The 113,436-nt window shown below is 65.8% G+C and carries 109 protein-coding genes, 1 tRNA gene and 1 pseudogene (2 of these 111 cut by a window edge); 51 read left to right on the forward strand and 60 right to left on the reverse strand.

The window, feature by feature from the left end; genetic code table 11:
• Positions 1-303, forward strand: the 3' portion of a protein-coding gene (locus tag AB0M74_RS13640) for a barstar family protein (RefSeq protein WP_364906076.1). 207 nt of this gene lie to the left of the window's left edge; 303 of the gene's 510 nt are visible here — the last part of the coding sequence; the start codon falls outside the window, past its left edge; its stop codon occupies positions 301-303.
• A gap of 72 nt (positions 304-375) precedes the next feature.
• Here the strand turns inward: AB0M74_RS13640 and AB0M74_RS13645 are convergent, their stop codons facing one another.
• Positions 376-1,005, reverse strand: coding sequence for a TetR/AcrR family transcriptional regulator (locus AB0M74_RS13645; protein ID WP_364906079.1), 630 nt, complete (start codon positions 1,003-1,005; stop codon positions 376-378).
• Between the two features lie 106 nt (positions 1,006-1,111).
• On the opposite strand from AB0M74_RS13645, the gene AB0M74_RS13650 reads away from it, so the two are divergent.
• The 3 genes from AB0M74_RS13650 to yhjD all read left to right on the forward strand — a co-directional run bounded on the left by AB0M74_RS13650 (position 1,112) and on the right by yhjD (position 4,253).
• Positions 1,112-2,080 (forward strand): oxygenase MpaB family protein, encoded by a 969-nt coding sequence (locus AB0M74_RS13650; protein ID WP_364906082.1) that lies wholly within the window; start codon positions 1,112-1,114, stop codon positions 2,078-2,080.
• A 21-nt stretch (positions 2,081-2,101) separates the two neighbouring features.
• Positions 2,102-3,136, forward strand: a complete 1,035-nt coding sequence (gene trpS / locus AB0M74_RS13655; RefSeq protein WP_364906084.1) for a tryptophan--tRNA ligase — start codon at positions 2,102-2,104, stop codon at positions 3,134-3,136.
• An 82-nt stretch (positions 3,137-3,218) separates the two neighbouring features.
• Positions 3,219-4,253: an inner membrane protein YhjD gene (yhjD, locus tag AB0M74_RS13660; RefSeq protein ID WP_364906087.1), complete on the forward strand. Its 1,035-nt coding sequence runs from the start codon at positions 3,219-3,221 to the stop codon at positions 4,251-4,253.
• 15 nt (positions 4,254-4,268) lie between these two features.
• Here the strand turns inward: yhjD and AB0M74_RS13665 are convergent, their stop codons facing one another.
• From AB0M74_RS13665 to AB0M74_RS13680, 4 genes are read right to left on the reverse strand one after another with little or no spacing between them, the layout of a single operon-like run.
• On the reverse strand, positions 4,269-4,967 hold the full coding sequence (locus tag AB0M74_RS13665) for an ESX secretion-associated protein EspG (RefSeq protein ID WP_364906089.1): 699 nt from the start codon (positions 4,965-4,967) through the stop codon (positions 4,269-4,271).
• Positions 4,964-6,370, reverse strand: coding sequence for a hypothetical protein (locus AB0M74_RS13670; protein ID WP_364906092.1), 1,407 nt, complete (start codon positions 6,368-6,370; stop codon positions 4,964-4,966). Before AB0M74_RS13670 ends, AB0M74_RS13665 begins: the two co-directional genes overlap by 4 nt.
• Positions 6,371-6,372: 2 nt before the next feature.
• Positions 6,373-7,005 (reverse strand): DUF3558 domain-containing protein, encoded by a 633-nt coding sequence (locus AB0M74_RS13675; RefSeq protein ID WP_364906095.1) that lies wholly within the window; start codon positions 7,003-7,005, stop codon positions 6,373-6,375.
• Positions 7,002-7,376, reverse strand: coding sequence for a hypothetical protein (locus AB0M74_RS13680; RefSeq protein WP_364906098.1), 375 nt, complete (start codon positions 7,374-7,376; stop codon positions 7,002-7,004). The genes AB0M74_RS13675 and AB0M74_RS13680 overlap by 4 nt, the downstream gene beginning before the upstream one ends.
• 356 nt (positions 7,377-7,732) lie before the next feature.
• Here AB0M74_RS13680 and AB0M74_RS13685 point away from each other — a divergent pair, with 356 nt between their 5' ends.
• Both AB0M74_RS13685 and AB0M74_RS13690 read left to right on the forward strand, forming a co-directional pair.
• A complete protein-coding gene (locus AB0M74_RS13685) occupies positions 7,733-8,614 on the forward strand; it encodes a helix-turn-helix transcriptional regulator (protein ID WP_364906101.1) in 882 nt (293 codons plus the stop codon).
• Positions 8,614-8,814: a DUF397 domain-containing protein gene (locus tag AB0M74_RS13690; protein WP_364906103.1), complete on the forward strand. Its 201-nt coding sequence runs from the start codon at positions 8,614-8,616 to the stop codon at positions 8,812-8,814. Before AB0M74_RS13685 ends, AB0M74_RS13690 begins: the two co-directional genes overlap by 1 nt.
• Positions 8,815-8,964: 150 nt before the next feature.
• Here the strand turns inward: AB0M74_RS13690 and AB0M74_RS13695 are convergent, their stop codons facing one another.
• The 5 genes from AB0M74_RS13695 to AB0M74_RS13715 form a co-directional block, all read right to left on the reverse strand.
• Positions 8,965-9,471 (reverse strand): hypothetical protein, encoded by a 507-nt coding sequence (locus AB0M74_RS13695; RefSeq protein WP_364906106.1) that lies wholly within the window; start codon positions 9,469-9,471, stop codon positions 8,965-8,967.
• Positions 9,462-11,075 (reverse strand): hypothetical protein, encoded by a 1,614-nt coding sequence (locus AB0M74_RS13700; RefSeq protein WP_364906109.1) that lies wholly within the window; start codon positions 11,073-11,075, stop codon positions 9,462-9,464. Before AB0M74_RS13700 ends, AB0M74_RS13695 begins: the two co-directional genes overlap by 10 nt.
• A gap of 96 nt (positions 11,076-11,171) precedes the next feature.
• Positions 11,172-11,471 (reverse strand): WXG100 family type VII secretion target, encoded by a 300-nt coding sequence (locus tag AB0M74_RS13705; protein WP_364906112.1) that lies wholly within the window; start codon positions 11,469-11,471, stop codon positions 11,172-11,174.
• Entirely contained in the window at positions 11,468-11,800 is a 333-nt protein-coding gene (locus tag AB0M74_RS13710; protein ID WP_364906114.1) for a WXG100 family type VII secretion target, read from the reverse strand. Before AB0M74_RS13710 ends, AB0M74_RS13705 begins: the two co-directional genes overlap by 4 nt.
• 655 nt (positions 11,801-12,455) lie before the next feature.
• Positions 12,456-13,754: a D-alanyl-D-alanine carboxypeptidase family protein gene (locus tag AB0M74_RS13715; RefSeq protein ID WP_364906116.1), complete on the reverse strand. Its 1,299-nt coding sequence runs from the start codon at positions 13,752-13,754 to the stop codon at positions 12,456-12,458.
• Positions 13,755-13,907: 153 nt separating this feature from the next.
• Here AB0M74_RS13715 and AB0M74_RS13720 point away from each other — a divergent pair, with 153 nt between their 5' ends.
• Both AB0M74_RS13720 and AB0M74_RS13725 read left to right on the forward strand, forming a co-directional pair.
• Positions 13,908-15,449 (forward strand): MFS transporter, encoded by a 1,542-nt coding sequence (locus tag AB0M74_RS13720; RefSeq protein WP_364906119.1) that lies wholly within the window; start codon positions 13,908-13,910, stop codon positions 15,447-15,449.
• Positions 15,439-16,062 (forward strand): TetR family transcriptional regulator, encoded by a 624-nt coding sequence (locus tag AB0M74_RS13725; protein ID WP_364906122.1) that lies wholly within the window; start codon positions 15,439-15,441, stop codon positions 16,060-16,062. The genes AB0M74_RS13720 and AB0M74_RS13725 overlap by 11 nt, the downstream gene beginning before the upstream one ends.
• A 9-nt stretch (positions 16,063-16,071) precedes the next feature.
• Here AB0M74_RS13725 and AB0M74_RS13730 read toward each other — a convergent pair whose 3' ends face one another.
• Entirely contained in the window at positions 16,072-16,749 is a 678-nt protein-coding gene (locus tag AB0M74_RS13730) for an ester cyclase (RefSeq protein WP_364906125.1), read from the reverse strand.
• A gap of 231 nt (positions 16,750-16,980) precedes the next feature.
• On the reverse strand, positions 16,981-17,868 hold the full coding sequence (locus AB0M74_RS13735; protein ID WP_364906128.1) for a phenylalanine 4-monooxygenase: 888 nt from the start codon (positions 17,866-17,868) through the stop codon (positions 16,981-16,983).
• Positions 17,869-18,128: 260 nt separating this feature from the next.
• On the opposite strand from AB0M74_RS13735, the gene AB0M74_RS13740 reads away from it, so the two are divergent.
• Positions 18,129-18,335, forward strand: coding sequence for a type II toxin-antitoxin system VapB family antitoxin (locus AB0M74_RS13740; RefSeq protein ID WP_364906130.1), 207 nt, complete (start codon positions 18,129-18,131; stop codon positions 18,333-18,335).
• Here AB0M74_RS13740 and AB0M74_RS13745 read toward each other — a convergent pair.
• Positions 18,332-18,487, reverse strand: a complete 156-nt coding sequence (locus AB0M74_RS13745; protein WP_364906133.1) for a hypothetical protein — start codon at positions 18,485-18,487, stop codon at positions 18,332-18,334. The two genes, AB0M74_RS13740 and AB0M74_RS13745, sit on opposite strands and share 4 nt — an antisense overlap.
• 35 nt (positions 18,488-18,522) lie before the next feature.
• Between AB0M74_RS13745 and radC the strand changes: the two genes are divergently transcribed.
• The 3 genes from radC to AB0M74_RS13760 all read left to right on the forward strand — a co-directional run bounded on the left by radC (position 18,523) and on the right by AB0M74_RS13760 (position 20,858).
• On the forward strand, positions 18,523-19,200 hold the full coding sequence (radC, locus tag AB0M74_RS13750) for a DNA repair protein RadC (RefSeq protein WP_364906136.1): 678 nt from the start codon (positions 18,523-18,525) through the stop codon (positions 19,198-19,200).
• Positions 19,201-19,343: 143 nt separating this feature from the next.
• Complete coding sequence (gene trpB, locus AB0M74_RS13755; protein ID WP_364906139.1) at positions 19,344-20,588, forward strand: tryptophan synthase subunit beta; 1,245 nt, start codon at positions 19,344-19,346, stop codon at positions 20,586-20,588.
• Positions 20,589-20,639: 51 nt separating this feature from the next.
• Complete coding sequence (locus AB0M74_RS13760; protein WP_364906142.1) at positions 20,640-20,858, forward strand: hypothetical protein; 219 nt, start codon at positions 20,640-20,642, stop codon at positions 20,856-20,858.
• A 33-nt stretch (positions 20,859-20,891) separates the two neighbouring features.
• Here the strand turns inward: AB0M74_RS13760 and AB0M74_RS13765 are convergent, their stop codons facing one another.
• Complete coding sequence (locus AB0M74_RS13765; RefSeq protein ID WP_364906145.1) at positions 20,892-21,470, reverse strand: sigma factor-like helix-turn-helix DNA-binding protein; 579 nt, start codon at positions 21,468-21,470, stop codon at positions 20,892-20,894.
• A gap of 24 nt (positions 21,471-21,494) precedes the next feature.
• Here AB0M74_RS13765 and AB0M74_RS13770 point away from each other — a divergent pair, with 24 nt between their 5' ends.
• Positions 21,495-21,905: an SRPBCC domain-containing protein gene (locus AB0M74_RS13770; RefSeq protein ID WP_364906148.1), complete on the forward strand. Its 411-nt coding sequence runs from the start codon at positions 21,495-21,497 to the stop codon at positions 21,903-21,905.
• Positions 21,898-22,644 (forward strand): SDR family oxidoreductase, encoded by a 747-nt coding sequence (locus AB0M74_RS13775; RefSeq protein ID WP_364906151.1) that lies wholly within the window; start codon positions 21,898-21,900, stop codon positions 22,642-22,644. The genes AB0M74_RS13770 and AB0M74_RS13775 overlap by 8 nt, the downstream gene beginning before the upstream one ends.
• Positions 22,645-22,849: 205 nt before the next feature.
• On the opposite strand, the gene AB0M74_RS13780 is transcribed toward AB0M74_RS13775, so the two are convergent.
• The 4 genes from AB0M74_RS13780 to AB0M74_RS13795 all read right to left on the reverse strand — a co-directional run bounded on the left by AB0M74_RS13780 (position 22,850) and on the right by AB0M74_RS13795 (position 25,896).
• On the reverse strand, positions 22,850-23,512 hold the full coding sequence (locus AB0M74_RS13780) for a hypothetical protein (protein WP_364906153.1): 663 nt from the start codon (positions 23,510-23,512) through the stop codon (positions 22,850-22,852).
• 315 nt (positions 23,513-23,827) lie between these two features.
• On the reverse strand, positions 23,828-24,283 hold the full coding sequence (locus AB0M74_RS13785; protein WP_364906155.1) for a DUF4231 domain-containing protein: 456 nt from the start codon (positions 24,281-24,283) through the stop codon (positions 23,828-23,830).
• An 80-nt stretch (positions 24,284-24,363) separates the two neighbouring features.
• Positions 24,364-25,593, reverse strand: coding sequence for a toll/interleukin-1 receptor domain-containing protein (locus AB0M74_RS13790; RefSeq protein ID WP_364906158.1), 1,230 nt, complete (start codon positions 25,591-25,593; stop codon positions 24,364-24,366).
• A gap of 105 nt (positions 25,594-25,698) precedes the next feature.
• The gene (locus AB0M74_RS13795; protein ID WP_364906161.1) at positions 25,699-25,896 is read right to left on the reverse strand and encodes a hypothetical protein; all 198 of its coding nucleotides are present in this window, start codon (positions 25,894-25,896) and stop codon (positions 25,699-25,701) included.
• A 488-nt stretch (positions 25,897-26,384) separates the two neighbouring features.
• On the opposite strand from AB0M74_RS13795, the gene AB0M74_RS13800 reads away from it, so the two are divergent.
• Together AB0M74_RS13800 and AB0M74_RS13805 are read left to right on the forward strand one after the other, a co-directional pair.
• Positions 26,385-27,413, forward strand: a complete 1,029-nt coding sequence (locus AB0M74_RS13800; protein WP_364906163.1) for a transcriptional regulator — start codon at positions 26,385-26,387, stop codon at positions 27,411-27,413.
• An 8-nt stretch (positions 27,414-27,421) separates the two neighbouring features.
• Entirely contained in the window at positions 27,422-27,799 is a 378-nt protein-coding gene (locus AB0M74_RS13805) for a hypothetical protein (RefSeq protein ID WP_364906166.1), read from the forward strand.
• Positions 27,800-27,864: 65 nt separating this feature from the next.
• Here the strand turns inward: AB0M74_RS13805 and AB0M74_RS13810 are convergent, their stop codons facing one another.
• The 4 genes from AB0M74_RS13810 to sdhC all read right to left on the reverse strand — a co-directional run bounded on the left by AB0M74_RS13810 (position 27,865) and on the right by sdhC (position 31,333).
• The gene (locus AB0M74_RS13810; protein ID WP_364906168.1) at positions 27,865-28,638 is read right to left on the reverse strand and encodes a succinate dehydrogenase iron-sulfur subunit; all 774 of its coding nucleotides are present in this window, start codon (positions 28,636-28,638) and stop codon (positions 27,865-27,867) included.
• Complete coding sequence (gene sdhA / locus AB0M74_RS13815) at positions 28,638-30,404, reverse strand: succinate dehydrogenase flavoprotein subunit (protein ID WP_364906171.1); 1,767 nt, start codon at positions 30,402-30,404, stop codon at positions 28,638-28,640. The genes AB0M74_RS13810 and sdhA overlap by 1 nt, the downstream gene beginning before the upstream one ends.
• Before the next feature lie 93 nt (positions 30,405-30,497).
• Positions 30,498-30,929, reverse strand: a complete 432-nt coding sequence (locus tag AB0M74_RS13820) for a succinate dehydrogenase hydrophobic membrane anchor subunit (RefSeq protein WP_364906174.1) — start codon at positions 30,927-30,929, stop codon at positions 30,498-30,500.
• A gap of 5 nt (positions 30,930-30,934) precedes the next feature.
• Positions 30,935-31,333: a succinate dehydrogenase, cytochrome b556 subunit gene (gene sdhC / locus AB0M74_RS13825; protein ID WP_364906177.1), complete on the reverse strand. Its 399-nt coding sequence runs from the start codon at positions 31,331-31,333 to the stop codon at positions 30,935-30,937.
• Between the two features lie 302 nt (positions 31,334-31,635).
• Between sdhC and AB0M74_RS13830 the strand changes: the two genes are divergently transcribed.
• The 3 genes from AB0M74_RS13830 to AB0M74_RS13840 all read left to right on the forward strand — a co-directional run bounded on the left by AB0M74_RS13830 (position 31,636) and on the right by AB0M74_RS13840 (position 35,312).
• Positions 31,636-32,037: a cytidine deaminase gene (locus AB0M74_RS13830; protein WP_364906179.1), complete on the forward strand. Its 402-nt coding sequence runs from the start codon at positions 31,636-31,638 to the stop codon at positions 32,035-32,037.
• Between the two features lie 389 nt (positions 32,038-32,426).
• Positions 32,427-33,716 carry a thymidine phosphorylase gene (locus tag AB0M74_RS13835; RefSeq protein ID WP_364906182.1) on the forward strand — a complete coding sequence of 430 codons (1,290 nt, stop codon included), beginning with the start codon at positions 32,427-32,429 and terminating at the stop codon, positions 33,714-33,716.
• Between the two features lie 498 nt (positions 33,717-34,214).
• Positions 34,215-35,312, forward strand: a complete 1,098-nt coding sequence (locus tag AB0M74_RS13840; protein WP_364906185.1) for an adenosine deaminase — start codon at positions 34,215-34,217, stop codon at positions 35,310-35,312.
• Positions 35,313-35,366: 54 nt separating this feature from the next.
• Here the strand turns inward: AB0M74_RS13840 and AB0M74_RS13845 are convergent, their stop codons facing one another.
• From AB0M74_RS13845 to AB0M74_RS13870, 6 genes are all read right to left on the reverse strand, one after another.
• On the reverse strand, positions 35,367-36,029 hold the full coding sequence (locus AB0M74_RS13845; protein ID WP_364906188.1) for a hypothetical protein: 663 nt from the start codon (positions 36,027-36,029) through the stop codon (positions 35,367-35,369).
• Entirely contained in the window at positions 36,026-37,288 is a 1,263-nt protein-coding gene (locus tag AB0M74_RS13850) for a primosomal protein (RefSeq protein ID WP_364906190.1), read from the reverse strand. The genes AB0M74_RS13845 and AB0M74_RS13850 overlap by 4 nt, the downstream gene beginning before the upstream one ends.
• 26 nt (positions 37,289-37,314) lie before the next feature.
• Positions 37,315-37,662: a YbaB/EbfC family nucleoid-associated protein gene (locus AB0M74_RS13855; RefSeq protein WP_364906192.1), complete on the reverse strand. Its 348-nt coding sequence runs from the start codon at positions 37,660-37,662 to the stop codon at positions 37,315-37,317.
• 67 nt (positions 37,663-37,729) lie between these two features.
• Positions 37,730-38,080, reverse strand: a complete 351-nt coding sequence (locus tag AB0M74_RS13860; protein WP_364906195.1) for a hypothetical protein — start codon at positions 38,078-38,080, stop codon at positions 37,730-37,732.
• Between the two features lie 64 nt (positions 38,081-38,144).
• The gene (locus AB0M74_RS13865) at positions 38,145-39,293 is read right to left on the reverse strand and encodes an NlpC/P60 family protein (protein ID WP_364906197.1); all 1,149 of its coding nucleotides are present in this window, start codon (positions 39,291-39,293) and stop codon (positions 38,145-38,147) included.
• Between the two features lie 4 nt (positions 39,294-39,297).
• Positions 39,298-39,612 carry a hypothetical protein gene (locus AB0M74_RS13870; protein WP_364906200.1) on the reverse strand — a complete coding sequence of 105 codons (315 nt, stop codon included), beginning with the start codon at positions 39,610-39,612 and terminating at the stop codon, positions 39,298-39,300.
• 159 nt (positions 39,613-39,771) lie between these two features.
• On the opposite strand from AB0M74_RS13870, the gene upp reads away from it, so the two are divergent.
• On the forward strand, positions 39,772-40,395 hold the full coding sequence (upp, locus tag AB0M74_RS13875; protein ID WP_364906203.1) for a uracil phosphoribosyltransferase: 624 nt from the start codon (positions 39,772-39,774) through the stop codon (positions 40,393-40,395).
• 420 nt (positions 40,396-40,815) lie between these two features.
• Here the strand turns inward: upp and AB0M74_RS13880 are convergent, their stop codons facing one another.
• Positions 40,816-42,318: a phospho-sugar mutase gene (locus tag AB0M74_RS13880; protein WP_364906206.1), complete on the reverse strand. Its 1,503-nt coding sequence runs from the start codon at positions 42,316-42,318 to the stop codon at positions 40,816-40,818.
• Positions 42,319-43,098, reverse strand: a complete 780-nt coding sequence (locus AB0M74_RS13885) for a purine-nucleoside phosphorylase (RefSeq protein WP_364906208.1) — start codon at positions 43,096-43,098, stop codon at positions 42,319-42,321.
• Between the two features lie 689 nt (positions 43,099-43,787).
• On the opposite strand from AB0M74_RS13885, the gene AB0M74_RS13890 reads away from it, so the two are divergent.
• From AB0M74_RS13890 to AB0M74_RS13900, 3 genes are all read left to right on the forward strand, one after another.
• Positions 43,788-44,492 carry an enoyl-CoA hydratase-related protein gene (locus AB0M74_RS13890; RefSeq protein WP_364906211.1) on the forward strand — a complete coding sequence of 235 codons (705 nt, stop codon included), beginning with the start codon at positions 43,788-43,790 and terminating at the stop codon, positions 44,490-44,492.
• A 137-nt stretch (positions 44,493-44,629) separates the two neighbouring features.
• Positions 44,630-45,811, forward strand: a complete 1,182-nt coding sequence (locus tag AB0M74_RS13895; protein WP_364906551.1) for a M20 family metallopeptidase — start codon at positions 44,630-44,632, stop codon at positions 45,809-45,811.
• Positions 45,812-45,906: 95 nt separating this feature from the next.
• Complete coding sequence (locus AB0M74_RS13900; RefSeq protein ID WP_364906553.1) at positions 45,907-47,067, forward strand: M20 family metallopeptidase; 1,161 nt, start codon at positions 45,907-45,909, stop codon at positions 47,065-47,067.
• 79 nt (positions 47,068-47,146) lie between these two features.
• On the opposite strand, the gene AB0M74_RS13905 is transcribed toward AB0M74_RS13900, so the two are convergent.
• Positions 47,147-47,623, reverse strand: coding sequence for a gamma-glutamylcyclotransferase (locus AB0M74_RS13905; protein ID WP_328409628.1), 477 nt, complete (start codon positions 47,621-47,623; stop codon positions 47,147-47,149).
• Between the two features lie 169 nt (positions 47,624-47,792).
• Between AB0M74_RS13905 and AB0M74_RS13910 the strand changes: the two genes are divergently transcribed.
• From AB0M74_RS13910 to AB0M74_RS13925, 4 genes are all read left to right on the forward strand, one after another.
• Positions 47,793-49,193 (forward strand): NAD(P)H-quinone dehydrogenase, encoded by a 1,401-nt coding sequence (locus AB0M74_RS13910; RefSeq protein ID WP_364906214.1) that lies wholly within the window; start codon positions 47,793-47,795, stop codon positions 49,191-49,193.
• Between the two features lie 324 nt (positions 49,194-49,517).
• Entirely contained in the window at positions 49,518-50,540 is a 1,023-nt protein-coding gene (locus tag AB0M74_RS13915) for a hypothetical protein (RefSeq protein ID WP_364906216.1), read from the forward strand.
• A gap of 73 nt (positions 50,541-50,613) precedes the next feature.
• A complete protein-coding gene (locus tag AB0M74_RS13920) occupies positions 50,614-51,693 on the forward strand; it encodes a hypothetical protein (protein ID WP_364906219.1) in 1,080 nt (359 codons plus the stop codon).
• Between the two features lie 92 nt (positions 51,694-51,785).
• Positions 51,786-52,967, forward strand: coding sequence for a PLP-dependent aminotransferase family protein (locus tag AB0M74_RS13925; protein WP_364906222.1), 1,182 nt, complete (start codon positions 51,786-51,788; stop codon positions 52,965-52,967).
• Positions 52,968-53,408: 441 nt separating this feature from the next.
• Here AB0M74_RS13925 and glpK read toward each other — a convergent pair whose 3' ends face one another.
• On the reverse strand, positions 53,409-54,908 hold the full coding sequence (gene glpK / locus AB0M74_RS13930; protein WP_364906225.1) for a glycerol kinase GlpK: 1,500 nt from the start codon (positions 54,906-54,908) through the stop codon (positions 53,409-53,411).
• Positions 54,909-55,184: 276 nt separating this feature from the next.
• On the opposite strand from glpK, the gene AB0M74_RS13935 reads away from it, so the two are divergent.
• Positions 55,185-56,918, forward strand: a complete 1,734-nt coding sequence (locus AB0M74_RS13935) for a glycerol-3-phosphate dehydrogenase/oxidase (RefSeq protein ID WP_364906227.1) — start codon at positions 55,185-55,187, stop codon at positions 56,916-56,918.
• 4 nt (positions 56,919-56,922) lie between these two features.
• Here AB0M74_RS13935 and AB0M74_RS13940 read toward each other — a convergent pair whose 3' ends face one another.
• The 9 genes and pseudogenes from AB0M74_RS13940 to AB0M74_RS13980 all read right to left on the reverse strand — a co-directional run bounded on the left by AB0M74_RS13940 (position 56,923) and on the right by AB0M74_RS13980 (position 68,850).
• Positions 56,923-58,233, reverse strand: coding sequence for a HAMP domain-containing sensor histidine kinase (locus AB0M74_RS13940; protein WP_364906229.1), 1,311 nt, complete (start codon positions 58,231-58,233; stop codon positions 56,923-56,925).
• Positions 58,230-58,904 (reverse strand): response regulator transcription factor, encoded by a 675-nt coding sequence (locus tag AB0M74_RS13945; RefSeq protein WP_364906232.1) that lies wholly within the window; start codon positions 58,902-58,904, stop codon positions 58,230-58,232. Before AB0M74_RS13945 ends, AB0M74_RS13940 begins: the two co-directional genes overlap by 4 nt.
• 96 nt (positions 58,905-59,000) lie before the next feature.
• Positions 59,001-59,201: a hypothetical protein gene (locus AB0M74_RS13950; RefSeq protein WP_364906235.1), complete on the reverse strand. Its 201-nt coding sequence runs from the start codon at positions 59,199-59,201 to the stop codon at positions 59,001-59,003.
• Between the two features lie 98 nt (positions 59,202-59,299).
• Positions 59,300-59,962, reverse strand: a complete 663-nt coding sequence (locus AB0M74_RS13955; RefSeq protein ID WP_364906238.1) for a TetR family transcriptional regulator — start codon at positions 59,960-59,962, stop codon at positions 59,300-59,302.
• Positions 59,959-61,322: pseudogene (locus AB0M74_RS13960) on the reverse strand (FAD-dependent oxidoreductase). The gene AB0M74_RS13955 and the pseudogene AB0M74_RS13960 overlap by 4 nt, the downstream one beginning before the upstream one ends.
• Before the next feature lie 67 nt (positions 61,323-61,389).
• Positions 61,390-62,223, reverse strand: coding sequence for an MBL fold metallo-hydrolase (locus tag AB0M74_RS13965; protein WP_364906241.1), 834 nt, complete (start codon positions 62,221-62,223; stop codon positions 61,390-61,392).
• Positions 62,223-62,789, reverse strand: a complete 567-nt coding sequence (locus AB0M74_RS13970; RefSeq protein WP_364906243.1) for a TetR/AcrR family transcriptional regulator — start codon at positions 62,787-62,789, stop codon at positions 62,223-62,225. The genes AB0M74_RS13965 and AB0M74_RS13970 overlap by 1 nt, the downstream gene beginning before the upstream one ends.
• Positions 62,790-63,156: 367 nt before the next feature.
• Positions 63,157-63,933 carry a DNA-formamidopyrimidine glycosylase family protein gene (locus AB0M74_RS13975; protein ID WP_364906247.1) on the reverse strand — a complete coding sequence of 259 codons (777 nt, stop codon included), beginning with the start codon at positions 63,931-63,933 and terminating at the stop codon, positions 63,157-63,159.
• 93 nt (positions 63,934-64,026) lie between these two features.
• Complete coding sequence (locus AB0M74_RS13980) at positions 64,027-68,850, reverse strand: ATP-dependent helicase (RefSeq protein WP_364906249.1); 4,824 nt, start codon at positions 68,848-68,850, stop codon at positions 64,027-64,029.
• A 140-nt stretch (positions 68,851-68,990) separates the two neighbouring features.
• Between AB0M74_RS13980 and AB0M74_RS13985 the strand changes: the two genes are divergently transcribed.
• Complete coding sequence (locus AB0M74_RS13985; protein ID WP_328409656.1) at positions 68,991-69,536, forward strand: histidine phosphatase family protein; 546 nt, start codon at positions 68,991-68,993, stop codon at positions 69,534-69,536.
• Between the two features lie 10 nt (positions 69,537-69,546).
• On the opposite strand, the gene AB0M74_RS13990 is transcribed toward AB0M74_RS13985, so the two are convergent.
• Entirely contained in the window at positions 69,547-70,155 is a 609-nt protein-coding gene (locus AB0M74_RS13990; RefSeq protein ID WP_364906254.1) for a TetR/AcrR family transcriptional regulator, read from the reverse strand.
• Between the two features lie 69 nt (positions 70,156-70,224).
• On the opposite strand from AB0M74_RS13990, the gene AB0M74_RS13995 reads away from it, so the two are divergent.
• Together AB0M74_RS13995 and AB0M74_RS14000 are read left to right on the forward strand one after the other, a co-directional pair.
• Positions 70,225-71,172, forward strand: a complete 948-nt coding sequence (locus AB0M74_RS13995; RefSeq protein WP_364906257.1) for a patatin-like phospholipase family protein — start codon at positions 70,225-70,227, stop codon at positions 71,170-71,172.
• Between the two features lie 73 nt (positions 71,173-71,245).
• Positions 71,246-72,085 (forward strand): SDR family oxidoreductase, encoded by an 840-nt coding sequence (locus AB0M74_RS14000; protein WP_364906259.1) that lies wholly within the window; start codon positions 71,246-71,248, stop codon positions 72,083-72,085.
• A 65-nt stretch (positions 72,086-72,150) separates the two neighbouring features.
• Here the strand turns inward: AB0M74_RS14000 and AB0M74_RS14005 are convergent, their stop codons facing one another.
• From AB0M74_RS14005 to AB0M74_RS14015, 3 genes are all read right to left on the reverse strand, one after another.
• Complete coding sequence (locus AB0M74_RS14005) at positions 72,151-73,362, reverse strand: FAD-binding oxidoreductase (RefSeq protein WP_364906263.1); 1,212 nt, start codon at positions 73,360-73,362, stop codon at positions 72,151-72,153.
• 51 nt (positions 73,363-73,413) lie between these two features.
• On the reverse strand, positions 73,414-73,713 hold the full coding sequence (locus AB0M74_RS14010; RefSeq protein WP_364906264.1) for a DUF3761 domain-containing protein: 300 nt from the start codon (positions 73,711-73,713) through the stop codon (positions 73,414-73,416).
• A 317-nt stretch (positions 73,714-74,030) separates the two neighbouring features.
• Positions 74,031-75,161, reverse strand: coding sequence for a lipase family protein (locus tag AB0M74_RS14015; RefSeq protein WP_364906556.1), 1,131 nt, complete (start codon positions 75,159-75,161; stop codon positions 74,031-74,033).
• An 835-nt stretch (positions 75,162-75,996) separates the two neighbouring features.
• Here AB0M74_RS14015 and AB0M74_RS14020 point away from each other — a divergent pair.
• From AB0M74_RS14020 to AB0M74_RS14030, 3 genes are all read left to right on the forward strand, one after another.
• Positions 75,997-79,470: an indolepyruvate ferredoxin oxidoreductase family protein gene (locus AB0M74_RS14020; protein WP_364906267.1), complete on the forward strand. Its 3,474-nt coding sequence runs from the start codon at positions 75,997-75,999 to the stop codon at positions 79,468-79,470.
• A gap of 244 nt (positions 79,471-79,714) precedes the next feature.
• On the forward strand, positions 79,715-80,842 hold the full coding sequence (locus tag AB0M74_RS14025; RefSeq protein ID WP_364906270.1) for an acyl-CoA dehydrogenase family protein: 1,128 nt from the start codon (positions 79,715-79,717) through the stop codon (positions 80,840-80,842).
• Positions 80,843-81,219: 377 nt separating this feature from the next.
• Positions 81,220-82,011 carry an SAM-dependent methyltransferase gene (locus tag AB0M74_RS14030; RefSeq protein ID WP_364906273.1) on the forward strand — a complete coding sequence of 264 codons (792 nt, stop codon included), beginning with the start codon at positions 81,220-81,222 and terminating at the stop codon, positions 82,009-82,011.
• A gap of 30 nt (positions 82,012-82,041) precedes the next feature.
• Here AB0M74_RS14030 and AB0M74_RS14035 read toward each other — a convergent pair whose 3' ends face one another.
• Entirely contained in the window at positions 82,042-83,082 is a 1,041-nt protein-coding gene (locus AB0M74_RS14035; RefSeq protein WP_364906275.1) for a hypothetical protein, read from the reverse strand.
• Between the two features lie 231 nt (positions 83,083-83,313).
• On the opposite strand from AB0M74_RS14035, the gene AB0M74_RS14040 reads away from it, so the two are divergent.
• A complete protein-coding gene (locus AB0M74_RS14040) occupies positions 83,314-84,336 on the forward strand; it encodes an alpha/beta fold hydrolase (RefSeq protein ID WP_364906278.1) in 1,023 nt (340 codons plus the stop codon).
• 121 nt (positions 84,337-84,457) lie between these two features.
• On the opposite strand, the gene AB0M74_RS14045 is transcribed toward AB0M74_RS14040, so the two are convergent.
• Together AB0M74_RS14045 and AB0M74_RS14050 are read right to left on the reverse strand one after the other, a co-directional pair.
• Positions 84,458-84,531 (reverse strand) — tRNA-Met (locus AB0M74_RS14045).
• Between the two features lie 63 nt (positions 84,532-84,594).
• Positions 84,595-86,124, reverse strand: a complete 1,530-nt coding sequence (locus AB0M74_RS14050) for an aldehyde dehydrogenase family protein (protein WP_364906281.1) — start codon at positions 86,122-86,124, stop codon at positions 84,595-84,597.
• A gap of 111 nt (positions 86,125-86,235) precedes the next feature.
• Here AB0M74_RS14050 and AB0M74_RS14055 point away from each other — a divergent pair, with 111 nt between their 5' ends.
• From AB0M74_RS14055 to AB0M74_RS14065, 3 genes are all read left to right on the forward strand, one after another.
• Complete coding sequence (locus tag AB0M74_RS14055; protein WP_040732134.1) at positions 86,236-86,688, forward strand: Lrp/AsnC family transcriptional regulator; 453 nt, start codon at positions 86,236-86,238, stop codon at positions 86,686-86,688.
• Positions 86,689-86,753: 65 nt separating this feature from the next.
• A complete protein-coding gene (gene lat, locus AB0M74_RS14060; protein ID WP_364906283.1) occupies positions 86,754-88,103 on the forward strand; it encodes an L-lysine 6-transaminase in 1,350 nt (449 codons plus the stop codon).
• Between the two features lie 395 nt (positions 88,104-88,498).
• Positions 88,499-89,755, forward strand: a complete 1,257-nt coding sequence (locus AB0M74_RS14065) for a hypothetical protein (protein ID WP_364906286.1) — start codon at positions 88,499-88,501, stop codon at positions 89,753-89,755.
• A gap of 24 nt (positions 89,756-89,779) precedes the next feature.
• Here the strand turns inward: AB0M74_RS14065 and AB0M74_RS14070 are convergent, their stop codons facing one another.
• Together AB0M74_RS14070 and AB0M74_RS14075 are read right to left on the reverse strand one after the other, a co-directional pair.
• On the reverse strand, positions 89,780-90,124 hold the full coding sequence (locus tag AB0M74_RS14070; RefSeq protein WP_364906288.1) for a hypothetical protein: 345 nt from the start codon (positions 90,122-90,124) through the stop codon (positions 89,780-89,782).
• Positions 90,124-90,531 carry a DUF1707 domain-containing protein gene (locus AB0M74_RS14075; protein ID WP_364906290.1) on the reverse strand — a complete coding sequence of 136 codons (408 nt, stop codon included), beginning with the start codon at positions 90,529-90,531 and terminating at the stop codon, positions 90,124-90,126. Before AB0M74_RS14075 ends, AB0M74_RS14070 begins: the two co-directional genes overlap by 1 nt.
• 341 nt (positions 90,532-90,872) lie before the next feature.
• Between AB0M74_RS14075 and AB0M74_RS14080 the strand changes: the two genes are divergently transcribed.
• Positions 90,873-92,513 (forward strand): serine/threonine-protein kinase, encoded by a 1,641-nt coding sequence (locus tag AB0M74_RS14080; protein WP_364906293.1) that lies wholly within the window; start codon positions 90,873-90,875, stop codon positions 92,511-92,513.
• A 190-nt stretch (positions 92,514-92,703) separates the two neighbouring features.
• On the forward strand, positions 92,704-94,653 hold the full coding sequence (locus tag AB0M74_RS14085) for a protein kinase (RefSeq protein ID WP_364906295.1): 1,950 nt from the start codon (positions 92,704-92,706) through the stop codon (positions 94,651-94,653).
• 96 nt (positions 94,654-94,749) lie between these two features.
• Here the strand turns inward: AB0M74_RS14085 and AB0M74_RS14090 are convergent, their stop codons facing one another.
• From AB0M74_RS14090 to AB0M74_RS14100, 3 genes are all read right to left on the reverse strand, one after another.
• Positions 94,750-95,700 (reverse strand): patatin family protein, encoded by a 951-nt coding sequence (locus tag AB0M74_RS14090; protein WP_364906297.1) that lies wholly within the window; start codon positions 95,698-95,700, stop codon positions 94,750-94,752.
• Positions 95,701-95,807: 107 nt separating this feature from the next.
• Positions 95,808-97,616 carry an acetyl/propionyl/methylcrotonyl-CoA carboxylase subunit alpha gene (locus AB0M74_RS14095; RefSeq protein ID WP_364906301.1) on the reverse strand — a complete coding sequence of 603 codons (1,809 nt, stop codon included), beginning with the start codon at positions 97,614-97,616 and terminating at the stop codon, positions 95,808-95,810.
• 156 nt (positions 97,617-97,772) lie between these two features.
• On the reverse strand, positions 97,773-98,687 hold the full coding sequence (locus AB0M74_RS14100; RefSeq protein WP_364906304.1) for a sulfurtransferase: 915 nt from the start codon (positions 98,685-98,687) through the stop codon (positions 97,773-97,775).
• A gap of 166 nt (positions 98,688-98,853) precedes the next feature.
• Here AB0M74_RS14100 and AB0M74_RS14105 point away from each other — a divergent pair, with 166 nt between their 5' ends.
• Positions 98,854-99,663, forward strand: a complete 810-nt coding sequence (locus AB0M74_RS14105) for a transcriptional regulator (RefSeq protein ID WP_364906306.1) — start codon at positions 98,854-98,856, stop codon at positions 99,661-99,663.
• On the opposite strand, the gene AB0M74_RS14110 is transcribed toward AB0M74_RS14105, so the two are convergent.
• The 3 genes from AB0M74_RS14110 to AB0M74_RS14120 form a co-directional block, all read right to left on the reverse strand.
• Positions 99,589-100,224, reverse strand: a complete 636-nt coding sequence (locus AB0M74_RS14110; protein ID WP_364906309.1) for a nucleoside triphosphate pyrophosphatase — start codon at positions 100,222-100,224, stop codon at positions 99,589-99,591. The genes AB0M74_RS14105 and AB0M74_RS14110 overlap by 75 nt on opposite strands.
• A gap of 78 nt (positions 100,225-100,302) precedes the next feature.
• A complete protein-coding gene (locus AB0M74_RS14115; protein WP_364906311.1) occupies positions 100,303-100,632 on the reverse strand; it encodes an acyl-CoA carboxylase subunit epsilon in 330 nt (109 codons plus the stop codon).
• Between the two features lie 139 nt (positions 100,633-100,771).
• Positions 100,772-102,412 carry an acyl-CoA carboxylase subunit beta gene (locus AB0M74_RS14120; RefSeq protein WP_364906313.1) on the reverse strand — a complete coding sequence of 547 codons (1,641 nt, stop codon included), beginning with the start codon at positions 102,410-102,412 and terminating at the stop codon, positions 100,772-100,774.
• A gap of 217 nt (positions 102,413-102,629) precedes the next feature.
• Here AB0M74_RS14120 and AB0M74_RS14125 point away from each other — a divergent pair, with 217 nt between their 5' ends.
• Together AB0M74_RS14125 and AB0M74_RS14130 are read left to right on the forward strand one after the other, a co-directional pair.
• Positions 102,630-102,818, forward strand: a complete 189-nt coding sequence (locus AB0M74_RS14125; protein ID WP_364906317.1) for a hypothetical protein — start codon at positions 102,630-102,632, stop codon at positions 102,816-102,818.
• A gap of 85 nt (positions 102,819-102,903) precedes the next feature.
• A complete protein-coding gene (locus tag AB0M74_RS14130) occupies positions 102,904-103,704 on the forward strand; it encodes a biotin--[acetyl-CoA-carboxylase] ligase (protein ID WP_364906320.1) in 801 nt (266 codons plus the stop codon).
• Between the two features lie 54 nt (positions 103,705-103,758).
• On the opposite strand, the gene AB0M74_RS14135 is transcribed toward AB0M74_RS14130, so the two are convergent.
• Complete coding sequence (locus tag AB0M74_RS14135; RefSeq protein WP_364906322.1) at positions 103,759-104,712, reverse strand: acyl-ACP desaturase; 954 nt, start codon at positions 104,710-104,712, stop codon at positions 103,759-103,761.
• Positions 104,713-104,918: 206 nt separating this feature from the next.
• Between AB0M74_RS14135 and AB0M74_RS14140 the strand changes: the two genes are divergently transcribed.
• The 3 genes from AB0M74_RS14140 to AB0M74_RS14150 are packed head-to-tail and all read left to right on the forward strand — an operon-like array spanning position 104,919 to position 107,503.
• The gene (locus tag AB0M74_RS14140) at positions 104,919-105,476 is read left to right on the forward strand and encodes a PH domain-containing protein (protein ID WP_364906325.1); all 558 of its coding nucleotides are present in this window, start codon (positions 104,919-104,921) and stop codon (positions 105,474-105,476) included.
• A 40-nt stretch (positions 105,477-105,516) separates the two neighbouring features.
• Entirely contained in the window at positions 105,517-106,194 is a 678-nt protein-coding gene (locus AB0M74_RS14145; protein WP_364906327.1) for a response regulator transcription factor, read from the forward strand.
• A gap of 1 nt (position 106,195) precedes the next feature.
• Positions 106,196-107,503: an ATP-binding protein gene (locus tag AB0M74_RS14150; RefSeq protein WP_364906330.1), complete on the forward strand. Its 1,308-nt coding sequence runs from the start codon at positions 106,196-106,198 to the stop codon at positions 107,501-107,503.
• A 1-nt stretch (position 107,504) separates the two neighbouring features.
• On the opposite strand, the gene AB0M74_RS14155 is transcribed toward AB0M74_RS14150, so the two are convergent.
• Positions 107,505-108,047 carry a GtrA family protein gene (locus tag AB0M74_RS14155; RefSeq protein ID WP_364906333.1) on the reverse strand — a complete coding sequence of 181 codons (543 nt, stop codon included), beginning with the start codon at positions 108,045-108,047 and terminating at the stop codon, positions 107,505-107,507.
• A gap of 81 nt (positions 108,048-108,128) precedes the next feature.
• On the opposite strand from AB0M74_RS14155, the gene AB0M74_RS14160 reads away from it, so the two are divergent.
• From AB0M74_RS14160 to AB0M74_RS14180, 5 genes are all read left to right on the forward strand, one after another.
• Positions 108,129-109,304 carry a 5-(carboxyamino)imidazole ribonucleotide synthase gene (locus AB0M74_RS14160; protein ID WP_364906559.1) on the forward strand — a complete coding sequence of 392 codons (1,176 nt, stop codon included), beginning with the start codon at positions 108,129-108,131 and terminating at the stop codon, positions 109,302-109,304.
• Entirely contained in the window at positions 109,294-109,797 is a 504-nt protein-coding gene (gene purE / locus AB0M74_RS14165; RefSeq protein WP_364906335.1) for a 5-(carboxyamino)imidazole ribonucleotide mutase, read from the forward strand. The genes AB0M74_RS14160 and purE overlap by 11 nt, the downstream gene beginning before the upstream one ends.
• A 30-nt stretch (positions 109,798-109,827) precedes the next feature.
• Positions 109,828-110,490, forward strand: coding sequence for a TetR family transcriptional regulator (locus tag AB0M74_RS14170; RefSeq protein WP_364906338.1), 663 nt, complete (start codon positions 109,828-109,830; stop codon positions 110,488-110,490).
• Positions 110,491-110,661: 171 nt separating this feature from the next.
• Positions 110,662-111,822: an acyl-CoA dehydrogenase gene (locus AB0M74_RS14175; protein WP_364906561.1), complete on the forward strand. Its 1,161-nt coding sequence runs from the start codon at positions 110,662-110,664 to the stop codon at positions 111,820-111,822.
• Positions 111,823-112,456: 634 nt separating this feature from the next.
• Positions 112,457-112,645 (forward strand): hypothetical protein, encoded by a 189-nt coding sequence (locus AB0M74_RS14180; protein WP_364906341.1) that lies wholly within the window; start codon positions 112,457-112,459, stop codon positions 112,643-112,645.
• Between the two features lie 403 nt (positions 112,646-113,048).
• Here AB0M74_RS14180 and AB0M74_RS14185 read toward each other — a convergent pair whose 3' ends face one another.
• Positions 113,049-113,333 carry a GNAT family N-acetyltransferase gene (locus tag AB0M74_RS14185; protein WP_364906344.1) on the reverse strand — a complete coding sequence of 95 codons (285 nt, stop codon included), beginning with the start codon at positions 113,331-113,333 and terminating at the stop codon, positions 113,049-113,051.
• Between the two features lie 63 nt (positions 113,334-113,396).
• On the reverse strand, positions 113,397-113,436 hold the end of the coding sequence (locus AB0M74_RS14190; RefSeq protein ID WP_364906347.1) for an FAD-linked oxidase C-terminal domain-containing protein. Its footprint extends 1,319 nt past the window's final position; the window shows 40 of its 1,359 coding nt (coding positions 1,320-1,359); its start codon lies off the right edge, out of view; its stop codon occupies positions 113,397-113,399.

Below are 113,436 nucleotides of genomic sequence, written 5' to 3' on the forward strand. Positions count from 1 at the left end.
TTCGACGAGTTCGCCGCCGCATTCCAATTCCCCTACTACTTCGGCGAGAACAAGGACGCTTTCGACGAATGCCTGCGCGACCTGGATGATTTCGTCGGTGAGGCGGCCGGATACGTTGCTGTGGTCCGGAATTCGTCCTCACTACTCATCGAGCAGCCGGACGAGCGTGACTGGTTCGCCGAGGCCCTCGACGACTGCGCGGCTTACTGGTCGAGGAGAGACATCGTCTTCCGCGTCGTTCTCCAAGGCGAACCGGTGCTTGCGCGGGCCGTTGCGCTGAGCTCCGACATCGCGACGCTCTGACAGATCGACGCTCTGACAGATCGACGCGTCGGCCCGTTCCCCGGCGACTTCGGTGTGGGACGTGTGCCCCGGTCAGGCCAGTCGGCGCGCGAGATCCTCGCCGAGTAATACGAAGACGTCGGTTGTGTGCTCGATGAGTTCGTCGCGGGTCAGCGGCAGATCATGCTGTAGCCAGGCGGTCAGGGTCTGGACGAGCCCACCGACGAGATAGGTGGCGCGGAAGTCGATCGTGGGGTCCGGCGGATCGGCGACGCCATAGAAATCGATGCCCTCCGCGGCTACGAGCCGGGCGAAAACGCGCACCGTCTGATTCGTGCGTGCGCGCAACTCCGGCGTCGCCATGCCCGCGACCAGCGTGACCTTGGCCTTGCGGGGGTCATCGGTGAGCAGGTGGATGCCCGCGGTGATCGCGGCGTGCGCCTTGGCGCGGGTGTCGTCGGGCGCGGCGTGCAAGGCGGCGACGATCGCGCCGGCCAATTCCTCGGCGATCCCGTCGAGGAGCGCGCTCAGCACCGCGTCACGGCTGTCGAAGCTCTCGTAGTAATACCGCTCGTTGAGCCCGGCCTGCGCGCACAGTCCGGAGACTGTCAGCTTGCCGAGGCCATCGGTGCCGATGATCTCCAGCGCGGCGTCCAACAGTGTCGCGCGCCGTTGCGCGCGTCGCTCGTCGGCGGAGATTCCGCCGTAGGTCCGCTGTGCCACAGCTCGATTCTGACAGTGCCGGATCGGCCGCGCTGCACCGTGCCGGTAGGGATCTGCGTGGTCACAATTCTGGCATGACCCATTGCCAGAATTGAGAATCTGATGGATGCTGTTGCCAGATGCGCTCGACGAGGAGGCAGCAATGTCCGCACCTGGTTATTTCGCCGACAATTCCATGGCACGTCGGGTCATGAGCAAGCGGGCGGTCGGGCTCACCTATGGGCAGCGCGCCCTGGTGATCGGGGCCGTGCACCCGCTGCTCTATGTCGGGACCGCCGAGAACACCGAGCATCGGATGACGCCCTACACCCGGCTGGCCCTCACCGGCAAGCTGTTCGAGGCGGTGTTCCTCGGTAGCAAGGACGAGGCCGATCGGGCGCTGGCGTTCACCCACAAGAAGCACGCCCAGGTGCGCGGGGCGCTGCCCGAGGACGCGGGTTCGCACCATCCGGCGGGCACCGGCTACTCCGCGGCCGATCCGCACCTGATGTTCATGACCATGGCGTTCGCCTTCGATTCCGCCGAGGTCATGTACGACCTACTGGTCCGGCCGCTGACCGACGGCGAACGCGAAGCGCTGTATCAGGACTACGTGCGCTGGGCGGAACTGTTCGGCATGCCGCGCGAGGCAGCGCCGGGCAACTACCCGATGTTCCGCAAGTATTTCGACGCCTACCTCGGCTCCGACGAGCTGTTCCTCACCGACGAGGCCGGACTGGTCGGCTCCTACCTGGCCGGGCAGCGAGTGCCCTATCCGCAGCGAATGCCGTTACAGCAGGTCACCTCCGCGTTCTTCCTGCTGGTGCAGGGCAGCCTGCCCGCGCGAATCCGCGATATGTACGGCATGCGGTGGGGGATCGCCGAGCAACTCGCCTACGGCGCGCTCGCCACGGCGGTCCGCACCGCGCACCTCGCCCCGCCCTTGGTGCCGCCGGTGCTGCGCGGCACGCTGGTCGGTCCGAGCGCGCCGGTCTACCGGCTGGTGGCCCGGCGCGAACACGAACTGGCGCGCACCGGACGCCCGAGTATGCCCGGCATCGACCCGCGCAACTGGGCGGCGCGAAATTCCGCTTGAGCGCCGTGCGAAGATCGCAGTATGTCCAGTCCTGCTCAGACGACCCCGGCCGCTGAACGCAAACAGCGGGTGCTGTCCGGGATCCAGCCCACCAGTTCGTCCTTCCATCTCGGCAACTACCTTGGGGCGCTGCAGTACTGGGTGACCATGCAGGACGACTACGACGCGCTGTACTTCATCCCGGACCTGCACGCCATCACCGTGCCGCAGGATCCCAAGGAACTGCGCGCACGGACGCGTGGCGCGGTAGCACAGCTACTCGCGCTCGGCATCGATCCCAAGCGTTCCACCGTGTTCGTGCAGAGTCAGGTGCCGGAGCACGCGGAGCTGGCCTGGGTGCTCAGCTGCATCACCGGCTTCGGTGAGGCGAGCCGGATGACCCAGTTCAAGGACAAGTCGGTCAAACAGGGTGCGGAGAACGCGACCGTGGGGCTGTTCACCTACCCGGTGTTGATGGCCTCGGATATCCTGCTCTACCGCGCGCATCAGGTGCCGGTCGGCGAGGACCAGCGCCAGCATCTGGAGCTGACCCGAAACCTGGCCCAGCGCTTCAATACTCGGTTCAAGAAGACCTTCGTGGTGCCGGAGGCACACATCACCAGGGGCACCGCCAAGATCTACGACCTCCAGGATCCCACCGCGAAGATGAGCAAGTCGGCCTCCACCGACGCCGGGTTGATCAATCTGCTCGACGACCCGAAGGTCACCGCCAAGAAGATCCGGTCCGCGGTCACCGACACCGAGCGTGAGATCCGCTACGACCCGGAGCAGAAGCCGGGTGTCAGCAATCTGCTGGTGATTCTGAACTCGCTGAGTGGCACGCCGATCGTCACGCTGGAACAGGACTACGCGGGCAAGGGCTACGGCGATCTGAAGTCCGACGTCGCCGACGCGCTGGTCGAATTTGTTACGCCGCTACGGGCGAAGGTGGGAGAGTACTTGGCAGATCAGGGCGAACTCGACCGCATCCTCTCCGTCGGTGCCGAGCGGGCGCGTGAGATCGCTGGCAACACCCTCGCACAGGTATACGACCGGGTGGGCCTGCTGCCCCGCTAGTCAGCGGGCGGCTCCACCACTGGCGGACTGCTCGCAGGTCGGTCGAAAACAACCCGGCGGGGGTCTCTGTAAGGGGCGACTGGTGCAGGTGATCGACAACATCAAGGCGTGGCTCGAGCGGCGGATCCAGCGGCGCCCCTGGCTGGACCATCTGGTCCGAGCGGGTGGGCGGTACCAGCAGCAGCGGGGTGACTACTACGCGGCTGGAATCACGTATTTCACTGTGCTGTCACTGTTTCCGCTGCTGATGGTCGCCTTCGCGGTTGCCGGGTTTGTGCTGTCCAGCCAGCCCGAGCTGCTTACCGAACTCCAGGACAAGATCGTGGAGAACATGCCGGGCTCGCTCGGCACTCAGCTCAACGATCTGATCGATAAGGCCGTCCGCTCCAGGGGTACCGTCGGCACCGTCGGTCTACTCGCCGGTGTCTATACCGGTCTCGGCTGGATGGCCAACCTGCGCGCGGCGCTCACCGAGCAGTGGGATCAGAAGAGTCCCGAAGGCAATTGGTTCCTGACCAAGCTGTCGGACCTAGGCGCGCTGATCGGGCTCGGTCTCGCGTTCGTGGTGTCGCTCGGCCTGTCCGCGCTCAGCTCCAGCACCCTCGGTGCGCGGCTGCTGATCAGCCTCGGCCTGTCCCAACTGCCCGGCGCGCGCCTGCTGTTGATACTGGCGTCGATCCTGCTCGGATTCCTGGCGTCCTGGGCAGTCTTCGCCTGGATCATCGCGCGGCTGCCACGGGAACCGGTCACGCTGCGCAGTGCGGCCCGAGCGGCGGCCATTGCCGCCGTGGTCTTCGAGGTCTTCAAGTACGTCGCGTCCATCTACCTGCACATCGTGCTGAACAGCCCCGCGGGTGCCGCCTTCGGTTCGGTCATCGGTCTGATGGTTTTCAGCTACATCACCTATCGGATCATCCTGTTCGCCACGGCATGGGCGGCGACCGCGTCGGACAACCTGCGCGAAGCCGAGATCGCCGCGCCCGCACCCGCGGTGATCGCACCGCGGATGGTAGGGCCGGGCTCGTCGATGAGCACTGTCGCTGCTTCTTTCGGTGCCGGTGCCCTTGCCGCCCTCGCCCTGTCGGAACTGCGCAGGGCGAAGAGCCGAACCCGGTGATCGTTACCGACCGGCCTACGTCAGTCGGGTGATTTCGCCGGCCATCGTGGCTCGATCGCAGGGCATGATCTGAAAGTCGTTGAACTGGCGGCGGTAGAGGTAGCGGCCGTCGCCGTCGATGTCGAACCAGTTCAGGTATTCCGGTGAGGACGGTCGCCCACCACGCAGGTCGCGGCGGGATTCCAGGGTTCCGGAACCGGATCGGCGGGCACGCAGCAGGCGATGGATGCGATCGGACGCGGTTTCCTTTGTGCCGTTCCAGGATTCGAGGCTGTCGCGCAGATGTTCGATGTCCTCGGCGATGGCCGGGTGCCGCCCGGGCGACACGTTGCCGAGGACCATGGTCAACACCTTGGGCACTATCGCCACCGTACCGACTTCGATGACGACATTGCCACCGAAATCGGGTGTGGGACCGGGACGTTGAACCAACGTCACACCGATGTCGGTATCGATCGCGCCGTATACCCGTATCGGCCGGGCCCGGGTTCCGGTGAGCGCCAACGATGTTTCGGGATCAGCCGCCACCCGCAACACGGCCGATAGGTCCGGGTCGCCGTGCGGCGGGAGACGTTGGTCGAGTTGGCGGGTGAGCTGTTCGTGTTCGTCTTCCCACCGCGTCGACGCGATCAGGCGCAGCGGGAACGGATACCGGTCCGTTCCCGTCTCCCGCCAGATATGCATGAACTCGTCAGGCGTGAACTCCCACATCATTGGTAGCGGTCTTCGATGCTCGAGCGCTGCGTCGGACTCTGCCGGGCTGCGGGCGCGTCATCGCCGATCGTCGGCGGCACCAGCCGCTGGGGTGCGCCGAATAGTTCTTCTTCATGATTTCCGACTAGGTAATCGGGGGTTTTACGAGCCGACTCGGAGTCGTCTTGCTTTTTCCCCGCACCACCCGCCGGCATGCCGGACATGCCGGGCCGCCCGGCCGACCCCGCGCGATTGGCCGCGGAAGCCGTTGTCGCGGAGGAACTTCCAGCGGTCGGTAGGCCGCTGATGCTGCGTCCTGGGCTCGGAGTGCCGATCCCACCGGGCGCGAGTGGGCCGGGTTTGGATGGGCCGCCACCTCCGGGTGGGGATGTGCCGGGGCCACCGGGTGGGGACGTGCCGGGGCCACTCGGCTGCCCCGAACCGAGCGCTCCCGCGTCGGGAACGCTCGCCGCGGCGGGCACGGTACTGGCACTGGGGGTGGTGGGGGTCTGCGCCGATTGCTGCTCAGCGCCCGAATTCTGGCCGGACCCGGCGGGTTCCACCGAGGTCGGGGGCTCCGACTTCGGTTGATCGCCCGGGTTGCCGCCACCGCTGCCATTACCGCCACCGCTGCCATTACCGCCGCCGCTGCCATTGCCATTGCCGGGATCGCCGCCGCCTCCACCGTCACCCGGCAGCGCGACGGGCACGAAGGTCGGGACTCCGGTCCCGGCAGGCCCATAGGACGGTTTGTAGCTGTTGTTCATGGTGTCGATCGCCGTGCGGTAAAGCGCCTCCACACCACGTTGATAGGCAACCTCAGAGCTGTCTCCGTCACCTACCAGTCCCGCACCCACCGCGGAGATGATCACCTGCGCCGGGTCCAGCGTGGTCGGTGAGCCCGCCTGCCCTTGCGCCGCGCTCGGCGGCGGCACCGACATCTTGACGACCTCGGCGGCGTGCGCGACTCCCTTTACCCGGTGCCCGCAGGTGCTGATCACCTGCTGGACGTCGCTGGCCTGCTGATAGAACTTCTGCGCGGCGGCGACAGCCGCGTCGGCCATCTGTCCCTCCACACCGTCGGCCAGGGCCTTCTGGATCGCGATATGCATGCCGAGCAGGCCGCCGCTCAGCGTGTCGGCGATGCTGATCCATGTATCGGCCTGCTGATGCATGACACCCGGACTCATCTGCGTGACGTTGCGGTAGATCTCCTCGTGCGTGTGTCCCTCGAACTGTTCCATCCGGGCGATATACGCCGGATCGGCACCGTTGTCGGACACCGACTGCTGAGCCCCCTCCGCACCCTGCTGTTGGGCGCGCGACCGCGAACTCGGCTGGGCGACATCGGGTTTGGCGCCTGCGCCGAAGGTGCTCAGTGCCGCCGGATTGTCGTTGATGTTGATGTAGACAGGTCCGGTCATGGTTAGTTGTCCTTGCCGATTTCCGGCTCGATGGCGGTGGCGACGTCCTGTATGCCGGCGCAAGGGTCGGTGCCACGGGCTGCCCGGTCGGTGAGATCGACTGCGATCTGTACGAAGCCCACCTTGGTTCGCACGTCGATCTGGCAGCCACGCCGAACTTCTGGGTCACGGACGAGCAGGGCCTCGCGGCCGTTGACGGTGGTCGGCTCGCTGTAGGTGCCTACCTTTGCGAGGTTTTCGGCCCAGGTTGCGTTTCCGGAGTCCACGGCTAGGTCTCGAAGTGGTGCCGAAAAATTGCAGGTCAAAAAGCTGTACTCGGCGATCAGATCTCTACCGCGCTTCCGGGAGGTGGGATCGAATCCGGCCCGCTGGATGGTCTCGTCGCTGATCCACGTGCATGGATCGAAGACGATCTTGGGGCGCGCCGTGCTGGAGGTGTATTTGTTGTCCTGCGGTGGCGGTTGGAGCTTCGAATCCGTGAGCGTCGGTCGAGGTGACTGTGTGGCAGCGGATGACGTGTTTGCCTGACCTGGGTTGGCAGGGGGTACCACGTCGTTGTCAGGTGAGCAGCTCACCGCTAGCGGGGTGACTGTCATAATTAGCAGTGCCAGCACAGAATTGCGGATTCCGGTCATGACGACTGCACCCCCGAGGCAGCGGCGTTCATCGCGCGTGCGTTCATAGCGTCGGCTTCCTCCACCAGTTGACCGGCTCGCAGGTAGGCCGCCGACATCTTCAGGGCTGCTTCTTTCATTCCGTTGAGCGCTTCCGTCGTCTTTACCGCCTTGCCTGAAAATCCAGCCTCCAGCTGTTGAGCCGAGTCGAATCCTCCGAAGCCGTCGTGCCGGTGCAAGCTCCGCGACACGACGATCTGCGGATCCAGGGTTGTCTCGATAAGTCGGGTGTAGACCTCCGCACACCGTCGGGCGGCGTCGGCATCCATCCGGAATGTTCCCCCGACGGCCTGCTGGTAAAGCGCGTTCGCCGCCGACTGCCCCACTTCCATCGTCTGGCCCTCCCTTGGCATGTGCCCGCTCACTTTACTGGACGCATGAGGGCGGGAATCGGTTCCGTTGGGACGCTGGGGTCGGTTCGACCGGGATCGGTCCTGGGGTTTGGCGCTTGTCACGGCTCAATGCATCGAGTCCCACCCGGTCTGTGTACAGGGGCCGGGTTCGTAGCGGATCGGACCGGCGCGTCGAACGGGCGGGTGCCGGTGCCCAACTGTGGTGCGGAATAGCTGTGGAATGCAATTCTTCCTGGGGTTATGTGCTGATTGCATGAGAATTCGCAGTGTTGCCGCCCCGGGAGATTGCGACGTGGTCTGCTGGTGCGAGCGATGAAACCTGATGGGAGGCGGGCATGTCGGAGGACGGATCGACCCTGGCGCGGCGACAGCTGGGGAAGTATCTGCGCAATGGGCGCGAGGAGCGCGGGCTCACGCTTCAGCAGGCGGCCGATTTGATCGAGCGCAGTGCCAGCACGCTGCAACGTATCGAGAAGGGTGTGGTGTCGCGTCTGCGCGGTGCCGACCTCGAGGCGCTGAGCAAGATCTACGAGTTCGATGCGAACCACGCAGCGGCGATGAACGGCCTTGCGGCACAGGCAAACGAGCAGAGTTGGTGGCGTGAGTACGGAGACGTGATTCCGAACGGCTTCCATATCTACGCGGGTCTGGAAGCCGCGGCGTGCAAGCTGACGACCTATGAGCCCGAATTCGTGCCGGGCTTGCTACAGACTTCCGCATATGCCAGTGGGGTGATCCGTGCCGCTTATCCCGAGGATGGTGCCGAGGAGCATGCACGTCGTGTTCATTTTCGTATGAGGCGGCAGGCTCGTATCACTCGGAAATACCAGCCAGCATCGCTTGACGTCATCGTGCGCGAGTCGGTACTCAGGGGTGTGGTCGGCGGTCCCCGGATCATGGCCACCCAGCTGAAGCATTTGTCGGACATGGGAACTCGGCCCAACGTCAGTGTGCGGATACTGCCGTTCAGTGTTGGGTTCCCGTTGGGAGAGCAGATCGGGCCTTTTGTTGTCCTCGAGTTCGGTGCCGACCGGACCGGGAGGGAGATCGAACCGCCGGTCGTCTATTCGGAATCCTACCTGGGCGAGTTGTATCTCTCGAAACCTCATATCGTTCGCAAATACCATCAGGCGTACCGTTGCCTTCAGCGAAGCTCTCTGGACACTATAGCCAGTCGAAATCTGTTGCGGCAGGTGGCAAAGGAGTACGAGTCCTGATGGATGAACGATCAAATATGTTGTGGTTCAAGAGCAGTCGCAGCGACGGCTCCAGGAACTGCGTCGAAGTCGCCTTCCTTCCGAACAGCCTTGTCGGCATGCGTGATTCGAAGAATCCCACCGGCCCGGCGCTGACGTTCACCGCCACCGAGTGGTCGGCCTTCACGAGCGCGGCAACGCGCGGCGAGTTCGAGAGGTGACAGTACTGTTTGTGCCCTGCTCAGGTTGATGGCCTAAGCAGTGGCCCGAGCGGTGCTTGATCGTGGACCGTGGCAGGACCTGTCGCCAGGTGCGAGTATTTCCTGTTGGCCTGGCATTTTCAGGCCCGGGGTCAAGCAACTTCGAGAACCTTATCCGTCGCCGCAGCTGACATGGATGGTGAAAACGCTTGCGGATCCATCTTTCATGCGAGCTGTCTGCTCATCCGTCAATGTCCATGTAGTACCTCGGTTGTCGAGTATTTTGTCGACGGAAACATGGCAATTATTCGGAGCCTCGCCGTAGGCAACCCACTCCTCGATGGGAAGAATTGCCGTGCGCGGAGGCTGGGGAGTGCTGTTCGACTGCTTGACGGAGCGTGGCACTCGAAGCTGCAATTCCGGCCCGGTGATGATCTTCTTCACGTCATCCACCGGCGGCCCCACAAAGATTGCCTCAGCCCATGGGACTACATCGGTATCTGCATTCTGTTCCATTTTTGTGAATCCAGGTACTCGAATCTGATTCAGGTAGCGTTCGGCGTCGTTGGGTCGAGTCAGCCACGCCACGATCGCCCAGCCGATGACTCCGATCACGAGGACCCCTGCCGCAACCTTCACGGCATCCTTGGAAGGTTTCCGCAGCCAGCTTATTTGCATGTGTACATCCCGCTGAGTAGCTGCTGCGTCTTGTCCAGGGCTGTGTTGGTCATCCTGACGTATCCCTGCACTACTGGGCCGAGATCTCCGGCCTCGAGATATGCTTTCATGTTGCCCTCGGAGTTGTACCCGGCAGCCAGGAACTGGTCATGTGTGTACTTCTCCTTCAATTCGTCCGGGGCGGTGGAAGTCCATTTAATGTCAATGCGCTTCAGGTTGTAGGTCGCGGCCATGATCGCAAGATCTGGATCTTTCTTCAGGTCGGACCATTCCTTGCCTGCGAACTCGACTGGAAATTGCTTCTTGACGGCATTGAAGGTGTCTTCCTTCATGTTTGTCAGTCCCAACGAATTTGGGCGAATGAAATTCCCACCCTCCCGGACGAAGACGTCATACGCATAACTCATTTCGTTTTCGATGAACGAATCGGACCGATATCCACCTTCGTTGTACACGATCGCCATGACAAGCCGTGGATCGATACCGGCGGCGTTCCCATACTTTACCGCTGACCCGACCCATGACCGCACACGTGGATCAAGTTTTTCCATCTCGCTTTCCCAATTCGGGTTCAAGGTGCATTTGACGGGCTCGGTCGAATAGGAATCCAGTCGTACGATGGCATCGTCACGTAGCCCGGCTATTTCGGTGAGTCGCGTCTTGATGCGTAGGCCGTCCATGCCCTCGAAGGTAGCTTTGTTCAGTAGGTCGAACAGCGGATGGGAGCTGATGACATCCTTGTATACGGCTGCGGCCGTGAGGATTTCGCCATCGGATGCTTGGCTTTGGGGCATGACGTCGACTCCGGTGGAGCGGACGGTGGCTTTCGCGCCCAGGTCAGGAAACGCTCGCGGTGTCGCGTTGATGATCTGAGTGCGCAGATCAGCGAGGGTGTCGTGATGGTTGGTGGTGGCGGTGACCAAGCCTGCCACAGCGGCGGCTATTGCGCTGGCTCCTATCTTCAACGCCCCGAGTAGATCGCGGGCCTCGGGCACATCCGGTGCCTGGACGGTGTCGAACAATGCCGCGAGCGTGTTCAGCTTCGTGTTGGCCTCGGCGACGGCGGGGTACCTGGCGAAGGCGCGCCAGCCCGAGGCGGCACGGTTCAATGTCTCGGTGTCGCCGTCGGGGATTTCCACGTGCAGAGCCGTCAATGTCGACAGCAACAATGCTTTGTCCGGCCACAGGGTGAATCGTGATTCGCTGGAGTTGGAGGTGGCTGGGTCGGGTATCGGTGGGATTCCGTTCGGGCTGAACGGCTCTGACGCCGCAGCGGTCGGCTTGGCCGGTTCTGGTCCCTTATCGGGATCCCGGTTGGCGTTGTAGTTCGCGATTTGCCAGTTGTGTCCCGCTAGGTTGAGCACGTCTGCGAGTTGCTGTGCCGCAGCGGCATACGCGGTGATGGTGGCGATCAGGTCGGCGGTGTGTTGTTTGTAAGCCGTGTTCCACGTGGCCACCGCGGGGTAGTGACCGCCCATGCCGAACGTGTCCTTCAGTCCCGGTGTCATGACCTGAGTTACGGCAAAGCTGATATCCGTCGTCAGGTCGAACAGCCCTTTCGCCGCGTTGTAGTAAGCGTTGGGGTCTAGCTTGATCGGGGCCACTGGAGTCTCGGCTTCCTACATCGGTGGCGTGCGCGGAATGCGCTGGTCGCGCCGGGTGTGTGAGCCGCAGGCTCCCCGGGGATAAATGCGTGCGTGCTACCTGCCGCGCAGCATGTTCAGGTTCAACGTTGCTGCTTCGGTGTAATGACCGTGGGCACGTTTGGCGGCGTCGCTCATTTCGGCCACCCCCTCGGCGTACTCCTGTGCGCCGGTCGCCCACTCGCGGTGAGCGTCGGCGTAGGCCGCGGCGGCGAGGCCATCCCAACTGCCGGTATGCAGGTCAGCGACTTTGTGGTCGAGTTCCGCGAGGTGATCGCGCAGGAACCCGGCCAGCCCGGACAGCCTGGCGACGAGCTGATCGAGATGGTCGAGGTCGACGTGGAATTCGTCGGTCATAGGTTCAGGCTCGACGTTCGCGAAGCGGCTGCGGTGTCCTGGGCCTGGTAGTTCTCGGCGGTGACTCCGAGCTTCTCCGCCATGACCGTCAACGCCTCGACGATCTTGCCTCCGCCGTCACGGGATTCTCGCCACCCTTCGGCGAAAGCTGCTGCCGCGGTGCCGCTCCAGCCGCTCGAGGTCAACTCGTCGACCTCGGTTCCAGCTGAATCCAGTGCTGATCGAAGCGTCTGCGTCAGGCTGTAGACGTAGCGTCCAACGGCACGAACCTCGTCGGGTACGACGGAAAAATTTTGATCGTGATCCGGAGTCCCCCCACTGCCACTCATGCGACCGATTCTATCGGGGCGTCGATGCTGAGGCCACGGCCAAGCGACGGACCGCTGGAAGTTGTCCCTCGAACTTTGCTCCGCTCACGACCAAGAACTTGTCCACGTTGGGTACAGCAGGGTGTCGGGCAGGTCGTCATATGCGGGGGAGGGTGGGACGGTCAGCGAGACCAGGATCCCCGGCCGCCGTACGCACCCCGCATGCATCACATCAACGTCGGACGCGGTTCTTCGACGGCGCGCGAAGGAGGTGGTTTTCGGCAAACGTACATCTACACGCATGCCCCCGAAATATTCGGCCTGACCTGACCCGTGATGGCGGCGACCACCTCCTGGTCGCGTACGCCGAAGCAGTCTGTCCGACCGGTACTCATGCTATCGATCGGCTCGAACTGCGTATCCCCGCGAGCGGTGAGTGCAACTCGGTGCTGTCTGCGTATTTCCTCTGCGACGTGAGACACGGTCTTGGACACGCCGCGGCTGGTTGACGTCGTCAGAACTGCGCAAGCTGCACGTCGCTGGCCCGCATCGCAGCAGATCGTCGAATCGATGGAACCAAGATCGTTGTTCGCGCGTCGAAACGAACGAACAAGAAAATACCGATCTGATCCGCTGCTACTGGTGCCCAGAGGGGTGGCACCAGTACCGGCATCGGTCAGTATCGCGACCTGTTCCTGCGGCGGGCGCCGAGGAGCAGGGCAACTACGAGCACGATGCCGCCGACCACCAGCAGGCTTCTGGTACCCGCACGATCGCTGTCCTCGGCGCTGGCCTGTACCTCCTGATCGGTGTCCTTCGGCGGTGGGGACGCCAGCACCGCGCCGGTTTTCGACGGTGTGGCACTGCGGTCGGGGAGTAGCCCGACGTCGGCGCCCTTGGGGAGGGCGAAGCCGTAGTCGAGCAGGCGGGCGGCCTGGAGGAAGGGACGCACCGGCTTGACATCGGCCTTGAGCAGCGTCACCGCGAGTCTGCGGCCGTCGCGTTCGGCGGCGGCGACGAAGGTCTGCCTGGCGTCGTCGGTGAAGCCGGTCTTGCCGCCGATCGCGCCCTCGTATTCGTACAGCAGGTGGTTGTCGTTGCCGATGGGAAAGCCGGGGTGGTCCTTGTCGTCGGGGTACTCCGGGTTCTTGGGGTAGCCGGGGAAGTCGACCTGCTCGGTGTGGATGAGCTCCGCGAACAGCGGGATCGACATGGCCTCACGGAACAGCACCGTCAGGTCGTACGCGGAGGTGCTCATACCGGGTCCGTCGAGGCCGGACGGGCTCGCGGCGCGGGTGTCCAAGGCGTGCAAGGACTTTGCCAACTCGTTCATTTGTGCCACCGCGCCCGCGTCCCCGCCGAGCTGAGCCGCGATCGCGTGCGCGGCATCATTGCCGGACGCCATGATCAGCGCCTGCATCAGTTGCCGGTTGGTGTAGCGGCCCCCGGGGCCGATGCCGACCTTGGTGCCGTCGACATTGGCGTCTTCCTGAGTGCCGGTGACCACCGTGTTCAGATCGAGCTTGCGCAGCGCCACCGTCGCGAGCAGCACCTTGATGGTGCTGGCCGGGCGGTAGCGGCCGTGTGGATCCTTGGCGGCGAGCACCTCGCCGGTGTCCAGATCCGAGACCAGCCAGGCCGTCGCCGAAATATCTTGCGGAACCGGTGGCGCGCTCTTGGGGATCACCACACCGCATTCGCCCATTCGCGCGCCGCCGAGCGGAGGGGAGGGCACAGGCAAGGCCGCGGGTGTCGGCTCGCCGGGCGAGGGCACCTCCGACTCGTCGATCGGTGCGGGCGGTCTGACCTTCTGCGGGCAGCCGTCGGTGTTCGGGGTGCTGAACGGCGCCGTTGTCGTGGTACTCGGCGGTGTCGCGGGCGCCGGAGCCGCGGTGGCGCCCCCGATCGCGGCCGCAGTGGTCAGTGCGGCGCCGAGGCACAGCGCGGCGCGGAGGCGAAAGTCCCGAATGCTCATCGGCAGAGAGCCTAATGGGCGTAGCCGGGCTCGGTTCGGCTATGACTCGCCGGACCACGCGGGGTGTGTCAGCAGGACGCTTCAAGTATTGACAGACACTAGTAAATGAGAGTTACTATCAAAAAGATGTAACTACCATTAATTGGAGCGCTCATGAATACGGACTCGACCCGCCGCTGGCTGGCGCTCGGTGCGCTGGCGGTCGCCATGCTGACCATCGGCCTCGATATGACGGTGCTGACCGTCGCGCTACCCACCCTGGCTGTAGACCTGAATGCGAATAACGGTGCGCTGCAATGGTTCAGCACCTCCTACACGCTGGCGCTCGCCGCGGTGATGCTGCCGGCAGGCGCGCTCGGGGATCGGTACGGCCGCAAGAAGATCTTGCTCGCGGCGCTGGTTCTGTTCGGGGTGGCCTCGCTGGCCTGCGCGTTCGCCGCGACCGCCGGTCAGCTCATCGCGGCACGGGTGGTGCTCGGTGTCGCGGCGGCGGCCATGATGCCGCTGTCGCTGGCTGTGCTGCCGGTGCTGTTCGCGAGCCCGGTCGAGCGGGCGCGGGCCACGAATATCTGGATCACCTCGACGGCATTGGGGTTGCCACTCGGTCCGATCCTGGGCGGCTGGCTGATCGACAACTTCTGGTGGGGCTCGGTCTTCCTGATCAATGTCCCGATGGTCGTGCTCGGCGCGGTCGCGGTTGCGGGTCTCGTTCCGGAGTCACGCAATCCCGATCTGCGCCCGCTGGATCTGCCGGGCACGGTGTTGTCCGTGGTCGGAATGCTCGGTGTGACCTACGGATTCATTCGCCTGGGCGACGAGGGCTGGGGCAACGGGCTCGGCTGGGGCGCGCTGATCGCCGGTGCGATTGTCCTCATGCTGTTCCTCGGGTGGCAGCGCCGGACGGCCTTCCCACTGATCGATCTCGGCCTGTTCGCCAGCCGTGGCTTCCGCTGGGGCGCGGTGTTCGCCGTCCTCATCACCTTCGGTCTGTTCGGCCTGTTCTTCACCGTGCCGCAGTACTACCAGGCCGTGCTCGGCACCGACGCGCTCGGCAGCGGATTGCGATTGCTCCCCATGATCGGCGGCTTGCTGGTCGGATCGCGGCTCGGTGACCGGCTGCTGCCGAAGCTCGGTGCGCGGCTGATGGTGGCGGCCGGCCTGGTGGCGCTCGCACTCGGCCTCGGTCTCGGCGCGCTGACCTCGATCGGCACTGAGTACTGGTTCACCGCCGTCTGGATCGGTCTGGTCGGCGCGGGCATGGGGCTAGGTCTGCCGGTGAGCATGGCGGTTGCCATGGACGACCTCGAGGTGGCCCGCGCGGGCATGGGCTCGGCACTGTTGCAAGCGTTGCGCCAAGCGGCGGGCACGATCGCGGTGGCGCTGCTGGGCACGGTGCTGGCCACCGTCTACCGCAGCGAACTCGGCGACTTGAACGTCGACCCGATCAACGACAGCGTGAATTCCGGTGTTGCCGTGGCGAAGTCGACCGGTGAAGCGGGCATGCTCGAACACGTGCAGTCGGCATTTGTCAGTGGAATGGGAGCGATGCTGTGGGTGTGCGCGGCCATCAGTGCCGTCGCGGTCGCGCTGGCACTCTGGGTGCTGCCGCGTCGATCGGCGGCGGTCGGAGCCGATGAGGCGGTGCCTGCGGTGTTCGCCGACGTCGATGCGCCAGAATCGACACATGTCGGTTGAACTGCCCGGTGACGGGCCCGCTGTGCCTGGCCTGCGGGAGCGGAAGAAGGAACGGACCCGCCGGACGATTCGTGTCGAAGCGTTCCGGTTGTTCCGTGAGCAGGGCTACGGCGAGACCACGATCGAGCAGATCGCCGCGGCGGCCGAGGTCTCGCCGAGCACCTTCTTTCGCTATTTCCCGACCAAGGACCAGTTGGTGCTCGCCGACGATCTCGATCCACTGATGATCGAGGCGCTGCGAGCGCAACCGCTGGACATTCCGCCGCTGACCGCCTTCCGCAACGCGGCCGCCGAGGTCTTCTCGAATCTGCCCGAGGCCGAGGTGGCATTCGAACAAGAGCGGCAGGCGCTGCTCTATCACGTGCCCGAATTGCGTTCGGCCATCGGAGCCGAGTTCGAGCGCAGTATCGAGTTGATGGCGGGCATGTTGGCCGAGCGGATGGGCAGGGATCCGATGGACTTCGAAGTGCGGGTGGCGACGGGTGCGATCGCGGGCGCCGCATTGGCGATCGGGACCGCCTCCCCCCTCAACGCCGAGAACATCACTCGCGCACTGGATTTCCTCGAGGCAGGGCTGCCGCTCGGCAAGGATCAGCCGACCGGGCGGCCCTGACGTGCCTGCCTAGGAGGACTTCGTCACCGGGCAGCCGTGGGCCAGCGGGCCGAGCAGTTTGTTGTTGTCGTAGAAGTGCTCCAGCTCGAGGATGCGCAGATCGTCGGCGACCCTGGCGATGGTCACGCCGAACATCTCGATCTGTTCGCCGGTCGGCTGGTGGTCTTTGTACGCGCCGTCGTACTTGCCCCAGTGGCGCCAGCGGAAGGTGACGGCGGGCGGGCCCGCCAGCACTTCGAGGACCTCCCAGAAGAAGCCGTTGGGGAAGGCGGTGTGGAAGGTGTGGTGCGAGGACTCGAAAGTCTCGGTATCCACCTCGTAGTACGGGTTGTCGCCGATGAGGATGTTGTAGCTGCCGATCCGGGCGAACTCCTCGGCGTTCTGCCATGGGCCGCCGTTCACCCGGCCACGGTAGTGCGCTGCCACCAGCGAAACCCATGTCGCCGGATCCTTCTTGTGCGAGACCTCCATCTCGAACACCCGCACCAGGTCCTCGACGATGGCCTCCAGTGAGCCCGCCTCGTGGTGGGTGGTGCGCTCGCGCGGCACGATCTGGTTGGTCAGGTGATAGTCCGGCGGCGCGCCGCGCCAGTCTTGCGCGGGCGTCGCCGCGACCACGGCGTCGCGGCCCTGGAGCCACAGTGGTGTATCTGCATGTGGTGTGGAATCTGTTGTATCAAAGGACATTTCGGCTTCCCGCCCCTTTCGAGCGTGCGATCGACGCGTCGAAGGTAACAGCCGCTCGGTCGGTTGTCTCGACATGTTTCGGGGCGTGCGACGGTCATGGGCGGTGATGCGTGGCGATGGCCAGGGGCGATGGCGCCTCTTGTGGAATGTCACAGTTTCATCAGTGGAAACCGTTGGGGGTGAATGCTTTCCATGCATCGACGGGTTCGGGACCGACTTGGGTCGGCTGATTCACCGGGAGTGGGCTGCGGCTCGCAACGGAGTGTCGTCGTCCATGGTGGCGAAGAAGCCGCCGATCACATCCTCGATCTCGGACACCGATTCGGCGCAGTACAGGACCGGCTGATAGTGGGTGATGTCGTAGGTCGCGGTGCCCATCGCGACCACGTCGAGCGGGCGTAGATCCGCGTGGCGGAACTCTTCGATCTCGCCGTAGGACGACAGCAGTCCGGCTCCGTAGCACCGGACTTCGCCGTGCTCGCGGACCACGCCGAACTCCATCGAGAACCAGAAGACATCGGCGAGGAACTTCAACGCGGTGTCGGTGCCGAGCCGGGCGACGGCCGCGCCGACCGTCTCGTAGATCGCGGCGAAACGCGGGCTGGCGATCTGGTTGGCGTGACCGATGATCTCATGGATGGCGTCCGGCTCCGGGGTGTACAACGGCGCCGAGTGGTGTCGAATGTATTGAGTGGAGTGGAAGGTGCGATCGGCGAAGGAACCGAAGAACTCGCGCAGCGGCACCAGCCCTGCGGCCGGGGCGTAGCGGAAACCGGTCAGCGGGGTCAGTGCGGCGGAGACCTCGTCGAGTTGGGGGATGTGGTCCTGCGGCAGGCCGAGCCGAGCCGAGGCCTCCAGGACTTCCGCGCAGGCGTACTTCTGGTGCTTGCGGGCCAGTTCGACCGAGACGATGCGCCACACTTCCTGTTCTTCTGCGGTGTAGTCGACCCGAGGCACCGGCTTGCCCGGTGTGTAGTCCAGTGCCTGCGCGGCGATCGCATTCCGGCGTACCCGGTAGTCCGGGTCGTGTACGCCGGGGTGCTCATCGCTCAGGTGCACCGTCACCTCGCCCGCGCCGCTGCGGGTCACGGGCGAGTACAGCTGAGCCTCGGTGAACATGTCTCCAGGCAAGCACTGTGGGGGCCCGCCGACAACAAAAGCCCATCCAGGTGCGCAAATTGCCTAGCTGGAAGGGTTTTTGGCCGCTCTTCCCGGCGCTGATGGCGGCGTCGGGAGGTCTTTCTGATCAGTAGTGATCGCAGCCGCAATTGCATATGCACGCACGGGCCTGCGGGCTGCCGCCCCGGATGACTAAGTGCGATTCACCGGACATGATCATCCTTTATGACGCAAGATGGCGAATGTACGAAGGAGGACGCATGAGAACCGTGCGGATCGATCTCGACCAGAAGTTGTTGGCCGCGGCCGCCTCGATCATGGGCACCTCATCCAGCAACGCCACCATCAACGAGGCCCTGCGCCGAATTGTGGTGCACGAGCGACAGCTTCACCATCTGGAGCGGCTGGCTGCGGGTGTGTTGTCCGCTCTGCCGGGACCGGAAGTCGTCACTGTGGCCGACGGCTAGCCCGCACCCATGCGGCCGGAGTAGCGGTCCGCACAGGAAGTAGACGTCCGGCCGGTGTGGCCGGGCGGTACCGGATCGATCAGACAGTGACTGTCCTCCCCGAATTCCGGCAGGCTATCGGCAGTGGGCAACATGTCGGTGCGCACTGGCATGATCCGAGGATCGCACCGCATTCGAGGGGGATCTGATGTCGGTACCCATTGCCAACCTGCCATGTGGTCAACGACCACGCGAGCGGCTGCTTGCGCTCGGTCCGCACGCCCTCAGCGACGGTGAACTGCTCGCGTTGCTGCTTCGGCAGGGTCGGCGCGGTGAGAGTGCGCTGGAAATGGCCATCGATCTGCTCGCCGAATACGGCGGACTGATCGGTCTGGCCGGGGCGCGCCCCGAGGAACTGTCCCGGCGCACCGGAGTGGGTGTGGCGAAAGCCGCTACGGTGATCGCCGCTTTCCATCTCGGCGCGCGAACGCGCAACAGCCCTGAGGTCGTATGCCGCTTGGACGGCGCCGCGGATGTCGTCCGGGTCGCGGGGCCGCTGTTTGCGGGCGCCCGAGTCGAACGGCTCCTCGTGCTGGTCTGCGATGTCCAGAATCGATTGCGGCAGAAGGTATTCGTCGCGGAGGGCGCCATCGACCAGGTGGCGGTGCCGGTCCGCGAAATCCTCAATACCGTGCTGCGCCACGACGGTCGCGCTTTTGCCCTCGTGCACAATCACCCCTCCGGCGACCCGACCCCGAGCTTCGACGACCGGCGTGCCACGACGTTGCTCACCGAAGCCGCCGCGACTGTCGGTTTGCGATTTCTGGTGCACGTGGTGATCGCGGGGGAGCGGTGGGCGAGCGTTCCAGCGCTCACTCGCAGTTGAGGGCTTCCCAGCCACGGTAAACCGGTCGGTTGCTCAGCTGAGAGATCACGGCTAGACCGAGTGTTTACCAGGCCGTTGCCGACCGCTCGCCTCAGTAGCACAAACTCGGTGCCGGATCCTCGACAGCGAAAGCGTTGGTGCTGATGACTATTGACCATTGCACGGCACGAAACGACTATCGGCATGGGGTATTTCCGGACGATCACGGTCGGTTCGGCGAATTCGGCGGCAGGTACGTTCCGGAAGGTCTGATGGCCGCGCTGCTGGAATTGGACGAGGCATACAGTCTTGCCCGTATCGATCCCGGCTTCATCGACACCCTCGCGGCCTTGCTGCGCGAGCGGGTCGGCCGCCCGACGTTGTTCCACCAGGTGCCGCGATTCGCCGAATCGCTTGCGGTGCCGGGGCTGCGGGTCTATCTGAAGCGCGAAGACATGGCACACACCGGCGCCCACAAGATCAACAATGCGCTGGGGCAGGTACTGCTGGCCACCCGGATGGGCAAGAGTCGGATCATCGCCGAGACCGGTGCGGGCCAGCACGGTGTCGCGGTCGCGACGGTGTGTTCGATGCTCGGCCTGACCTGCGTGATCTACATGGGCGCCGACGATATGAGACGCCAGGCATCCAATGTGGTGCGGATGAACATGCTCGGCGCCGAGGTGCGCGCGGTGCACACCGGCAGCCGCAGGCTCAAAGAAGCGATCAGCGAATCGGTCCGCGACTGGGTGGCGAACCTGGAGACCACCTACTACCTGTTCGGTACGGCGGCGGGTCCCGCGCCGTACCCGAAGATCGTGCGCGATTTCCAAACGGTGATCGGAATCGAGGCCAGGGCTCAGATCTTGAAATCGGAAGGGCGACTACCCGACTACGTCATGGCCTGCGTCGGCGGCGGCAGCAACGCCATCGGCCTGTTCCACTCGTTCGCCGATGATCCGCAGGTCGGGCTGATCGGCGTCGAGGCCGCAGGTCGGGGCATCGAGACCGGGGACCACGCGGCCAGTCTCAGTGCCGGCAGTCCCGGCGAAATGGACGGCGCCTACAGCTATCTGCTCCAGGACGACGACGGTCAGATCAGCCGAACCCACAGCATCGCGGCGGGCCTCGACTACCCGGGCGTCGGCCCCGAACTCAGCTACCTCAAGGACACCGGCCGCGTCACCTACCAGGCCGCGAGCGACACCGCCGCCCTGCGCGGCATGCAGGCCCTCAGTCGCAAGGAAGGCATCATCCCGGCTCTCGAATCCGCCCACGCCATCGGATATCTGATGGAGATGGCCGAGAACCGTGACTTGCCCGCGGACTCGGTCGTCGTGGTCGGTTTATCGGGACGTGGTGACAAAGACCTGGCCATCGCGGCACAGCGATGGGGTATCGGCGCCTGACGCTGACAAGCCGTACTCCACCACCCATCGCTTGCGGTGTTGCATGGCCAGGTGGACGACATCTCCTTCGACCGGTCTCACCATCCGGCGCCGGATCCGTTGGCGGTTGCCGCTTTTCGGGTCGGCGCCGATGGGGTGGCGGTCGCGGTACGTAACGCGCTGGCCGACGGGGTTGCTGTCCTCATCGGCCGGCTGACAACCAGCGGCATGCGACGGTCGCTGGGCGCGGCTCGTTTGCGTTCTGGGGCTGTGTCTTTCGCAGGCAGGTGACGCGTAATCTTGCTCGGCCTCTGGTGAAGTGCATCAGTCGGGGAGCGATCGCGGCAGCCCGAATCGTGAGAGCACACTGTTGTCGAATCGGGTGATGGCGCAGATCCGGTCGCCGGTAAGGGTGAGGACGATGACGCCGGTCGCACGGCGGATGCCATCGGGAGCACGGAGGTAGGCCCCGAACGCAGGCTGACCATTCGCCCGTGTCGGTACGAAATCATAGGTCCGGCCCTGGCCGATCATGCTTGCGTAGAAGCGGGCCACGACGTCGCGGCCGTGGTACTCGAGGGGGATCGGCGGCATGGAGACGCGGACATCGGTCGTGAGCAGTGCGACAAGCGCTTCGATATCGCCGGCCTGATAGGCGCTGACGAATTTTGCCGCGAGTGCTTGCTCCGCAGCCGAGTGGGGGGCCGGCGCCGGATCCTCCCGCGGCAGCCGTTGCTGAAGGCCCACGCGGGCTCGTTTGAGGAGGCTGTTGGCCGAACCGACGGTCACGTCGAGCATGTCGGCTACCTCGTCGGCGTGGTATCCGAGCACCTCTCGCAAGATGAGGACGGCACGCTGCCGAGCGGGCAGGATCTGTAGCGCGGTCACGAAGGCCAGAGACATCCCCGAGATTACACAACCACCTTCATGGTGGATCGAACGCCGGACGAAGTGTTCACTGCGATCAACAACGTTCGTGGTTGGTGGTCGGGGGAAATCGAAGGCGGCACAAGTGAACTCGGTGATGAGTTCACCTATCGCTATCAAGATTTCCACTTGTCCAGGCAGCGGGTAGCGGAATCGGTCCCCGGCGAGCGGGTTGTATGGCTTGTCGTCGAAGGCGGTCCCCATTTTGTCGAAGACCGAACCGAGTGGAAGGGGACGTCGATTCGTTTCGAGCTGTCGGAAAAGGACGCGGGGACCGAGGTTCGCTTTACGCACCTCGGTTTGGTCCCGGAGTACGAATGCTTCGATGCCTGTTCGGACGCGTGGGGCTCCTATATCAACGGGAGCTTGCGCAGTCTGATCACCGGGAATGGGCGGCCCAGCGATGAGTGATCCTTCGGGCAGGACCACACTGGTAGTCGGCGCCGGTCGCGGCCTGGGGCGAGGGATCGCCGAAGCATTCGCCGAAGCCGGTGCTCCCGTGATCGCCGTTGCCAGGACCGGCGCCGAACTCGCCACGTTGGCCGCGACCAATGCCGGCATTCGGACCGAAATCGCGGATGCGACCGACACGACGGCGGCGTGGACCTTGCTGGATCGATACGAGCCGGAGGTCCTCATCCTGGTCGCGGGCGCCAATCCGGTCATGCGTCCGCTCCAGCACCAGACGTGGGAAACCTTCTCCGTGAACTGGCATTCCGACGTCAAGATCGCGTTCACCTGGCTTCGGGAGGCACTGCTGAAGCCGCTACCGCCTGGCAGCAGGGTGGTGGTGGTGAGCAGCGGGGCGGCAATCAATGGATCACCTGCCAGCGGTGGCTACGCCGGTGCCAAGGCCACGCAGCGATTCATCGCGGAGTACGCACAAGATGAATCGCGCCGTGCCGGCCTGGACATCACCGTGACGACGATCCTGCCCAGGATGACTCCACACGGAGACGTCGGCAGACGAGGCGTTCGAGCTTACGCGGCCCGCAGCGGCCGCACCGAGGAGGAATTCCTGAAGGCATCGGGCGACCTGTTGACCGCCGAGACAACCGGATCCGCCCTGGTGGAACTGGTCCGGGCCGCGCCCGCGACCAGTGCCCCCGAGTATTTGCTCGCCGGCACCGGGCTGCAGCGGCTGCCGTGAGCACCGTCGCGGGACCGATCACCCGTCGGTTGCGCCGCCCGAATCCCGGTGCCCGCTGTTGAGCGCGGCCTGCTTACCGGAACGACGAAGGCCGACTTCTGCTTTCGGCGCAGGCGCGTTCATAGACTGGACGCGGTTCGGCGGTCAGCCTCGCACGCATCGAAACCGTGGCAGCGCAGCAGCTATGAGCGGCTGATCGCACCGCTCATGTCGATCGACCTCGAGCTGGGTAACCGGCCACGATCGAAGCAACGACCGCAGCGGACCATAGAATCCGATGATGTCGTTCGTATTGGCGGTTGTCACCAACCTCGTTGCCAATGTTGCCTTTTGGCTCCTTCTGGGTTTCGGCTTCCTCGCCGGTGGGCGCACCATCGAGCGGCGGCTCGTCCGGTTCTTCGGGCTCAGGAATGGGCGGCGTGTTCAGGTGTATCTCTCCAACGCCGCAGAACCCCGGCCCGATGGCAGGCCTCGTCTCGCGCTGGCGTTCCACGAGTTCCAGGCCGCAGAAAGTGTCAACAAACTCTTCGGTACCGCCCCTTTGTGACTTCCCGAACTCGTGCGGGGACTGGTCGATGGGATCTGGCTGCGCCGCAGGGTGCGCTACCAAGTCGACGTCAGCCGATCGGCCACTGATGGTGGGCAGTTGGCGGACAGTTGCGTCGTTGTCGGTAGCAGTGTGCGCAACTCCATCCGCAAGCACAGCGTCGATCGTCAACTGGTCAAGGCCACGCTGGATGCCGAGCATCGGCCAGGAGGACCCTGGTACACAGCCGGTGACGAAATAACCGTCTCGGTACAGCTCGATGGTGACAATGTGCAACATGTCTACGCACGCAAAAACGTGGCCATTATCGAGAAGATACATCAGAGCAGCACGGATGCCGCAAACTTCTTCTGCGTTGGTGTGCGCGGCGATTCGTCATTGGCCGCCGTCGAGCATCTGGTGCGCAACTGGAAGCGCCTCGCCGCCGAATTCGGCGACACGGACTTCGTGATCGTCCTCGGAATCCCTTGGGAACAGGCTACTTCACCGAATGTCCGGAGCCGGCTCGGATTGCGACGATACGAACATCGGTGCCTGTCCGGTAAGGCGACCGCGAGGACATCGTGTCCAATGTTGCCGGATAGGCGAAGGCCGCCTCGATCTTTCGATGAGGCGGCCTTGTTATGGATCAATCGGTCACCGGTAGCCGTCGTGTTCCTTGAGGTTCTCCCGCTCTGCCCCAGCGATCTTCAACCACGCGCCCATTTCCCGCTGTTCAATGGCGGTTACGGCCTTGGCGAGTAGTTGATCACGGCTGCTGGCGACGTTGTAAGGTTCAGCGCCAGTGCGGTAGAGGCGGCGCTCGGCCTCTACCGCTTCACGGGCTTGGTTGAACCGCAAATAGTCCTCGTGCCAGTGAAAGGCTGAACGAAGCCCAGTGATGACTACGACCGCCGCACCAAGCGTCGCGGGGACCGCCGTGTTGCCTTCTAGTAGAACGGCTGACAGCGGGATGGTTGCGGACCCTACTAGCTGCAGAATCTCGGTCAGACGGTGATAGCGTCGAGCCTTCAGTGCAGCTTGCCGGTACCACTCATACGAGCCTTCGGCCAACTCGAGGACATACTGCGCCCCACAAGACGCCTCGCTCAAAGTGCCCTTCCTTCGCTTAATGCCCAGTTAATGTAGATATTGACGGCGTTTCCCGCAGCTTCGATAGTGTCGATATTGAATCATTCCTCAGGTGCTGCCGCCTTGAGTCCCGATATCCAGTTATCAAGCACGGTTTGAGTATCTTCGAGCATCCGCATACCGTCCGATATTCTTTTAGTTGGTGTGCGCATGTCTCGACTCACATTTCCGGCATCGCGAAGTACGGTCGAAAGCTCACCTGTATTATCTAGCGCCTGCTGCATTGTGTCACGCATGCCCTGAATTTGATTTGATAACCCAACGGCGAAATGTCGCTCTTCTTCGGCGGACATTTGAGCTAGCTGAATGAGTGCATTGAAACCTGGATCCATCGATATGGCCAGGCCTTGGTAGGTCTTTGCGCTCTCGTAGAATTTATGCGTCGGATGGTCCAGGCGTTCTGCGGCCTTCTTGATTGCTGTAATTCTTGATGCGATCTTGGCTGATTGATTCGCCTTATCCAGATCTGGCTTCGATGCAGCCATTGCCTCCTCGATCTCAGATAGTGCGGAAGTCATCGACTCGATGGCTTGTGACCACTGCGGCATCGTCTCCTCTATGTCTACGATTACTTCCAGGAGGCCGGGTTCATCCGCTCTGTCGCCCATTCCAGCTTTGTCTGACGCTGGCTTCGTAGCGTTGACATCGACTGTGAACTCAGGCTTTTTGTCGACCAAATCGGCAATATCTTTAAATCGGGCGGCGAGCTTGTGTATCGCCTTCTTGTAGGTACTTGAACCCTCGCTTTCCAATCGCACTTCGGTCCAATTTTCGAATTGTATTCTACTTACGATAGACACAACTTCATCATCTGAATCAACATTGATGTCTATTGGTGCATAGAGGATGGGTAGCAGGAGCTCATCAAGCTTGGAGAATGTCGACTTGCTCCAAAAGAAAATAAATTCATCTCGACAAGCCTGACTCGAAAGATAGCTAGGAGTGATTATTGGAATGAAGAAAGTTGTGCCATGAATTGAGTTATCAATCTTTTGCTGCCACTCGTCACCCCATTGAATACTGTGTCGATCGAAAAACAGATCCAGCGGTGCTCCTGTAAGGATTCTGAATGCATTGGAAACTTGATCGGCCAGGCGACGGATGTGGCCGTCGGTTGCTTCATCGTCGACGTGTGCATAGCTCCAGAATCCGCTTGGTGTAAGGGTCACGCCATCATGATGCAGGACGGGAGCAATATTTGGATGATATTGAGAGATGCGCTTCTGGCAAGCGGCTAGCAAACGTAACTGGTCAATCGCCTCTTCTTTCACTGCGGCATGCGTGCGCTATGGGTCGAGCGTCCCTTTCTAGTAAAGGTTGTACGGTTTGTATTTGGCAAACCGTCTTTCTCGTTTGCCTGCGCCTGCTGTACTCAGCTATTCCGTCAACCTGTGAAGTGTTTCTGTGCCAAGTTCGACCAGGCTCTGGAGGGATGCAACATCGAGGTGGAGCTCGAACGTGTCGTGATCGCCGAAGATCAGGGTTGCGCCTTCGTCTTCCGGGGCGGCGAGGAGTCGTATCGGGCAGCGACTATCGATGGATGCCCATGCTCCTATCTTCAGTTCCTCGAACATAGTTGTGCCCTTCGTGCGATTTCTGCTGGATCGGATGGTTGTGATGAGATCTGATTCAACGGTCGCAGTGGGAAGGCGCCGAAAGTAGTGACATCCGGGGCATTCTGGGGGTCTGTTGGGGGTATGCTGCGGGCACTTGACCGGTCTCAGGGGTGGTGCCGATGTGTGTGCAGCTGCAGTGGACCGGGTTGGAGGTGCGCGCGCTTCGCGATGCGCTGCGGGAGACTCGGGTTGGCTTTTGCCAGCTTGCCGGTATTCCGTTCGATACGCTTCGGAAGTGGGAGCGTCGTGGTTCGACGCTCACGCTTCGGGCGCACCATGCTGCGATAATGGACACGCTCCTGGTGCGGGCCCACAAGGATCAGCTGGCCAGGTTTCAGCTCCGGTGCGCTGAGCTGCGGGGAACATCCTGTCGGGATCAAGGAGCCAATCAACCGCCTAGGCTCGATGTCGATGAGCCTCCCGACAGGTGCGACCCTCGGTACTTCATGGAGATCGATGACATGAATCGGCGTGAGCTGCTTCGGCTGCTATCCCTGTCCAGCGCGGTCGTGGCGACCCCAATCGATTGGGACCGTGTCGCGGCAGTCGATGGTGGTGTCGGCCGCGTCGATCTCAAGGCGGTCAATGAGTACGCCGTTGTCAATCAATTACTGTGGCAAAACTATTCGTCGGCACCGACCAAGTCGGCGGTCTTTCCCGCAGTTCGCGAGCATCTGGGTGAGCTCGTAGACGGCTTTGGCCGTTCCGCTGGCGAGATTGTTCATCGGAGACTGTGTGAGCTAACGGCCGAGATTTTGCAGATAGTCGGTGAGATTCTGTTCGATGGTGATCGCTATGCCGATGCGGCCCACTGCTACACGGTGGCGGCGGCGCTGAGTAAAGAAGCTGTCGCGTGGGATCTTTGGGCATGTGCCTTGACACGACATGCGTATGTCAGCATTCACGACGATCACTCCCCGGCAGCGGTTCCACTGCTTGTGGCGGCGCGGAAACTTGCTGATCGCGGTGATGGTGTTCTGGCCACACGCTATTGGGTGGATGCGGTACACGCGCAGGCACTGGCCGGGCTCGGTGAAGGCGACGGGTGGGAGCGTGCTGCTGACTCCGCTCAGGGCGTTCTATCGATGAGCCATCTGAATTCCAACGGGTGGTTGAGGTTCGATGGGTCACGTCTCGCAGAGGATCGGGCTACCTGCCTCGTCCAACTCGGACAAGCATGGCAAGCTGAACAGGTACTGACCGGCGTTCTGGATGAGCAGCACTCGTCCCGCCGCCGGGCAAGCGTACTTGTCGACCTGGCTGCTGTCGGTGCCTTGAATCGTGATCCGATTCAAGTGGTGATGTATGGCGATGCTGCACTCGACATCGCGCGACAAACCCGCTCTGGGTATGTCGGTCGGAGGTTGGAAGGGCTGCGTCGCCAACTCGGTCCACTTTGCGGCGACCGGCACGTGCGGCATCTCGATGATCAAATTGCCACACTGGCGACGAATCACGCTGATCAAACAACCTGAGGAGAGCTGTGCAGCAATCTGATCGTGGACGCATCTTTCGGCAGGCATGGATCGACGGGGTGAATTCTCACTACCCAGGCGAGCCGAAACCCGCGTACGTCGCGCCATGGGATGACATACCGGAGTGGGAACAGGTCAGTGCCGCTGCCGTTTACGACCAGGTGGCCGAGTTTGTCGAGTCAAGCAGCGGCAATACGAGCAAGCTGAGCCGAGAGCAGAAGGGCAGATGGCTTGCAGTGTGCTGGATCGGTCAGATCTATAAGCACATTCCGGACCCGAAGCCTGCCTATGTCGCGGACTGGGAGCAGTTGCCGGAGTGGCAACGGGAAACGGATGCGGACATCTTCGAGGCGATTGAGCGGTCGGTGACCAAAGCGGCCCGCTGACCGGATAGACCAAGGCCGCCTTCATCTTTCGATGAAGGCGGCCTTCGTTGACCGGGCCGGGTAGGTCAGCGGGCGAAGAGCAGTGCGCGCTTGACTTCCTGGATGGCCTTGGTGACCTCGATGCCGCGGGGGCAGGCGTCGGTGCAGTTGAAGGTGGTGCGGCAGCGCCAGACGCCTTCGACGTCGTTGAGGATGTCGAGGCGCTCGCGCGCGGCTTCGTCGCGGCTGTCGAAGATGAAGCGGTGGGCGTTCACGATCGCGGCCGGGCCGAAGTAGCTGCCGTCGCTCCAGTACACGGGGCAGGAGGTGGTGCAGCAGGCGCAGAGGATGCACTTGGTGGTGTCGTCGAACCTGGCGCGGTCGGCCTGGCTCTGGATGCGCTCGCGGGTCGGCTCGTTACCCGTGGTGATCAGGTAGGGCTTCACCGCGCGGAACGCGTCGAAGAACGGCTCCATGTTCACCACGAGGTCCTTCTCCACGGGCAGGCCGCGGATGGGCTCGACGGTGAGGGTGATGGACTTGCCGTCCTTGGGCAGCATGTCCTTCATCAGCACCTTGCAGGCCAGCCGGTTCACACCGTTGATCCGCATGGCGTCGGAGCCACACACACCGTGCGCACAGGAGCGCCGGAAGGTGAGCGTGCCGTCCAGGTAGGACTTGATGTAGATCAGCACGTTCAGGAAGCGGTCGGTCGAGAGGACCGGCACCTGGAACGACTCCCAGTGCGCGCCCTTGTCGTCCTCCGGGTTGAACCTGGCAACCTTGACGGTGACCATGACCGACCCCTCGGGGATCGGCGCGGGCTTCTGTGATGAGGGTGCTTCGGCTACAGCAGTCATCAGTACTTACGCTCCATCGGCTCGTAGCGGGTCTGCACTACCGGCTTGAAGTCGAGGCGGATATCGGAAATGAGCTCCGCGCCCTCCTTGTAGGCCATCGTGTGCCGCATGAAGTTCACGTCGTCGCGGTCCGGGTAGTCCTCGCGGGCGTGGCCGCCGCGCGATTCCTTGCGGTTGAGCGCACCGACCACGGTCACCTCGGCCAGCTCGAGCAGGAAGCCCAGCTCGACGGCCTCGAGCAGGTCGCTGTTGTAGCGCTTGCCCTTGTCCTGCACCGTGATCCGCTTGTAGCGATCCTTGAGTGCGTGGATATCGGTGAGTGCCTGCTTGAGGGTGTCCTCGGTGCGGAACACGGCGGCATTCATGTCCATCGTGTACTGCAGTTCGGTGCGGATGTCGGCGACACGCTCGTTGCCGTGGTCGGACAGGATCAACGCGAGCCAGTCCTGCACCATCTGCGCCGGGTTCTCCGGCATGTCCACGAACTCGGAGCGCTGCGCGTGCTCCGCGGCGGCGATGCCCGCGCGGCGGCCGAACACATTGATGTCCAGTAGCGAATTGGTGCCGAGACGGTTGGAGCCGTGCACCGAGACGCACGCGCACTCGCCCGCCGCGTAGAGGCCCGGCACCACGTCGGTATTGTTGCGCAGCACCTCGCCGCGGATCTTGGTCGGGATGCCACCCATCACGTAGTGACAGGTCGGCATGACCGGCACCAGCTCGGTCACCGGGTCCACGCCCAGATAGGTGCGGGCGAACTCGGTGATGTCGGGCAGCTTCTCCTCGAGCACGTCCTCGCCGAGGTGGGTCACATCGATGTAGACGTAATCCTTGTTCGGTCCCGCGCCGCGGCCCTCGAGCACCTCGAGCACCATCGAGCGGGCGACGATGTCACGCGGCGCGAGGTCCTTGATGGTGGGGGCGTAGCGCTCCATGAAGCGCTCACCGCTGGCATTGCGCAGGATGCCGCCCTCACCGCGGACGGCTTCGGAGATGAGGATGCCGAGTCCGGCCAGACCTGTCGGATGGAACTGGTGGAACTCCATGTCCTCCAGCGGCAGTCCCTTGCGGAACACGATCGCCATGCCGTCACCGGTCAGCGTGTGCGCGTTCGAGGTGGTCTTGTACATCCGGCCCGAACCGCCGGTGGCGAACACGATCGACTTCGCGTGGAAGACGTGGATGTCGCCGGTGGCCAGCTCGTAGGCGACGACGCCGGTCGCGATGGGGCCACGGTCGGACTCGGTCAGCACCAGATCGAGCACGTAGAACTCGTTGTAGAACTCCACGTCGTGCTTGACGCAGTTCTGGTACAGGGTCTGCAGGATCATGTGACCGGTGCGGTCGGCGGCGTAGCACGCCCGGCGGACCGGGGCCTTGCCGTGATCGCGGGTGTGTCCGCCGAAGCGGCGCTGGTCGATCTTGCCCTCGGGCGTGCGGTTGAACGGCAGACCCATCTTTTCCAGGTCCATCACCGCGTCGATGGCCTCCTTGGCCATGATCTCCGCAGCGTCCTGGTCGACCAGGTAGTCACCACCTTTGACGGTGTCGAAGGTGTGCCATTCCCAGTTGTCTTCTTCGACGTTGGCCAGTGCGGCGCACATGCCACCCTGTGCGGCGCCCGTGTGGCTGCGGGTCGGGTACAGCTTGGTCAGCACGGCGGTGCGCGCCCGGGGCCCGGCCTCGATCGCCGCGCGCATGCCGGCGCCACCGGCACCGACGATCACGACGTCGTAGCGATGCTCCTGAATCCGCGTTTCACTCATGCCCGCACCTCGCTGCGCTCGGTTCCGGCATGTGTGAAACACGCCGTGTCGATGATTCGTTCGCTGCGCTCACTCATCGGAGGTGGCCTGTTCCTAACTGATGTTGGGGTCGAAGGTGAAGATGACGTAGGTGCCGACGCCAACCACGAGGACCATGGAGATGGCCAGCGCGGTGTTCAGCCAGAACCGGGTCGAGTCCTTGCGGGAGTAGTCCGCGATCACCGTGCGCAGGCCGTTGCCGCCGTGCAGTTGAGCCAGCCACAGCATGGTGAGGTCCCAGAACTGCCAGAACGGGCTGGACCAGCGACCGGCCACGAAGGCGAAGTTCAGTCGCTTCACGCCGCCGTCGAGCAGCAGCATGATCGCCATGTGGCCGAGCACGAGCACGATCAGCAGCAGGCCGGAGAACCGCATGAACAGCCACGCGTACTTCTCGAAGTTGCCGTTGGACCGCGACCGCGGGGACCGCGGCAGGTCCAGGCTCGCAGGCCGGTCATAGGACTTACCGATAACGGGTGCGCTCATTGTGATCAGTGCTCCGTGAACAGGTAGAAGAACTGACGCCCGATCGCGGGTACCGCCAGCAGGAACCAGACCGCGAGGATGATCCAGAGCATCAGACGCTGGTACTTCGGTCCCTTGGACCAGAAGTCGACCAGGATCACGCGGACGCCGTTGAGTGCGTGGAACAGCACGCACACGACAAGACCCATCTCCATCAGCGCGACGATCGGGTTCTTGTAGATCTCGATCGCCTCGTTGTAGGTATCGGGGCTGACCCGAACCAGTGCGGTGTCCAAGACGTGCACGAAGAGGAAGAAGAAGATGGTGACACCGGTGATCCGGTGCAGTGCCCAGGACCACATTCCGGGGTCGCCTCGGTACAGCGTCTTCCGCTTCGGCTGTGCCGGAGCTTCTATCGTGGTCATAGAGTGCGGTCGCCTCCAACGTCGTTGATGGACCCGGTTACAGATCCGACGCCGGCAGTGCAAAAGGGGCGAATGCCCAGGTGGCTGCGTTTTGCTGTGCCAAAGAGCTAACGCGGGGCCCGCCGCCGGGAACCTGAACCGATCTGTTGTGGACTCTAATCCCCTCGCAATGCCGGAACTAATTCGGCGTGCCGTGCGTTGCGCGACATTCCAGCGAGTTAGGTTTGCCTTTCTTGATGCGTGAAGGGTTGCGCGGCAGCCCTCGCGCGGCCTGATTCGGGCTGATTAACAGGAGGTCGTCGATGCCGGAAGTCGACTGGAATACATTGCGCGACAGTGCAATTCAAGTTCTGCATAATGCCTATGCGCCGTACTCGCGGTTCCCGGTCGGCGCGGCGGCACTCAGTGTCGACGGTCGAATTGTAAGCGGATGCAATGTGGAAAATGTCTCATATGGCCTGGGCCTGTGTGCCGAATGCGTACTCATCGGTAACTTATTTTCGGGCGGTGGGGGCCGCTTGATAGCCATCTCTGTGGCCGATTCTCGCGGCGAAATCCTGATGCCCTGTGGGCGGTGCCGACAGTTGCTCTACGAGCACGGCGGCGCCGATCTCCTGATCGACCACAAGTCCGGACCTGTTCGGCTGCGCACCCTGCTGCCCGACGCTTTCGGTCCCGATGACCTGGACGCCGGGCAGCTGTGACGACCTCCAGGCGGTCGATTGTCAGCAGTCTGCTTCGAACGATGCGTCGAGCTCGGCCTCGGTGGGCATGGTGCTGACCGGGGCTCGAGTAGCTGAATCCCATACGCCCCATCGTGAGCGCCATGCCTCGTCCCACACTGTTGATCCCATCGGCCAGCCGATGCACCCGTGTGCCGATCAGCGACCGGTTCACGAGGCGTGGACATTCCTGGTCAGCTCGTAGACGGCTCGGCTGTGGCATCCCTCGACATCGGAGACTTGCGCCTGCAACTTCGTGACCCGCTCGAATACGTCATCGACTCTCCTGCCTCTTGAACGAATGATGCAGCGAGGCTATCGGCGCCGACATGAACCAGGGTTCGCCCGCGTCCCGTGCCAGACTGGCGGCCGTGACGGCATGGGACGCGGTTTCGATCATCACGGCCAAGCGCGACGGCGGGGAGCTGTCTGACGCACAGATCGACTGGGTGGTCGACGGATTCACCACGGGGGCGGTGGCCGACGAGCAGATGGCGGCGTTGGCGATGGCCATTGTCTGGCGGGGGATGACGCGGCGCGAGACCGCGCGCTGGACCGCCGCGATGATTTCCTCCGGCCGTCGAATGGACTTCACCGATCTGCCGCGGCCAACGGTGGACAAACATTCGACGGGCGGCGTCGGGGACAAGATCACGCTGCCGCTGGCGCCCTTGGTCGCGGCCTGTGGTGCGGCGGTGCCGCAGCTGTCCGGGCGTGGGCTCGGCCACACCGGCGGAACGTTGGACAAGCTCGAGGCCATCGCGGGCTGGCGGGCCGATGTGACAGTGCCGCGGATGCGCGAGATATTGGCCGATCCCGACATCGGCGCTGTGGTGTGCGCGGCGGGTGCCGATCTGGCTCCGGCCGACAAACGGCTCTACGCGCTGCGCGATGTCACCGGGACCGTCGAATCCATTCCGCTGATCGCCAGCTCGATCATGAGCAAGAAGATCGCTGAGGGCACCGCCGCGCTGGTGCTGGATGTGAAGGTCGGCGCGGGTGCGTTCCTGAAGACCATCGAGGGCGCACGCGAATTGGCGACGGCGATGGTCGAACTCGGCACCGACGCGGGCGTACGCACGGTCGCGCTGTTGACCGCGATGGATACTCCGCTCGGACGCACGGCGGGCAATGCGCTCGAGGTCGCCGAATCGGTGGAGGTGCTCGCGGGCGGTGGTCCTGCCGATGTCGTCGAATTGACCCTGACGCTGGCTCGGGAGATGGTTGCGCAGGCCGGGCTCGACGTCGATCCCGCCGAGGCGCTGGCCGACGGCCGCGCCATGGACCGCTGGCGCGCCATGATTCAGGCGCAGGGCGGTGACCCGGACGCGCCGTTGCCTCGCGCGAAGCACACCGAAATCGTGCGCGCCGAGCGCGACGGCATGCTCACGGGCCTGGACGCGATGGGTGTCGGTATCGCCGCGTGGCGGCTCGGCGCGGGTCGTGCCAGACAGGGTGACCCGGTGCAAGCAGGTGCGGGCATCGAGATGCACGCCAAGCCGGGCGATCCCGTCACCGCGGGCCAACCCGTGCTCACCCTGCATACCGATACCCCGGAGGCCTTCTCCGGCGCTGTCGCGGCGCTGGAAGGAGCCATCACCATCGATGGGGTGGGACCGAAGTCGGACACACCGTTGCTTCTCGGACGAATCGGTCAGTGACCCGGCCGGGGTCGCCGGACCGATCGCGAACCCGATGTCGCCGCCGACCATCAGGATGTTGTAGTCGGTGCCGAGCGCGACGGAGAACCCGTGATCGCGCCCGTGTCGGCATCGCCAGGCCGTCGATGACCGCAGCGGTGCGGTTGCCGGACTCCCACCTTCGCTGCCCGCCCGACCTTGTCGGCCTCCGAGTGTGAGGCCCCGCCACCATGATCATCGGCGGACTCCGAATGCGCGGATGTCGGCGCGTGGACCGGTCGAATGCCTTTCTTTGCCAACGGAATTCGTCGCCATCGCGCACCGGATGTCCATCGCGGTCGGTCGGGCTCGAACGCCGTCGGTAGGTCGGTCTCCATTACCGCATCCGGCGGCGAACGGCCACTCGAACAGCGGGATGAGGTCGACGTCGCTACGGCGGCGCGCCCGAGAGGGCAATCACAAGTGATGACGCGCACCAACTGGGCTGCCGCCACGGTGACATGCGGCTAACGTGTGGTCATGACAGGACCGATGCCTTTGACCCTTGCCTCGATCCGCCAAGCTCCCAAAGCGCTGCTGCACGACCACCTCGACGGTGGCCTGCGACCCGCGACGGTTCTGGAGCTCGCCGCCGATTGCGGTTACGACGACCTACCCGCCTCCGACGAGACGGCACTGGCCGCGTGGTTCCGCGACGCGGCCGACAGCGGTTCGTTGGAGCTTTATCTGGAAACCTTCGCCCATACCGTCGCGGTGATGCAGACACCTGAAGGCTTGCGTAGGGTCGCTCGTGAATGCGCGCAGGACCTGGCGGCCGACGGCGTGGTGTACGCCGAGGTGCGCTTCGCGCCCGAACAGCACCTGGAGCGCGGCTTGACCCTGGACGAGGTGGTCGAGCACACCCTGGCCGGCTTCCGCGAGGGCGAGGCGGCGGCCGCGGCGCAGGGCCACACGATCGTGGTGATTTGCCTGCTCACCGCGATGCGGCACGCGGCGCGTTCGCGGGAGATTGCCGAGCTCACCGTGCGTTTCCGGGATCGTGGCGTCGGTGGTTTCGATATCGCGGGCGCGGAAGCGGGTTTCCCGCCGAGCAGACATCTCGATGCCTTCGAATACATGCGCGCCAACAGTGCGCACTTCACTATTCACGCGGGCGAGGCGTTCGGGCTGCCCTCGATCCATGAGGCGCTCGCCTTCTGTGGTTGTGATCGGCTCGGTCACGGCGTGCGGATCACCGACGATATCGCCGTGCCTGGCGCGATCGAGGACGCCAGCCTCGGGCTGGTCGCAAACTATGTGCGCGATATGCGGATTCCGCTCGAGTTGTGTCCATCGTCGAATGTGCAGACCGGTGCGGTCCCCTCGCTGGACAAGCACCCCTTCGACCTGCTTGCCCGACTGCGTTTCCGCGTCACCGTCAACACCGACAACCGGCTGATGAGCGACACCACCATGAGCAAGGAGATGGCGAAGCTGGTCGACACCTTCGGCTACGGCTGGAGCGACCTGGAGCGTTTCACCATCAACGCCATGAAGTCGGCCTTTATCCCGTTCCCGGAGCGGCTGCGCATCATCGACGACATCATCAAGCCGGGTTACGCAGTTCTGCTCGGCTAGTCTCGGCGGCAAGGGCTTTCGCGCGCATCGAGCTTCCGGTGCGCGCGGTTCGGCTCAGTTGATGCGGATCCAGATCTGCTCGGCCCGGCCGAGCAGTCGATCGTCCGCGCCGTACACGGCCGTCGAGGCGAAGGACTTGCGGCCCTGTTCGCCGTGATTCTCGCCGACGGCCACGCACCGCTCGCCGACCTCCGGCAGCGCGTGGACGGTGGCGGTCATCGAGCCGAGCACCGCGGGCCGCTCGAACATCCCCGGCAGCGACCAGCCACCCGGGCAGTCCATCGCGGCCCACAGCACGGCGGTCTCCAGCGGCAGCGAATCGTCGGGAACCCATGGTGCGGCGACCAAGCTGTTGCCGACAACGCCCGCCTGAATCCGCAGGCCATCGGTGCGAGCGCTGCCGCAGACGAAGCACTGCGCGAACAGTTCGTTGCTGTGATACGAGCCGGCAGCGGCCTCGGCGTCGGCGAACGACACGCGCTGCGGGGCGTCCCGTTCGAACTCTCCCGCTCGCGATTCGGCCAGCAGGGTGTCGCCGTCGTACAACCGGCCGGCACGCATCTGCAGCGCCGTGTCCAGCGGCGGCGGGCTGCGCAGGATCACCGTCACCGCGGCATCCGCACGCTGTGCGGCAAGTAGCCCACCCACGTAGCCGCCGTTGCCGGAGCCTGGCGGGCCGTTGAATCGCGCGGGAATCCGGAGCGTTCGAACGGTCACTGTGGTGCGAGCCGACTCTCGAAGTTACGCTCCAGCTCCCGCCAGCTCTGTGCTTCGGCGGTGAACGGTGGGTTGGGTGCCATCCGGTTCGGGTCCGGGTTCAGCAGGTAGGAGATGTACCAGCCGAGCGGGTTGGACTGGGCGAGCGCCTGCTCCACGGTGTCGTCGTCGGCATAGTCGGCAGCGTCGGTGAACAGTTCGACCGCGAGATCGAGCTGCTCGACGTCGACCGCCTCGGGGCCCTCGGCCAGATCGTCGGCCAGGCCGGGCAGCACGTAGACATTCTCGTCGGTGACCTCGACCTCGAGCGAGCCGTCGACGGCGGCGGTCTGCACATCGGTGTATGTGCTCACTCGCGACAGATCGTGCTCATGGTCGTCAGCCAGGTAGCGCGCCAACGCCCGCTCGGAGCCGAAGACGGTGATCGAGCCGTTCTTGCCGAGGAAGATCGGCTCGTCGTCGAGGTAACAGCGCAGTGTGAAGTAGTTACCGTCGGCGGTGATGATCTTGACCGGGTCGATGCCGACCTCATGCCAGAACGAATCGTCTTCTTCCTCGTCGTCCTCTTCGTCTTCGTCGTCTGCATCGAGATCGACGGTTTCGAACTCTTCCTCTTCCTCGCTGTCGGCCGCGTCGTCGGCGTCGACGACATTCTCCTCGGCGGCGAGCAGTTCCGCCTCCGCGACGGCGACCGCCGCGGGGTCGACATCCGGGGTCTGCACCACGGAGTCGATGGCATCGAGGACGTTGTCCCAGCCCTTGGCGATGGCGGCACCGATCTGATCCCAGAGATCTTCGCCATCGCGCCCGACGAAAGCACTCACCCCGCCCGGCAGCGCGCCGAGGACGGGGTGCGAACCGAAGAACTTGGTCACCGTCTCCAGTTCGCACACCTCGCCGATGTTGCGCACCATGGCGAGGGTGTCTTCGAGCTCTGCGATGGTATCGACATCCGGATCGCCCGCGGCGAGCTCCGGCACCGCGACCAGATCGAAGGTGAAGTTCTCCTCCGGCTCCAGCTCCACCGCGGAAAGACCGGCGACGACCTTCCACGACGGATGGTCGATGAGGTCGTTGTCGGAGTTGGTCCGGATAAAGGCGGCCAGCTCCGCGACGGTTTCGAAACCGTAAAGGGAGTCCTCGTGTCCGAGGAACGCCTCCCACTCGTCGTCACCGTCGCGCCAGCGCGGTGCCCACAGGGTGACGAGATCGCCGTCGGTCAGGCCGAGCTCGATCGGGACGATGTCTCCAGAAGCCATGAGCGGAAGCCTATCGACCTTCCGCGTCAGGCACTATCCGGGCCGCCTCCAATTGTTCCCGGAGCCTCTCCGGCGGCCGGGACAAACGACTCGTTCAGTGTCGCAACGACCTTCGAGCGCTGGGTGCCGGCGTCCTCCGCGGCCTGCTTACAGGCCCAGACAATGAGCTGGCCGACCTCGGTGGGAGGCAGCGTGGTGACCGATTCCGACAGGGTCAGCGCGACCAGCGCGCCATCGCTGTCGACCTCGGCGCTGACCGCGCCGTCCTCGGTGCGGAACCGGCCTCGCACCTGCTTGAGGCCGTAGAGCGCGGCCTCCAACGCCTCCAACTTCTGCGTCGCGTTGGCGACGAGAGCATCCATCTCCGCGCTCATGACTGCGCCTCACCGACGGGCTGCGACGTCATGATCGCGGGGGTGGCGGTGTCGATGCTTCGCTCACTCATACCGGCCTCATCCAGCTCGTGGGTCCCGTATCGGCGTCATCGATCCGGTCCAGTTCGTCCACCGCGGCCTGGCGGGTCGGCAGGTTGAGCCGGTCCAGAATGTCGGCGGGTAGGCCGGCCTCGGCGAGTACTTCGCGCCTGCGGGCGCGGGCGGCGACGGTGGAGCGCTTCGTCAGCCGCAGGATTTCGTCCGCCAGAGTCTGTGCGCCGTAACGGTATTCGCTGCGCTCGAACTTGATCTCCACCGGCATGCCCTGATCGGTGGCGCGCACCGAGATGGTGCCCGACCGGTTTGTGCTTGCCGCCACCGTGACATTCGGGATGGTCGGGGGCTTCGGTTCGGTCATGACGGCGCCTCGCAGGCGATCGTCTTCGTCATGCGCGATGGCGCTGTGGCATTGCCGCGCTCGCTCATGTGGTCGGCCTGTAGAAGCCGTAGAAGTCCATTCCTATGTTCTCCGTTCGAATCGAGCTGATCTGGACCGGGTCACCGGCCTCGACGAACTGCCCGTTGCCGATCACCATGGCGACATGGCCGTCCCACACGGCCAGGTCGCCGGGCATGAGGTCACCGGGGGAGACCCCCATGTGCCCGTTGCCCTGTTCTTGGGCAAGCCTGGGCAACTCGACGCCTGCCTCGCCGTATGCGTATTGGGTGAGCCCGCTGCAGTCGAGCCCGGCGCCCGGGCTGTTGCCGCCCCACACGTACGGCGTGCCGACGGCACCGAGCGCGGAGCGAACCGCCTGCGCGGCCTGCTCGTTCGGCGCCTCGACAACGCTGCCGTCCGGCAGTGTGACCTTCACACCCTTGCCGTCGGGCGTCTGGCCCGCAGAACCACTGTTGGGCTTCTGTTGACCCGGTGTGCTGGGCGACGAGCCGGATTTGGACGGTGTCGAGCCGGACATCGACGGGGTCGCCATGCTGGTGAGCATGCTGCCTGCGGACCCGCCGACGCTGGTCAGCGTCGACAGCAGCTGTTGCGCTCCCGAGCTCGCACCGCTCGCCAGCGCACTCGCCCCGCCGGCCAGGCCGGCGGGTAGCGTCGCGGGCGCCGTCGACGGCGGCGGGGTCAATTCGGTCATGCTCGCGGTCTGGGTGTCGAGTTCGCTACGCACCCGCCCGACGACATTCAAGCCCTGGCCGAGATGGTCGATCGCGGAGCCGACGAGCACCGTGAGACCTTCCGGCGTCGCGATGGTAGGACCGAGAGCGGATGCCGTGTTCACGAACGACTCGACGATGGCGCTGAGTTCCTTCTGCCCGGTCTCGACCTGGGCGGCAGCCTGATCGACCACTGCGGCCATGTCGGTGCCGCGATCGGAGATGGTCGCGGCGGAGGTCTGCACCCGCAACGCCTTCGCGGTGGCGGAATCGGCAGCCCGGCCATCCCACGCCTCGTTCATGCTGTTGATGCTGTTGCGACCGAACGCGTGGATCTGGTCGATGATGCTCGAGGTGGACTGCAACTGACCAGAGGGACCGTCGGTGGGCAGGACTCCCGAGCCGAAACTGGAGAGCAGGTCGAGCAGTGGCTTGGCCAACGCGCTGATATCGATCATCGGGTCACGCGCCCAGTCCGGAATCCGCACTGTCGATCGCGGCGGCATTGGTCTGGTCGGTTTCGTCGAGGACGACGGCGGCGCCGGTCGCGGCCCCACCGACACTCGTCAGCACGGCCGACAGTTGGCCGATCGCCGCGACGTGCCCGGCATGGGTAGCGGCGTAGGCAGCCATGAAATCACCACCGATCAAACCCATGATGGGACCGAGTAGGGCGGGAGCGGCGCCCGCCGCGCCCGCACTGGCCGCCGCCATCTCCGCGGCCATGGTGTGGGCGGACGCACCATAGGCTGCGATGCCCTCGGTGTCGGCCGACATCTTTCGCATAGTGCTTCCCCCATCTGTATTTCTTCCCAGGCAGAGTACGTCATCCACCTAGTTCGACGCGCTACCTTCCGGATCGGTTCCAGCCCCATCGAAAAAATTTCCCTGCCGGAGGTTCGACGTCGAACTCGTTGCCAACCTTATCGTTCACTCATGCACACGCACACCGTGGACCACCCACTCGCCGCTGCCCTGCTGACCACGATGCGCGATGCCAGGACGGCCAACCCGGCCTTCCGTGCCGCACTGCGCGATCTCACCGGAATCCTGATCTACGAGGCGCTGCGCGAAGCCCCTGTCGCCCGCTTCGAGGTGGCCACCCCGGTGGCGCCGGTCGAGGGCGTGCGTTTGGCGAAACCGCCACTGCTGGTGCCGGTCCTGCGCGCGGGCCTCGGCATGATCGACGCGGCCGCCGAATTGATTCCGGATGCCAGGGTCGGCTTCGTCGGCATCGCCCGCGACGAACAGACCCACCAGCCCGTCCCGTACATGGAGTCGTTACCGGAGGACCTCTCCGAGCTGCCGGTCTTTGTGCTCGACCCGATGCTGGCCACCGGCGGCTCGATGTGCCACACCTTGGGGTTGCTCGCCGCTCGCGGCGCCACGGACATCACCGCGGTCTGCGTCGTTGCCGCACCCGAAGGTGTTGCTGCGCTGGAGGATTCAGGATTCCCAGTCCGCCTGGTCACCGCCGTCGTAGACGCGGGCCTGAACGCCGACGCCTACATCGTGCCCGGTCTCGGTGACGCAGGCGACCGTCAATTCGGCCCGCGCTGACCCCTTGGGTGTCGAGCGCGCAGAACAGTTCGCCGAGTTCACCTCCCAGCGCAGCGCCGTGAATTGGTCGGCCGAAGCTGGGTGGTGTGCCCTGGTTCGCTATGCGAGCTCGCGTCCCCGCGGTGGTCGGGCAGTGCTGGGCACGTCGTGACCCGGCTTTCTCTTCCGCGGCTCACGCAAGCAGGCCACCGGCTTTCGGCGTGAGGACTGGTTGGGGTGGGGTTGTAGGGCATTATTGGTGATCGGAGCGGCAGTCGCTGCGGGTTTGTCCCGGCTTGTCTTCCGCAGCCCGTTCAAGACAGGCGTGGCCTCCGGCGTGAGAACCGGCTGTGGTTGCGCTCCAGGAACTTCCGCTGACACGGGTAGTCGAATTGGTTGGTTCGTGGGTTGGAGCCGCCGTTTGACTGCGCTCGGCGGAACCTACCGGGCGAGGTGTTCGCAGAAGCTTCGGAGGGCGGAGAGGTGTTGGGCTGCGGTGGTTTTGGCGGCGGGCAAGGTCGGGCGTGTGGGAGCGGGGTGGACGACTTCGAGGTAGCACTTGAGTTTGGGCTCGGTGCCGGAGGGGCGGACGACGATGCGTGCGGTCTTGCTCTCGAAGATCAGAGCGTCGGTGCGCAAACGGCCGCGGACCTGTAGCAGGTCGGTGTATTCCATTGGTTCACCGATGATCTCGCCGGGTGGGGCGGCGCGTAAGCGGTCGACGACGGCGGCGGCCGCGGCCGCGTCGGGCAGGCGCAGCGACACTTGATCCACCGCGTGTACGCCGAACTCTAGTGCGTAGTCATCGAGTACGTCCGCCAGAGTGCGGCCGACGGCCTTCAAGCGGGCGGCCAGGTCCACGGCGAGGACGGCCGCGGAGATGCCGTCCTTGTCCCGCACCGTGGCCGGGTCGACGCAATGGCCGATGGCCTCCTCGTAGGCATAGACCAGGCCGTCTCCTGCGCGGGCCAACCATTTGAAGCCGGTCAGGGTTTCCGCATAGCGTGCGCCGCGGGCAGCGGCGAGCTTCGACAGCAATCGCGAGGAGACAATGGTGGTGGCCACCAGTGCGTCCTGCGGTGCGGTGCGCAGCACGTAATCCCCAAGCAGCACGCCGGTTTCGTCGCCACGCAACATGCGCCAGCCGCCGCTGCCATCGGGGATGCCGACGGCACAACGGTCGGCGTCCGGGTCGAGGGCAATGGCGATGTCCGCGCCGATCCGCTCCGCGGTGGCGAGCAAAAGGTCGGTGGCGCCCGGCTCTTCGGGGTTCGGGAACGCGACGGTGGGGAAGTCTGCGTCGGGCGCGAATTGCTCACCGACGACGTGCACGTGACCAAATCCGGCGTCCACAAGGGCTTTCACGGCGGTATCGCCGCCGACACCGTGCAGCGGGGTCAGTACGATTCGGATATCGGAGCGTTCACCGGGACCGCCGATCAGTGTCGGCAACTGGGCCACCCGGTCGAGGTATCGGCGCACAAGATCGTCATCGGTGGGGGTGACCGGGGTCCTGGCGATCGGTTCGGTGACCGCCTCGATGCAGCGTTCGATCTCGGTATCGGCCGGGGCTATCAGTTGCGAGCCACCGTCCAGATACACCTTATAGCCGTTGTCGGTCGCCGGGTTGTGCGATGCGGTGATCTGCACTCCGGCAACGGCTCCCAACTCCCGAACCGCGTACGCGACGACCGGTGTCGGCAGCGGGCGCGGCAGCAGCGTCACCGGAAAGCCCGCGGCGGCAAAGATTTCCGCCGTCGCGATCGCGAATTCGGCCGAGCCGTGACGGGCATCGCGACCGACCACCACCGCACCGCCACCGAGACAACGATCGCGCAACCATGCGGTGAGCCCGGCCGTCGCCCTGCTCACGGTCGCCGGATTCATGCCGTCGGGCCCATCCCGCAACGGCCCGCGCAGCCCGGCTGTGCCGAAGCGCAGCATCTACAGCCGCTCCAGCACGCCACGCAGCAGCTTGCCGAGGCGTGGCGCGGCCGCATGGCCTTCGGCAAGTACCTCGGCATGCGACAGGTGCGCACCGGTGACACCCGCGGCCAGATTGGTGACCAGTGAGATGCCCAGCACCCGTGCGCCCAGCGCACGGCACGCGATGGCCTCGAGCACCGTCGACATGCCGACCAGATCGGCGCCGATCGTGCGCAGCATCCGAATCTCGGCGGGCGTCTCGTACTGCGGTCCGGTCAGACCCGCATACACACCCTCGGTCAGGCTCGGGTCGATTTCCCTTGCCAGCGCACGCAATTCGGGATCCCAGGCGTCCACAAGATCGACGAAGGTCGCACCGGTCAGCGGCGTGCGACCGGTCAGATTCAGATGGTCGCTGATCAGCACGGGCTCACCGACGCGCAATCCGTCACGGATGCCGCCGGCCGCATTCGTCAACACCACCGTCTCGGCGCCTGCGGCAATGGCCGCGGTCACCGGATGCACGACCTCGGTAGGTTGATAGCCCTCGTACAGATGCTGGCGGCCCATCAACAGCAGCACCGGCGTCTCGCCGACCGCAACCGAATGAACCATGCCGACATGCCCCTGCGCACTCGGCGTCCCGAACCCCGGCAGCTCCGGCATCGGCACCGACGCGGTCGCCGCCCCGATTTCCGCGGCTGCCTCCTGCCACCCCGACCCCAGCACCACCGCAACCCGGTGACGCTTGACTCCCGTACGTTCGGCGATCGCCTCGGCGGCCTGTTCGGCAAGCATGAAGGTCAATGTATCTGATGTGCCGCGCCTGCGGCTGTGTTGGATTGGCAGCGCCTGCGGCGCTGCGTGTTCGCGGCACCCAAGGCTCGCGTCCGAGCGGCCGAGACTCGCGCCTGCGGCGCATGCGCTTCGGCCACTCGGACGCGAGCCGGCCGCGAACTGTCGCTCGTAAGACTCGCTCCGTGGTGGGTCCTTTGGTGGGCAGGCTGGTGGCTTTGGTGTTTGTGGGGAGCGGGTGTGGGCGGTCGTTGGTGGGATTCGCTTTGTGGTGGGTGGTTCTGTGTGGCGGCTGGTGGCTTTGGTGTTTGTGGGGAGCGGGTGTGGGCGGTCGTTGGTGGGATTCGCTTCGTAGTGGGCGCTTCTGTGTGGCGGCTGGTGGCTTTGGTGTTTGTGGGGAGCGGGTGTGGGCGGTCGTTGGTGGGATTCGCTTTGTGGTGGGCGCTTCTGTGCGGCCGCTGGTGACTTTGTGCGTCGCTTGCGTCGCGTGGGTGCGGGCGGCGAGGGGGGGTCGCGGTGTTGGAGCACGGCTCCGGGACCCGGGCGCGGGCCGTGGGCTCCATTAGTACGGCTTGCCTGCCGGGTGCGCAGGTGATGCTCGCTACTGGGTGCTGGGCGGTGCCCGCGCACCGCTGCCGGACGCAAGCTACCCGCGAGTAGGGGTTGCGCTCCGGACCCGATACGCTGCCCGCATGGCGTATCTGTCACGTGAAGGAGATGTGTTCGTGGTCTACCTCGGGAACGAGGGGCAGACCGATAGCGAGAACCGCTTCCATCCTGATTGGATCGACGAATTCCACGGGCTGCTCGACGAGATCGAAGCGTCCGAGGGGCCTGCCGCGCTGGTGACCACCGCGACCGGGAAGTTCTACAGCAACGGTCTCGACACCGACTGGTTGTTCGGCAATCTGGACAAGATGCACGGCTACCTCGACCGTGTGCACTCGCTCTATACCCGGCTGCTCGCCTTTCCGATGCCGACAGTCGCCGCGATCAACGGTCACGCCTTCGGTGCGGGTGCCATGCTCGCCACCTCACACGACTTCCGCGTGATGCGCGCCGACCGCGGCTTCTACTGCCTGCCCGAGGTGCATCTCGGGATGCCGTTCACCGTCGGCATGAACGCGTTGCTCACCGAGCGGCTGTCCAACCAGGTCGCCTTGCAGGCCATGACCACCGGCCACCGCTACTCGGCGGATCAGGCGATCGCCGCGGGCATCGTCGATGAGAAGGCCGACGCCGAGACGTTGCTGGGAGCGGCCGTCGCGCGGGCCGCGGCATTGGCAAGCAATCGCAAACCGAATCTGCCGGTGATCAAGCGGGCACTGCACGCCAGGGCGCTTGCCGGCCTCGCCACCCCGACCACCCCGGAGAATTTGGCATTCGCCGCCGGATAACCCGTGATCACGCCCTGATGTGAGCAGTCGAACTGACGTGGCCTGCGCCCTATAACCGGCGCAGTGCGACACTGTGTTCCATGCCACCACCGCGCAGCGGGCTCCCGGAACCGCGCAGCGACCACCACGCTGGGCGGATGGGTGCGGCCGAGGCGGCGGACGCCGCGATCCAGGCCGCGGCCGCCGAGCTGATCGGCCTGTCGCACGCGATCCATGCCGAACCGGAGCTGGCGTTCAAGGAGACCAGAAGCGCCGCCAAGACCATCGCGCCGCTTGCCGCGCGCGGCTTCGACATCGAGACCGGCGTCGCCGACCTGCCGACCGCCTTCCGAGCCACCTACGGCAGCGGCGAGCTGACGGTCGGCATCTGCGCTGAATACGACGCGCTGCCGGAGATCGGACACGCCTGCGGACACAACATCATCGCGGCGTCGGCGGTCGGCGCCGCGATCGGTCTCGCCGAGGTCGCCGATGCGCTCGGGATCACGGTCGTGGTCTTCGGGACGCCCGCCGAGGAGAGCGGTGGCGGCAAGGTGCTGATGCTCGAACGCGGCGTCTTCGACGACATCGCGATGGCGATGATGGTGCACCCCGGCCCGTTCGACATCGTCGGCGCGCGTTCGCTGGCCCTCGCGGATCTGTCGGTGACCTTCCACGGGCGCGAGGCGCACGCGAGCGCCGCGCCGGAACTGGGACGCAATGCCGGTGATGCGATGACGGTCGCACAGGTAGCTCTCGGATTGCTGAGGCAACATCTTCTGCCTGGTCAGCAACTGCACGGTATAGTCAGCGACGGTGGCGTAGCCCCCAACATTGTGCCCGGACGTGCGGAATTGCTGTACTACCTACGTGCAGTCGACTCCGCATCTCTCGACAATTTGATGCAACGAGCAGCGGATTGTTTCGAGGCGGGCGCTCTGGCGACCGGCTGCACGCACGAAATCCGGACTGTTGCGCCGACATATACCGAGCTAACTCCCGATCCGGGATTACTGTTTGCCTATCGCGAGCAGATCGTCGAATTGGGCCGGGTGCCGATCGCACCGGAGCTCGAGGCGCAGCGACCACTCGGGAGTACGGACATGGGCAACGTCACCAACGTCATACCGGGCATCCATCCGGTCATCGGCATAGACGCCGGTGGGGCGGTGACACATCAGCCCGGCTTCGCCGCGGCGAGTATCAACGCTTCGGCGGATCGTGCGGTCACCGACGGCGCACTAGCGCTCGCGCGTACCGCTATTGCCGTCGCTCGCGATGATGTAGATAGAGACAGGTTGTTGCAACGGCTCGTTCAACGACAGGAGGACATTCGGTGAGCAATACCAGCCGTTTGGCGGCCCCGGCATCGGGCCCGCAAGCGGTGGCCCCGGCAACCACGGAGAGCCCGGCGAGCGCTGCCTCGTCGAACACCGTGCGAACCGGGCAGGAAGCGGTCGAGGCATGGCTGGCTGAGCACACACTCGACCTCGTCCAATGGCGCAGGCATATCCACGCCAACCCGGAGCTTTCTCGCACCGAGTTCGCCACCACCGAGTTTGTCTCGGCGTGGCTGACGAAGGCCGGGCTTTCGCCCCGACGGCTTCCGGGCGGCACCGGGCTCATCTGTGATATCGGACCGGATGGGCCGCGCATCGGATTGCGCGCCGACATGGACGCACTCCCGCTCCAGGAGTTCACCGGACTCAGCTTTGCTTCTACCGTGCCGGGCGTGTCGCATGCCTGCGGTCACGACGCGCACACCACGATTCTGCTCGGCACCGCGCTCGCGCTGGCGGACGCCGATCTGCCGCGTGGCGTGCGGCTGGTGTTCCAGCCTGCCGAGGAGGTCATGCCAGGCGGTGCGATCGATGTGGTGGCTACCGGCGCGATGGAGGGTGTGGAGCGGATCTTCGCGCTGCACTGTGATCCGCGGCTGGAAGTCGGACGCATCGGAATCCGCGTCGGGGCGATCACCTCGGCCGCCGACACGATCGAGCTGGTGCTCGATTCGCCGGGCGGCCACACCTCGCGTCCGCATCTGACCAGCGATCTGGTCTATGCGATCGGCACCGTGATCACCGGGTTGCCCGGGCTGCTGAGCCGTCGCATCGATCCGCGCACCAGCACCGTCATGGTGTGGGGTGCGGTCAGCGCGGGCAAAGCGCCCAACGCGATTCCGCAGACCGGCATGCTCACCGGCACCGTACGCACCGGCGATCACGCGACCTGGTCGCTGCTGGAGCCGATGGTGCGCGAGATCGTCGACGGCCTGCTCGCCCCGACCGGCGTGCGGTACCAGCTGAACTACAAACGTGGCGTGCCACCGGTGGTCAACGACGAGCAGTCGACGCGGATGTTCGAGGACGCGATCCGTGAGATCGGTCCGGACGCGCTCGCCGACACCATGCAGTCCGGCGGCGGCGAGGACTTCTCCTGGTACCTGGAGGAAGTGCCCGGCGCGATGGCTCGGCTGGGCGTCTGGTCCGGTCACGGCGAACAGCTCGACCTGCACCAGCCGACGTTCGACATCGACGAGCGGGCGCTTGCCGTCGGAGTCCGGGTGCTGAGCAACATCGTGCTGCACACAGGCTGAGCGACCGGGCATTACGCAGACAGCCGCGGCCGGGCCCGGGGGTCCGGCCGCAGCTGCTTTTGTCGCAGACAGCGTCGGGTCAGCCGAAATTGCCGGGACCGACGTTGCGGCTGTTGCGGGTGCGCAAGGAATGCACGTAGTCCTCGGGCGCGCCTGCCTTCTCGGCCGCGTCCGCGATCACGCCGATATATCGCGCGGAGGGCAGGCCGCCCTCGTAGGCGTCCAGCACGTACAGCCACGCGAGGATCGGCTGGGCGCCACTGCCCGGATTCGGCGAGACGCGTAGCCGGACCTTGCGATGGATTCCGAAGTCGGAGCCCTCCCAACGGTCCAGTCGCTGCTCGTCCTCCGGTGAGACGTCGTAGAGCACGACGAAGACCCGGGACCCCGGCTCTTCGACGACGGTGGCCAGCGGCCCCTCCCAGCCGATGTCGTCGCCACTGAAGGTCAGACGCCAGCCCTCCAACCAGCCCGTACCGGACATGGGGGAGTGCGGACAGCGCTCGAGCATCTGAGACGAGTCCATGTTCGACCCGTAGGCGGCGTAGATCGGCACCAGCAAAGGGTATCCAATAACCGCCGCACATCGACTCCATCCCGGCAGATGTCCGTGTTGTGCGCGCCGCCACTACCGCCGCAACCGCGCGTAGCAGCGGCAAACCGCCCCGGCTAACGTTGTCCGAGGTACCGGAGATCCCGGTCGAACTGCTCGAGCGGAGGTATCCATGACCCGCATAGCGATCATCGGTGGCGGGCCGGCCGGCTACGAAGCGGCGCTGGTGGCGGCGCAACACGGCGCATCGGTGACTCTGATCGATTCCGATGGCATCGGCGGCGCGTGCGTGCTGTGGGACTGTGTGCCCTCGAAGACCTTCATCGCTTCGACCGGCGTACGGACCGACCTGCGACGCGCCCGTGACCTGGGCATCACCCTTGATCCGAGCCAGGCGACCATCCAGCTGCCCGAGGTGAACACCCGTGTGAAAGCGCTTGCGCTCGCCCAGTCTTCGGATATTCGGTCGAAGCTGCAGACCGTCGGGGTGACGGTGCTCGCCGGACGCGGGCAGCTGATCGATGCCGCGACCGGTCTCGCCGCGCACCAGGTGCGCGCGATTCTCGACAGCGGTGAGGAGCGGATCGTCGAGGCCGAAGTGGTGTTGATCGCCACCGGTGCGAGCCCGCGCGTGTTGCCCGGCGCCGAGCCGGATGGTGAGCGCATCCTGAACTGGCGTCAGCTCTATGACCTGCAGGAGCTGCCGGAGACCCTGGTCGTGGTCGGTTCCGGTGTCACAGGCGCCGAATTCGTCTCCGCATACACCGAAATGGGTGTGCATGTGAAGCTGGTGTCCAGTCGCGACCGGGTGCTGCCCGGCGAGGACGCGGACGCCGCCCTCGTGCTGGAGGACGCGCTCGCCGAGCGTGGCGTCGAACTGGTCAAGCACGCGCGCGCCGACGCGGTGGAGCGGACCGCCGACGGCATTGTGGTCAAGTTGTCCGACGGCAGGACCGTCACCGGCACCCATGCGCTGATGACCGTTGGTTCGACGCCCAATACCGATGATCTCGGTCTGGAGCGGGTCGGCATCGAGCTCGACCGCGGCTATCTGCGGGTGGATCGGGTGTCACGTACCTCGGTGCCCGGCATCTACGCCGCGGGTGACTGCACCGGCCTGCTGCCGCTGGCCTCGGTGGCCGCGATGCAGGGCCGTATCGCGATGTATCACGCACTGGGTGAGGGTGTGAGCCCGATTCGCTTGAAGACGGTGGCTTCCGCGGTGTTCACGCGCCCGGAAATCGCGACGGTCGGCGTGAGCCAGACCGCCATCGACAATGGTGAGACGCCCGCACGCACGGTGATGCTGCCCCTGAACACCAACCCGCGCGCCAAGATGTCGGGCTTGCGACGAGGTTTCGTCAAGATCTTCTGCAGGCCCGCGACCGGCGTGGTCATCGGCGGCGTGGTGGTGGCCCCTATCGCTTCGGAGCTCATTCTGCCGATTGCCCTTGCGGTGCAGAACAATTTGACCGTCAACGACCTCGCCCAGACCTTCTCGGTGTACCCGTCGCTGACCGGCTCTGTTACCGAAGCCGCCCGCCTGCTGATGCGCCACGACGACCTGGACTGACGACCGGTTATCGGCCTCGAGTCGGTCGAGGTGGGGGGTGCTGATCGTGGCTGCATGAGTGTTCCTGGCGTTGGGCATATTTCATTGCATTGCCAGTGCGGCTTACATGTGGTTCACTTCCCGCAGAGATGCGATCGGCGGGCGGTCGCGAGGTTCTGTGTGGGGGGATAGTTCCTTTCCAACCGGGATACGGCGAACGGCCCTGAAGCCGTTCGGCGGCCGTGCGTCTCACCAGAGACAACTGAGTGCGGCCGGTTCGGTCGTACCCGGGAAAGGGATTGGCGAAAAGTGAAACATCGTAAGCCGAGTCGGGCGCAGCGAGCGATGGCGAGTACATCGTTGCCGCTGGCCACTGCGGCCGCTGTGGCCACTCTCTTCGCGGCGCCGGCGGGGGCAGTTCCCAACGATCAGCCGTCCACACCGACCACCCCTGCACCTGCGCAGCCGGGCACTGACGCGCCTTCGGACCAGGGCCAGCCGGAAACCACCAAGCCTTCGGACCAGGGCCAGCCGGAAACCACCAAGCCGGAGCCGAACAAGCCGGAACCCGGTAAGCCGGAGTCCAAGCCGACGCCGAGCCAGCCGGGTGTCACCACGCCGGACCCCAACCAGGTGATGCCGAATCCGAAGGAACCGAAGCTCGCCGCGCCGACACAGCCGGGTGTGACCACCCCGCGGGTTGCGCCGCTGCCGGTTCCCGGTCAGCAGCCACCCGCCCAGCCCGCTGTCGCTCCGGATACCGCAGGCACCGACGCGAAGCCGGTCCAGCCGGGTACGACCCCACCGGGCACCCCCGGCACCGCGCCGGGCAGCGAGGCGAATGTCGAGGCGGCACAGCCGGAATCGCAGACCCTGGTGCAGCCGCCGCGCTGGCAGGCACCGCGTCTGCAAGCCGCGCCCGCAGCTCCGGTCGTCGAGATGACCGGTCCGCACGCGGAGCTCGGTGCGAACATCGATGGTGGTGGCGCGCTGCCCGGCTTTGCGGCCAACACCCACCACTTCAACAACGCGGCGGGCTATGTCGGCACTGTCGGCTACCACACCCCGACGGGTGCGGGCGAGGCCGGTGTTTCGGTCGAGTACGTCGATGCCAACACCATCAAGCTCACCAGCTACACCGGTGGCGAGGGCCTGGCCGACAACAAGAACACCGTTGTTCTCGACACCACCGAGCTGAACAAGGCGAAGGCGGCCGTCGAGCACTGGATCGCGGCACAGCCCGGTGGCGCGGCTGCCCTCGAGGCGGCGGCACAAGTTAAGCTTCCGGTGCAGCCGGGTGAACTGCTTCCGCAGACAGTCAACATTGCTGGTGTCACGACTCAGTGGGGTGGTTCGCTCCAGTACTGACACGAGCTGATTCGACGGGTGGGGCGGTCGTTCGCGACCGCCCCACACGTGTGTCCTGGGGAAAGGATTTGGTGTGGGTTCCGAGGACGATGCGAAGGGCAGAGAATCCGGCCAGCCCAGGTCGGAATTCGGTCCACCGATGGGCGACTTCGGCCCGCCGGTATCGGAATTCGGGCCGCCGGTCGGCGAATTCGGCCCTCCCATGGGCGACTTCGGTCCGCCCGTGGACGATTTCGGTCCGCCGACGAGTGGTCAACCGCCGCAGTGGTCGGAGCCCGCGGCCGATCATCCCGAGCTGATCTGGCGTCCGGCGGATGAACCGCCTGCGATGCCGCCTCCACCCGCGCAGTATCGAGCGCCCGACACCACGGTCTTCCCCGATGCGCCGCCGCCCGCGCCACCGGTTCCGCGGGCGCCGCAGCCTCCGGTCGATGCGGACGAAGAGCTCACCCCTGGTCCCCAGGCGGCGCCGCCCGGTGTCGAACGCGATACATGGTGGAACCAGCCCGCCGACGGCGGCGGTGTCCCGACGCCACCGCCGGCTTCCGAGCCCGGCCTGTCGTGGTCGGACGATCCGATTGCCAAGCGCCTGGCTCCCAGCGCCATCCCGACCCCGGTGTTCACTACGAATCGGCAGAAGAAGGGGTCGCGCGGCCGCTGGATCGCGCTCGGCTCGGTCGCCGCGGCGGCGGTCGTGGGCGCGCTGGTGACGACCATCATCGCGGTGAACCGCGATAACGGCGGCGGGTCCGCTGCGCCGCCTGTTACGCCGACCGGCGCGTTGAACTGCCAGGCAAGCAAGGACGGCAAGGTGACCGTCGGCAACGGTGCCGGTGATACCAATAGCGGACCAGGCGCGATTCTCGGTTTCCAGTACGCGTACTTCGTCGAGCGCAGTGGGGAGCGGGCCCGCAGCTACCTCGCGCCGGACGCGGAGTACTTGTCGCCCGCGGAAGTTCTGCAGAAGGCCATCAACGAGGAGATTCCGGTGGGCACCACGCACTGCGTCCGGATCGCCGAGACCGCCCCGGACACCTACGATGTGGACTTGACCGCGCTCCGTGTCGACGGCACGACCATCGTGTACCCACAAACGGTCATCACGGTCGACCGGGAAGGCAGAAAGTTGATACTCGCGGTCCAGAAACGTTGATCTCTCCCATAATATGGGAAGCGGTTTCATATTTTGGTACCGGATCTGGGACAGTCGGGTGTCGTGTATCCATGGTGTCCCTGGAGGTGCGTATGCCGACGACTATCCCACCGCTCGCAGGCAAGCTCGGCAGTCTGCAGAGCTCGGCGATCCGCGATCTGCTGAAGCTCACCACCCGGGCCGACGTGATCGGCCTGGCGGGCGGCCTGCCCGATGCCGCGCTGATGCCGCGCGAACGGATCGCCGCCGCCGCGGACACCGCGCTGAGCGGTGCGAGCTGCCTGCAGTACACCGAATCGTCCGGCTGGGCGCCGCTGCGTGCCGTACTCGCCGAGCGTGAGTCGGCCCGGCTCGGCCGCGTCGTCCCGGTCGACGAGGTGTTCGTCACCCACGGCTCGCAACAGGCACTGTCGCTGCTTGCCGAGGTCCTGTTGGATCCCGGCGCTCTGGTAATCGTCGAGGATCCGGCGTATGTCGGTGCGCTGCAAGTGTTCCGGGCAGCGGGGGCGCGGATCATCGCAGTGCCGCTGGATGCCGAGGGCATGCGGGTGGATCTGCTCACGGAGCTGCTCGGGCGCGGCGAACGTCCCGCGTTCGTACACACCGTCAGCAACTTCCACAACCCCGGCGGGGTGACGATGAGCCGACAGCGTCGTCGCGAACTGGCGGAGCTGGCCGATGCCCACGGTTTCTGGGTGATCGAGGACGATCCGTACGGGGAGTTGTGGTTCGACAGTCCCGCCCCCGAACCGGTTGCCACCTACTCGGGCAACGTGATTCGGCTTTCCAGCGCCTCGAAGATCCTCTCGCCCAGCCTGCGCGTCGGCTGGATGGTTGCGCCCGACCGGGTCTGCCGCGCGGTGGAACTGCTGAAACAGGGGGCGGACCTCTGTGGTTCGGCACTCACCCAGCAGATCGCCGCCGAGCTACTCGCTGACGAGACCTGGCTTACCGCCCACGTCGACAACGTCCGTACTGCCTACGGCGCCCGGGCCAAGGCCCTGGTGCACGCCGTGCGTAACCGCTTCGACGATCGAATCGTCTGCACCGACGCGACCGGCGGCATGTTCGTCTGGGCCGATTTCACCGACGATACCGATACCCAGGCGCTCCTCCCGCGCGCACTGGCCGAAGGTGTCGCCTACGTTCCTGGCTCGGCCTTTGCGGTGGAGGGCGGCTACCGCAACTCGATGCGCATGTGCTTCACCACCTCGGATGCCGCGACGCTGACCGAGGCCGTCGACCGATTGGCGCGTGCTGTGGTGAATCAGTGACTGCCACATAATCTTTCGGACTGCCACATTGATCGATCCCTCTTGCTGTGGAGTGACCCGCTGTCGTAGCGTCGGTATCGACGTCACGGGAGGGAGTCAATTCATGATCGCGAAATTCATAACGGGTGCGCTGATTGCAGGCGGCATGGTTTTTCTTGCGCCGAGTATCGCCACAGCGGGTCCTTGTCAGCCGGTGACCACCGACTGCCTGCCCCCTCCGCCTCCGCCGCCGCCCTGCCAGCCGGTGACGACGTCGTGTCGGCCCGCTGCTCTGCCGCTGTCCGAGTTCTAGTCCACGGTCAGCGCGGATCACCGCAGAGTTCGGCGGTGGGATGCACCGCAGAGTGCGGTGCATCCCACGGTTATCGCATTCGGAAATGTGCAGCCCAGGTTCAGCGTGCCTGATGGCAAATAGGTTGTGCCACGGACGGTTCGGGTCGATCAAGAGGCCCAGTTGTAGGTTCGTTCCACGGCCCTGTTCCACTCTGTGAGGTGATGGTCGCGGTCCGTGGCGGACATGGCCGGTTCCCAGGTCTTGTCGGCGGCCCAGTTGGCGCGGATGTCATCGGTATTCGGCCAGTAGCCGACTGCGAGTCCGGCGGCGTAAGCCGCACCGAGAGCAGTGGTTTCGTTGACCACCGGACGGACGACGGGGACGTCGAGGATGTCGGATTGAAACTGCATCAGCAGGTCGTTGCCGACCATGCCGCCGTCCACCTTCAGCGTTGTCAGTTCGAGGCCGAGCTGTTCGGATTCGGCATCCGCGCGCATGGCGTCCACCACCTCGCGGGTCTGAAATGCGGTGGACTCCAGTACCGCTCGCGCCAGGTGACCTTTGTTGACGAAGCGGGTGAGGCCGGCGATAACGCCGCGCGCATCCGGCCGCCAGCGCGGCGCGAACAGCCCGGAAAACGCGGGCACGATGTAGGCGCCGCCGTTGTCGTCGACGCTGCGGGCCAGCGGTTCGATCTCCTCGGCTGTGGAGATGATCCCCAAGTTATCCCGGAACCACTGCACCAATGAGCCGGTGACCGCGATCGAGCCTTCCAGTGCATATGCGGCGGGTTCTTCGCCGAGCCGGTAGCAGACGGTGGTGAGCAGCCCATGCTTGCTGACCACCGGCGTTGTCCCGGTGTTCAACAACATGAAATTGCCCGTGCCATAGGTGTTCTTGGCTTCGCCGGGGGCCAGGCAGGCCTGGCCGAAGGTCGCCGCCTGCTGATCACCGAGGATGCCTGCGACCGGAATGCCGGCCAGCGGGCCCGCCGTGATCTCCGCGTACACCTCCGACGAGCTGCGAATCTCCGGCAGCATCGCCTGCGGCACACCGAATTCCGCGCAGATCTGTGGATCCCAGTGCAGCGTACGAAGATCCATCAGCATGGTGCGCGAGGCATTGGTCACGTCGGTGATGTGCTCGCCGGTGAGGTTCCACAGCACCCAGCTGTCGATGGTGCCGAAACACAGCTCGCCCGCTTGGGCGCGTGCGGCGGCGCCCTCGACGTGATCGAGGATCCAGCGCAGTTTCGGTCCGGCGAAGTAGGTGGACAGCGGCAGGCCGGTGCGGTCCTGATAGCGGGTCGCACCGTACTTGCCGCCCAGTTCGGTCACCAGCCGGTCGGTGCGGGTGTCCTGCCAGACAATGGCGTTGTAGATCGGCTTGCCGGTGGCGCGGTCCCACACCACCGTTGTTTCGCGCTGGTTGGTGACGCCGACTGCCGCGATGTCGTCCGCGCCGAGACCGGTGGTCCGCAGGACCTCGCCGAGGACGAATTCGATATTGCGCCACATGGTTTCCGGATCGTGCTCGACCCAGCCCGGTCGCGGGAAGATCTGCTCGTGCTCCCGTTGGGCGACGCCGACCACGCGGCCGTGCCGGTCGAACACGATGCACCGACTCGACGTCGTGCCTTGATCAATGGCGGCCACATAGCGACGCATTCGTGCAGGCTACTAAATACGGCGCGCGCTGCGGGTCGAACGACGCGACACCGTGGGTGTCGAACGCGGTGCGCAGCACCTCGCGTGGTGGGTGTCGCCGGACTACTGTGGACCTCGGTTACCGGTCGGTAGCTCACCGACGACACGGCCGGTGCCACCGCCGGGGATTCGCCCCCGACTCGCATAGCCTGTACCCAGAGCAGCTCGATCGTGTGCCCGTGAAGACCTACAACGTCGTCTACATCCGACGCCGTCGTCGTCTGGAGGAGTCGAGCAATGACCAAGAATCCGGAATCGCAGTTCCTCGGCCCCCAGCAGCGCGCGGCGGCATGGGAGCGGTTCGGCAACGATCACTTCGACGTCGTCGTGGTGGGCGGTGGAGTGGTCGGGGCCGGAATCGCGCTGGACGCGGCGACCCGCGGCCTCAGTGTTGCCCTGGTCGAGGCGCGTGACCTCGCCTCCGGTACCTCCAGTCGGTCCTCGAAGATGTTCCACGGCGGCCTGCGGTATCTGGAGCAGTTGGAGTTCGGGCTGGTGCGGGAGGCGCTGCGCGAGCGCGAACTCGCACTGTCCACACTGGCGCCGCACCTGGTGAAACCGCTGTGCTTCCTCTACCCGCTGACCCACCGGGCCTGGGAGCGCCCGTATGTGGCGGCCGGTCTGGTGCTCTACGACACTATGGGCGGCGCTAAATCCGTGCCAGGACAACGTCATCTTTCTCGGCACGGTGCGCTGCGGTTGGCGCCGGGCCTGCGGCCCGACTCGCTGATCGGCGGTGTCAGCTACTACGACACGGTCGTCGACGACGCCAGGCACACAATGACCGTCGCTCGCACTGCCGCGCACTACGGTGCGGTGATCCGCACTTCCACCCAGGTCGTCGGGTTCCTGCGTGAGGCCGACCGTGTCGTCGGAGTGAAGGTCCATGACAGCGAGGACGGACGCACCGCCGAAGTCCGCGGCCATGTGGTGATCAACGCGACGGGTGTCTGGACCGACGAGGTGCAGGCGCTCTCGCGCAATCGCGGCCGATTCCACGTGCGCGCCTCCAAAGGCGTGCACATCGTGGTGCCGCGCGACCGCATTGTCAGTGATGCCGCCATCATCCTGCGTACCGCGACTTCGGTGCTGTTCGTGATTCCGTGGGGCGCGCATTGGATCATCGGAACCACCGACACCGACTGGAATCTGGACCTCGCCCATCCCGCGGCGACCAAGGCGGATATCGCCTACCTGCTCGATCGGGTGAATCGGGTGCTGGTTACGCCGCTCACGCCCACCGACATCGATGGCGTGTACGCGGGATTGCGGCCTTTGCTTGCGGGAGAAAGTGATTCGACCTCGAAACTCTCACGTGAGCACGCCGTCGCGCGGGTCGCGCCGGGTCTCGTCGGCATCGCGGGTGGCAAGTACACCACCTACCGAGTGATGGCCTACGACGCGGTCGACGAAGCGGCGCACGATATTCCGGCCCGGGTGTCGCCCTCGATCACCGAGAAGGTCCCGCTATTGGGTGCCGACGGCTATTTCGCGCTGATCAACCAAACGGTGCAACTGGCCGAGTCCTACGGCGTGCACCCGTACCGGATCGAGCACCTGCTGGACCGCTACGGCTCGCTCATCAACGACGTGATGGCCGTGGCCGACGGCAAACCAGAACTGCTGCAACCGATTACGGACGCGCCGTCGTATCTGCAAGTGGAGGCCGTTTACGCGGTGGCGGCGGAGGGCGCGCTGCACCTGGAGGACATCCTGGCCAGGCGCACCAGGATCTCCATCGAGTATTCGCACCGGGGCGCGAACTGCGCCGAACAGGTGGCCGGGCTCGTCGCGCCGATCCTCGGCTGGGACGACGACGACATCGACCGCGAGGTGAAGACCTACCAGGCCAGAGTCGAGGCCGAGATCCGCTCGCAGACCCAGCCCGACGACGCCTCCGCCGACGCGCTGCGCGTTGCCGCACCCGAGCCACGCCCGGAGATTCTGGAACCGGTACCGCTGGACAGCTGAGCCGTCAGGAGTGGCCGAGCGACGGCGGCGGCAGGGCGATCGAGACGATGGTGCCGCCGCCCGCGGCCGGTTCCATTGATGCGTTGCCACCGTGCAGGTCCGCGATCCAGGCCACCAGCGCCAGGCCGATGCCGCTGCCGCGTCCCGCGGTCACGCCGCGCTGGAACGGATTACTCGACAACTGCGGATTGATGCCGGCACCGTGATCGCGGACGCTGACGCGACCATCTGCCACATGTACCTCGATCGGCGCGGCACGGTTCACCGCGCCGTGCACGATCGCATTCTCGATCAGATTGCGAACCGCGAGGCTCAGTAGGTCCGGATCGCCGACCACCACTGTCGGATAGGCCTGGACAACGATGTTCGCCTGCGGAAACTCCTCGACAACCGATTCGGTGAGCTGATCGAGCAGCAGCTGCACCTTCTCCATCGTGGTGACCCCTGCCTGCATGCGCGCCCTGGCGAGCAGACCGGCGACGATGCGCTCCATCCTGTCCCCGAGGGCCCGTGCGTCGGTCAGCGCGCGCTGATTGTCCTGCGGCGCGCGATCGCGTGGCTCGGTGACCAGCCGCAACGTGGTCAGTGGGGTGCGCAGTTCGTGGGCGGCATCGCCGAGGAACCGCTCCTGTTCCTCGACCATCACCAAGGCCTGGCGCATGCTGCGGCCCGAGAGCAGGTGTCCCGCGATGGCCGAGAGCGCGACCAGCGTCGCGCCGCCGACGACGAGTCCCCAGATCAGCAGCGCTCGATCACGGTCCCACAGGCCAGGATTCGTGCCCGCGATGACGACCGCCTGGATTCGGGAGTCCTCCCACGAGATCGGTGTCGCTGCGATACGGACGGGTCGGCCCATATTGTCAACTCCGTTGCCGAACACCGTTTCCCCCGCGAAGACGGCGTCATCGGCCAGGGCGGCGGCACCGTTGTCCGCGGGCAACCAGGTGCGCAGGTGCGCGTAGCTCTCCGTCCACTTGCCGTCGCCGTCGGAGCTGACGATCATGACCGCGGTTTCGCCGTTGGCGAGGGCGTCGTTCTCGATCTGGCTCAGGTCGAGGATGTCCTCGCCCGGAGGGAGATTGACGGCTCGGTACAGCCCGGTCACCACTCGGTCGAGGGAATTGTCGATGGCATGATCGCGTGAGCGCGAGTCGATCGTCGCCGCGACCAGCCCGAGGATGATCAGCGATGTCGCGGTGATCGCGGTGATCAGTGCCGTCAGCTGCCAGCGGGTCCGGCGCAGCCTTGCCACCGCGGGTCGGTCGGCGGTGGCACCGATGGACCGGCCGCCGAGGGGTACGGGCAGCGAACTCATGGTGCGAATGGTTCACTTCCGATCAGGAAGCCGGTGCCGCGAACGGTCTCGATCACCGACGGCGGCCCGAGCTTGCGGCGCAATTGCGCGACCACCACATCGACCACGTTCGACGCGGGTTCGGCCATTTCGTCCCAGCAGCATTCGATGAGCTCGGAGCGGGACACGACGGTGCCCGCGCGGGTGGCGAGCAGTTCGAGCACGGCGAATTCCTTGGGGGTCAGCGAGCGCAGGATGCCCGCGCGCTGCACGCGGCGGCGTGGCAGATCGATGTCGATGTCGCCGAGCACGATTCGTGCGGGCGCAGGCTGCTCACGCCGTCGACACAGGGCGCGCACCCGAGCGGCGAGTTCGGCCAGGGCGAAGGGCTTGACCAGGTAGTCGTCGGCGCCGTTGTCGAAGCCCGAGATCCGGTCCGCGAGCCCGTCGCGGGCGGTCAGTATCAGCACCGGCACGCGCATGCCCGCGGCCCGCCGGGCGGCGACGAGGTGCAGGCCGTCGCCGTCGGGCAGTCCGCGGTCGACGACGAGGCAATCGTAGGTGTTGACGGTGATCTTGAGATCGGCGTCGGCGAGGTGGTGCGCGAGGTCCACCGCAAAGCCCGCCGCCCGTAGTCCCGCCGCCACCTCATTGCCGAGACCCTTGTCGTCCTCGACCACCAAAACCCGCACGAGGTCTGAGAATACGGAACTTCAGACACCGCGTGCGGGCCGGAGTCCGACCGGCCCAACCCCCTCCGGGCCGGTCGGTACTCGGAACTCGATCGATCAGAAGGTGTGCAGGTCCCAGCCGTTGGCGACCTCGACGCACTGCCACTGGGTGCCGCCGGTCCTGGGGGAGTCGCCGTCGGCCGCACAGGCCTCATAGGTCGCGTAGTTTCCGATGAACTCGGCGTTCGCGGCGCCGGTGCCCGCGGCGAGCGCACCGAGGGCGAAAATTCCTGCGGCAATGGCGGTCTTGGTCTTCATGGTCTGGATTTCCTCTCGTTCCCCGCGCGGGTTCTCCGCGCTGGAACAAGAAAACCAATCGCATCGTGAGGATTTCGTGATGATGACGAAACCGCAGGTCAGCGAGTCTTGTTGGGGGCTTCGACGCGCGCGGCCCATGCCACGAGCGAACGCAGATACCGCAGCACCATGGCGTCGGGATACCGATCCCGGTCGGTCAGATGCAGCCGGGCCAGTTCTTCCAAGGCTGCCAACATGATCCGCTCGGTCGCACCGTCCGGGTCGACGGTGACTCCGGTGAAGTGCGACAGGTGACGCGCACCGATCGCGCGCGCATAGGCGCGGCCGAGTTCGAGTCGTTCCCGTAGATCGGGTGGACCGCCTTCGGGCGGGCTCAAGATGATCTGCCAGCTGGTCGGTGCGGCGTGGAGATACGCGAGCACGCCACGGCCGACCTCGTCGACGTCGTAGTCGGTGCCCGACCAGTCGACGCTGCCGACACCGGCCAGTGCGACGGCCGTCTCACGGTCCAGCAGTGCGGCCATCAGGCCCGACAGGTCGGTGAACTGCTGATACACCAGAGCGCGTGCCACCCGGGCCTCGCGTGCCACACGATCGATGCTCACCGCGCCGAACCCGTCGGCGGCCACGATGTCGCGCGCTATATTCAGCAACTGCGTGCGCCGGTCGGCCGCGGACATGCGGCGCTTCGGCGCGGTGTCAGGCTCTGCGATGCTTGCCCTGGCCGCGCGGTGCTCGGATGTGGAGCGCTCCGTGGTCACAACACAGACGGTAGCGTAAGCAGCTGGTCCACGGCCTGTGCGGCGCTCTGCACGGCGCTTTCCATGGTGGCCGACCAGTCGGTGGCCGTCCAGTCGCCTGCGAGCACCAGTGTCGGCACCGAGGTCCGCTGGTCCGGCCGCAGCCCATGGGTGCCGATCACCTGGGAAAAGGTGGCCTTGGGCATCCGAACCACATGGCCCTGAATGACTTTCGCGTCCGCGGCGGCAGGGTAGTAGCGGCGTAGCAGCGCCATCTGCTCGGCGACGATCGCTTCGTTGGTCTTGTGGATCTGCTGGTAGGCGCCGCTGGTGGTCAAGCAGTACAGCCAGGCTTTGTCGGTGCTGCGGCCGGTCATCCGCTGTCGGTCGAAGACCTCGTCGATGACGCCGGTGCCGCCGATCAGCGCCTCGAACTGCGAGGTGGTACCCAATGGTCGGTCGAGGTAGAGATTGGTGCTCACGATCGGGGTGTAGCCGAGTTTGTCTGCGGCCGCGTAGATCTCGGCGTGCTCCGGTAATTCGTCGAGCAGGCCGCCCACGTTGGAGTTGGGGACCGCGCACACCACCGCGTCGGCGGGCACCACGGTGCCGTCGGCCAGCCCAACGCCGGTCACCACACCGTCGACGATGTGGATTCGCCGGGCCACCGCGCGTCGGCGAACTTCGACTCCGTGTCGCTGGAAGACCCTTTCGGCACCGGTGACGAAAAGCGTGTCCGGTCGGTGGTCGGATAGCCGATGGTGGCAGGTTGCCGATGTTTGATGCCGAGCCGGATTCCGGTGGCCATCACGTCGGCGAGTACTTTCGCCGATTCCTGTTCGACCGGCTCGGCCGCGACGCCGAGCGCGAGCCAGTCCCACAGCGCTTCACGCGCGGTGGCGGGCATACCGATCCGTTGGAACCACTGTTCGGTGGTGAGATCGGCGAGATCGGCAGGCTGGTGCAGGCATTGCCAGCCGAGGCGCAGGGTGGCGCGCGCCGCGCGCAGCCGGTCGAGCAGGCTCGCGTCGGGGTGGGCGCCGAACAGGGTGCGCAGTGCGCCGATGCCCTTCGTCGCCATGGTCGTGTGGCGACCATCGGGCCAGCGCAACGTGGCATGGTGCGGGAAGGCGACGAACTCGCGGGTTTCGATGCTGGTCAGATACCGGAAGAGGTGGTCGTAGCCGCTGGCGATCACATGCTGGCCATTGTCGGGGAGATCGTCGACCGCATCGACCTTCATGGCATGGGTTCGGCCGCCGAGCCTGCCTCGACGCTCCAGCAGGGTGACCTGCTTGCCTGCCTCGGCCAGCCAGACGGCGGAGGCGAGCCCGGCCAGCCCGCCTCCGATGACCACATACCGTCGCGGATCGTTCACGATGCACTCCCTCGATTAACTTACAAAATGTAAGTTAATCGAAAGGGTGTGCGGCGTCAAGGGTTTCGCTTCAGGCCCGCACGTGTTGGAGGGCGCGTAATTCGGCGGCGTTGTGCGCGGAGAAGATGGTCACCTCATCGCCGTGATCGCGCACCAGCTCGCGCAGGCGGTGCTGGTTTTCGATGCGGGGACCCGGCAGCGTCTGCATGCTGCGTTCGAAGATCGAAATGCCGATCGGCTGCTGTGGGTGAACGAGATCCAGCGTGCCGGGATGGAAATACGAGTCACCCGCCGAGAGCAGCCAGCCGTCGCCGGTGTCGACCGCGACGCCCGCATGCCCTCTGGTGTGGCCGGACAGCGGGATCAGCAGGATCTCGGGAGGGAGACCGGTCAACTGTCGTACTGCGTCGAATCCGAACCAGCTTTCCCCGAAGTCCGAATACGCTTCCCAGCGTGGGCCGTGCCTGAACTGTGGGGCCTTGTAGCGGAAGCGCTCCTTGGGGCCGTAGGCGCCCTCGAGGGAGTGCAGTTCCTCGGCGTACACGTGTACCCGCGCGTTCGGGAAGTCGGCGAGGCCGCCCGCATGATCGAGATCGAGATGGGTGAGCACGATGTCGCGGACGTCCTCGCGGCGGAAACCCAGCGCTTCCACCTGGTATGCCGTCGTCTGCTCGAGTTCGAGGACCGGGTTGGTGAGGAGCAGGAACTTGCTGCCCAGCCATTCCTTGGGGTGGCGCACCGCCTGTTCGCCGATTCCTGTCTCGATCAGGACAAGCCCGGAATCGAGCTCGATCAGCAGGCAGTGGCAGATCATTTCGGCACGGCGCAGTAGGCCGCCGGTGCCGTCGACGAGTCGGCCGCCGAATGGGCGCATGGTGCCGCCGTTGAGGTGATGGATTCGCATCAGGAGAGCTCTCGTTCGAAGGTGGTGCGGAGATGGTCGGCGACCGCACGCAAAGGCGCGGGGTCACGTTGGGTCTTGGCGAGCAGTAGGGCGCCCTCGATCATGGCGAGCGCGACGTTGGAGAGGTTGGCCGCTCTTTCGGCTTCGATGCCCTTGTCTCGCAGGAACTTGTCGATCGTTGCGCGCCAGGACTCGAAACCGGCGACACAGGCTTGCCGGATCGGTTCGCTGTCGGCCGAGGCGTCCAGCGCAACGGTCGCGATGGGGCAGCCGCGCTCGAAGTCGGAGTCGACGAGGATCGCGGTCAGGGCATCGAAGACGGTGCTCAGGTCGCCGCCGCTGCCGAGGATGGTGTCGACCGCTTCGCGCAGGCGGTCGCCGGACTGGGTGAGTGCCTCGGCCGCGAGCTGTTCCTTGCCGCCGGGGAAGTGGAAGTAGAACGAGCCCTTCGGGGCGCCGCCCGCGGTGACGAGCTGGTTCAAGCCGGTGGCGTGATAGCTCTGTGTCTGGAAGAGGTCGGCGGCGGCATCGAGGAAGCGCTGACGCGAGCCGGTGCGTGGTGCCATGCTCCGACGGTAGCAGTAACTATGACGACCGGTCTAGTGAATCAGGGAAGGTGTTCGCTGAGATCGTCGGTGGAGATCGAGGGAGGCCGCGGGGTGGGGGTGGTCGAATCACCCGTCGACGCAGTCGAATGCGCTAGGCAGTAGGTGAACACTACGATGGCGGCGATAGCCGCGACGGCAACGAGCAGACGAATGGCAATCGCGAATAGCTGCGACCTTCTGGTCTGCCAACTGATCATTTGCCGTCCTCATGGTGCTCGCTGACGCCTTCCGATGATGTTGTCGCGCGGCGGTAGAGAAGTATTAGCGATGGAATGGCAATCACGCCGGCGGCAGAGCTTTCTGCGTGTCGGTGTCGGTGGACCTGTCAGGCAGGTGGGGGCTGGCAGCGCGGGCAGAAGTAGATACCACGCTCGCGTTGGGTGATGCGGTCGCCTGGCCCGGTTTCGCCGAGCAGGTGGACCACGATCGGGGTGCCGCAGCGTTGGCAGGGGCGGCGGGTGCGGCCATAGGCCAGCGCGCGCCACGGCGGTTCGGTGGCGGCCTTGGTGAGCACCCGATGCGCCTCGTTGACCAGTGCCAGCAGATCGGGGACATCGGCGACGGTGGTGGCCGGGTGCACCCGACGTAGGAAGCAGATCTCGCTGCGGTAGATATTGCCGATGCCCGCCAGGTTCCGCTGGTCGAGCAGCGCGAGCCCGATCGGTTGCGCGGGGTGCTGGGTCAGCCGCCGCATCGCCTCGGCGACGTCCCAGTTCGCAGCGAGCAGATCGGGACCGAGGTGATCGATGACGGTGTGCTCGTCCGCACGGCGTAGCACCTCGACGGTGCCGAGTGCGAAGCCGACCGCCTCGGTGTCCTCGGTAGCGAGTACCAGGCGTGCGGTCACCCGCGGCCGGGTCCAGCGTTCCCCGGTGCAGTAGGTGCGCCATTCGCCCTCCATTTTCAGGTGGGTGTGGACGCTGACCTCCGGTGTCCTGATGAACAGGTGCTTGCCGTAGCTGCCGATGCTCTCGATCGGTTGTCCCCGCAGGTCGACGGTGGCGTAGCGGGGCACACGGAAATCGCTGCGGGTCAGCGTCTTTCCGTCGAGCGCTAGGCGTAGCCTGCTCGCGGTCAGGAAAACCGTGTCGCCCTCAGGCATGGTCGGAGGGTAGGTCGGTCGAGAAGCGCTGGGGCGCGAAGTGGTCGGTCGCGCAATGGCAGGGTGTGGAGGAGCTGGTCACGCCATAGCGGGTCACGGTTGCCTCCGCAGGCGGAGACCGCGTGGCGTCTGTGCGAATCCTGCCTCGGTGAGGAAACCGGCGAAGGTGTTGCCGTGCACAGATTCTCCATCGACCTTGTCGATCACCAGTGAGTCGACGCGGCGGTCGCGGACCAGACCCGCCAGCGCGGTGGCGGCGGCCTGGCGTGCGTTCGGATCCTCGGTGAAGGTGAGTAGCGTCTTGCCGCCGCGTTCCAGGTAGAGCGTCAGCTCGCCATCGATCAGCACGACGATCGCGCCCGCCTTCCGGCCGGGCCGGTGGCCCGCGCCGTCGATCGAACCCTTGGGCCACGGCAGGGCCGCGCCATAGGGATTCGCGGGATCGCTCGCCGCCAGCGCGAGCGCGGAGCCGGTGCGCCGCCGCTGCTCGGGGCTGTTCGAACGGTCGGTGTCGAACGAGCGGAGCCGGTCGACGACATCGGTGGTGGAGAACTGCGCGCCGCCCAGCGAATCGATGAAATAGCCACGGCGACAACGTCCACGGTCTTCGAACTCGGTGAGCACGCGGTACATGAGCGCGAATCCGCCCGGCACACCTTCGTTCTGGACCGAACCACGAGTCAGCACACCGTAACGCTCCAACAACATGTCCGCCGTCGCATGCGCGCGAACGGTGTTGTCCACCACCCGATCCGGTAGCAGCGACCACCGGCCCGCGACCGCGGGCGGCCCGGACCGAGTCGGCGTGCTCGGCCGGGGCAGGTAGACGCGGCCCCGGGGCGCGCGGCGTGGCATGCGGTGCGCGGTCGTCGTGCGTGCGGTGCCGGACAGTAGTGCGCGGACCGGTGCGAAAGTGTCACCCGCGACGACGCCGGCCCACACCAGCTCCCACAGGGCGGCAGCCACTTTCGCGTCGTCCAGCAGCCCGGTCGAGTCGGAGAGGTGCCGGAAGAAATACGCGCCGCCGCCCTGCGATATCGGCGGCAGTCGCAGCGTCGGTGAGCTGCCGTCGTCCACTGCGCGATGTCCGGCGGCTGTGTCATCGGTCGCGACCGATGCTTCCGCCGAGGTGGTGGCCTCGATCGGCGTCCACGGTGCGATCGCTGCACCGAGTGCGGTGAGCAGGCGCAGGTGTACCTCGGCCAGTTCGATGTCGTCGGCGGGCGGCAGTGTGAAGGGTGCTTGGTCGGCCGGATGCAGGGCGATCCAGCCGTCTTTGGCGGTGAGGGCGCCGTGGCCGGACCAGATCACTTCGCCGGTGGCCATCAGTTCGTCGAGCATGGCGGGGGAGTAGTCGCGGACCCGGGCGGGCAGGATCAACGATTCCCAGGCCGAGGCGGGGATCGGCACGCCCGCCAGCTGTTCCACCACCCCGGCGACGCCGTCCACGCCGCGCAGTTCGCCGGTGCCGATGTGCTGCCAGGCCGGCAGGAAACGCCCGAAGGCCGCGGTGGCGACCGGCTCGACCTCGTGGCGTGCCGCCGCCAGTGATCGGCGACGCAAGCGGCGAAGGACCTGGGTGTCGCACCATTCCGAGCCGCTGGCCGCCGGGGTGAATTCACCTTCCGCCACCCGCTTTTCGGCAACGAGGCGATGCAGGGCGGTGGCGGCGACGGCGGTGCCGATGCCGAATCGGGCGGCTACTGCCTCGGTGCCGAACGGCCCGTGGGTGCGTGCGTAGCGCCCGACCAGGTCGCCGAGTGGGTCCGCGACCGGTTCGATGAAGGCCGCCGGCGTGCCGATCGGCAGCGGCACCCCGAGCGCGTCGCGCAGCCGGGCGGCGTCCTCCACCGCCACCCACCAGCCGCGGCCTGCGAAGGTAACCTCCAGTGCCCGACGCGCTTTCACCAGTTCGGCGAACCATTCGACGGGGTCGGCCTCCGATCGGGCGTCCTCGGCGTGTGGGCTGCTCGCACGGTCCCGATCGGTGTCGTCCGCGCGGACGCATCGCGCGATCGCTTCGTCGGCGGTGAGTGGTCCGAGCAGGCGCAAGAGGTCGGCCAAACCTTCGGCATCGCGGGCTCGGCGTTCCGGGGTCAGCCGTTGCAACTCCTGCTCGGTCTGCTCGATGATCGCCGCGTCCAATAGTTCGCGCAGTTCCACCCGGCCGAGTAGTTCCGCGAGCAGGCTGGAGTCCAAGGACAGAGCCGCGGCGCGGCGCTCGGCGAGCGGGCTGTCGCCGTCGTACATGAACTGCCCGATGTAGTCGAACAAGAGGGCGTTGGCGAACGGCGACGGTGTCGCGGTCTCCACCTCCACCAGCCGCAGTTCTCGGCGTGCCACCCGACCGAGCAGATCGCGCAGCGACGGCAGATCGTAGACGTCCCGCAGGCATTCACGCACCGTCTCCAACAGGATCGGAAAGTCGGGGAACTTACGCGCCACATCCAGCAGTTGCGCCGAGCGCTGACGCTGCTGCCACAGCGGCGCCCGCTTGCCGGGATCGCGCCGCGGCAGCAGCAGTGCTCGTGCGGCGCACTCCCGGAAGCGGGAGGCGAACAGCGCGGAACCGCCGACCTGCTCGGTGACGATCTCATCGATCTCGTCGGGATCGAACACGAAAAGCTCTGCGCCGGGAGGATCGTCGGTGGTGTCGGGCAGCCGCACCACGATGCCGTCGTCCGACGAGGTCGGGCCGGCGTCGACACCGAATCGCTCGCGCAGCCGTGCGCCGATGGCCAATGCCCATGGCGCGTGTACCGGCTGCCCATAAGGCGAGTGCAGCACCAGCCGCCAGTCCCCGAGCTCGTCGCGGAAGCGTTCCACGATCAACGTTCGATCGGTGGGCAGTTGACCGGTGGCGGTGCGTTGCTCCTCGAGCAGGGTGAGCAGGTTGGTCGCCGCATTGTCGTCGAGGCCCGCGCCCCGCATGATCTGCGCGAAGCCTGCGCCATTGTGCGACGAATCGGCCGCGCCGGACACCCGCGCCGAGACACCGGTCTTACTGCGCGACGGTCGTTTTCGAGGCGTGTCGGCAGTAGCGACAGTGCGTTGCGCAAGGGCCGCGGTGGAGTCTTGTCCGGCTTTGCGGATGAATTCGCCCAACGCCGCACCGAGTTCCGCGGGGCGGCCGAGCCCGTCGCCGTGCCAGAACGGCAGGCGTCCCGGCTGCCCGAACGCGGGCGTCACCAATACGCGGTCGAAGGTGATCTCCTCGATCCGCCAGCTGGTCGCACCGAGGGCGAAGACATCGCCGACACGGGATTCGTACACCATTTCCTCGTCGAGTTCGCCCACCCGCGAGGCTTTTTCGCCGACCATGAACACCGCGAACATGCCGCGGTCGGGGATCGCGCCACCGGAGGTCACCGCGAGGCGTTGCGCGCCGGGTCGCCCGCTCAGTGTGCCCGCGTCCCGGTCCCACACCACGCGCGGTCGCAGCTCGGCGAACTCGTCGGAGGGGTAGCGGCCGGACAGCAGATCCAACACCGACTCATAGGCCGAGCGCGGCAGCGCGGCGTAACTGCCGGTACCGCGCACTGTTTCGAACCACCCGTCGACATCGATCGATTCGAGCGCGCATGCCGCGACCGTCTGCTGCGCCAGTATGTCCAGCGGATGCGCCGGGATCTGGATCGCCTCGATCTGTCCCGCGGTCATGCGCTGCGAGGCGACCGCGCAGTGGATCACATCCGTGCGATGCTTCGGGAACAGCACGCCGCGGGAGATCTCGCCGACCTGATGTCCGGCACGCCCGATCCGCTGCAATCCGCTGGCCACCGAGGGCGGTGCCTCCACTTGCACCACCAGATCGACTGCGCCCATGTCGATGCCGAGCTCGAGACTGCTGGTGGCCACCACGCAGCGCAGTCGGCCGCTCTTGAGGTCGTCCTCGATGAGTGCGCGCTGCTCCTTGCTCACCGAACCGTGGTGCGCCCGCGCGAGCAGCTGCCCGGCGCCGTGGATCACTTCCGTCGACGCCCCGAGCTGCGCGGGCGGCTTGTGCTCGGTGTCGACGGGCTCACCGATGCGCGCCGCGTAGGTCTCGTTGAGCCGTGCGGTAAGTCGTTCGGCCAGCCGCCGGGAGTTCGCGAAGACAATGCAGGAGTGGTGCTCGAGCACCAGGTCCACGATCGCTTCGTCCACATGTGGCCAGATGGAACCCGGCTGATCGGAGTCGCCCGGCTCGGTCATGTCCGCCACCGGCACGCGCACCGACAGGTCGAAGGTCTTCGGCGCGGGCGGCGACACGATGGTGATCGGCGCATTGCCGACCAAGAACCGCCCGACCTCCTCGGGTGGCCGCACGGTGGCCGAGAGCCCGATTCGCTGCACCGGTCGCTCGGTCATCAGATCCAGCCGGGCCAGCGACAACGCCAGATGGGCGCCGCGTTTCCCGCCCGCGATGGCGTGCACCTCGTCCACGATCACCGTGTGGACATCGCTGAGGGTCTCGCGGGCCGCGGAGGTCAGCATGAGGAACAAGGATTCCGGTGTGGTGATCAGGATGTCCGGCGGCGTGCGCTGCATCGACCGCCGGTCTGCCGCGCTGGTGTCGCCCGACCTGACCCCGACCGTGATGGCAGGTGGATCGAGGCCGAGCCGTCCGGCTGTCTGCGTGACACCGACCAGCGGTGCGCGCAGGTTGCGTTCCACGTCGACCGCCAGCGCTTTGAGCGGTGACACATAGAGCACCGAGGTGCCGCGAACAGGGGGCTTGCCTTCGGGTTTCGGCCGGCTAGCGAGCTGATCGATCGCCCACAGAAACGCCGACAACGTCTTTCCCGAACCGGTCGGAGCCACCACCAAGGTGTGCTCACCTGCCGCGATGGCCTTCCACGCGCCCAGCTGAGCGGCGGTCGGCGCGGGAAAGGCCCCGTCGAACCACTCCTGGGTCGCGGTGGAGAACTGAGCCATTCCATCAGTCTGCACCCGGCCACCGACAACTCATCCTGCCGTGCAGGTAGCCCGGCGGGTGTCGCCGTCCTGCCAACTGTCCGAGCGAAGGCAGAGCAATCGAATAACGGCTACCTCCGCCGCGCCGTACGCTTCCATCCGTGCAAAAGGTGCTCAGACTCGACCTGGTCAGCCATGGCATGACCGAGGCGATGCGAAAAGCACGTTTTCCGGTCGACGAGTCGCTCACCGAGGCGGGCCGCAGGGCAATCGCCGCATGCGGGCCGCTTACCGCCGCTCGAGTCCTCACCGGCCCCGAACGCCGGGCCGTGGAAACCGCGGCCCTGATGGGGTTGCCGGGTGAGGAGGACACCCGGCTGCGCGACCTCGACGCGGGGGCGTGGCGCGGTGGCGAATTGATGTCGGTGCCCCAGGACGAGCTGTACGCCTGGCTGACCGACCCGCAGTTCCGCGGCCACGGCGGTGAATCCGTGGTGGACGTGGTCGAGCGGACCAGATATTGGATGGCCGAGATCGCCTCCGAAGGCATGTCCACCATCGCGATCACCCATCCGGCGGTGATCAGGGCGGCCTTGCTCGTCGCATTGGACGCGCCGCCGAAATCGTTCTGGCGGATCGACATTCCGCCGGGCAGCGTCACCCGGCTGCATTACCGCGGTGAGTGGACGCTGCACTTCACCGCGTGAGCGTGCGTTGTTACGCACGCGGTACCCCGCCGCCGGAGGTCACCAGCAGCCGCACGGCATCGGTGATCAGCCGGGCCGGGATCGATGGATCGATAGCGCGCTGCATGCCTAGGCCGATACCCATGCTGAGGATCGCGCTCGCGGCTTCCTCCGCGGGCATCGGCAAGGGAACTCCGACCGTGTCGGACAAACTCTGCACTTGCCCGGCGACGGCGCCGCGCACCATGGCGAGGTTGGACACCAGCGCGGCCTGCAGTTCGGGGTCGTCGCGGGCGACCGTCGCGAACTCGAATTCCAGCAGGGTCCAGCCGACGTCGCCGAGGGTGCGTTCGGCCCATTCCTGGAAGCGCTCCAGCTGATCGTCCAACGTGTTGCCCGCCGCGATCAGGTCGGTGACCTCTTGGAATTTGGTGGCATGGATGAGCCCGAGCACCTCCAGGCCGAGTTCCTTTTTGGTGCGGAAGTTCGAGTACACCGCACCCTTCGAATAGCCCGCTTCCTCGGCGACCCGCTCCAGGCTGGTCTTCGCGTAGCCCTCGGCCAGGAAGAGGTCGCGTGCCGTGGCGATCAGGTCCGCGCGGGTGCGGGCCTGGCTTTCGGACCGGGTCAGACGTGCCATGCGGATGATTCTACGTACCGACGGATTTCAGATACCGAAGGTATTTGGATTCTGCTAGTGTTCGGAACTATGGGTAACAAAAGCGGGTCACAGCGGCGTGGCCTTGCCATCGGATGCGGTGGCACGCTCGGTGCCGCCTGGATCGTCGCCGCGCTCGCCGCGACCCGTGACGTACTGGGCTGGGATCCGCGCGAGGCGGACGTGTTGATCGGCACCTCCGCGGGCGCGGAGACGGTGACCATGCTCGGCAGCGGCATCGGGGTCGACGAGCTGATCGCGATGCAACGCGGCACCTCGACAAATCCGATTCTGTTGGCGCACATGCGGTCCGAACCCGGACGCTTTCCGCCGCTGCCGCGCCCGCGGCTCGGCTCGTTGCGACTGCCCCTGCGCCGCACCGAGTCCGGGCAGGCACTGCTCACCGCGGGCAGTGGCCTGCTGCCGGTCGGCCGCGGTGACCCGGGTTGGTTGCAGCAACTCGCCGAGCGGTTGAACCCGGGCCGCACCTGGGTGCCACACCCCGCGACTCGGCTGGTCGCCATGGATTACGACACTGGCGAGCGTGTCGCGTTCGGCGCCCCTGACGCGCCGGAGACGACGCTGGGCGAGGCGCTGCGGGCGTCGTGGGCGGTCCCGGGCTGGTTCCCGCCGGTCTCGATCGCGGGTCGCCACTTCATCGATGGCGGCACCGGGTCGACAGCCTCGGTAGACCTGCTCATCCCGGAGAAGCTGGATGAGGTTGTGCTGCTTGCCCCGATGGCCTCGACGGGTCGGATCCCGGCGACCACGCCGGGCCACTTCCTCGAGCGGCAGCTGCGGAACCGGATGAGCGCGCAGCTCGATGTCGAGGTCGCCCGACTGCGCGCGGCAGGCACCAAGGTGCTGCGCGTCGATGCTACCGCCGCCGATCTCGCGGTGATGGGGCCCAACTTCATGGACGGCCGCCGCCGTCCCGACACGTTCGAACACAGCCTGCACAGCACCCGCCGAGTACTGGAACAAGGAGTTTTTCTATGAGCGAGCACAGCCGACACATCGGGCGCCGGTGGGCATTGTGTGTGCCGGAGCCGAAGGCGAGCGAGGCGTGGGCATGAGCATTCTCGGACAGAATTACCCCGACATCGATATCCGAGGCGCTCGGGTGCTCATCACCGGCGCGGGCCGCGGCATCGGTCGGTCCGCGGCGGAGCTGTTCGCCGCCGAAGGCGCCGAGATCGCGATCGCCGATGTCGACACCGCCGCAGCCGAATCCGCCGCTGCCGCCGTCGGCGCGCGCGCCTTCGAACTCGATGTGCGGGCTCGCGACCAGTGGGACAAGGCGGTCGCCGACTTCGGTCGCATCGACATTCTGGTCAACAATGCGGGCGTCATGCCTGCGGGTTCTTTTCTCGACGAACCGGACGCCGTCGGGCGCGCCACCATGGATATCAATGTGTGGGGCCTGATCAATGGCATGCGCGCCGTGGTCCCTGACATGATCGAGCGCGGCCACGGCCACGTCGTCAATGTGGCCTCGCTGGCGGGCAAGATCCCGGTGGCCGGTCTCGCCGTCTACAACGCGAGCAAGTTCGCCGCCGTAGGTCTCTCGGCAGCAACGCGTTTGGAGTTCGCGCCGCACGGTGTCAGTGTGAGTTGTGTGCTGCCTTCGGCGGTCCGCACGCGTCTGTCGTCGGGTTTGACCCTCGGCAAGGGCATGCCGACCGTCGACCCCGAAGACGTCGCCGCCACCATCGTGCACACCGTCCACACCCGCAAAGCCGAAGTTGCGGTCCCCCATTACCTCGGCCCCATCGACATCGCCCTCGCGGCCGCCCCCGAACGCGCAGTCCGTTTGGTGCGCAAGCTCTTCGACGGCGACCGCGCCCTGCACCCCGCCGACTACGAGATCCGGGCCGAGTACGAGGAGCAAGTCCGCTCGATCACCGAGTAACCCCGCCTGTCCCGCCGACTGACCGACGGTGCGGCATCCCAGCGGGTGTCCGGTCCGGCGGGGTGTCAGTGGGCGTTGTAGATGCCCTGGTAATTGGTCAGGGCGGTGGCACGGATCTTTTCGTCGCTCCAGTGGGCGAAGCGGTTGGGGGACAAGCGGTCCGGGTCGACCAGGAGGTCGCCGGTGCCGAGGAGCATGTTGGCCAGCTGGCGTCCCACGCCTGCGGCGTGGGCTACCCAGGACGCCTCGGCGATCCACAGGCCGGGTGCTCCGGCGGCGGGGCCGACGAGGGGGAGTTCGTCCGGTGTCAGGGCGAATACGCCGTTGAGGTGGCGTCCGCGGGTGGCGTTGCGGAAGGCGGGGACCATGGCGGTGGCCGCGGCGAGGGCATCGCCGAAGTCATTGTCGCGGAACGGCTGTTCAGCGGAGGTGAGTGACGCCGTCGGTGTCAAGGGGGCCGGGGTGTGTGAATAGGTGCCCAGTCCGTAGCGGCGGCCGTGACGACGGGTGTAGACCGTGTGGTCCGGATAGCGGACTATCGGCGCATCGATGGGGGTGTCGTCGAGGTCGGGCTGCTCGGCGGTGAAGAGATACGGGTGCTGGACATCGATCATGGGGAGCCGTACTCCGGCTCGTCCGGCCAGGACGGGACCCCACATGCCGGTGGCGAGCACGACGTGCTCGGCAGGTAGCAGCTCGTCATCGGTTCCGGTCCGCGCACCGATGATTCGGTCGCGTTCCTGCGCCAACGCCTGCACGGGGGTGTTCCAGCGGAACCGCGCACCGCCGCGTTCGGCGGCATCGATGAGGCTGTGGGTCAGCCGGGCGGGATCCGCCGCGCCGTCCGAAGGGATGTACAGCGCGCCCAACGCCCGGTCGGCGTCGACCAGTGCCGGAGCCATAGCCACTGCCGCCGCGGCATCGATCACCTGAGCCTCGATGTCCCATTGCCGCCCATGGTCGACATCGCGGTGCGCTTGTTCGAGACGTTCGGGAGTTGTGGCGATCTCCAGGCAGCCGACCTGCCAGAACATCGGCGTTGCCGCGGCCTGTGACAACCCCAGGTACGTCGCGACACTGTCTTTGGCCAAGACAACCAATTCCGGTGTGGCACTGAGTTGCCCGACGAATCCAGGAGCCAGACCGGTCGACCCGGGCAGGACATCACGCGCACGGCTGTCGACGACTGTCACCTGATCGTGCCCGAGCTGGACAAGGTGATAGGCCACCGAGGCTCCGACGACACCGGCACCGATGATCAAGACGCGTTCACTCACCCGCTACACCCTACGCCGGTGCGGGACCGCGGGTGGGCGGCCTGGCAGCGGTCAGAGCCAGGTCACGACCCCGCCGTGGCCCGAGCAGGTCCCAGAGCGATTCTTGCTGAAGCTGTAGGTGCCGTCCTTGCATCGTGCCGTCGCTCCCGGCGGTGGGGCCGCGGCCGATTCCGGGCGGTGCACGCACTGGTCGTAGGAATTGAGGTAGGAATTCGGGCCACACCCGGCTGGATCGTTCTGCGGCGCGGGCAGGATCGCGGCGGGCGGGATGTAGTTCGTGGTTGCCGGCGGCGTGGTCGGCGGCGTCGAATCCGCTGGGCGAGGCGCTGCGGAAACGGCCTGCGGCGTCACAGCGGCAGGCACTGTAGTAGTCGGTGCGGCAGTGGCTGGCGCGACGCTGGACGACGCAGCGGTTGTTACGCCGCTCGTCAGGGAGGTCGGGGGAGACGAACAACCGCCCAGCAAGAGCGCGAACGACCCGGCGACGGCGACACTCGCGAACACGAGCGTGCGCAAACTGTGCGACATGTCTTCTCTACGCGGAACTCCAGGCCGGTCGACGAATGTTGCGATGCCTGGGGTAGCTGCTTCATCGACCGGGACGAGACGTCGCGACCAACGAAAAGCGGCCCCGGAGAACATCTCCGAGGCCGCCTTGTGGTGAGAGCTCAGCAGCTGGTGGGTACCGGGTCGCCGCGGAAGCGAGCTTCCACGTAGTTCCACGCGTCGACGAAACCGGCGACGGCCGTGGTCATGTGTTCGGCGATGTCGTAGGGGCGGAACTCGACCGGTGCTCCGGCTCGACAGTAGCGGTCGGCTACCTCGGCCACCGGGTTGAAGAAGGTGAGGGTGTCGAAGCGGCCCTGCCACATGTACGTCGGCACCGTCGGGACGCCGGGGAAGTAGCGCAAGCTGTTCTCGCGCAGAACCTCATGCGCTTCGGGGCTGTCCATCAAGCTCTTGGACGCCGCCATCTGCTCCGCGCTACGGAAGGCTCCGTGGAAGAGCAGGAATCGGCGGCAGGCGTCGTGGGTGAATTCCCGGAACCACAGGCCGTTCGGGTTGAGCTGCTCGGAGATCGGCAATCGGTTCGGGTATTCGCGTTCCAGGCCCATGGCCGCGGCGAAGGCCAGGCCGAAGCCGGGGTGCGGATTGAAGCCCAGTGACATCGCCATCTCTTCGAGGTCGGCGGGGATGCCGCCCGCGACCGCGGCGGTGAGTTTCAGGTCAGGGGCGTAGGTGGGTTGCAGTGCCGCCGCCCACGCGGTGGCCATGCCGCCGCCGGAGTAGCCCGCGATCGCGACCGGCGAGGTGGACAGACCGAGTTCGGTCGCCTTCTGTACCGCGCGGACACTGTCGAGGGTCATCATGCCGCTGAGCTTCGCGGCACCGTAGGCCGAGGTGGGGCCGAGGTAGTCCGGCAGCGAGACCGCCCACCCGCGACCGATGGGAAGCATGGCCCCGACCGCGTCCTGCAATTCGCCGTTGAACAGCGATCGCGACGGGTTGCACTGGGTGCCGAGGGAGTTGATCAAGGCCTGGTAGGAGACCAGTGGCGGGTTCTTCACGCCGACGGGAAGCAGGACGGTGGTGACACCCATGACGGGGCCGCCCTGGGAGTTCGTGGAGCGGAACGCGACCTGCCAGCCTTCGGTTCCGACGTAGAACGCGGTGTCGATCTTGCGGGTCCGGACCACGTCACCCGGATGCAGCGTCTCGAGTTCGGGTGGCGCGGAGTAGAAGGGATCGGGGTCCGGGGTGGGATACAGCGGCTGGGCATTGACGGGCGCGCCGAGCATGCCGAGCGAAACGATACTCAACAACAGGATCGCAATCCTGAAGGGAACTCTGGACAAGGCATTCCTTCGATGGGGCAGCCGCCACCGGCGAGGCGGACCTGCGGCAGTAACGTCTCAGGCCTCAGCGCATCGGATGGACCGGCACTACACGGGTAAACCGCAGTGAACCTCTGCGTTCACTGCGCAGACGGAAAGGGGGAACCGGCAGCCGGACCGAACGAGCCGATCACGGCAGGCTCTCGCACCTCCTTCGGCTCGTGGGCTGCCGGTGTCCGCCGTAGGCGACACCATCCGATGCGAAAGTTATCGTCGATCCGACGAAAACAGCCACATCGTCCTGCTGAAACTGTCGGTTTCACAACCTAACTCATCTGAGCTTGGTCAAGATCACATGGATGCCGAATAGTTGCCTAGTTCGCCGCCCTGCAGGTCGAACGGGGTGCGCTCGCCCATGGCCGCAGTGGCTGATTTCCGCTTGATATCCGGATGGTCTGTCGAAAGGACCGCCCGGCGCCGACGAAATCAGCGGCGTGGTGTCGATGAGATAGCCGAGCGTCAGCTGCGCCCCGAGATCGGCCGCCGCGTCCGGCGGTGGGCCCAGTGCGGGTCTGTGCGCGGCTGCGCCGAAAATCCGCGATTCGTGCGTAGCGTGGTCACGATCACACTTACCTCGCATCCTGCATAGGCCGTGCCCGCTCTTTGATGGTCAGATTGCGCACTTTGCTCAACTTTTTCTACCGCTATTGTGCGTTCGGAGCTTCGAAGACAGGATGGCGGCACCAAGTGCTCAACGAAGCGAAGTGCCTGATCGGCACTGAGCGGATGGGTGGACTGCATGACCGAGCTCGCTGACCGCGAACTGATCTCAGCCCCGTACGACCTCGCCGACCGCTACCGGGTCGGCGCCGGAACCGTTGTCCTCACCGGCGTCCAGGCGATTGCCAGACAGCTGGTCGAACAGCACATGCGTGATCTGCGCGCCGGGCAGCGGGTCGGCACCTTCGTCTCGGGGTATCAGGGCAGCCCACTCGGCGGCGTCGACAAGATGTTGAACGGCATGCCGAACGTGCTCGCCGAGCACGATATTTCTTTTGTGCCGGGCTTGAACGAGGAAATCGCCGCCACCTCCGTATGGGGGAGTCAGGCCGATCTGCCCGCGGGCGCCGCGACGCATGACGGCGTAGTCGGGGTTTGGTACGGCAAGGGGCCCGGGCTCGACCGGGCCACGGATGCGTTGCGGCACGCCAATATGTACGGGGTGAATCCGCGCGGCGGCGTGCTGCTGCTGGTCGGCGACGACCCCGCCTCCAAGTCGTCGACCGTGCCCGCGGTCAGCGAGCGCTCGCTGGCGGCGCTGAACATCCCGGTGCTGTTCCCCCGCAATGCGCGCGAGATCGTCACCATGGGTCTGCACGGCGTCGCACTGTCGCGCGCTTCGGGATGCATGGTGGCGCTGAAGATCGTGGCGGATGTGGCCGACGGTGCGTGGACGGTCGACGGCTCGGTGGGCGATATCGCCATCACCGTGCCGGAAATCGAATGGGAGGGCAGGCCGTTCACCTATCTGCAGCGGCCGATGGCGGCGCCGGCGGACAGCGTGATCGCCGAGGCGGATCTGTATGGTCCGCGCTGGGAAATCGTCAAGGCCTACAGCGCACTCAACGAGCTGGACGTCATCGAGGTGAACCCCGCCCGCGCCACTGTCGGCATTGCGGCAACAGGAACCACCTTCGACGCGGTGCGTCAGGCCCTCGTCGACCTCGGCGTCGATGATGCGGCTCTACAGCATGCCGGCGTCCGGCTGCTGCGTATCGGGATGCCGTATCCGATTGCGCCCGAACGGGTCCGGCAGTTCGCCGATGGTCTTTCGCGCATCGTGGTCGTCGAGGACAAGACCGCCTTCATCGAAACCCAGATCCGGGAGATCCTGTACGGCACGCCGGAGGCGCCGCAGATCATCGGCAAGCGCGATGCCGACAACCGGCCACTGTTCGGCCAGGACGGAGAACTCACCGCTGGCCGGATCGTCGCGCCACTGCGCCGCGCGCTGCGGGGGCAGCTGGAGATGAAACGACCACTGCCGCAACCACTGTCGCTGTCGGTGCTGCCTGCCAAGCGGGCCGCCTACTTCTGCAGCGGCTGCCCGCACAACCGATCCACCGCGGTGCCGGAGGGCTCGCTGGCCGGTGGCGGCATCGGCTGCCACACCATGGTCACCATGTCGGGTCGTGACGACAGCAAGGTCACCGGGCTGACACAGATGGGCGGTGAAGGCGCGCAATGGATCGGCCAGGCGCCGTTCACCGACGTGCCGCACCTGTTCCAGAACATCGGCGACGGCACATATTTCCACTCCGGGCAGCTCGCCGTGCAAGCCTGCATCGCCGCGGGTGTCAACATCACCTACAAGCTGCTGTACAACGATGTCGTCGCGATGACCGGTGCGCAGGACGCGGAGGGTGCCCTCGCGGTGCCGATGCTGACCCACAAGCTCAAGACCGAGGGCGTGCGGCAGATCATCATCTGTGCCGACGAGCCGAAAAAGTACCGCAAGCGCGATCTTGCCGCGGGCACTCTGCTGTGGCACCGCGATCGGCTCGACGAAGCACAGCGCACGCTGCGGGAAGTCCCCGGTGTCACGGTGCTCGTCTACGACCAGCATTGCGCTGCCGACGCGCGCCGCAAGCGCAAGCGCGGCACCCTGCCGGTTCGCCGCACTCGGGTGGTCATCAACGAGGCGGTGTGCGAGGGCTGTGGCGACTGCGGTGTCAAGAGCAACTGTCTGTCGGTCCAGCCGGTCGACACCGAATTCGGCCGCAAGACCACGATCGATCAGACCTCCTGCAACACCGATTACAGCTGCATGGACGGCGACTGCCCTTCGTTCGTCACCGTGGAGCTCCCGGAGTCGACGAAAGCGAAGAAGCGCGCCGCGACCGAGCGCGCCGAGCCGCCGATGCTGCCCGAACTCCAGGACGCGACACCGACGACGACCCAGAATGTCTTCTTGGCCGGCATCGGCGGCACCGGCATCGTCACGGTCAACCAGGTGCTCGCGACCGCCGCGCTGCGCGCAGGTTACGAGGTGGCGAGCCTGGACCAGATCGGCCTGAGCCAGAAGGCCGGACCTGTCGTGTCGCACCTGCGGTTCGCGTTCGGTGAGCTGGAGCCCGCGAACCGGCTGACCCCCGGTTCCGCGGACTGCATCGTGGCTTTCGACCTGCTCGCCGCCACGGACAACAAGAACCTGGCATACGGCTCGAAGGCGACCACCCTGTCGGTCGCTTCGACGAGCAAGACGCCGACGGGCGACATGGTCTACGACAAGTCCGTCGCCTACCCCGACGAGGGCACGTTGCTGTCGCGGCTCGAGCAGGTGTCGCGCTCGGTGCTTTCCTTCGACGCACTCGCCGCCGCGGAAGTGCTGTTCGGCAACACCGCCGCCGCGAACTTCCTGATGGTCGGCGCCGCCTATCAGATCGGCGGCCTGCGCCTGCCGGCCACCGCGATCGAGGAAGCCATCGAGATCAACGGGGTCGCCGTGGCCGCCAACATCGCGGCATTCCGCTGGGGCCGGGTTGCGGTGGCACGCCCGGATGATTTCACGGCCGCCACCACCCGCCAGCAGCGCAAGCCTGCCGAGATCGACCTCCCCGCAGACCTTTTCGACGGCGTGACCGCGACGGGCGAGACCAGGCGTCTGCTCGAGCTGCGCGCCGTCGAGCTGATCGGTTTCCAAGGTGCCCGGGTCGCCCGTGCCTATGTGCGGACGGTACAAGACATCTGGGACGCGCAGCACCGCGTCACCGACCGCACCGAATTCAGCGAGCACGTTGCTCGCGGCCTGTACAAATTCACCGCCTACAAGGATGAATACGAGGTAGCCCGCCGTCTCACCGACCCGGCGTTCCTCGACGCTGTGGCCGACCAGCTCCCCGAAGGCGCCAACCTCACCTACCGCCTGCACCCGCCGGTGCTGCGCGCCATGGGCCGCAAGAAGAAGATCGGCCTCGGCCCACGTAGCCATCTGGTGCTGCGTGCTCTCGCGAAAGGAAAGCGGCTGCGCGGCACCAGGTTCGATCCCTTCGGCTACGCCCACGTCCGTCGGGTGGAACGCGCTCTGCTCGCCCATTACACCGAGATGGTGACGACGCTCGCCGCCGACCTCGACCCGGCCGGCTACGACCGGGCCGTCGAAGCGGCCGCCCTCACCGACATTGTTCGCGGCTATGAGGACATCAAGCTCGCCAACGTCGAGCTGTATCGCAATGGCCTGCGCGAACTCGGCATCGAGCCGCCGCAGGTGTAGTCGGCATCGAACTGCTGCTCTCGGACCGATGACGGCCGGTCCCCGGCAAGCAGGTAGCGGCCCGGGCCGGGCGGTGTGCAGCCGCCTCGCCCGGGCCGTCACGGTTTCAGCTCCGCCGGTGCCGGCAGGTCGGGCGGACAGGCGGCGGTTTCTCGATTTCCCGTTCTCCGGTGCACTTGCGCTGCGTACCCTGATCGACGAATCGCCGCGCGATCGCGGAACCCTTACTACCGGAGAGTGTTTCGTGACCACTGCGCAATTTCCAGGCCCGCTGCGCGACGTCGAGCGCAAGATCCTCGACCGGGTCACCGAGATGGCCGTCGATTTCGATGCTGCCGCAGCGGACTACGACGAGCGCGCCGTTATCGCCGTCGAGCATCTGGACGCACTTCACGACGCCGATGTCGATCGGGCGGTGCTGCCCGAGCAGGCTGGCGGTCTCGGCCTGAGCTACCTGGCTTTCGGGCAGCTCGTGCGCGTACTCGCCAAAGCCGACCCTTCCACGGCGACGATCTGGGTGATGCACGCGGGAGCGGGTGTCGCGCTCGCCGAGTTCACGCGGGAATCATCGGGCTCGTTCTTCGCCGACGAATTCCTCGCAGGCAAGCGGTTCGCGAACGCGTTGTCGGAGCCGGCCAGCGGAAACCGCTTCCTCAATCCGCAGCAGGAGGCCGTGCCAGTCGAAGGCGGCTGGTCGATCACCGGCGCCAAACGCTTCGTCTCGGGCGGCGAGATCGCCGACTATCTGCTGGTCAATGCACGCGTCGACGACGTGCCGACCTTCTTCGGCGTAATCCCTGACGCCACAGTGACGGTCATTCCCATCTGGGACACGTTGGGCCTGCGCGCGACCCGCAGCCAACTGCTCTCCTTCGACAACACCGTGCTGCGCGCCGAATATCGTGGCCGCGCACCGGGTCCCGGTGACTTCGCGGTCATCCCGGCGGGGCTGCCCGCGATCTCCCTCGGCATCGCCGACGCCGCGCTGGAGGCGTTGATCGCGCACGCGCAGTCGCGCGTGATCATGGGCAGGCCACTGTCGCACCAGCAGTGGGTGCAGTTCGAAGTGGCCGACGTCGAGATCCGCCTCGCCGCGGCACACGCGCTCTACGACCGTGCCCTCTGGGAGGCCGACAACGGTATCCCAGCCTTCGTCCCGAACTTGGCCCGCGCCAAATATCTCGCCAACAAGGTGGCAGTGGACGTCGCCCAACTCGGCGTGCGCATCGGCGGCGCCTCCGGCTACCTCAAACAGTCTCCGATCCAACGCCATCTGCGTGATGCCGAAGCAGGCCAGCTGATGGCCTACTCGACCGAGGTCCTCGCTGGGGTGGTGGGCAAACAGCTCCTCGGAGTTGCCGAAGACGAGTGAGTCTTCTCGCGTCACAGTCGCGCAATGGTCTGCCCACCCGTGCTGAGGGTCCGCCCGTCGTGGTGTCCGCGGGCACCCGGTCGATGCCGCCGCTATGGCGAACGCGATAGCAGCCCAACGACTCACGAACGGTCGGTGCCTGCAATGTGACATCGGAAGAATCGTCCATCATGCCCGACCACGGGGCCACCGGACAGCCTCCTATTCTGTGGGGAAATTTGCTCGAATGTTCACCACTGCTTGCTGTTTCGGGATCGCTTCCGGTTTCGGTGGATGCGGCGCACCTCGTGATGTGGCGGAGGTAGTGTCGGTTCACCGGACATCAAGGGTCCGCGGCGGCGTCGTGTAGCGCTCATCGGGATATCGAGGGAGGTGCTGTGCCGGAGGCTGAACGAATGCCGTCGGTTATCGACCCGACCAAGCCGAATGCGGCTCGGGTGTACAACTACATGCTGGGCGGCAAGGACAATTACGAGGTGGACCAGTTGGTCGCCCATCGCATGCTTGCCGTCGCACCGGACACCAGAACGCTGGCCTGGTTCTGTCGTCAGTTCCTGCTGGACTCCGTGCGGTTGGCCGCCGAGGCCGGTGTTCGACAATTCCTCGACATCGGCGCGGGAATCCCGATTTCACCCAATGTGCACGAGGTAGCCCAGCAGGTGGATGCCTCGGTACGAGTGGTGTCGATCGACTATGACCCGGTGGTCTACGCGCACGGCAACGCGCTGTTGGCCGGCGTGCCTGGTGTGTTCCCGATGCTGGGCGACATTCGCCGTCCGATGGACTTCATCGAGCGGTTGCGGACCGAGGCCACGATCGATTTCGACCAGCCGGTCGCGATTCTCATCGTCGGCGTGCTCCACTACGTGATGGATGACGAACATCCGGCCGAGATCATCAGGGTGCTGCGGGACGTACTGGCGCCGGGAAGTTACCTGGCTTTCACGCATGCCTCGGACAACACGCAAGCGGACTTCATCGAGCGGTCATCGAGTGACACAGTCGGCAGTTCAGCTCAGGTCCGCTATCGCTCGCCGGCCACGGTGGCCGCCTTCCTCGATGGGCTCGAGATGGTCGGACCCGGTCTGGCGCCGGTCCAGGAATGGCTCGGCGACGATCTCCCGAGCACCCGGGTGGTGATCCTCGGTGGTGTCGGACGAAAGCGCTGAGGCCGGCAGCGAAAGCGCACGACCTTCCCGCTACTGCGTTGCGGCAAGCGTATAGGAGCGTGCCACCAGCGCATCGGCTGTCGGGCGCGGACGGCGGCCGAGGCCGCATGCGGTGGCGACGCCGTCGACCGGACGGCCCAATGCCTTCTCGATCATCCGCAATGTTTCGATTTGCTGTGTGAGGGAAGGGCTTTCGTGCACCAACCCCGCGAAGAACCTGGTGCCCACGTCAAGAGACAAGCCCGCAAGTGGTGCATAGAATTCGGGTTTCGTAGACGGCGGTATATCTCCCGCCGCGAACGGGCCGTGAATGTACTCCAGCTGTCGACCCGAAGGCCAGTGCTGGACAACAGAATTCGCCAGATCCACGAATGGCCGGGCATCACGCATCGTGGTGCGAGCCTTGTTGCGCATGCTGCCCAGGCACATGTGCACGCCGAATCGAGTTCCCGCCGGGGCGTTCGTGGCCAGTGCCGCGATGCCCTTACCTAATCCCAACGCCGCGTTGATCGGCTGTTGGAGCGGCTGTGCCTGTGCCATGAGCACCATTTCGGCGGTGGCCTCCAATTGAACAACGACGTCGTCTCCCGCTATTTCGTGGACGGCCGCGATGTCCCGCGAGGTGGCGTCGCTGAACGCTCGCCGATGCGTCCGGACACCGGAGGCGCCCATTGCTATGAACGTCATCGTGAAATCGGTGGGCATCCCGATCTGTAGTGCGAGCTCGGGCAAACCGTGGGCCGCCCGTACACGCTCGAATATCGGAAGTGCCTCTGTCGCCTCGTCCAGATACCCGAGGCGCATCATGTCGCCGGTCAGTTCGGCGCCGCGAGCAGGACGATGGATGGTCCGATCTCGACTCGAGCGCCAGGTTCCGATTTTCTTCACTTCCAGCGCGCCTTGGGACACGAGCTCCTCGATGATGGGCTGGATGTAGAACTCGTAGCGACGGGTCTCACCGGTCGGCAGTGTCAGCAGTCGAGCACCCGCGCCGTCGAGCATCGCCTGCATGGCGGCGTCGGTGCTCTCGGCCGGAAAACTGCCAACGAAATGCACCCTCCGCACGCTCATGTCGTGCATCGTAGAGCGCATTCTGAGGGATTGTCTGCCAACCGGATTCGAATGTGGCGCGTAGGAACTTCGGATGCGGTGACAACGGTGTTCGATGCGACACCAACAACTTCCATGATGTCGAGGCGGCTCTTGCTTATTGCCCGGAGTGGGCTATAGCGTGCCTGACGGATGGCCGAGCAAGGATGTCGGTCGGCGGTCCTTGCGCATTGTCACGAGGGAGCGCATCGCGTGCGAATCTCAGTCCGGGCCCTGGCCACCGCAGCGGCGGCGACACTGTTGTGTCTCACATCCGGTGTTGCTCGTGCCGATCAACCTGCGCCGCCGGACCACTGCCGGGAGCTCTCGTTTCCGGTAGCGCAAGGCACGTTGGTCGCGACGTTGTGCTTGCCATCGGACGGGCCCATGGACACCGTCATGGTGTTGATGGCCGGGTCCAACTACAACCATACGTACTGGGACTTTCCCTACGCCCCAGAGACTTACAGTTTCCGACGTGCCATGAATGCTGCCGGCTACGCCACCCTGGTCGCCGATCGGCTCGGAAACGGAGCGAGCAGTAGGCCCCCGAGCGGTTCACTGACCGCGACCGCCACCGCGGAAGCTCTACACGGCTTGGTCCAGGGCCTACGTCGTGGACTTTCGGGTGCGCAGCCCTTCGACAAGGTCGTCATCGGCGGTCATTCGCTGAGCTCCGGCACCTCGGTCATGGAGGCCACCGCCTATCGCGATGTCGACGGTGTACTGCTCACCGGATACTCGCACGCGCTGAACATTCCCGAAGTACTCGGCGTGATCAGCACCTACCATCAGGCTGCGGCAGATCCTCAATTCGCTGGCCGTGGACACGATTCGGGCTATCTGGTCACCCGGCCGGGTGCCCGCGAACGCGATTTCTTCGGGCCGGGCAATGTCGATCCCGAGGTGCTCGCCGTTGATGAAAAGACTAAGGAAGCCTTCTCGCTCACCGAGTATCCCGACGGCTTGACCTCGACGCTCCCCGGCATGTCCAGCTTCATCAGCGCGCCGGTCCTGCTTGTCAACGGCAGCAAGGACCGTTTGTCGTGCGGTCCTGATTACTCCGTGTGCGTCGATACCGCGACCCTGCTGGCCGCGGAAGCGCCGTACTTCGGTCCCGCGGCGCGGTTGCGGGCCTTTGTGCTGCCGGGGAGTGGCCATTCGGTCAATCTCGCGCGGAACACCGCCGACTACCACGCGGCCGTCGTCGGCTGGATGAAATCCATCGTCGGGTGAGTGTGGTTCACCATCCGCGTGCGGCTCGAGGACTCGAACCGGTGGCGATCGGTGGCCTAGGGAGGTCCCTGATGCGGGAAAAGGAACAGCCCCGGAATATGCGTTCCGGGGCTGTTCGTAGTAGCGGGGACAGGATTTGAACCTGCGACCTCTGGGTTATGAGCCCAGCGAGCTACCGAGCTGCTCCACCCCGCGTTGGGTAGCCCTAAGACTACGCATGGGGTGGCTGTCCGACCTAATCGCCAGGTCAGAGGCCTGTCAGCCGAATGTGATGCCCTGTGCGAGGGGGAGTTGGTCGGAGTAGTTGATGGTGTTGGTTGCTCGGCGCATGTAGGCCTTCCAGGAGTCCGAACCGGATTCGCGGCCGCCGCCGGTCTGCTTCTCACCGCCGAAGGCGCCGCCGATCTCGGCGCCGGAGGTGCCGATATTGACGTTGGCGATGCCGCAGTCGGAGCCGTCGGCGGCGAGGAAGCGCTCGGCCTCGCGTTGATCGGCGGTGAATACGGCGGACGAAAGTCCTTGCGGCACCGCGTTATGCAGGGTGATCGCGGCGTCGAAGTCGTGATAGGTCAGCACATAGAGGATCGGAGCGAAGGTCTCCTCGCGCACTACCGCGGTCTGTGCGGGCATCCGCACGATCGCCGGACGCACGTAGAACGCGTCGTCGCCGAAGCCGTCCACCCGTTCTCCGCCGCACACCAGCTCGCCGCCGTCGGCGAGTGCCCGATTCAACGCGACACCCATCGCCTCGTAGGCCCGCCCGTCGATCAGCGGGCCGACCAGCACCCCGTCCTCGAGCGGATTGCCCACGCGCAGTTGCCGATACGCACCCGCCACGCGTTCGAGCAGTGGGCCGACGACGTCGGCGTGCACGATCAGCCGTCGCAGCGACGTGCAGCGTTGGCCTGCGGTGCCCGCCGCGGCGAACACGATGCCGCGCGCCGCCAGTTCCAGATCCGCCGACGGCGTGACGATCGCGCCGTTGTTGCCGCCCAACTCCAGCAGGCACCGCCCGAAGCGCGCGGCCACCCGCGGCGCGACGATGCGCCCCATCCGCACCGAACCGGTGGCGCTCACCAGCGCGACACGCTCGTCGTCGACCAGCCGTGAACCGACCTCGGCTCCACCCTGAATCAGTTGGTGCACTTCGGGATCCATGTCGACATCGGCCGCGGCGCGGCGCAGCAGGGTATGACAGGCCAGCGCCGTCAACGGCGTCGTCTCCGACGGCTTCCACACCACCGTGTCACCGCAGACCAAGGCGACGGCGGTATTCCACGCCCACACCGCGACCGGGAAGTTGAACGCGGAGATCACCCCGACCACACCCAGTGGATGCCAGGTCTCCAGCAGTCGATGCCCCGGCCGCTCCGAGGGCATGGTCTTGCCGTACAGCTGCCGCGAAAGTCCGATCGCGAACTCGCAGATGTCGATCATTTCCTGGACTTCGCCGAGTGCCTCCTGGCCGATCTTCCCGGCCTCCAACGTGACCAACTCCCCGAGTTGGGACGTGTGCACAGTGAGCAGTTCGGCCAGCCGCCGCACCACCGCGGCCCGCGCGGGTGCGGGGACGGTGCGCCACCCGCGGAATGCCAGGGCGGCGCGATCGATCGCGGCATCGACGTCGTCGAGGGAGTCGACGGCCAGCGTCAGCAGCTGACCGCCGGTAATCGGTGTGCGGGCAGGCAATGCGCCGGCTGCGGGCGGCTCGGCGCCCAGCTCGCGCAGCAGCGCCGCCGCACGGGCTGCCAGGTCCATGGTGAGGTGATCGTCGAGCGTATGTGTCATCGATTGCTCCGCTGTCGCTTTGGGCATTCGCACAATGGCTGTGCTGTTACGGGAAGGGGAACGAGTAGAGGTTTCCGCCACGAGTTGCGCTTGCTGAGTTAGCCTTCGCTGATGGCGGATACACCGGCAAGACCCGCACTCGATGACATCGATCGCCTGCTGATTCGGGAATTGATGGCAGACGGTCGGGCCACGTTATCGAACCTGGCAGAGAAGGCGAGCCTATCGGTCTCCGCGGTGCAATCGCGGGTGCGCAGGTTAGAGGCGCGTGGGGTGATCCGGGGCTACACGGCTCACGTCGACCCCGAGGCACTTGGTCAACTGTTGTCGGCATTCGTCGCGATCACTCCTCTCGACCCCTCGCAACCGGATGACGCGCCTGCCGTCTTGCAACATATCCCCGGTATCGAGGCATGCCATTCGGTGGCCGGTGACGAGAGCTACGTGTTGCTGGTTCGAGTGGCCTCGCCACGGCACCTCGAGCAGTTGCTGCAGGAGATCAGAGCGACCGCCAACGTCAGGACTCGAAGCACCATCATCTTGCAGACATTCTATGACAGATAACAATTGGCCGTAATAAGTTCGAAGAGTTGTAGAGATTCCGTAAATATTTCCGTACCCTGACCGGTGTGACCCTCGAACTGGACCGCACCCGCACGGACGGTGACATAGCACCGGTCACCCCCGCAACCCGGGTACACGAAATCTTGTCGGCGCACATCCTGGCCGACGGGTTCGACTTGGTGCTCGATCTCCGTAATTCGCGTGGCTGCCGAATCGTCGACGAACGAGACGGCAGCTCCTACCTCGACATGTTCGGCTTCTTCGCCTCGAACGCGCTAGGGATGAACCATCCCGCACTGGCCGAGGACGAAGTCTTCCGGGCCGAACTCGCCGCAGCCGCCCTCAACAAACCGAGCAACTCCGACATCTACACGGTCGAAATGGCGCGGTTCGTCGAGACATTCGCGCGGGTGCTCGGCGATCCACGGCTACCGCACCTGTTCTTCATCGACGGTGGTGGACTCGCCGTGGAGAATGCGCTGAAGGCGGCCTTCGACTGGAAGAGCAGGCACAATGAATCCCACGGCCGCGCACCGGAACTCGGCACCAAGGTGCTGCACCTGACCGGAGCGTTCCACGGCCGCACCGGCTACACGATGTCGCTGACCAACACCGATCCGGTGAAGGTCGCGCGCTTCCCGAAGTTCGACTGGCCCCGCATCGAGGCGCCGTATGTGTGTGACGACCTCGACATCGACGTCGCCGAGGCGAACGCGTTGGCGCAGGCGCGGCGCGCCTTCGCCGAAAATCCGCACGACATAGCGTGTTTCATCGCCGAGCCGATTCAGGGCGAGGGCGGTGACCGGCATCTGCGGCCACAGTTCCTCCAGGCCGTCCAGCAGTTGTGTCACGAGAACGACGCGCTGTTCGTGCTCGACGAGGTGCAGACCGGGGTCGGTATGACCGGAACCACCTGGGCCTACCAGCAACTCGGGCTCGAGCCGGACGTGGTCGCGTTCGGGAAGAAGACCCAGGTGTGCGGCGTGATGGCGGGTGGGCGCATCGACGAGGTGCCCGACAATGTGTTCGTCGTCAGCTCCCGGCTCAATTCCACCTGGGGCGGCAACCTCACCGATATGGTGCGCACCAGGCGGATTCTCGAGGTGCTCGAGCGGGACCAGTTGATCGAGGGGTCCCGAGAGCTCGGCGCGCATCTGATGCGGCGACTGGAAGGGCTCGCCGAGGCGCACCCGAGCATCACCGAACCCCGTGGGCGCGGTCTGATGTGCGCGTTCACCGTCGCTTCGGCGCAGCTGCGCGACCAAGTGCTGACCAGGCTGTGGGCGGACGAGCACGTGCTGATCCTCGGCACCGGTGAACGGGGCATCCGCTTCCGGCCGCCGCTCACCGTCAGCGATGCCGAATTGGACGCGGCGGTCGACGCCCTGGATCGGGTTCTCACCGACCTCGGGTAGTTCGCCGGTGCGGTCCCGGATGGCAGGAGCGGCTGCGGGCTGACCGTCGCGCAGAGTGCGTTCGGCGCGACGGTCCACGCTGTGGCGAGCGGTGCGGTGGGCCTCGGTTGTTCCGGTCGTCTGCCCGGCCGGCCGAACCTGCTTCGGTGGATCCGGCGCGGATTGCTGCGGAATCCGCGCCGCCACGGATTCGGCTACGCGCCTTTTCCCGGTGCGGCGACGGAGCCCGTGGACCGCGGCACCGACCGGCCCCGGAAGAGTTCTGTCACGAATGTCCGGATGGCTGAACCTGGTTCGATGGATTCGGCGCGGACTACCCAAGAACCCGCGCCCCACCACCTAGGCTTCGCACCCATGTCGTCTCGTCTGCACCACCCCCTGGCACGGTGCGGCGCGTGAACCGGCAGCGCATGTTCCACAGCCGCGCACCCGCTGCTCGACCGGACCGACGTCCGGCCGCGGCACCCTACCAATTCATCGCCTCGCTGGCCGTGGTAGCGGCCGTGGCGGGGTGCGCCTCCAGCGGCGCGGGTTCGGCGGGTGTGTCGCAAGCGCCGAGCTCGGTTGTTGCCACGCCTACTACGAGTCCGGCGCTCCCGTATCGACGGAATCTGCTACCGGGTATGCCGCCGCCGCTGTCGCCGACCGATGTGTACGCCGCCAACCGCGAGCTCAGCCCGGCGGTGGCAGATCATCGGGCGCTGGTGTACGTGCCCAATAGTCAATCCCACACCGTCTCGGTCATCGATCAGGCCACCTTCCAGGTGATCGACACCTTCCGGTCGGGCGGCTCGGAACCACAGCATGTGGTGCCCTCCTACGACATGCAGACGCTGTATGTCACCAATGACCTGCCGATCGGCGGCGGCAGCCTGATGGCCATCGATCCGAGGACCGGCCGGCCCGGCCCGGCGATTCCGGTGCGCGACCCCTACAACATGTATTACACGCCGGACGGCCAGTTCGCGCTCGTCGTCGCGGAGGCGGACAAGTCGCTGGATTTCTACGATCCGTACACCTGGCAGAAGCTGCACTCGATGGCGGTGCCCACCTGCGCGGGCATCGATCACATGGACTTCACAGCCGACGGCCTGTTCGCACTGGCCAGTTGCGAATTCGCCGGACGCATGTTGGTTTTCGACGTTGCGGCACGCACCGTGGTGAAGACGATCGACCTGCCGGGCGGGCGGTCCGGCATGCCGCAGGACGTCAAGCTCTCGCCGGACGGACGCACCTTCTTCGTCGCCGATATGGCCGCCAACGGTGTCTACACCGTCAACGCCGTCGGCTTCGAGAACACCGGCTTCATCCCCACTGGTAAGGGCGCGCACGGCCTTTACGTCACCCGCGACTCCCAGCAGATGCTCATCACCAACCGCCACGAGGGCAGCATCTCGGTGTGGGATTTCGCGGCGAACAAGCTGGTCAACAAGTGGTACATCCCAGGAGGCGGTAGCCCCGACATGGGCAATCTCTCCGCTGACGGCCGGGTCTTCTGGGTCTCCGGCCGCCACCACGGTGAGGTCTACGCCGTAGATATCGTCAATTGGAACCTGTTGGCCCGCATACCGGTCGGCCGAGGGGCACACGGGTTGACCGTCTGGCCACAACCCGGCCGCTACTCCACCGGACATACCGGCGTGATGCGGTAGCTCAGGCAGCGGCCTGATCACGCCTCAGTGAGTGGTGAGCCGCAGTCCGAGCCCACCCTCGACGAATCGCCGAACGGAGGTCAGGCCGGACTCGAGCGCGGGTTCGTAGCCGGGCCGGGCCCAGCCGGTGATGTCGGCGATGTCGTCGGCTCCGGGGGTCACGCCGATTTCGGCGACCAGCTCCGCGGTTGTCGGTTCACAGACCGCCCACGAATAGTGGGTTTCGTTGTCCCACTGCGTCGTACGCAGTGCGACATAGTCGGGATCATCGATGCCGCCCTCGGCGAGGGCAGGCCGGTCATCGATGCGTTCGTCGGCGCGCAGTGCGCGCAGATACCACGTGCCCGCGTTGATCTCGACCGGTTCCATCAGTCTTTGTCCTCCGCGCGCCGGTCCCGACGCCGGTCCCGCCCTCGATCGTGCCGATTGCCGTACAGCAGCGCGCCCATCAGCGGAATCGCCAGAAACCACAGCCAACTATGCGTGAGGAAGAACAGGATGACAGCGACGATCGGGATGACCGCCATCACTCGCTCCGGCCATTCGGCCATGAACCCCGTGTGGTGCTTCACGGGCACCGCGGTAGCTGCGACGGGCTCGGGAAGATCCACGAAGACCGTGTCCAGATCACCGCGGGTCATCGCAGCCGCGACCACCGCACTGCGCTCGTCGAACTCGGCGACGCTCAGCCGACCGGCGGCGAAATGGTCGGAGAGTCGTTGCATCGCCTGCTCACGCTCCGCGGTGCCGATGCGGATCTCGGGCACGTCACTCATACCAGCAAGGCTAGCGGCTGTCGATGACGATGCGGCCGCCGCGCTGTTGCTCCTCCATATGGGTCGGGGTGCCCACTCGGGCGGGCCGCTGCACCGGTGTCTGTCGGTGGACGGCCGGTGCGACCCGATGCGGGCTGTCGGGACCGACGTGGCACCTGTCGTGTTGCGGACCCGAGTACGTCGACGGACCCGGTGCGGGTTGGTGGGAGAATTCCGTGCCTCGATGGTGGCGGGGTTGCGAAATGATGGATGGCTGTCGCATCGGATTCGCGATTTTGGTAGTGCCGGTGAGGATTTCGGGTACCTGTTCGTTGGAGAGCAGGCTAGTGAGAGGTTTCGATATGGGCGAGGTGTGGTTCGGCCACTACCGCCTCGACCGGTTGCTCGGCAGTGGGGGCACCGGGCAGGTTTGGCTCGCGCACGACAGCGTCACACAGCGTGACGTCGCGTTGAAGCTGTTGGCCGCGGCGCATGCCGTCGACGCGACATACCGGCAGCGGTTCACCAGGGAGGCCCGACTAGCCGCCCAGGTTCGTGGTCCGCACCTGGTGCCGATCCATACCTTCGGCGAACTCGACGGTCGCCTGTATATCGACATGGAGTTCATCGAGGGCACCAATGTCTCCGGTCTGCTCCGACGCGACGGGCCGATGTCGCCTGTCGAGGCGGTGGAGATCGTCGCGCAGACCGCGGCGGCGTTGGACCTCGCCCATCGGGCCGGGCTGGTGCACCGCGACGTCAAACCGTCCAACATCATGGTGAGCCCGAGTGGATTCGTCCATCTGATCGATTTCGGCACCGCCCACCGGATCGACCAGCCCACGATCACGGCCAGTACCAACGTGGTCGGCACCCTCGCGTACATGGCGCCGGAGCGGTTCACCGGCACCTGTGACGGCCGCGCCGACCAATACTCACTGGCCTGCGTGCTCTACGAATGCCTGACCGGGCAGCGGCCCTTCGGCACCGTCGATTCCACACAGCAATTGCGCGCCAATCTGATGACCGATCCACCGCGAGTCTCCGCCGTGAATCCCACCGTGCCCGCGGCATTGGATGCCGTCGTCGCCCGCGGCATGTCCAAGGATCCGAACCAGCGATGGTCCAGCGCGGGGGAAATGGCCTCCGATGCGTATGCCGCGGTCACGGGCCGGGAGACTGCGACGGTCGAGATCACCGCGGCAACTATGGCCACCCGATCAGACCTGCTGGAATCGTGGCGCGCGGTCGGTTCGCAGCACGGGGTCGATTCGGTGCGGGCAGCCGGATCGATGCCATGCGCGCAGCGGTCGGATGCGGCCGACTCGCTGCGCCGAGTCGGGTCGTCGGGTGGCGTGGAGTCGTCCGGTGGGGTCGATGCGTTGCCCGGGGTGGGGTCCATGCGCGTAGCGCGACCGTCGGGCGATCACGAGCCGCGGCGGATACTGGGTACGGGTCTTGCTGCCGCGGCCCTCTCTACCCTCCTGACGATGGTCGGGATGGCGCTGTGGCTCGGGCGCCCGCCGGGCACCGAGACCGATTCCGCCGCACCGTCATCCACACCGACCTCGGCGAGTCCGGTGCCGCGGCCGCACGCCCCCGTCGGACCGGCACCGGCACCGCCACCGATCGCCTTCGTCCCTGCCGCCGGGCAGCCGTGCAACCCCGCGGTCGACATGAGCACCATCGGTGGTGACGGCACCCCGCTCGCCTGCTCGGTCGCCGACGGTCACTTCGCTCAGTGGATTCCAGTCGAGGCCCACCTCGACGCGCAGCAGCCGGTCAACGACAAACCGGCCACGGAAAACTCTGGCAACGGTCAGAGCACCCCGGACAGCGACAGCCCCCTCGGTAGCGACACCTTCGACGCCGGTAGCAACAACGACACCGACAACACCGACAACGGCAGTGGTAACCCTGGCAGCCCCGATCACGGGAACGGCAAGCCGCGCAACGGCAAACCAGGCCGAGGCAAACCAGGCCACGGCAAACCGGGCAAGTAGCGGTCGGCGGTAGTCCGCAAGGGCGCATTCGGAGGGGTGTCGGCGGCTTCGGTGGTGAGGTAGTCCTACGTAGGGGACATCACACTGTGCGGAGGTGGGTGGCGGGGCTAGGGTCGGAGCAGGTTCGGGCAATTCGGGGTCGCCGGGTTGCCGCCCCACCCGCAGCGGCGCGGTTACCGGGAGGTCAGCGATGGGGGAGGAACAGTTCGGGAACTACCGGCTCGACCGTTTGCTCGGTCGGGGCGGGATGGGGGAAGTGTGGCTCGCGCGCGACACCGAAGGCGGGCGTGAGGTCGCGCTGAAGGTGTTGTCGGAGAACCTGGCGAGCGACAGGGAGTATCGGCGGCGGTTCGAGCGGGAGGCCAGACTCGGTTCCACCCTGCGCAACCCCCATATCGTGCGCATTCACGGCTTCGGCGAGCAGCGCGGCCGACTGTTCATCGCGATGGATTACATCGACGGCATCGATCTGGCCGAAATGCTCGGCCGGGTCCGCACGCTGGCCCCGGCCGCGGCCGTCGACTTCGTGACACAGGTGGCCTCCGGACTGGATGCCGCACATCGGGCGGGGCTCATCCATCGTGACGTCAAACCGTCCAACATCCTGATCGACAATGGTGGGCACGCGTACTTGATCGATTTCGGCATCGCCAAGGGCGTGGGGCAGACCGCCGTCACCGCGACGGGTATGGCGATCGGCAGCTGGCCCTACATGGCGCCGGAGCGGTTCAACGGGACGGTCGACGCGCGCTCCGACATCTACTCGCTGGCCTGCGTGCTGTACGAATGCTTGACCGGCCGTCGCCCGTACGGCGACACCGACCCACCCCGCCAGATGCACGACCACCTGAGGGCAACACCGCCCCGGGCCGCCTCGGTGAATCCGTCGGTGCCCGCGGCGTTGGACGCGGTCATCGGTTGCGGCATGGCCAAGGACCAGGCCGCGCGCTACCCGAGCGCCCGCGACTTCGCGGACGCCGCCCGCGCGGCCGTCGGCTCGGAATGCTCGAATCCGCGTGTCGGGAGTCCGGTCGCTCCGCTCGTGCCGCCGCCGCCGCCGTCGGCTACGCCGAAGCCTCGGACGAAGCTGCTCGAGCAGTCGGGACCGACGCCGACGGTGGTGGTGACGGGGCGATCGCAACCTTCGCCCCCGCTGCCCCCGCCTGTTGCCTCCGGCGGTCCGACGCCGGATCCGTTGTCGGTGGCCGGTGCGCAGTCGCCGGTACCATCCGCGCCTCGACCTCCGACACCGACGAAGGTCATGCCGGAGCCGGGGCCGACACCGACGTTGGTGGTGACCCGGCTCGCACCGTCGCAGGTGCCGCCACCGGTAAGAGGTGTCCTCCCGCAGCCGAATTCGCGACACGCGCCGTATGCACCCGCGCGGCCCGGTCCGGCTTTTCCGCCGCCGGTCCCGGTGCAGCGGCCTGCCTATCAGCCGAAGTCGAAGCGGCAGCGCGGTGGGTCGGTGGCACCGCTGCGCTGGTCGGTGTCGCGGGGACGCCGGTGGATCGCGCCGCCGGCCACCGCCCCACGTCGAGGCCGTCGACGACCGGGCGGCGTGCTCACCAAAGTCATCGGCGCGCTCGTCGTGGTGTTCCTGACGCCCTTCGTGCTCGCCGCGGGGTGCATCGCGCTGATGGCCTCGGGCAGCCGGGTCGGCGACTCGAGCGGTGGTTCGAATGCCCCGCGACCGACGGCGGCGGCCGAAGAACATCCCGTACCCCCGCCGGATCCCGGTCCGGCCGGCCCCGCGACCGCGCAGTCGGCGGTGCGCGACGGGAAGTTCGAATTCGTGGTCACCGGTGCCGATTCCGGCTTCTCCCGCGTCGGATTCCAATCGGCCCGTGGTTCTTTCACGATCGTCACCGTCACGGTGAACAACGTTTCCGACCAGTCGAAGTGGTTCCTGCCATTCGGTCAGCACCTCATCGATACCCGGGGCCGGGTGATCGACCACGATCCTGCCGCCACCATGTGGCAGACCGCCCAAGGCCGCCACAACTACTCCTTCGAATTGCATCCAGGCCAATCCGCCACCACTCAACTGGTTTTCGACGTCGCCCCCGACTCCACCCCGAGTCATCTCGAACTACACGACTTCCCCCTCTCCCAGGGCGTCACAGTGATGGTGGGTTGACCATCGCGGCCGCGCGGGACGTCGCGGTCGCTGTGCTCGTGGTTTGTCCGAGGTGGCGTAGCGGCTTGGTCGCTGCTCGGCCGGAACGGACCTCTGTCAGGCGGTTTCGCTGCTCACGTCCAGGGCGGCGGCGAGGTGGGAGTGCACGGCTCGGCGGCCGATTTCGAGTGCTCGGGCCAGGAGGGTGGTATCCCGGGCCGCGCTGTCGATGTCGGGGGAGCCGAGCGGGGGGTGGATTTGGAGGGCGGTGTGGCCGAGGCCGGTGAGGCATCGGTCTTCGACATGTTGCTGGAGCGGACGCTGCAACCAGGCCCGGTAGGCGCCCGGTGCACGCACGCGCAGGTAGCTGCCGCCGACGATCTGATGCAGTCGAGAGGCGGGCGGGCGTTGTTCGTCGGTGCGGCGGGTGCGCAGGACCAAGGCGTGCGTGGCGCCGTCACGCACCGCGGTGCGGATGGGCACGGTTTCGGCGAGCCCGCCGTCGAGGTAGTGGGAGTCGCCGAGCGGGACGGGAGGTCCGGCCAGAATCGGCAGCCCCGCCGAGGCGCGCAGCGCGGTCATCAGCGTCGGTTTGTCGACGATGTGGCGGCGCAGGTCGACCGCCAGGCCGGTACGGATGTCGGTGCCGATCGGGTGGAAGGTGGTGGGGTTGGCCAGGATCGCGGGGAAGTCCATCGGTTCGACGCCGTCGTACACCTGATGGACCAGATAATTCAGGTCGAAGGCGGGTCGCCCGCGCAGCAGCCGAGCCGGATCGACAGCGCGCCGCATGATCGAGGGATCGGTCCACGACCGCATGCCGGGCAGTGCCCGCCCGCAGAGCAACCATGCGCCGTTGATCGCGCCCGCGGAGGTGCCGTAGACAGCATCGAAGATCGAGGCGAGACCGAGTTCCTCCAATGCCTGCACCATGCCGCTCGAATAGACCCCTCGGCTGCCCCCGCCCTCGATGACCAGCGCGAGTCGATGCCCGTCGCTGCGGCTCGCGGACTCACGACGGCCGCGGATGACTTCCGCGACGGTAGGCGCAACGGGCGAACTGGTCACCCGATCCACCATACGACAGAGCGGGCGCGGACGTCGGAGTCCAGCGCCCGCTCCAGCGGTTGCTCATATGCAGTTAACGGGGCACAACCTCGGCTGTGCGCAACCGTTTACTTGATCTCGGCGAGGACAGTGCCCTGGGTGATGGCGGCGCCCGCCTCGACCGAGAGACCGGTGACGACGCCTGCCTTGTGCGCGTTGACCGGGTTCTCCATTTTCATGGCCTCGAGCACCACGATCAGGTCGCCCGCCTCGACGGACTGGCCTTCCTCGACCGCGACCTTGACCACGGTGCCCTGCATGGGTGCGGTGACCGCGTCACCGGAGGCCGCACCGCCACCGGTGCCACCACGCTTACGCGGCTTGGGCTTCTTGCGCACCACGCCGGCGCCGTTGCCCCCGGTCGAGCCGCCGCCACTGCCGCCGAGGCTGAACTGACCGGGCAGCGACACCTCGACGCGGCGTCCACCGACCTCGACGACGACTTTCTGCCGCGGCAGCTCCTCGTCCTCATCGGCAGCGGCGCCACCCGGGGTGAACGGCTCGACGTTGTTGACCCACTCGGTTTCGATCCACTTGGTGTAGACGTCGAACTTCTCGCCGTCCCCGACGAACGCCGGGTCTTCGACGATCGAGCGGTGGAACGGGATGACGGTGGCAAGACCGTCGACATGGAACTCGGCAAGCGCGCGCCGCGCCCGCTCCAGCGCCTGAGTGCGGTTCTCGCCGGTGACGATCAGCTTGGCCAGCATCGAGTCGAACTGTCCACCGATCACGCTGCCTTCGACCACGCCGGAGTCCACGCGCACGCCGGGGCCGCTCGGCTCCTTGTACACCGAGACCGGGCCGGGCGCGGGCAAGAAGCCGCGACCGGCGTCCTCACCGTTGATGCGGAACTCGAAAGAGTGGCCACGCGGTGCCGGATCTTCCGTGAACTCGAGCTCTTCGCCGTTGGCGATGCGGAACTGCTGACGCACCAGGTCGATGCCTGCGGTCTCCTCGGTGACCGGGTGCTCGACCTGCAGACGAGTGTTCACCTCGAGGAATGAGACGGTGTCGCCCTGTACCAGGTACTCGACGGTGCCCGCGCCGTAGTAGCCGGCCTCCTTGCAAATGGCCTTGGCGGAGGCGTGGATCCGCGCCCGCTGGTCATCGGTGAGGAACGGGGCCGGAGCTTCCTCGACCAGCTTCTGGAAGCGACGCTGCAGCGAGCAGTCACGGGTGCCCGCGACGATCACGTTGCCGTGCTGGTCGGCGATGACCTGCGCCTCGACGTGGCGGGCCTTGTCGAGGTACTGCTCGACGAAGCACTCGCCGCGACCGAAGGCGGCGACCGCCTCGCGGGTCGCCGACGCGAACAGCTCGGGGATCTCTTCGATAGAGTATGCGACCTTCATGCCGCGGCCACCGCCACCGAAGGCGGCCTTGATCGCGACCGGCACGCCGTACTGCTTGGCGAACTCGACGATCTCGTCGGCGTTCTTGACCGGGTCCTTGGTGCCCGCGGCCATCGGCGCTTTCGCGCGTTCGGCGATGTGGCGCGCGGTCACCTTGTCACCGAGGTCGCGGATCGACTGGGGCGACGGGCCGATCCAGATGAGCCCGGCGTCGATGACTGCCTGGGCGAAGTCTGCGTTCTCGGAGAGGAATCCGTAGCCGGGGTGAATGGCGTCGGCGCCGGACTTGGCCGCGGCGTCGAGGATTTTGTCGAACACGAGGTACGACTCGGCGGAGGTCTGACCGCCGAGGGCGAAGGCCTCATCGGCGAGCTTCACGAAAGGGGCGTCGGCGTCCGGCTCCGCGTACACCGCGACGCTGCCGATTCCGGCGTCTTTGGCCGCCCGGATCACGCGCACGGCGATCTCGCCTCGGTTAGCTACGAGTACCTTCGTTATCCGCGCGCTGGCATGGCTGGGCACTGAGCCTCCTGTGTGCAATCTTTTTGGTCGCCCCGTGGTCGATCAAACTTACGTCTCGGGCGAGTGTAGGCAGTCTGCCAACAGACTCTGCACTCGGATAGCCCTACTGAACAGTAGGTCGCACATCACACCAGGGCATCGGGTGTGGCGTAGGCCTTATCTGCCGCGGGTCTTGCGTGTGGTACCGGTCGGAGCCGCGCCGGGTTCAGCTCCCTTGGCAATCGGCATCCGCACCGAGTTGCCCCATTCGGTCCAGGAGCCGTCGTAATTGCGCACGGTGTCGAATCCGAGCAGGAACGTCAGTGCGAACCAGGTATGGCTGGACCGCTCGCCGACCCGGCTGTAAACGATCAGATCGTCGGATGCGGCCAGCCCGGCGTACACCTTGTCGAGTTCGGCGCGGGAACGGAATCGGCCGTCGGAATGGAAAGTCTCGGTCCAGGGGATATTCACGGCGGTCGGGATATGTCCACCTCGCAGCGCGGCGTCTTCGGGATTGATCGGCGGCTGGATGAGTTCGCCGGTGTATTCCTCCGGCGAGCGCACGTCGATCACCGGCCTGCCGAGGTGGCCGAGCACGTCCTCGCGGAAGGCGCGCGCGGTGCTGTCGTCGCGGCGCACGGTGGGGTACTCGCTGCGCGTGGGATCCGGCAGGTCGAAGGTGGTGTCGCGTTCCTCGGAAATCCAAGCGTCGCGCCCGCCGTCCAGCAGCCTGACATCCTCGTGCCCGAAGAGGGTGAACAGCCACGCGGTGTGCGCCGCCTGCGCATTGCCCCGGTCTCCGTAGATCACCACCGTGTCGTCGCGCTCGATTCCTTTTGCGCGCATAAGCTCGGTAAAACGGACACCGTCGATATAGTCACGCGTGACCGGATCATTCAGATCGCCGCGCCAGTCGATCTTGGTGGCGCCGGGTACGTGTCCGATGTCGTAGAGCAGTATGTCCTCGTTGGACTCGACGATCTCGAGTCCGGGCTTGCCTATGTTTGCCGACAGCCACTCCGTGGTTACTAGGCGGTGAGGCTGAGCGTAGGAACCGAATGAGGGATGAGGGTCCTTGGCAACAGGCACGGTGTGGGTCCTTCACGCGTGGTAGGCGGTAGTTACAGCGGTTCGGGTCTCACAGCGATGGTAGGTGTGAGGCGATAGTGACTCTCGTTTCAGATCACAAATCGGCTGAATGGGCGAATAAATCGCACCCACATCCGATAAAGTCTCCCAGGAGGAGGGGTGAGCTATGTCCGATTCTTGGCCGCGGCGGCGACTGCTCGCGATCCTACGTGGCGCCAGTGAGCCTCTCGACGCCCAGGAACTGGCCAGAATCACCGGGCAGCACGTCACCACGGTTCGGTTTCATCTGGACGTACTCACCAAGGAATCCCTGGTGCGGCAATTCCAGCAACCACCCCGTGGCCGCGGGCGTCCGCGTATCGGATATAGCGCGGTGCAGCGATCGGTCGGCTACCAGGAACTCGCGCAGGTGCTCGCCGACCAGCTCGGCCCCGATCCCCGACGTCGTTCGGAGGCGGCCATCGCCGCTGGGCGCACATGGGGCGCCAAGCTGGACGTCGGTGACCAGCACATCGAAACGTTGGAGGACGCCAAAGACCTCGCGGTGACGTTGCTTTCGGAGCTCGGCTTCGCGCCGGAACGCGACCAGGTCACCGAGACCGACGAGCAGGCGCCGATCAGATTGACGGCCTGCCCACTGCGTGAACTCGCACGCACGCACTCCGAGGTGGTGTGCGGGGTGCACCTCGGCCTGATCAAAGAGGTGCTCGACCGTGGCGGGGACCGCGGCGCGGTGAATGTAGGGCTGCACCCGTTCGTCGAGCCGGAGCTCTGCGTAGTACGACTGGAGCTCATGGCACACCCTGAGCAGGACATGCGACGGGAGTCCGACCCCAACCGGGACGCGACGGCAGTGCCGGTCGGTGCCGAGAACGCCGCCGAGCCGCGGATCGCGACGCCCTCAGCTGGCCGTGTGGCCCCACAACTGCGCAATGCCGATCCCAACGTCGCCAAGCAGTCGGCGCAGCAGTGGTAGACCGATCCCGATCACGCTGGACGGATCACCGTCGATGCGATCGACGAACCAGCCGCCCATGCCATCGAGGGTGAACGCGCCCGCCACTTGAAGTGGCTCACCGGTCGCGATGTAGGCGTCCAGTTCCTCGGGTTCGGGCTTGGCGAAATGCACGGTGGTGGAACTGCAGTCGACAGCCTCGGCGACGACCGCTCCGTCCCGCATGCGCAGGACGCAATGTCCGGTGATGAGATCCCCACTTCGCCCGGCCATCTCGGCCCAACGGGTCCGCGCGACCTCGGGAGTGTGCGGCTTGCCCTGTAGTTCGCCGTTGACCAGCAGCATCGAATCGCAGCCGACTACCACACAATCCATGGCGAATTCGGGAATCACGGCGGCAACCGACATGGCCTTCGCTCTGGCCAGCTCGACCACGACGACCTGCGGCCGCGTGTTGTTCGGCAGTGCGGCGGCGACGTCGTCCTCGTCCACATCCGACACCCGCACGACAGGGTCGATGCCCGCCGAACGCAGCACCGCGCGGCGGGCGGGCGATGCGGACGCGAGGACCAGCCGGGTCACGATCGCGCTCCGTTGTGTTCGGTCGCGACGTGCCTCGACGAGGTGGTGTCGATGGTCGGCTCGGTGCGTCGACTCACGTCAGTCGCGCAGGTGCGACAGCTGCGGGAAAGCGTAGGGCGAGAACGGCGAGGTGCCGCGATGCATGAAAGTCGGTCGGCCCCAGTTGTCGGCCGGGCCTTTCGAGCGGGCGGCGTTCGCGCTGTCGGCGACTGCGGTCAGTACGCAGACGAGTGCGGCGACCTCCTCGTCGCTCGGCGAACCCTTGACGATGCGAATGAACGGCTGTCCGCCCGATTCGGCGGTCGGAGCGACCAGATCCACGGCCACCTCGATCTCGTCGGTGATCGGGTCGACTGTGAGCTCCAGCTCGACGGCGGTCAACACATCTTCCTCTGCCACGGTCGTCACAGTGCCAGATCCTCTCTCTATATCGATCGGGCTTGTTCCCCGACTCGATGTCGAACCGATGAAATGATCTTCCTCTGGGAGCGACTGGATTGCAGCCCTATGATCCAGTGTGCGCGGCCCATGACGGTTTATCGCTTCATCACAGCGGGATGTTGCCGTGTTTCTTCGGCGGCAGTGTGACCATCTTGCGTTCGAGCAAACGCAGCGCCGAGACGATCTGACCGCGGGTGTGCGAGGGCGGGATGACCGCGTCCACATAGCCGCGCTCGGCGGCGATGTAGGGGTTCACCAAGGTGTCCTCGTACTCGTTCTGCAGCTCGAGCCGCAGCGCATCGACGTCATTTCCGTTCTTGGCGGCCTCTTGCAGCTGCTTGCGGTAGACGAAGCCGACGGCGCCGGAAGCGCCCATCACGGCGATCTGAGCGGTCGGCCAGGCCAGGTTCACATCGGCACCCATGTGCTTGGAACCCATGACGTCGTAGGCGCCGCCATAGGCCTTGCGAGTGATGATCGTGATCTTACCCACAGTGGCCTCGCCGTAGGCGTAGAGCAGCTTGGCGCCCCGTCGGATGATGCCGTTGTACTCCTGGCCGGTGCCGGGCAGAAAGCCGGGCACATCCACCAGGGTGATGATCGGGATGTTGAAGGCGTCGCAGGTGCGCACGAAGCGCGCGGCCTTCTCGGAGGCGTCGATGTCGAGGCAGCCCGCGAACTGGGTGGGCTGGTTGGCCACGATGCCGACGCTGCGCCCGTCGATCCGTCCGAAACCGCAGATGATGTTCATCGCGCGCTCGGCCTGTACCTCGAGAAACTCGTCGTCGTCGAGCAAGCGACGGATGACCTCGTGCATGTCGTAGGGCTGGTTCGGCGAGTCCGGGATGATCGTGTCCAGCTCGCGGTCCTCGTCGGTGAGCGAGTCCTCGATGGCGCCGTCGATCGGGTCGGTCGGGGCTGTGCGCGGCGCCTCGGCGCGGTTGTTGCTGGGCAGGTAGGACAGCAGATCCTTGACGTAGTCGAGGGCGTCCTGCTCGCCGGAGGCGACATAGTGCGCCACACCGGACTTGGTCATGTGGGTGTGCGCGCCGCCGAGGTCCTCCATGGTGACGTCTTCGCCGGTGACCGTCTTGATGACGTCGGGGCCGGTGACGAACATCTGGCTGGTGCCGTCCACCATCACCACGAAGTCGGTGAGTGCGGGGGAGTACACGTGGCCACCAGCGGCCGGGCCCATGATCAGCGAGATCTGTGGGATCACGCCCGAAGCCTGGATATTGCGGTGGAAGATCTCGCCGTAGAGGCCGAGGGAGACGACGCCCTCCTGGATGCGCGCGCCTGCGCCTTCGTTGATGCCGACGAGCGGGCGGCCGGTCTTCAGCGCCAGATCCATCACCTTGACGATCTTCTCGCCGTAGACCTCGCCGAGGCTGCCACCGAACACGGTGACGTCCTGGCTGAAGATGCAGACGTCGCGGCCGTCGATGGTGCCGTAGCCGGTGACGACGCCGTCGCCGAGCGGACGGTTGTTCTCCAAGCCGAAGTTCACGCTGCGGTGCCGGGCCAGCGCGTCGAGCTCGACGAAGGAGCCCTCATCCAGCAGTGCGAGGATGCGCTCGCGGGCGGTCATCTTGCCCTTGGCGTGCACCTTGTCGACAGCGGCCTCACCCATCGGGTGGTTGGCTTCTTCCAGCCGATTCCGCAGGTCAGCCAGCTTCCCAGCGGTGGTGTGGATATCGGGGGAGCCCGCCGATTCCGAGGAGGGCTGCTGCTGGACACTCGTCATGGCTCCGGAGTGTAACGAGTACCAGTGGCTTGCAGGAAACGAGCACCGGCTACCGGCGAGTAGAAAACCGCAGCTAGATTACTTTGCTTTGTGACATCGAACAGAAAATTCCTGGTCGATTACCGCGTTCCGCTACAACAAAATCAATGGTGCGGCGTGCCGGTGTCCAGATAGCCTGAAGGCGTCCGGTTTTCGGCTCAGGGGAGGAGCAAGGCAAATGTGGGAATGGGGTAGAACGGTCGCCGAATATGCCACCGCGGCGACTTGGACGGGCCGTCGGATTACGCCTCCGCAACCGACCGTCCTCGACCCGGAATTCTGGGTCGAGGCGGACGAAGCGGAGTGCGACGAGGCGAATACCTCCGGTATGCGAGCACCGATTCGCGAGTACGACCTCGTCGGTTGACCGCAGCGTGCGTCGGCTTACCTCGATGGCGATGGCTCCGCCGACCTATCGGGGTAAGCCGACAGGCACCGAGTAGCCTGCCGATGTGCACAGGCCACCGTTGGATGCAGAGCAGTTGCGGCGCAGTCTCACCGACTCGCCCGAGCTGTCGTTTTTCTCCCGCATCGATGTGTTGGAGGCGACCGGATCCACCAACGCCGACCTGATCGCGCGCGCCGGGGATTCCGATGCGGATCGCAGCGTGCTCCTGGCGGAAACTCAGGAGCGCGGCCGCGGCAGACATGCGAGAACCTGGGTGAGCCCGCCACGGGCACAGCTGTCGCTGTCGCTGTTGGTGCGCCTGCCCGGCGTCGCCCCGGAATCACTCGGCTGGCTGCCGCTGCTCACCGGGGTCGTGGTGGTCGATGCGTTGCGCTCGACCTCGGGTGTGGCCGCAACTCTCAAGTGGCCCAACGATGTATTGATCGACGGCCGAAAGGTCGCGGGCATTCTGGCCGAGGTCGCGGCGAGCGACGGCGCACCCACCGTGGTGATCGGCATCGGCCTCAATGTGAGCCTCACTGAAGCGGAACTGCCGGTGCCACATGCCACTTCACTGACGCTGGCCGGTGCCACCGACACCGACCGCACGCTGCTGGTGCAGTCGCTGCTCACCGAATTCGCTCGACGCTTCACGGCATGGCAGGGCGCGAACTGGGCCACCGCCGATCTGATCGCCGCCTATCGGGAGCGGTGTTCCACGCTGGGCGCGCGGGTGCGCGCGGAGCTGCCCGGCGGGCAGACACTGACCGGCACTGCCACCGACGTCGACGCCACCGGGCGCTTGCTGATCGGCGATCGGGCGGTGTCCGCAGGCGACGTCACCCACTTGCGCGCCGAAGTCTGAGCCTTCCGCCGCTCGGTGGGACCCCGGCTTTCGCCGAGGTCACGAACCGTGCACTCACACCGGCTGCATGATGCCCTTGGCGGCTTCCCGCGCGAACATCCGATCGCGCTGCTCCTCGAACTTGAGTACATCGCCCGCCAGCTTCTCCAGGTATTCGCCGAGCCTTTCCCTGGCGGCCTCCCCGCGCGCACCGAAGTCGTTGCGCTCGAAGATGTTCCACTTCTTCAGCACCGGCTGCACTACTTCCTCGAGATGCTGGCGCAGGTCGTAGATGCCGTGCTTGGCCATCAGCACGCCGTTGCGGCGGAAGTTCGGCATGCCGTGGCCGGGCATGACGAAATTGGCGAGGATCCCGGTGATCGCCTCCATGGCCTGATCGGGGACCAGATCCAGGCCCGCGCCGCACAGGTTGCGGTAGAAGATCATGTGCAGGTTCTCGTCGGTGGCGACGCGCTGCAGCATGCGGTCGGCGATCGGGTCGTTGCAGACCCGGCCGGTATTGCGGTGGCTGACCCGAGTGGCCAATTCCTGAAAGGTCACATACGCGACGTTCACCAGGAACCCGCCCCAGTACTCGGGGGAGTGCACACCCTTGGTCATGTGGATCATCCTGGCCTCTTCGAGAGCGACCGGGTCGACGCCGCGGGTGACGACCAGGTAGTCACGCATGACGATGCCGTGCCGATTCTCCTCGGCGGTCCAGCGGCCCACCCAGGTCCCCCATGCGCCGTCGGCGGAGAAGTGCTCGGAGATCTCGCGGTGGTAGGAGGGCAGGTTGTCCTCGGTGAGCAGATTGGTGATCATCGCGGCCTTGGCGACCTCGTTCAGCTTGGACTGCTCCGGCGCCCAGTCGATCCCGCCCATCGCCGCGAAGTTGCGGCCCTCGTCCCAGGGGACATAGTCGTGCGGGTGCCAATCTTTCGCCATCGACAGGTGCCGGTTGAGGTTCGCTTCGGCTATCGGTTCGAGTTCGGTCAGGATTTCCAGCTGATTCAGATCCTTGGTCACTCACGCCTCCACGGCCGTATCGACATTTTGTCTAGCAGGACTTGGCTTTTCCGCAGGTAGAGCGTTCAGAGCTAGGTCGAGCGGACATCACTTGAGCGAGCGGGAGAATCTCGGGCGCGACGGGGGCTGCGCGAGGTGACGATTGTGCAGCACGGCGCGCCCCGGTGTCCAGGCATTCTGGCACCCGCACACGGTAGGGTTCCGGCATGGGTTATCCGGAGGAGGTGCTCGCACCGGACGAGCAATTGATACTCCATCGTCATCCGCATTGGAAAATGCTGTTCTGGCCGGCGGTGACGTTGATCGTCGCGACCGCGTTCGCCGGTTTCCTCGGTGGCCTCGCCTGGCGGAACACCGAATCCACCACGCGATCGATTTTGCTCGGCGTCATTCTGGTCGCCTGGCTCGGCATCCTCGGATGGCGTTGTGTCGCACCGGTTCTGAGTTGGAAATCGACCCATTTCATCGTGACCGATCGACGGGTCCTCATCCGTCAGGGCGTGATCACGCACACCGGTATCGATATCCCGATGAGTCGCATCTCCAGCGTGCAGTTCCGGCACGGTCTTTTCGACCGGCTGCTGGGCACCGGCACCTTGATCATCGGCTCGTCCTCGGAGGAACCACTCGAATACGACGACATCCCGCAGGTGCAGCAGGTACATGCGCTGCTGTATCGCCAGGTGTTCGAGGAGTCGCAGGGCCACGGGGAGCGGTGGGACGATCGCGGTCGCCACGGAATGCCCGGCGGCGGCCACCGATGAGACGACTGGCCGCTGTCGCGCCTATCCGTAATCTGGGGTCATGACCGCCGTACTCCTGGCCGAAGACGACGAGGCCATTGCCGCGCCGCTATCCCGGGCCCTTGGGCGCGAGGGGTATTCGGTGACGGTCGAGCGCTTCGGGCCCGCGGTGCTGAAGAGGGCGTTGGAGGGCAACCACGATCTGCTCATCCTCGACCTGGGCCTGCCCGGTATGGACGGGCTGGAGGTGTGCCGCCAGGTGCGCGCTCGCGGCGCGGACTTGGCCGTGCTGATGCTCACCGCGCGCACCGACGAGGTGGATTTCGTCGTCGGGCTCGATGCGGGTGCCGACGACTACGTCGGCAAGCCGTTCCGCCTCGCCGAGCTGTTGGCTCGCGTGCGAGCCTTGTTGCGGCGCAGTGGAATCGGTGACGACATCGTCGAGGTCGGCGGCATCAGGCTGGAGCCCGCGGCCCGCAGAGTGCTGGTGAACGGCGTCGAGATCGGTTTGGCCAACAAGGAATACGAACTACTCAAGGTGCTGATCGATCGCGCGGGCCAGGTGGTGCCGCGCGAGACCATCCTGCGGGAGGTCTGGGGCGACGCCGAGTTGCGCGGTTCCAAGACCTTGGACATGCACATGTCGTGGCTGCGCCGCAAGATCGGCGACGAGGGTCCGATGGCCGAGCGACGCATCGTCACCGTGCGCGGTGTCGGCTTCCGGCTGAACACCGACTGACATGCGGCGCAGAATTCTGCGATCCATCCTCACGGTGCTGACCATCACCACGGTGGTGCTCGGCGTGCCGTTGATCTACACCGCTTGGCTGTGGGTCGAGGACATCACCCGCAACGATCTGCAGAGCAGGTTGGAGCGGATCGCCGCGGAGGTCATCGTGCAGGAGCACGGCGACGGCATGGTGACCGGCGGGTTCGACGAGCGATCGGTGCGGCCGCTCGTCCCCGCGGGCGGCAGGCTGACCATCGTCTATCCGGCCCCCAAAGACAACGCCTCGCGCCTGGACGTCGGCGTGGACCGGGTCTCCGATCCGCTGGTGGAGTCGCTGTCGATGGGAACCGCGGGCTCGCTGCGCCTGGAGGTGCCGTCGGGGCCGATGCATGTCAGGCAGCGGCAGGCCGTTGCCGTGGTGGCGCTCGCGGTGCTCGCTTCACTCGGTGCGGCGGTATCGGTCGCGATGGTCACCGCGGGTCGGGTGGCCGATCCGCTGCGCGATGTGGCCGCACGGGCCGCGCGGTTGGCCAAGGGCGACTTCCGGCCTGACCCGCGCAGACACGGTATCTCCGAACTCGACCGAGTGTCCGACGTGCTCGACTCGGCTACCGTCGAGATCGCGGGCAGGCTGCAACGCGAGCATGCCCTGGTCGCGGATGTGTCGCATCAGCTGCGCAGCCGGTTGACCGCGGTGCGGCTGCGCCTGGACGAGTTGTCCGCCCACACCGATCCCGATGTCGTGCACGAGGCCGAGGAGGCGATGGCGCAGGTCGATCGGCTGACCGAGGCGATCGACGACCTGGTCCGCGCGTCGCGGGACGAGGACGCGGCGGACCGTGATCCGGTGCCGGTGATGGCCGAGTTGCGCGGCGTCGTCACCGAATGGACGCACCCGTTCAGCGAGGCGGGCCGGACGCTGTCGCTGATCGGTGACGAGTCGCTGTGCGCGCCGATCACCGGGTCGCGGCTGCGCGAGGCGGTCGCGGTGCTCGTCGACAACGCCCTGATGCACGGCGGCGGCACCTGCACGGTGTCGGTGCGCACGGTGCGCCCAGGGCGGGATCGGGAGCCGCTGGTGTGTGTCGAAGTGGCCGACGAGGGCGAAGGGGTGCGTGACGAACTCGCGCCGCACATCTTCGATCGTGGATTCTCGGCAGGCGGATCGACCGGTGTCGGGTTGGCCTTGGCGCGGGCGCTGATCGAGGCCGACGGCGGGCGCTTGGAGCTGCAGCGGCGCAGGCCCGCATTGTTCGCGGTGTTCCTCGGGGCGACCACGCCGATCCGGTCGGCGAGCGGGGTGCCCGAGCCGCGCTGAATCAGCTGTGGCCGAGCTGCTCTTCCTCGAGCAGATCCTCGAATTCCTCGACGATCTCCTGCATTTCGTCGGGGAAAACCCAGCGGCGCATTGCCCAGAAGCGGAAGGCCATCTGTAGCAGATTGCCGATGATGAAGGCGCTGATGAAGTCCGCGATGTTCTCGACGGTGAAACTTACATTGGGCTGGCGCAGATCGAAGACGTAACTCGACACCCACAGCGGTAGGAAGGCGAGCACGACGCCGACACCGCTGACACCGAAGAACAGCAGCGCCTCGTGATGGCGCTCCCGCCCGCCGCGATTCTTGAACGACCATTCGCGATTGAGGATGTAGGAAGCGATCACGGCGATGACGCCGGAAATGATCTTGGCGGTGACCGGCTTGGTATCCAGGACCGTCCACTTCAGCGCATAGAAAATGCCACTGTCGATCACGAAAGTGGTAGCGCCGACGATGGCGAATTTGATCAGCTCATGGTGGCGGTACGCGATCTCCCGCAGCGGCTGGGGGAGGACGTTGACCACGTCGTCGACGAATGACACAAGGCCCGAGTGTACCGGTAGCGGTTGTTCGGGCTCGACGTGACAAGATTGCCAGACGTGAGGCCCTTCGATCCGTCCGCCATGCCCACCGTCACCATGATCGGTGGCGGACAGCTAGCGCGCATGACCCATCAGGCGGCCATTGCCCTGGGGCAGCGGCTACGCGTGCTCGCCGAGCGCCAGGACGATCCGGCCGCGCAGGTGAGCCCGGAAGTCGTGCTCGGCAGCCACACCGATCTGGCCGCGCTGCGCAAGGCAGCTGTCGGCTCGCACGCGCTGACTTTCGACCACGAGCACGTGCCGACCGAGCACCTGGAGGCGCTGGTCGCCGAGGGCGTGAACGTGCAGCCGCCGCCCCAGGCGTTGATCTACGCGCAGGACAAGCTGGCCATGCGCACCAAGTTGTCGGAGCTGGGGGTGCCGGTGCCCGCGTTCACGCCGGTGACCTCGGCGGCCGATGCGGTGCGCTTCGGCGCCGAGCACGGCTGGCCGATGGTGCTCAAGGCGGTGCGCGGTGGCTACGACGGCCGCGGTGTCTGGATGCCCGAGACGGCGGCGGAGGCAGAGGCGATCGTCGAAGACCAGCTCGTGCACGGTGTGCACCTGCTCGCCGAGGCTCGGGTGGAGCTGAAGCGGGAACTGTCTGCCATGGTGGCGCGCTCACCGTATGGTCAGGCGGCGACCTGGCCGGTGGTGGAGACAGTGCAGCGCAACGGACAGTGTGCGGTGGTGATCGCGCCCGCGCAGGAGCTCGCGGAGGAGCTCGCGGCCCAGGCGGAGACGCTGGCACTGAACCTCGCGAAGGCGCTCGGGGTGGTCGGCGCCATGGCCGTCGAACTGTTCGAGACCCACGACGGCACCCTGTTGGTGAACGAATTGGCCATGCGCCCGCACAATTCCGGGCACTGGGGCATGGACGGCGCCCGCACCGGCCAGTTCGAACAGCATTTGCGCGCCGTGCTCGACTATCCGCTCGGCGATACCAGCCCGCTGGCCCCTGTCACCGTGATGGCGAATATTCTCGGCGCGCCCGAGTCGCCGGCGATGTCGATGGACGAGCGGCTGCACCACCTGTTCGCCCGGATGCCCGATGCGAAGGTGCACCTGTACGGCAAGGGTGAACGCGAGGACCGCAAGATCGGGCATATCAACGTGCTCGGCGATGACGTCGCAGTGGTGCGGGAAAAGGCTGAGCGCGCGGCACGATGGATGTCGCACGCGATATGGACCGACGGATGGGATCCCCATGGCGAATGAACCGCAGGTAGGCCTGATCATGGGCAGCGACTCCGATTGGCCGACCATGGAGGCCGCGGCGGAAGCCTTGGCGGAGTTCGGTATTCGCTTCGAGGTCGGCGTTGTCTCGGCGCATCGCACGCCTCAGCGCATGCTCGACTACGCCCGTGACGCGGCGGGCCGCGGTCTTCGGGTCATCATCGCGGGCGCGGGCGGCGCGGCCCACCTGCCCGGCATGGTCGCTTCGGCGACCCCCCTCCCGGTGATCGGGGTCCCCGTCCCCTTGAAGTACCTCGACGGCATGGACTCGCTGCTGTCGATCGTCCAGATGCCCGCGGGCGTCCCGGTGGCCACCGTCTCCATCGGCGGCGCCCGCAATGCCGGGCTGCTCGCCGTCCGCATCCTCGCCGCCCACGACCCGGCCCTGCGGTCGCGTATGGAACAGTTCCAAGCCGGTCTGGAAGAGATGGTCCTGCAGAAGGACGAGGCACTGCGCACCAAGCTGCTCGGGTAGTCGGTCGACCCGCCTGACTACGGTGGTCCGGTGGCAAGTGACGACGATACGGCCAGGTTTCGGCTGACGGTGGTTGATCATGCTCTGCGACTGTTCGCCGAGCAGGGGTACGAGGCGACGTCGGTGGACGCGATCGCCGAGGCAGCGGGGATTTCGCGGCGTACCTTCTTTCGGCAGTTCCGGTCGAAGGAAGACGTGATCTTCGCCGATCACGAGTCGCAGTTGGCGCAGGCAGCGGAGTTCCTCGCCGCCGCGCAGGATGATCCGTGGGAAGCGGTGTGTGCCGCGGTGGTCCAGGTGTTCGAGCGGTTCACGCAGTGGCGAGAGATCGCGGAGCGGCGGTATCGAGTGGTGCGGCGGGTCCCCGCGCTGCGCGAGCGGGAGATCGTGACGGTGTTCCGTTACGAGCGGTTGTTCACCGACTATCTGCGGGAGCGGTTGCCCGAGGTGCCCGATTTGATGCGGGTGCAGTTCGCGGCGACGGTGACAGCGACGCACAACTATCTCTTGCGGCGGATGGTCCGTGGGGAGTCCGACGCGGGTGCCGCGGACCTGCGGGTAGAGCTGGCGGCGATCCCACGGGGTGCGGGGCGTGCGACGGGACCCGAGGACATGGTGGTCGCGGTGTTTCCGCGTGACATGCCGCCGCGACAGGTCGCCGATCTCGTGACGCGACGGCTGAGTAATCTGTGACGGGAATCATAGTATGCGGAACATGACACTCGGTGCCATCGAGTAACTGCACTTGATGCGAAGTTGTGGGCGTATACTCGAAGGCAATCTGGCACTGAGTGCCGAGGAGCTGAATGTTCCGTGCTGCTTCGGGACGCAGTGATCACGACCGACGACCAGGAGTGTGCTCCCATGGCGGGAAACCCCGATTTCGATCTGTTCAAGCTCGAGGACTTCCACGACGAGCTGCGCGCGGCCATCCGCGGGCTCGCGGAGAAGGAGATCGCCCCGCACGCCAAGGACGTCGATGCCAACTCCCGCTTCCCCGAGGAGGCGCTGAGCGCGCTGAACGCCGCGGGCTTCAATGCGGTGCATGTGCCGGAGGCCTACGGCGGCCAGGGTGCGGACTCGGTCGCGACCTGCATCGTGATCGAAGAGGTCGCGCGCGTGTGTGGTTCGTCGTCGCTGATCCCGGCCGTCAACAAGCTCGGAACCATGGGCCTGATCCTCAACGGGTCCGAGGAGCTCAAGCAGAAGGTGCTGTCGGACATCGTCGACGGCGAAATGGCCTCCTACGCGCTGTCGGAACGTGAGGCGGGCTCCGACGCCGCGAGCATGCGCACCCGTGCCAAGCGGGACGGCGACGACTGGGTGCTCAACGGCTCGAAGTGCTGGATCACCAACGGCGGCAAGTCTTCCTGGTACACCGTCATGGCCGTCACGGACGCGGACAAGGGCCCTAACGGCATCTCGGCATTCCTGGTACACAAGGACGACGAGGGCTTCGTGGTCGGTCCGCTCGAGCACAAGCTCGGCATCAAGGGCTCGCCTACCGCGGAGTTGTACTTCGAGAACTGCCGGGTGCCGGGTGACCGCATCGTCGGTGAGCCGGGCACCGGCTTCAAGACCGCGCTGCAAACCCTCGACCACACCCGCCCCACCATCGGCGCGCAGGCCGTCGGCCTCGCGCAGGGCGCCCTGGATGCCGCGATCGCCTACACCAAGGACCGCAAGCAGTTCGGCACCCGCATCGCCGAATTCCAGAACACCCAGTTCATGCTCGCGGACATGGCGATGAAGATCGAGGCCGCCCGCCTCATGGTCTACACCTCGGCCGCCCGTGCCGAGCGTGGTGAGAAGAACCTCGGCTTCATCTCCGCTGCCGCCAAGTGCTTCGCCTCCGACGTGGCCATGGAGGTCACCACCAACGCCGTCCAGCTCTTCGGTGGCGCGGGCTACACCACCGACTTCCCGGTCGAGCGGATGATGCGCGACGCCAAGATCACGCAAATCTATGAGGGCACCAACCAGATCCAGCGCGTCGTGATGTCGCGCGCGCTGCTGCGTGGCTGAGCAGCTGCATCGATCAGGGTGGCCCGGGGCGCACGCCTCGGGCCACCTGTTTTTCGGAGCCTGATCGCCTCTCGAAATAATTTCGAAGCCGATCAGTTGTCGAGTTGTATCCTCGGCAATGGTCTTTTTGAAACATATTCAGACGATAGACAGTATGAAGCCGAATTCGGACCGGTCTCGCCGATCGGCGTGTGAAAAGCGCGCGATTGATATTTACTCGCGCGAGTGAAAAAGGTCGACGACCTGTATCGCTGCAGGTCCACGCGGCGCTATCGGATTCCGAACTTGATTAAGTGTCGCCGGCTTCCTCGGAAATTTGGTACCACTAACTATGTAAATAATTCTCGGATAGGTGGAGACTGGACCTCGCGACATGACGAGGTGGGTGATGGCAAAGATCGCTATCGGGCTGCGGTCGGGGATGAATTGGATTCCGCTGTCCTTGGTTGTTTCCGGCCGGGATCGTTGTCACCAGCCTGCATGTGCTGACCGCGAGGCCGATCGAGGATTTGTTCGTCGATTTGTCAGCACAGCGCGCAGCGCCCGATCCACCTCGACGTCACCGCCAACCCAGACCTGTACGACGCGGATGCGCCCTTGCGCATCATCATTTCCGCTTCATGACGTCGAGTCGATGCTTGCCGACGACTCGGGGACGGCGGTGCGGGACCTCGAATATTTCCTCGACGATGAGCGGCGGCTGCACAATGGCGTGCACAGGCCGGAGGTTTCCGCACCGCGATTGCTGTCCGATGTGCTCGACACCGGGCAGCGCGCGGCCGGTCCAGCAGCCCCTGCGGTGGTGTGCGTGCTCGCACGCTGACCTATGGGGAACTGGACCGACTGTCGAATCGCTTGGCACACAGACCGATCGAATCGGGCGCGGCCCGGAGGCCGCCGTCACGGTCGTGTCGCGATCGGTGGCATCGGTCTCGCGTTCTGGGCGTAACCGCGCTGCGGGCCGGCGTACTGCCACCGAGAATCGGGCCGAGCAGGTCGCGGAGATGACGGTCGAACGTGGCGCCAGGCTCGGCATCACGACCTTGTCCCGCTGCCGACGCCGAACGACCTGACCTGGCGTCGGTCTATCACCGGAACCGACACCAACCATCGGGTCGGCTGTGAACACAATGAGCTCACCGGTCCACGGGGCCTCGAGGTGATCGGTCTGATCCTCGCGCAGTACCTGCGGGGGCGTAGGCATCGGCCGTCGGCCGCGCCGCGAACTAGGCGACCAGGTCGGCGTATTCGCGATGCTCGGCGATGTACTTCTCGACATACCAGCAGGTGGGGATGACCGTGAAGCCCGCACCGCGCGACTGGTTCAGTGCGTACTCGACCACTTGGGCGGCCACGCCGCGGCCGCGGAATTCGGGGAAGGTCATGGTGTGGTGGAAGTCGCGGACCTTGGTGTCCTCGGCTTCGGCGTAGTCGGCGTACCCGGCGAGGGTGTCGTCGATATAGATCTCGAAGCGGGTATCGACGGCGTTGTGCTCGAGCCTGGTGGTCATGATCTGGTGAAACTCCTTCTCGGCCGGGAATGTTCCTGCGGCTGTGGTGTGGTCTGGCCTGGTCTACAGAATCGAGCCGGGATTGAGAATGCCATGCGGGTCG

It is taken from the genome of Nocardia sp. NPDC051463, assembly GCF_040681975.1.
Taxonomy (GTDB): Bacteria; Actinomycetota; Actinomycetes; order Mycobacteriales; family Mycobacteriaceae; genus Nocardia.

Bases quoted from the DNA above. Each gene is read 5' to 3' on its own strand.
- purE (WP_364906335.1), top strand. From the start codon at position 109,294: ATGGCGAATGAACCGCAGGTAGGCCTGATCATGGGCAGCGACTCCGAT.
- AB0M74_RS13895 (WP_364906551.1), top strand. From the start codon at position 44,630: ATGGGTGCGGCCGAGGCGGCGGACGCCGCGATCCAGGCCGCGGCCGCC.
- AB0M74_RS13970 (WP_364906243.1), bottom strand. From the start codon at position 62,789: ATGGCACCACGCACCGGCTCGCGTCAGCGCTTCCTCGATGCCGCCGCC.
- AB0M74_RS13695 (WP_364906106.1), bottom strand. From the start codon at position 9,471: ATGCAAATAAGCTGGCTGCGGAAACCTTCCAAGGATGCCGTGAAGGTT.
- AB0M74_RS14080 (WP_364906293.1), top strand. From the start codon at position 90,873: ATGGGCGAGGTGTGGTTCGGCCACTACCGCCTCGACCGGTTGCTCGGC.
- AB0M74_RS13910 (WP_364906214.1), top strand. From the start codon at position 47,793: ATGACCCGCATAGCGATCATCGGTGGCGGGCCGGCCGGCTACGAAGCG.
- AB0M74_RS13775 (WP_364906151.1), top strand. From the start codon at position 21,898: ATGAGTGATCCTTCGGGCAGGACCACACTGGTAGTCGGCGCCGGTCGC.
- AB0M74_RS13830 (WP_364906179.1), top strand. From the start codon at position 31,636: ATGCCGGAAGTCGACTGGAATACATTGCGCGACAGTGCAATTCAAGTT.
- AB0M74_RS14035 (WP_364906275.1), bottom strand. From the start codon at position 83,082: ATGAGCGTGCGGAGGGTGCATTTCGTTGGCAGTTTTCCGGCCGAGAGC.
- upp (WP_364906203.1), top strand. From the start codon at position 39,772: ATGCACACGCACACCGTGGACCACCCACTCGCCGCTGCCCTGCTGACC.
- AB0M74_RS13935 (WP_364906227.1), top strand. From the start codon at position 55,185: ATGACCAAGAATCCGGAATCGCAGTTCCTCGGCCCCCAGCAGCGCGCG.
- AB0M74_RS13925 (WP_364906222.1), top strand. From the start codon at position 51,786: ATGCCGACGACTATCCCACCGCTCGCAGGCAAGCTCGGCAGTCTGCAG.
- AB0M74_RS14105 (WP_364906306.1), top strand. From the start codon at position 98,854: ATGTCCGATTCTTGGCCGCGGCGGCGACTGCTCGCGATCCTACGTGGC.
- AB0M74_RS13665 (WP_364906089.1), bottom strand. From the start codon at position 4,967: ATGATGTGGGAGTTCACGCCTGACGAGTTCATGCATATCTGGCGGGAG.
- AB0M74_RS13990 (WP_364906254.1), bottom strand. From the start codon at position 70,155: ATGGCACGTCTGACCCGGTCCGAAAGCCAGGCCCGCACCCGCGCGGAC.
- AB0M74_RS13735 (WP_364906128.1), bottom strand. From the start codon at position 17,868: ATGTTCACCGAGGCTCAGCTGTACTCGCCCGTGACCCGCAGCGGCGCG.
- AB0M74_RS14150 (WP_364906330.1), top strand. From the start codon at position 106,196: ATGCGGCGCAGAATTCTGCGATCCATCCTCACGGTGCTGACCATCACC.
- AB0M74_RS14140 (WP_364906325.1), top strand. From the start codon at position 104,919: ATGGGTTATCCGGAGGAGGTGCTCGCACCGGACGAGCAATTGATACTC.
- AB0M74_RS13840 (WP_364906185.1), top strand. From the start codon at position 34,215: ATGACAGGACCGATGCCTTTGACCCTTGCCTCGATCCGCCAAGCTCCC.
- AB0M74_RS13940 (WP_364906229.1), bottom strand. From the start codon at position 58,233: ATGAGTTCGCTGCCCGTACCCCTCGGCGGCCGGTCCATCGGTGCCACC.
- AB0M74_RS14055 (WP_040732134.1), top strand. From the start codon at position 86,236: ATGGCGGATACACCGGCAAGACCCGCACTCGATGACATCGATCGCCTG.
- AB0M74_RS14145 (WP_364906327.1), top strand. From the start codon at position 105,517: ATGACCGCCGTACTCCTGGCCGAAGACGACGAGGCCATTGCCGCGCCG.
- glpK (WP_364906225.1), bottom strand. From the start codon at position 54,908: ATGCGTCGCTATGTGGCCGCCATTGATCAAGGCACGACGTCGAGTCGG.
- AB0M74_RS14015 (WP_364906556.1), bottom strand. From the start codon at position 75,161: ATGCTCGGCGCGCCCGTCAATGCCCAGCCGCTGTATCCCACCCCGGAC.
- AB0M74_RS13860 (WP_364906195.1), bottom strand. From the start codon at position 38,080: ATGACCGAACCGAAGCCCCCGACCATCCCGAATGTCACGGTGGCGGCA.
- AB0M74_RS13810 (WP_364906168.1), bottom strand. From the start codon at position 28,638: ATGACTGCTGTAGCCGAAGCACCCTCATCACAGAAGCCCGCGCCGATC.
- AB0M74_RS13675 (WP_364906095.1), bottom strand. From the start codon at position 7,005: ATGACCGGAATCCGCAATTCTGTGCTGGCACTGCTAATTATGACAGTC.
- AB0M74_RS13950 (WP_364906235.1), bottom strand. From the start codon at position 59,201: ATGAAGACCAAGACCGCCATTGCCGCAGGAATTTTCGCCCTCGGTGCG.
- AB0M74_RS13715 (WP_364906116.1), bottom strand. From the start codon at position 13,754: ATGAGCATTCGGGACTTTCGCCTCCGCGCCGCGCTGTGCCTCGGCGCC.
- AB0M74_RS14070 (WP_364906288.1), bottom strand. From the start codon at position 90,124: ATGGAACCGGTCGAGATCAACGCGGGCACGTGGTATCTGCGCGCACTG.
- AB0M74_RS13795 (WP_364906161.1), bottom strand. From the start codon at position 25,896: ATGTTCGAGGAACTGAAGATAGGAGCATGGGCATCCATCGATAGTCGC.
- AB0M74_RS13965 (WP_364906241.1), bottom strand. From the start codon at position 62,223: ATGCGAATCCATCACCTCAACGGCGGCACCATGCGCCCATTCGGCGGC.
- AB0M74_RS14180 (WP_364906341.1), top strand. From the start codon at position 112,457: ATGCTTGCCGACGACTCGGGGACGGCGGTGCGGGACCTCGAATATTTC.
- AB0M74_RS14120 (WP_364906313.1), bottom strand. From the start codon at position 102,412: ATGACGAGTGTCCAGCAGCAGCCCTCCTCGGAATCGGCGGGCTCCCCC.
- AB0M74_RS13710 (WP_364906114.1), bottom strand. From the start codon at position 11,800: ATGAGTGGCAGTGGGGGGACTCCGGATCACGATCAAAATTTTTCCGTC.
- AB0M74_RS13890 (WP_364906211.1), top strand. From the start codon at position 43,788: ATGGCGTATCTGTCACGTGAAGGAGATGTGTTCGTGGTCTACCTCGGG.
- AB0M74_RS13765 (WP_364906145.1), bottom strand. From the start codon at position 21,470: ATGTCTCTGGCCTTCGTGACCGCGCTACAGATCCTGCCCGCTCGGCAG.
- AB0M74_RS13880 (WP_364906206.1), bottom strand. From the start codon at position 42,318: ATGCTGCGCTTCGGCACAGCCGGGCTGCGCGGGCCGTTGCGGGATGGG.
- AB0M74_RS13870 (WP_364906200.1), bottom strand. From the start codon at position 39,612: ATGTCGGCCGACACCGAGGGCATCGCAGCCTATGGTGCGTCCGCCCAC.
- AB0M74_RS14020 (WP_364906267.1), top strand. From the start codon at position 75,997: ATGACCGAGCTCGCTGACCGCGAACTGATCTCAGCCCCGTACGACCTC.
- AB0M74_RS13915 (WP_364906216.1), top strand. From the start codon at position 49,518: ATGGCGAGTACATCGTTGCCGCTGGCCACTGCGGCCGCTGTGGCCACT.
- AB0M74_RS14160 (WP_364906559.1), top strand. From the start codon at position 108,129: ATGCCCACCGTCACCATGATCGGTGGCGGACAGCTAGCGCGCATGACC.
- radC (WP_364906136.1), top strand. From the start codon at position 18,523: ATGTCGGTACCCATTGCCAACCTGCCATGTGGTCAACGACCACGCGAG.
- AB0M74_RS13745 (WP_364906133.1), bottom strand. From the start codon at position 18,487: ATGCCAGTGCGCACCGACATGTTGCCCACTGCCGATAGCCTGCCGGAA.
- sdhA (WP_364906171.1), bottom strand. From the start codon at position 30,404: ATGAGTGAAACGCGGATTCAGGAGCATCGCTACGACGTCGTGATCGTC.
- trpS (WP_364906084.1), top strand. From the start codon at position 2,102: ATGTCCAGTCCTGCTCAGACGACCCCGGCCGCTGAACGCAAACAGCGG.
- sdhC (WP_364906177.1), bottom strand. From the start codon at position 31,333: ATGACCACGATAGAAGCTCCGGCACAGCCGAAGCGGAAGACGCTGTAC.
- AB0M74_RS13800 (WP_364906163.1), top strand. From the start codon at position 26,385: ATGGAGATCGATGACATGAATCGGCGTGAGCTGCTTCGGCTGCTATCC.
- AB0M74_RS14185 (WP_364906344.1), bottom strand. From the start codon at position 113,333: ATGACCACCAGGCTCGAGCACAACGCCGTCGATACCCGCTTCGAGATC.
- AB0M74_RS13670 (WP_364906092.1), bottom strand. From the start codon at position 6,370: ATGACCGGACCTGTCTACATCAACATCAACGACAATCCGGCGGCACTG.
- AB0M74_RS13725 (WP_364906122.1), top strand. From the start codon at position 15,439: ATGTCGGTTGAACTGCCCGGTGACGGGCCCGCTGTGCCTGGCCTGCGG.
- trpB (WP_364906139.1), top strand. From the start codon at position 19,344: ATGACTATTGACCATTGCACGGCACGAAACGACTATCGGCATGGGGTA.
- AB0M74_RS13885 (WP_364906208.1), bottom strand. From the start codon at position 43,098: ATGCTTGCCGAACAGGCCGCCGAGGCGATCGCCGAACGTACGGGAGTC.
- AB0M74_RS14175 (WP_364906561.1), top strand. From the start codon at position 110,662: ATGGCGGGAAACCCCGATTTCGATCTGTTCAAGCTCGAGGACTTCCAC.
- AB0M74_RS14125 (WP_364906317.1), top strand. From the start codon at position 102,630: ATGTGGGAATGGGGTAGAACGGTCGCCGAATATGCCACCGCGGCGACT.
- AB0M74_RS13650 (WP_364906082.1), top strand. From the start codon at position 1,112: ATGCTGTTGCCAGATGCGCTCGACGAGGAGGCAGCAATGTCCGCACCT.
- AB0M74_RS13980 (WP_364906249.1), bottom strand. From the start codon at position 68,850: ATGGCTCAGTTCTCCACCGCGACCCAGGAGTGGTTCGACGGGGCCTTT.
- AB0M74_RS13820 (WP_364906174.1), bottom strand. From the start codon at position 30,929: ATGAGCGCACCCGTTATCGGTAAGTCCTATGACCGGCCTGCGAGCCTG.
- AB0M74_RS13690 (WP_364906103.1), top strand. From the start codon at position 8,614: ATGGATGAACGATCAAATATGTTGTGGTTCAAGAGCAGTCGCAGCGAC.
- AB0M74_RS13780 (WP_364906153.1), bottom strand. From the start codon at position 23,512: ATGTATCTTCTCGATAATGGCCACGTTTTTGCGTGCGTAGACATGTTG.
- AB0M74_RS13740 (WP_364906130.1), top strand. From the start codon at position 18,129: ATGAGAACCGTGCGGATCGATCTCGACCAGAAGTTGTTGGCCGCGGCC.
- AB0M74_RS13865 (WP_364906197.1), bottom strand. From the start codon at position 39,293: ATGATCGATATCAGCGCGTTGGCCAAGCCACTGCTCGACCTGCTCTCC.
- AB0M74_RS14000 (WP_364906259.1), top strand. From the start codon at position 71,246: ATGAGCATTCTCGGACAGAATTACCCCGACATCGATATCCGAGGCGCT.
- AB0M74_RS14085 (WP_364906295.1), top strand. From the start codon at position 92,704: ATGGGGGAGGAACAGTTCGGGAACTACCGGCTCGACCGTTTGCTCGGT.
- AB0M74_RS14050 (WP_364906281.1), bottom strand. From the start codon at position 86,124: ATGACACATACGCTCGACGATCACCTCACCATGGACCTGGCAGCCCGT.
- AB0M74_RS13770 (WP_364906148.1), top strand. From the start codon at position 21,495: ATGGTGGATCGAACGCCGGACGAAGTGTTCACTGCGATCAACAACGTT.
- AB0M74_RS13995 (WP_364906257.1), top strand. From the start codon at position 70,225: ATGGGTAACAAAAGCGGGTCACAGCGGCGTGGCCTTGCCATCGGATGC.
- AB0M74_RS13720 (WP_364906119.1), top strand. From the start codon at position 13,908: ATGAATACGGACTCGACCCGCCGCTGGCTGGCGCTCGGTGCGCTGGCG.
- AB0M74_RS13850 (WP_364906190.1), bottom strand. From the start codon at position 37,288: ATGGCTTCTGGAGACATCGTCCCGATCGAGCTCGGCCTGACCGACGGC.
- AB0M74_RS13705 (WP_364906112.1), bottom strand. From the start codon at position 11,471: ATGACCGACGAATTCCACGTCGACCTCGACCATCTCGATCAGCTCGTC.
- AB0M74_RS14075 (WP_364906290.1), bottom strand. From the start codon at position 90,531: ATGAGTGACGTGCCCGAGATCCGCATCGGCACCGCGGAGCGTGAGCAG.
- AB0M74_RS13855 (WP_364906192.1), bottom strand. From the start codon at position 37,662: ATGAGCGCGGAGATGGATGCTCTCGTCGCCAACGCGACGCAGAAGTTG.
- AB0M74_RS13975 (WP_364906247.1), bottom strand. From the start codon at position 63,933: ATGCCTGAGGGCGACACGGTTTTCCTGACCGCGAGCAGGCTACGCCTA.
- AB0M74_RS13680 (WP_364906098.1), bottom strand. From the start codon at position 7,376: ATGGAAGTGGGGCAGTCGGCGGCGAACGCGCTTTACCAGCAGGCCGTC.
- AB0M74_RS13685 (WP_364906101.1), top strand. From the start codon at position 7,733: ATGTCGGAGGACGGATCGACCCTGGCGCGGCGACAGCTGGGGAAGTAT.
- AB0M74_RS13730 (WP_364906125.1), bottom strand. From the start codon at position 16,749: ATGTCCTTTGATACAACAGATTCCACACCACATGCAGATACACCACTG.